The sequence below is a fragment of the Acidovorax sp. sif1233 genome (assembly GCF_019218755.1).
Classification (GTDB): Bacteria; Pseudomonadota; Gammaproteobacteria; order Burkholderiales; family Burkholderiaceae_C; genus Acidovorax.
Genome location: NZ_JAHUWZ010000003.1, coordinates 229,991 through 341,613, shown reverse-complemented (window position 1 = coordinate 341,613; position 111,623 = coordinate 229,991). Strand labels below are relative to the sequence as shown.

At 65.5% G+C, this 111,623-nt stretch carries 109 protein-coding genes and 1 tRNA gene (2 of these 110 running past the window's edge); 59 read left to right on the top strand and 51 right to left on the bottom strand.

Going from position 1 to position 111,623, the window contains the following annotated elements:
• The 11 genes from plsX to KW843_RS13220 form a co-directional block, all read left to right on the top strand.
• A protein-coding gene (gene plsX, locus KW843_RS13270; protein ID WP_218295604.1) for a phosphate acyltransferase PlsX crosses the window boundary here: on the top strand, positions 1–881 show its 3' portion. It extends 175 nt beyond the left edge of the window; the window shows 881 of its 1,056 coding nt (coding positions 176–1,056); its start codon lies beyond the left edge, outside the window; its stop codon occupies positions 879–881.
• Positions 881–1,858 carry a beta-ketoacyl-ACP synthase III gene (locus KW843_RS13265; protein WP_218295603.1) on the top strand — a complete coding sequence of 326 codons (978 nt, stop codon included), beginning with the start codon at positions 881–883 and terminating at the stop codon, positions 1,856–1,858. The genes plsX and KW843_RS13265 overlap by 1 nt, the downstream gene beginning before the upstream one ends.
• 60 nt (positions 1,859–1,918) lie before the next feature.
• The gene (gene fabD / locus KW843_RS13260) at positions 1,919–2,869 is read left to right on the top strand and encodes an ACP S-malonyltransferase (protein WP_218295602.1); all 951 of its coding nucleotides are present in this window, start codon (positions 1,919–1,921) and stop codon (positions 2,867–2,869) included.
• Positions 2,866–3,612: a 3-oxoacyl-ACP reductase FabG gene (gene fabG, locus KW843_RS13255; RefSeq protein WP_218295601.1), complete on the top strand. Its 747-nt coding sequence runs from the start codon at positions 2,866–2,868 to the stop codon at positions 3,610–3,612. The genes fabD and fabG overlap by 4 nt, the downstream gene beginning before the upstream one ends.
• A gap of 103 nt (positions 3,613–3,715) precedes the next feature.
• A complete protein-coding gene (gene acpP, locus KW843_RS13250) occupies positions 3,716–3,955 on the top strand; it encodes an acyl carrier protein (protein WP_003058049.1) in 240 nt (79 codons plus the stop codon).
• A 48-nt stretch (positions 3,956–4,003) separates the two neighbouring features.
• Entirely contained in the window at positions 4,004–5,248 is a 1,245-nt protein-coding gene (fabF, locus tag KW843_RS13245; protein ID WP_218295600.1) for a beta-ketoacyl-ACP synthase II, read from the top strand.
• 135 nt (positions 5,249–5,383) lie between these two features.
• Entirely contained in the window at positions 5,384–5,896 is a 513-nt protein-coding gene (locus KW843_RS13240) for a hypothetical protein (RefSeq protein WP_218295599.1), read from the top strand.
• A gap of 6 nt (positions 5,897–5,902) precedes the next feature.
• A complete protein-coding gene (rpoE, locus tag KW843_RS13235) occupies positions 5,903–6,529 on the top strand; it encodes an RNA polymerase sigma factor RpoE (RefSeq protein WP_218295598.1) in 627 nt (208 codons plus the stop codon).
• Between the two features lie 9 nt (positions 6,530–6,538).
• The gene (locus KW843_RS13230; RefSeq protein WP_218295597.1) at positions 6,539–7,207 is read left to right on the top strand and encodes a sigma-E factor negative regulatory protein; all 669 of its coding nucleotides are present in this window, start codon (positions 6,539–6,541) and stop codon (positions 7,205–7,207) included.
• A gap of 33 nt (positions 7,208–7,240) precedes the next feature.
• Positions 7,241–8,320 carry a MucB/RseB C-terminal domain-containing protein gene (locus KW843_RS13225; protein WP_255594727.1) on the top strand — a complete coding sequence of 360 codons (1,080 nt, stop codon included), beginning with the start codon at positions 7,241–7,243 and terminating at the stop codon, positions 8,318–8,320.
• Positions 8,321–8,534: 214 nt separating this feature from the next.
• A complete protein-coding gene (locus tag KW843_RS13220; protein WP_255594726.1) occupies positions 8,535–9,953 on the top strand; it encodes a Do family serine endopeptidase in 1,419 nt (472 codons plus the stop codon).
• A 120-nt stretch (positions 9,954–10,073) separates the two neighbouring features.
• Here KW843_RS13220 and KW843_RS13215 read toward each other — a convergent pair whose 3' ends face one another.
• Positions 10,074–10,472, bottom strand: a complete 399-nt coding sequence (locus tag KW843_RS13215; protein WP_218295595.1) for a hypothetical protein — start codon at positions 10,470–10,472, stop codon at positions 10,074–10,076.
• On the opposite strand from KW843_RS13215, the gene lepA reads away from it, so the two are divergent.
• From lepA to nagZ, 9 genes are all read left to right on the top strand, one after another.
• Positions 10,462–12,270, top strand: a complete 1,809-nt coding sequence (gene lepA / locus KW843_RS13210; protein ID WP_218295594.1) for a translation elongation factor 4 — start codon at positions 10,462–10,464, stop codon at positions 12,268–12,270. The genes KW843_RS13215 and lepA overlap by 11 nt on opposite strands.
• The gene (gene lepB, locus KW843_RS13205) at positions 12,270–13,244 is read left to right on the top strand and encodes a signal peptidase I (protein ID WP_218295593.1); all 975 of its coding nucleotides are present in this window, start codon (positions 12,270–12,272) and stop codon (positions 13,242–13,244) included. Before lepA ends, lepB begins: the two co-directional genes overlap by 1 nt.
• Positions 13,245–13,283: 39 nt before the next feature.
• Complete coding sequence (locus KW843_RS13200; protein ID WP_218295592.1) at positions 13,284–13,649, top strand: DUF4845 domain-containing protein; 366 nt, start codon at positions 13,284–13,286, stop codon at positions 13,647–13,649.
• On the top strand, positions 13,649–14,332 hold the full coding sequence (gene rnc / locus KW843_RS13195) for a ribonuclease III (protein ID WP_218295591.1): 684 nt from the start codon (positions 13,649–13,651) through the stop codon (positions 14,330–14,332). Before KW843_RS13200 ends, rnc begins: the two co-directional genes overlap by 1 nt.
• Positions 14,329–15,333 (top strand): GTPase Era, encoded by a 1,005-nt coding sequence (gene era / locus KW843_RS13190; protein ID WP_218295590.1) that lies wholly within the window; start codon positions 14,329–14,331, stop codon positions 15,331–15,333. Before rnc ends, era begins: the two co-directional genes overlap by 4 nt.
• A gap of 94 nt (positions 15,334–15,427) precedes the next feature.
• On the top strand, positions 15,428–16,192 hold the full coding sequence (recO, locus tag KW843_RS13185) for a DNA repair protein RecO (RefSeq protein ID WP_218295589.1): 765 nt from the start codon (positions 15,428–15,430) through the stop codon (positions 16,190–16,192).
• A complete protein-coding gene (locus tag KW843_RS13180; protein ID WP_218295588.1) occupies positions 16,189–16,977 on the top strand; it encodes a pyridoxine 5'-phosphate synthase in 789 nt (262 codons plus the stop codon). The genes recO and KW843_RS13180 overlap by 4 nt, the downstream gene beginning before the upstream one ends.
• 63 nt (positions 16,978–17,040) lie before the next feature.
• Positions 17,041–17,457: a holo-ACP synthase gene (gene acpS, locus KW843_RS13175; RefSeq protein ID WP_218295587.1), complete on the top strand. Its 417-nt coding sequence runs from the start codon at positions 17,041–17,043 to the stop codon at positions 17,455–17,457.
• A gap of 52 nt (positions 17,458–17,509) precedes the next feature.
• Positions 17,510–18,601, top strand: a complete 1,092-nt coding sequence (nagZ, locus tag KW843_RS13170) for a beta-N-acetylhexosaminidase (protein WP_218295586.1) — start codon at positions 17,510–17,512, stop codon at positions 18,599–18,601.
• Positions 18,602–18,689: 88 nt separating this feature from the next.
• On the opposite strand, the gene KW843_RS13165 is transcribed toward nagZ, so the two are convergent.
• From KW843_RS13165 to KW843_RS13110, 12 genes are all read right to left on the bottom strand, one after another.
• Positions 18,690–19,346 carry a mechanosensitive ion channel family protein gene (locus KW843_RS13165; protein WP_218295818.1) on the bottom strand — a complete coding sequence of 219 codons (657 nt, stop codon included), beginning with the start codon at positions 19,344–19,346 and terminating at the stop codon, positions 18,690–18,692.
• Between the two features lie 62 nt (positions 19,347–19,408).
• Positions 19,409–20,434 (bottom strand): diguanylate cyclase domain-containing protein, encoded by a 1,026-nt coding sequence (locus KW843_RS13160; RefSeq protein WP_369643777.1) that lies wholly within the window; start codon positions 20,432–20,434, stop codon positions 19,409–19,411.
• Between the two features lie 81 nt (positions 20,435–20,515).
• Positions 20,516–22,060: a lysine--tRNA ligase gene (lysS, locus tag KW843_RS13155; protein ID WP_218295584.1), complete on the bottom strand. Its 1,545-nt coding sequence runs from the start codon at positions 22,058–22,060 to the stop codon at positions 20,516–20,518.
• Positions 22,061–22,147: 87 nt separating this feature from the next.
• On the bottom strand, positions 22,148–22,759 hold the full coding sequence (locus tag KW843_RS13150; RefSeq protein ID WP_218295583.1) for a sugar transferase: 612 nt from the start codon (positions 22,757–22,759) through the stop codon (positions 22,148–22,150).
• 1 nt (position 22,760) lies between these two features.
• Positions 22,761–23,936, bottom strand: coding sequence for a DegT/DnrJ/EryC1/StrS aminotransferase family protein (locus tag KW843_RS13145; protein ID WP_218295582.1), 1,176 nt, complete (start codon positions 23,934–23,936; stop codon positions 22,761–22,763).
• A 28-nt stretch (positions 23,937–23,964) separates the two neighbouring features.
• The gene (locus KW843_RS13140; RefSeq protein ID WP_218295581.1) at positions 23,965–24,663 is read right to left on the bottom strand and encodes a class I SAM-dependent methyltransferase; all 699 of its coding nucleotides are present in this window, start codon (positions 24,661–24,663) and stop codon (positions 23,965–23,967) included.
• Entirely contained in the window at positions 24,660–25,691 is a 1,032-nt protein-coding gene (locus KW843_RS13135) for a glycosyltransferase family 2 protein (protein WP_218295580.1), read from the bottom strand. The genes KW843_RS13140 and KW843_RS13135 overlap by 4 nt, the downstream gene beginning before the upstream one ends.
• A gap of 5 nt (positions 25,692–25,696) precedes the next feature.
• Positions 25,697–26,752: a glycosyltransferase gene (locus KW843_RS13130; protein WP_218295579.1), complete on the bottom strand. Its 1,056-nt coding sequence runs from the start codon at positions 26,750–26,752 to the stop codon at positions 25,697–25,699.
• A 1-nt stretch (position 26,753) separates the two neighbouring features.
• Complete coding sequence (locus KW843_RS13125) at positions 26,754–27,332, bottom strand: acyltransferase (protein WP_218295578.1); 579 nt, start codon at positions 27,330–27,332, stop codon at positions 26,754–26,756.
• Positions 27,316–28,548, bottom strand: a complete 1,233-nt coding sequence (locus KW843_RS13120) for a lipopolysaccharide biosynthesis protein (RefSeq protein WP_218295577.1) — start codon at positions 28,546–28,548, stop codon at positions 27,316–27,318. Before KW843_RS13120 ends, KW843_RS13125 begins: the two co-directional genes overlap by 17 nt.
• Positions 28,545–30,455, bottom strand: coding sequence for a nucleoside-diphosphate sugar epimerase/dehydratase (locus tag KW843_RS13115; RefSeq protein ID WP_218295576.1), 1,911 nt, complete (start codon positions 30,453–30,455; stop codon positions 28,545–28,547). Before KW843_RS13115 ends, KW843_RS13120 begins: the two co-directional genes overlap by 4 nt.
• A gap of 46 nt (positions 30,456–30,501) precedes the next feature.
• Positions 30,502–31,143 (bottom strand): LON peptidase substrate-binding domain-containing protein, encoded by a 642-nt coding sequence (locus tag KW843_RS13110; protein WP_218295575.1) that lies wholly within the window; start codon positions 31,141–31,143, stop codon positions 30,502–30,504.
• 79 nt (positions 31,144–31,222) lie between these two features.
• Here KW843_RS13110 and KW843_RS13105 point away from each other — a divergent pair, with 79 nt between their 5' ends.
• Positions 31,223–31,771, top strand: coding sequence for a YggT family protein (locus KW843_RS13105; RefSeq protein WP_218295574.1), 549 nt, complete (start codon positions 31,223–31,225; stop codon positions 31,769–31,771).
• A 239-nt stretch (positions 31,772–32,010) separates the two neighbouring features.
• Here KW843_RS13105 and accD read toward each other — a convergent pair whose 3' ends face one another.
• The 7 genes from accD to asd all read right to left on the bottom strand — a co-directional run bounded on the left by accD (position 32,011) and on the right by asd (position 40,824).
• On the bottom strand, positions 32,011–32,883 hold the full coding sequence (gene accD / locus KW843_RS13100; protein ID WP_218295573.1) for an acetyl-CoA carboxylase, carboxyltransferase subunit beta: 873 nt from the start codon (positions 32,881–32,883) through the stop codon (positions 32,011–32,013).
• Positions 32,884–33,059: 176 nt separating this feature from the next.
• Positions 33,060–33,869: a tryptophan synthase subunit alpha gene (gene trpA, locus KW843_RS13095; protein ID WP_218295572.1), complete on the bottom strand. Its 810-nt coding sequence runs from the start codon at positions 33,867–33,869 to the stop codon at positions 33,060–33,062.
• Positions 33,866–35,143, bottom strand: a complete 1,278-nt coding sequence (gene trpB / locus KW843_RS13090) for a tryptophan synthase subunit beta (RefSeq protein WP_218295571.1) — start codon at positions 35,141–35,143, stop codon at positions 33,866–33,868. The genes trpA and trpB overlap by 4 nt, the downstream gene beginning before the upstream one ends.
• Positions 35,121–35,876: a phosphoribosylanthranilate isomerase gene (locus KW843_RS13085; RefSeq protein ID WP_218295570.1), complete on the bottom strand. Its 756-nt coding sequence runs from the start codon at positions 35,874–35,876 to the stop codon at positions 35,121–35,123. Before KW843_RS13085 ends, trpB begins: the two co-directional genes overlap by 23 nt.
• Entirely contained in the window at positions 35,873–36,694 is an 822-nt protein-coding gene (gene truA, locus KW843_RS13080) for a tRNA pseudouridine(38-40) synthase TruA (protein WP_218295569.1), read from the bottom strand. The genes KW843_RS13085 and truA overlap by 4 nt, the downstream gene beginning before the upstream one ends.
• Positions 36,695–36,743: 49 nt before the next feature.
• The gene (locus KW843_RS13075; RefSeq protein ID WP_218295568.1) at positions 36,744–39,404 is read right to left on the bottom strand and encodes a FimV/HubP family polar landmark protein; all 2,661 of its coding nucleotides are present in this window, start codon (positions 39,402–39,404) and stop codon (positions 36,744–36,746) included.
• A gap of 289 nt (positions 39,405–39,693) precedes the next feature.
• On the bottom strand, positions 39,694–40,824 hold the full coding sequence (gene asd, locus KW843_RS13070) for an aspartate-semialdehyde dehydrogenase (RefSeq protein ID WP_218295567.1): 1,131 nt from the start codon (positions 40,822–40,824) through the stop codon (positions 39,694–39,696).
• A 367-nt stretch (positions 40,825–41,191) separates the two neighbouring features.
• Here asd and KW843_RS13065 point away from each other — a divergent pair, with 367 nt between their 5' ends.
• Entirely contained in the window at positions 41,192–41,866 is a 675-nt protein-coding gene (locus KW843_RS13065) for a dihydrodipicolinate reductase C-terminal domain-containing protein (RefSeq protein ID WP_218295566.1), read from the top strand.
• Positions 41,867–41,941: 75 nt separating this feature from the next.
• Here the strand turns inward: KW843_RS13065 and leuB are convergent, their stop codons facing one another.
• From leuB to KW843_RS13035, 6 genes are all read right to left on the bottom strand, one after another.
• On the bottom strand, positions 41,942–43,015 hold the full coding sequence (gene leuB / locus KW843_RS13060) for a 3-isopropylmalate dehydrogenase (RefSeq protein ID WP_218295565.1): 1,074 nt from the start codon (positions 43,013–43,015) through the stop codon (positions 41,942–41,944).
• Between the two features lie 89 nt (positions 43,016–43,104).
• Positions 43,105–43,755, bottom strand: coding sequence for a 3-isopropylmalate dehydratase small subunit (gene leuD / locus KW843_RS13055; protein WP_218295564.1), 651 nt, complete (start codon positions 43,753–43,755; stop codon positions 43,105–43,107).
• A gap of 13 nt (positions 43,756–43,768) precedes the next feature.
• The gene (locus KW843_RS13050; protein WP_010463809.1) at positions 43,769–43,894 is read right to left on the bottom strand and encodes an entericidin A/B family lipoprotein; all 126 of its coding nucleotides are present in this window, start codon (positions 43,892–43,894) and stop codon (positions 43,769–43,771) included.
• 12 nt (positions 43,895–43,906) lie between these two features.
• A complete protein-coding gene (gene leuC / locus KW843_RS13045) occupies positions 43,907–45,328 on the bottom strand; it encodes a 3-isopropylmalate dehydratase large subunit (RefSeq protein ID WP_218295563.1) in 1,422 nt (473 codons plus the stop codon).
• A gap of 32 nt (positions 45,329–45,360) precedes the next feature.
• Positions 45,361–46,314 (bottom strand): LysR family transcriptional regulator, encoded by a 954-nt coding sequence (locus tag KW843_RS13040; protein ID WP_218295562.1) that lies wholly within the window; start codon positions 46,312–46,314, stop codon positions 45,361–45,363.
• Positions 46,315–46,453: 139 nt separating this feature from the next.
• The gene (locus tag KW843_RS13035; RefSeq protein ID WP_218295561.1) at positions 46,454–47,824 is read right to left on the bottom strand and encodes an MBL fold metallo-hydrolase; all 1,371 of its coding nucleotides are present in this window, start codon (positions 47,822–47,824) and stop codon (positions 46,454–46,456) included.
• 245 nt (positions 47,825–48,069) lie between these two features.
• Here KW843_RS13035 and KW843_RS13030 point away from each other — a divergent pair, with 245 nt between their 5' ends.
• Positions 48,070–49,008, top strand: coding sequence for a lytic transglycosylase domain-containing protein (locus tag KW843_RS13030; protein WP_218295560.1), 939 nt, complete (start codon positions 48,070–48,072; stop codon positions 49,006–49,008).
• 40 nt (positions 49,009–49,048) lie between these two features.
• On the opposite strand, the gene dnaJ is transcribed toward KW843_RS13030, so the two are convergent.
• The 3 genes from dnaJ to grpE form a co-directional block, all read right to left on the bottom strand.
• Positions 49,049–50,194 carry a molecular chaperone DnaJ gene (gene dnaJ, locus KW843_RS13025; protein ID WP_218295559.1) on the bottom strand — a complete coding sequence of 382 codons (1,146 nt, stop codon included), beginning with the start codon at positions 50,192–50,194 and terminating at the stop codon, positions 49,049–49,051.
• Positions 50,195–50,283: 89 nt separating this feature from the next.
• The gene (gene dnaK, locus KW843_RS13020; protein WP_218295558.1) at positions 50,284–52,239 is read right to left on the bottom strand and encodes a molecular chaperone DnaK; all 1,956 of its coding nucleotides are present in this window, start codon (positions 52,237–52,239) and stop codon (positions 50,284–50,286) included.
• A gap of 94 nt (positions 52,240–52,333) precedes the next feature.
• Entirely contained in the window at positions 52,334–52,885 is a 552-nt protein-coding gene (gene grpE / locus KW843_RS13015) for a nucleotide exchange factor GrpE (RefSeq protein WP_218295557.1), read from the bottom strand.
• A gap of 309 nt (positions 52,886–53,194) precedes the next feature.
• Between grpE and rpsF the strand changes: the two genes are divergently transcribed.
• The 5 genes from rpsF to dnaB all read left to right on the top strand — a co-directional run bounded on the left by rpsF (position 53,195) and on the right by dnaB (position 56,316).
• On the top strand, positions 53,195–53,584 hold the full coding sequence (rpsF, locus tag KW843_RS13010) for a 30S ribosomal protein S6 (RefSeq protein ID WP_094285575.1): 390 nt from the start codon (positions 53,195–53,197) through the stop codon (positions 53,582–53,584).
• Positions 53,585–53,599: 15 nt separating this feature from the next.
• Complete coding sequence (priB, locus tag KW843_RS13005; RefSeq protein WP_218295556.1) at positions 53,600–53,890, top strand: primosomal replication protein N; 291 nt, start codon at positions 53,600–53,602, stop codon at positions 53,888–53,890.
• A gap of 17 nt (positions 53,891–53,907) precedes the next feature.
• On the top strand, positions 53,908–54,189 hold the full coding sequence (gene rpsR, locus KW843_RS13000) for a 30S ribosomal protein S18 (RefSeq protein ID WP_005795932.1): 282 nt from the start codon (positions 53,908–53,910) through the stop codon (positions 54,187–54,189).
• A 12-nt stretch (positions 54,190–54,201) separates the two neighbouring features.
• Entirely contained in the window at positions 54,202–54,654 is a 453-nt protein-coding gene (rplI, locus tag KW843_RS12995) for a 50S ribosomal protein L9 (protein ID WP_218295555.1), read from the top strand.
• 249 nt (positions 54,655–54,903) lie between these two features.
• A complete protein-coding gene (gene dnaB / locus KW843_RS12990) occupies positions 54,904–56,316 on the top strand; it encodes a replicative DNA helicase (protein WP_218295554.1) in 1,413 nt (470 codons plus the stop codon).
• A 127-nt stretch (positions 56,317–56,443) separates the two neighbouring features.
• Here the strand turns inward: dnaB and KW843_RS12985 are convergent, their stop codons facing one another.
• The 4 genes from KW843_RS12985 to KW843_RS12970 form a co-directional block, all read right to left on the bottom strand.
• The gene (locus tag KW843_RS12985) at positions 56,444–56,830 is read right to left on the bottom strand and encodes a hypothetical protein (protein WP_218295553.1); all 387 of its coding nucleotides are present in this window, start codon (positions 56,828–56,830) and stop codon (positions 56,444–56,446) included.
• A 1-nt stretch (position 56,831) separates the two neighbouring features.
• Positions 56,832–58,589, bottom strand: coding sequence for a PhoH family protein (locus tag KW843_RS12980; protein WP_218295552.1), 1,758 nt, complete (start codon positions 58,587–58,589; stop codon positions 56,832–56,834).
• A gap of 190 nt (positions 58,590–58,779) precedes the next feature.
• Positions 58,780–59,265: a peroxiredoxin gene (locus tag KW843_RS12975; RefSeq protein WP_184858228.1), complete on the bottom strand. Its 486-nt coding sequence runs from the start codon at positions 59,263–59,265 to the stop codon at positions 58,780–58,782.
• Between the two features lie 236 nt (positions 59,266–59,501).
• Complete coding sequence (locus tag KW843_RS12970) at positions 59,502–59,873, bottom strand: Mth938-like domain-containing protein (protein ID WP_218295551.1); 372 nt, start codon at positions 59,871–59,873, stop codon at positions 59,502–59,504.
• A 150-nt stretch (positions 59,874–60,023) separates the two neighbouring features.
• On the opposite strand from KW843_RS12970, the gene KW843_RS12965 reads away from it, so the two are divergent.
• The 7 genes from KW843_RS12965 to moaD all read left to right on the top strand — a co-directional run bounded on the left by KW843_RS12965 (position 60,024) and on the right by moaD (position 67,439).
• The gene (locus KW843_RS12965; RefSeq protein ID WP_218295550.1) at positions 60,024–61,265 is read left to right on the top strand and encodes a pyridoxal phosphate-dependent aminotransferase; all 1,242 of its coding nucleotides are present in this window, start codon (positions 60,024–60,026) and stop codon (positions 61,263–61,265) included.
• A gap of 31 nt (positions 61,266–61,296) precedes the next feature.
• The gene (locus KW843_RS12960) at positions 61,297–62,319 is read left to right on the top strand and encodes a DUF1176 domain-containing protein (protein WP_218295549.1); all 1,023 of its coding nucleotides are present in this window, start codon (positions 61,297–61,299) and stop codon (positions 62,317–62,319) included.
• A gap of 68 nt (positions 62,320–62,387) precedes the next feature.
• Positions 62,388–63,722 carry a homoserine dehydrogenase gene (locus tag KW843_RS12955; protein WP_218295817.1) on the top strand — a complete coding sequence of 445 codons (1,335 nt, stop codon included), beginning with the start codon at positions 62,388–62,390 and terminating at the stop codon, positions 63,720–63,722.
• Entirely contained in the window at positions 63,722–65,161 is a 1,440-nt protein-coding gene (thrC, locus tag KW843_RS12950) for a threonine synthase (RefSeq protein ID WP_218295548.1), read from the top strand. The genes KW843_RS12955 and thrC overlap by 1 nt, the downstream gene beginning before the upstream one ends.
• A gap of 148 nt (positions 65,162–65,309) precedes the next feature.
• Complete coding sequence (gene mobB / locus KW843_RS12945; RefSeq protein ID WP_218295547.1) at positions 65,310–65,867, top strand: molybdopterin-guanine dinucleotide biosynthesis protein B; 558 nt, start codon at positions 65,310–65,312, stop codon at positions 65,865–65,867.
• On the top strand, positions 65,864–67,105 hold the full coding sequence (gene glp, locus KW843_RS12940; RefSeq protein ID WP_218295546.1) for a gephyrin-like molybdotransferase Glp: 1,242 nt from the start codon (positions 65,864–65,866) through the stop codon (positions 67,103–67,105). Before mobB ends, glp begins: the two co-directional genes overlap by 4 nt.
• 79 nt (positions 67,106–67,184) lie before the next feature.
• A complete protein-coding gene (moaD, locus tag KW843_RS12935; RefSeq protein ID WP_218295545.1) occupies positions 67,185–67,439 on the top strand; it encodes a molybdopterin converting factor subunit 1 in 255 nt (84 codons plus the stop codon).
• Here the strand turns inward: moaD and dapA are convergent.
• The 4 genes from dapA to KW843_RS12915 all read right to left on the bottom strand — a co-directional run bounded on the left by dapA (position 67,426) and on the right by KW843_RS12915 (position 70,217).
• The gene (gene dapA / locus KW843_RS12930) at positions 67,426–68,322 is read right to left on the bottom strand and encodes a 4-hydroxy-tetrahydrodipicolinate synthase (protein WP_218295544.1); all 897 of its coding nucleotides are present in this window, start codon (positions 68,320–68,322) and stop codon (positions 67,426–67,428) included. The two genes, moaD and dapA, sit on opposite strands and share 14 nt — an antisense overlap.
• Positions 68,323–68,601: 279 nt before the next feature.
• Positions 68,602–68,961, bottom strand: a complete 360-nt coding sequence (locus tag KW843_RS12925) for a hypothetical protein (protein ID WP_218295543.1) — start codon at positions 68,959–68,961, stop codon at positions 68,602–68,604.
• 60 nt (positions 68,962–69,021) lie between these two features.
• Entirely contained in the window at positions 69,022–69,933 is a 912-nt protein-coding gene (locus tag KW843_RS12920; protein ID WP_218295542.1) for a hypothetical protein, read from the bottom strand.
• Between the two features lie 29 nt (positions 69,934–69,962).
• Positions 69,963–70,217 (bottom strand): hypothetical protein, encoded by a 255-nt coding sequence (locus KW843_RS12915; RefSeq protein WP_218295541.1) that lies wholly within the window; start codon positions 70,215–70,217, stop codon positions 69,963–69,965.
• Positions 70,218–70,293: 76 nt separating this feature from the next.
• Between KW843_RS12915 and KW843_RS12910 the strand changes: the two genes are divergently transcribed.
• The 6 genes from KW843_RS12910 to KW843_RS12885 all read left to right on the top strand — a co-directional run bounded on the left by KW843_RS12910 (position 70,294) and on the right by KW843_RS12885 (position 79,251).
• The gene (locus KW843_RS12910; protein ID WP_218295540.1) at positions 70,294–70,524 is read left to right on the top strand and encodes a hypothetical protein; all 231 of its coding nucleotides are present in this window, start codon (positions 70,294–70,296) and stop codon (positions 70,522–70,524) included.
• A gap of 57 nt (positions 70,525–70,581) precedes the next feature.
• Positions 70,582–71,058, top strand: a complete 477-nt coding sequence (locus tag KW843_RS12905; protein ID WP_218295539.1) for a molybdenum cofactor biosynthesis protein MoaE — start codon at positions 70,582–70,584, stop codon at positions 71,056–71,058.
• Between the two features lie 183 nt (positions 71,059–71,241).
• Complete coding sequence (locus KW843_RS12900; RefSeq protein ID WP_218295538.1) at positions 71,242–74,490, top strand: IPTL-CTERM sorting domain-containing protein; 3,249 nt, start codon at positions 71,242–71,244, stop codon at positions 74,488–74,490.
• A gap of 159 nt (positions 74,491–74,649) precedes the next feature.
• Entirely contained in the window at positions 74,650–77,256 is a 2,607-nt protein-coding gene (gene clpB, locus KW843_RS12895) for an ATP-dependent chaperone ClpB (RefSeq protein WP_218295537.1), read from the top strand.
• A 75-nt stretch (positions 77,257–77,331) separates the two neighbouring features.
• Complete coding sequence (locus KW843_RS12890) at positions 77,332–77,691, top strand: hypothetical protein (RefSeq protein WP_218295536.1); 360 nt, start codon at positions 77,332–77,334, stop codon at positions 77,689–77,691.
• Between the two features lie 120 nt (positions 77,692–77,811).
• Positions 77,812–79,251 carry a coniferyl aldehyde dehydrogenase gene (locus tag KW843_RS12885; protein ID WP_218295535.1) on the top strand — a complete coding sequence of 480 codons (1,440 nt, stop codon included), beginning with the start codon at positions 77,812–77,814 and terminating at the stop codon, positions 79,249–79,251.
• On the opposite strand, the gene KW843_RS12880 is transcribed toward KW843_RS12885, so the two are convergent.
• Positions 79,223–81,103 (bottom strand): hybrid sensor histidine kinase/response regulator, encoded by a 1,881-nt coding sequence (locus KW843_RS12880; RefSeq protein WP_255591106.1) that lies wholly within the window; start codon positions 81,101–81,103, stop codon positions 79,223–79,225. The two genes, KW843_RS12885 and KW843_RS12880, sit on opposite strands and share 29 nt — an antisense overlap.
• Positions 81,090–81,725 carry a response regulator transcription factor gene (locus tag KW843_RS12875; RefSeq protein ID WP_218295534.1) on the bottom strand — a complete coding sequence of 212 codons (636 nt, stop codon included), beginning with the start codon at positions 81,723–81,725 and terminating at the stop codon, positions 81,090–81,092. The genes KW843_RS12880 and KW843_RS12875 overlap by 14 nt, the downstream gene beginning before the upstream one ends.
• Positions 81,726–81,888: 163 nt before the next feature.
• On the opposite strand from KW843_RS12875, the gene KW843_RS12870 reads away from it, so the two are divergent.
• The 3 genes from KW843_RS12870 to KW843_RS12860 all read left to right on the top strand — a co-directional run bounded on the left by KW843_RS12870 (position 81,889) and on the right by KW843_RS12860 (position 84,564).
• Positions 81,889–82,488 carry a hypothetical protein gene (locus KW843_RS12870; protein WP_218295533.1) on the top strand — a complete coding sequence of 200 codons (600 nt, stop codon included), beginning with the start codon at positions 81,889–81,891 and terminating at the stop codon, positions 82,486–82,488.
• Between the two features lie 193 nt (positions 82,489–82,681).
• Complete coding sequence (locus KW843_RS12865) at positions 82,682–83,203, top strand: GNAT family N-acetyltransferase (protein WP_055393295.1); 522 nt, start codon at positions 82,682–82,684, stop codon at positions 83,201–83,203.
• 185 nt (positions 83,204–83,388) lie between these two features.
• On the top strand, positions 83,389–84,564 hold the full coding sequence (locus tag KW843_RS12860; RefSeq protein WP_218295816.1) for a class I SAM-dependent methyltransferase: 1,176 nt from the start codon (positions 83,389–83,391) through the stop codon (positions 84,562–84,564).
• A 41-nt stretch (positions 84,565–84,605) separates the two neighbouring features.
• Here KW843_RS12860 and KW843_RS12855 read toward each other — a convergent pair whose 3' ends face one another.
• Positions 84,606–85,124, bottom strand: a complete 519-nt coding sequence (locus KW843_RS12855) for a hypothetical protein (protein WP_218295532.1) — start codon at positions 85,122–85,124, stop codon at positions 84,606–84,608.
• 243 nt (positions 85,125–85,367) lie between these two features.
• Here KW843_RS12855 and KW843_RS12850 point away from each other — a divergent pair, with 243 nt between their 5' ends.
• Entirely contained in the window at positions 85,368–86,327 is a 960-nt protein-coding gene (locus KW843_RS12850; protein WP_218295531.1) for a tRNA-dihydrouridine synthase, read from the top strand.
• A 46-nt stretch (positions 86,328–86,373) separates the two neighbouring features.
• Here KW843_RS12850 and KW843_RS12845 read toward each other — a convergent pair whose 3' ends face one another.
• The 11 genes from KW843_RS12845 to KW843_RS12795 all read right to left on the bottom strand — a co-directional run bounded on the left by KW843_RS12845 (position 86,374) and on the right by KW843_RS12795 (position 99,032).
• Positions 86,374–88,290: a phospholipase D family protein gene (locus KW843_RS12845; protein WP_218295530.1), complete on the bottom strand. Its 1,917-nt coding sequence runs from the start codon at positions 88,288–88,290 to the stop codon at positions 86,374–86,376.
• A gap of 118 nt (positions 88,291–88,408) precedes the next feature.
• Positions 88,409–89,611: an ammonium transporter gene (locus KW843_RS12840; protein WP_218295529.1), complete on the bottom strand. Its 1,203-nt coding sequence runs from the start codon at positions 89,609–89,611 to the stop codon at positions 88,409–88,411.
• A 154-nt stretch (positions 89,612–89,765) separates the two neighbouring features.
• On the bottom strand, positions 89,766–90,875 hold the full coding sequence (gene ribD, locus KW843_RS12835; protein WP_218295528.1) for a bifunctional diaminohydroxyphosphoribosylaminopyrimidine deaminase/5-amino-6-(5-phosphoribosylamino)uracil reductase RibD: 1,110 nt from the start codon (positions 90,873–90,875) through the stop codon (positions 89,766–89,768).
• Between the two features lie 24 nt (positions 90,876–90,899).
• Positions 90,900–91,349 (bottom strand): type IV pilin protein, encoded by a 450-nt coding sequence (locus tag KW843_RS12830; RefSeq protein WP_218295527.1) that lies wholly within the window; start codon positions 91,347–91,349, stop codon positions 90,900–90,902.
• Between the two features lie 10 nt (positions 91,350–91,359).
• A complete protein-coding gene (locus KW843_RS12825) occupies positions 91,360–95,118 on the bottom strand; it encodes a pilus assembly protein (protein WP_218295526.1) in 3,759 nt (1,252 codons plus the stop codon).
• A 92-nt stretch (positions 95,119–95,210) separates the two neighbouring features.
• Positions 95,211–95,969: a PilX N-terminal domain-containing pilus assembly protein gene (locus KW843_RS12820; RefSeq protein ID WP_218295525.1), complete on the bottom strand. Its 759-nt coding sequence runs from the start codon at positions 95,967–95,969 to the stop codon at positions 95,211–95,213.
• Between the two features lie 21 nt (positions 95,970–95,990).
• Positions 95,991–96,899: a PilW family protein gene (locus KW843_RS12815; protein WP_255594725.1), complete on the bottom strand. Its 909-nt coding sequence runs from the start codon at positions 96,897–96,899 to the stop codon at positions 95,991–95,993.
• A 1-nt stretch (position 96,900) separates the two neighbouring features.
• Entirely contained in the window at positions 96,901–97,572 is a 672-nt protein-coding gene (gene pilV, locus KW843_RS12810; RefSeq protein ID WP_218295524.1) for a type IV pilus modification protein PilV, read from the bottom strand.
• A 5-nt stretch (positions 97,573–97,577) separates the two neighbouring features.
• Positions 97,578–98,141, bottom strand: a complete 564-nt coding sequence (locus KW843_RS12805) for a GspH/FimT family pseudopilin (protein ID WP_218295523.1) — start codon at positions 98,139–98,141, stop codon at positions 97,578–97,580.
• Positions 98,135–98,575, bottom strand: coding sequence for a GspH/FimT family pseudopilin (locus KW843_RS12800; RefSeq protein WP_370628500.1), 441 nt, complete (start codon positions 98,573–98,575; stop codon positions 98,135–98,137). Before KW843_RS12800 ends, KW843_RS12805 begins: the two co-directional genes overlap by 7 nt.
• Before the next feature lie 169 nt (positions 98,576–98,744).
• Positions 98,745–99,032 (bottom strand): hypothetical protein, encoded by a 288-nt coding sequence (locus tag KW843_RS12795; RefSeq protein WP_218295521.1) that lies wholly within the window; start codon positions 99,030–99,032, stop codon positions 98,745–98,747.
• A 172-nt stretch (positions 99,033–99,204) separates the two neighbouring features.
• Here KW843_RS12795 and rpsO point away from each other — a divergent pair, with 172 nt between their 5' ends.
• The 14 genes from rpsO to nuoH form a co-directional block, all read left to right on the top strand.
• Entirely contained in the window at positions 99,205–99,471 is a 267-nt protein-coding gene (gene rpsO / locus KW843_RS12790) for a 30S ribosomal protein S15 (protein ID WP_005793232.1), read from the top strand.
• 207 nt (positions 99,472–99,678) lie between these two features.
• On the top strand, positions 99,679–101,925 hold the full coding sequence (pnp, locus tag KW843_RS12785; RefSeq protein ID WP_218295520.1) for a polyribonucleotide nucleotidyltransferase: 2,247 nt from the start codon (positions 99,679–99,681) through the stop codon (positions 101,923–101,925).
• Between the two features lie 100 nt (positions 101,926–102,025).
• The gene (locus KW843_RS12780) at positions 102,026–103,012 is read left to right on the top strand and encodes an NAD(P)H-quinone oxidoreductase (RefSeq protein ID WP_218295519.1); all 987 of its coding nucleotides are present in this window, start codon (positions 102,026–102,028) and stop codon (positions 103,010–103,012) included.
• 2 nt (positions 103,013–103,014) lie between these two features.
• On the top strand, positions 103,015–103,764 hold the full coding sequence (gene tpiA / locus KW843_RS12775) for a triose-phosphate isomerase (RefSeq protein ID WP_218295518.1): 750 nt from the start codon (positions 103,015–103,017) through the stop codon (positions 103,762–103,764).
• A gap of 39 nt (positions 103,765–103,803) precedes the next feature.
• Entirely contained in the window at positions 103,804–104,178 is a 375-nt protein-coding gene (gene secG, locus KW843_RS12770) for a preprotein translocase subunit SecG (protein WP_218295517.1), read from the top strand.
• Positions 104,179–104,292: 114 nt separating this feature from the next.
• Positions 104,293–104,377: transfer RNA gene (locus KW843_RS12765), tRNA-Leu, on the top strand.
• Positions 104,378–104,450: 73 nt separating this feature from the next.
• Complete coding sequence (locus KW843_RS12760; RefSeq protein WP_055393226.1) at positions 104,451–104,810, top strand: NADH-quinone oxidoreductase subunit A; 360 nt, start codon at positions 104,451–104,453, stop codon at positions 104,808–104,810.
• Positions 104,811–104,834: 24 nt separating this feature from the next.
• On the top strand, positions 104,835–105,314 hold the full coding sequence (locus tag KW843_RS12755) for an NADH-quinone oxidoreductase subunit B family protein (protein ID WP_007849129.1): 480 nt from the start codon (positions 104,835–104,837) through the stop codon (positions 105,312–105,314).
• A gap of 10 nt (positions 105,315–105,324) precedes the next feature.
• Positions 105,325–105,933: an NADH-quinone oxidoreductase subunit C gene (locus tag KW843_RS12750; protein WP_218295516.1), complete on the top strand. Its 609-nt coding sequence runs from the start codon at positions 105,325–105,327 to the stop codon at positions 105,931–105,933.
• Positions 105,934–105,960: 27 nt separating this feature from the next.
• Positions 105,961–107,214: an NADH-quinone oxidoreductase subunit D gene (locus KW843_RS12745; RefSeq protein WP_218295515.1), complete on the top strand. Its 1,254-nt coding sequence runs from the start codon at positions 105,961–105,963 to the stop codon at positions 107,212–107,214.
• The gene (gene nuoE / locus KW843_RS12740) at positions 107,211–107,744 is read left to right on the top strand and encodes an NADH-quinone oxidoreductase subunit NuoE (protein WP_218295514.1); all 534 of its coding nucleotides are present in this window, start codon (positions 107,211–107,213) and stop codon (positions 107,742–107,744) included. The genes KW843_RS12745 and nuoE overlap by 4 nt, the downstream gene beginning before the upstream one ends.
• A complete protein-coding gene (gene nuoF / locus KW843_RS12735; RefSeq protein WP_218295513.1) occupies positions 107,741–109,099 on the top strand; it encodes an NADH-quinone oxidoreductase subunit NuoF in 1,359 nt (452 codons plus the stop codon). Before nuoE ends, nuoF begins: the two co-directional genes overlap by 4 nt.
• Before the next feature lie 15 nt (positions 109,100–109,114).
• The gene (gene nuoG, locus KW843_RS12730; protein ID WP_218295512.1) at positions 109,115–111,250 is read left to right on the top strand and encodes an NADH-quinone oxidoreductase subunit NuoG; all 2,136 of its coding nucleotides are present in this window, start codon (positions 109,115–109,117) and stop codon (positions 111,248–111,250) included.
• A protein-coding gene (gene nuoH / locus KW843_RS12725; protein ID WP_218295511.1) for an NADH-quinone oxidoreductase subunit NuoH crosses the window boundary here: on the top strand, positions 111,247–111,623 show its 5' portion. It continues 700 nt past the right edge of the window; 377 of the gene's 1,077 nt are visible here — the first part of the coding sequence; the start codon lies at positions 111,247–111,249; the stop codon falls past the right edge of the window. The genes nuoG and nuoH overlap by 4 nt, the downstream gene beginning before the upstream one ends.

Below are 111,623 nucleotides of genomic sequence, written 5' to 3'. Positions count from 1 at the left end.
TGGTGGCCATGGATGACCCCGTGGAGGTGGCCCTGCGCAGGAAGAAGGACTCTTCGATGCGCGTGGCGATCCAGCAGGTCAAGGATGGCGCCGCCTCGGCGGCTGTCTCCGCAGGCAATACCGGCGCCCTGATGGCCATTGCCCGCTATCTGCTCAAGACGCTCGACGGCATCGACCGCCCGGCCATCGCCACGCAGATGCCCAATGCCGCCGGCGGCGCCACCACGGTACTGGACCTGGGCGCCAACGTGGATTGCTCTGCGGAGCACCTGCTTCAGTTCGCCGTCATGGGCTCCGCGCTGGTGTCCGCCCTCAGGGATGGCGGCGAGCCGACGGTGGGTCTCCTCAATATCGGTGAGGAAGTCATCAAGGGCAGCGAAGTGATTAAAAAAGCAGGTGAACTCCTGCGATCTGCTGCCAATTCTGGCGATCTGAATTTCTATGGAAATGTCGAAGGCAATGACATCTTCAAGGGAACGGTGGATATCGTCGTGTGTGACGGCTTTGTCGGCAACGTGGCCCTCAAGGCCAGCGAAGGCGTCGCGTCGATGATCATCGGTGCGCTCAAGACCGAGTTCTCGCGCAACATCTTCACCAAAGTTGCTGCCATCACTGCCTATCCGGTCTTAAAAGCGCTGATGAAGCGTATGGACTACCGTCGGTACAACGGTGCGGCCCTTCTGGGGCTGCGTGGACTGGTGTTCAAGAGCCATGGGTCGGCTGACACAATGGCCTTCGAGCAGGCGTTGAACCGGGCGTATGATGCAGCCCGCAACAACTTGCTCGACCGTGTCCGGACCCGGATTGCGCATGCAGCGCCTCTTCTGGTGCCTGCAGATGCACAGCCCCAGCCTGGCGTTGCGGCGACGATCACACATTGATGAGACGCTACTCCCGCATTACCGGCACCGGCAGCTACCTGCCCCCGCGCCGGCTGACCAACGCTGATCTGGTGGCCGAACTGGCCCAGCGCGGCATAGAAACCTCGGACGAATGGATCGTGGAGCGCACGGGCATCCGCGCCCGCCATTTCGCGGCGCCTGATGTCGCCAGCAGCGATCTGGGGCTGGAAGCCGCGCGCAACGCCCTGGAGGCCGCGGGGCTGCAGCCCACGGACATCGATCTGATCATCGTGGCCACGTCCACGCCGGACATGGTGTTTCCTTCGGCTGCCTGCATATTGCAGAACAAGCTGGGCGCCAATGGTTGCCCGGCGTTTGATGTGCAGGCGGTGTGCAGCGGTTTTGTCTATGCCCTGTCCGTGGCGGATGCCATGATCCAGACGGGGGCCGCCAACCGCGCGCTGGTCATTGGCGCTGAGGTTTTCAGCCGTATCCTGGACTTCAACGACCGTACCACCTGCGTGCTGTTTGGCGATGGGGCGGGTGCTGTGGTGCTGGAAGCCTCTGAGACGCCCGGCATCCTGTCCAGCGACCTGCACGCCGACGGCAGGCATGTGGGAATCCTGTGCGTGCCCGGCAACGTGGCCGGTGGCCAGGTGCTGGGGGACCCGGTCCTCAAGATGGACGGGCAGGCTGTTTTCAAGCTCGCTGTCGGGGTGCTCGAAAAGGCCGCACATGCGGTGCTCGCGAAGGCGGGCATGACGGAGGCCGACATCGACTGGCTGATCCCGCACCAGGCCAACATCCGCATCATGCAGGGCACCGCCCGCAAGCTCAAGCTGTCCATGGACAAGGTGGTGGTCACGGTGGACCAGCATGGCAATACATCGGCCGCTTCCATTCCCCTCGCGCTGGACCACGCGGTGCGCTCCGGCCAGGTCAAAAAGGGCGAGACCCTGCTGCTCGAAGGTGTGGGCGGTGGCTTTACCTGGGGCGCGGTGCTCCTGAAGTTATAGCTTTCAGCGCTTATTGAATAAGCGCTGGGACTCGATTTCAATCATATTTCTGGATTTTTCATGAAATCTTTTGCATTTGTCTTTCCGGGGCAAGGCTCGCAATCGGTGGGCATGCTCGACGGATGGGGCGATCACCCGGTGGTCGTCCAGACCCTGCAGGAGGCATCGGATGCCCTGGGCGAGAACGTCGGCCTGTTGATCAAGGACGGCCCCAAGGAGGCGCTTGCGCTGACCACCAATACGCAGCCCGTGATGCTGGTGGCGGGGGTCGCTGCATGGCGCGTGTGGCGCGCGGAGGGCGGCGCGGCTCCCGTGGCTGTGGCTGGCCATTCGCTGGGCGAATATTCGGCGCTGGTGGCGGCGGGGGTGCTGACGCTGGCCCAGGCCGCGCCACTGGTGCGCCTGCGGGCGGCCGCCATGCAGGAGGCCGTGCCCGTCGGCACCGGAGCGATGGCGGCGATTCTGGGCATGGAAGCCTCCAAGGTCATCGCGGGCTGCGCCGAGGCGCTGGCTTCGCTGGGTGCGGGCACGTCCGAGGTGGTCGAGGCGGTCAATTTCAACGACCCCATCCAGACCGTCATTGCAGGGACCAAGGCTGGTGTCGACAAGGCCTGCGAAGTTCTCAAGGCGGCGGGTGCCAAGCGTGCATTGCTGTTGCCTGTCTCCGCACCCTTTCATTCCAGCCTGATGAAGCCCGCCGCCGAGAAGCTGCGGCTGGCGCTGGCGGATGTGGCGTTTGCCGTTCCCCAGATCCCTGTGCTGAACAACGTGGATGTCGCGGTTCGCCAGGACGCGGATGCGATCCGGGATGCGCTGTACCGGCAGGCCTTTGGCCCCGTGCGCTGGGTGGAATGCGTGCAGGCCCTCAAGGCGCGCGGCGTGACCCATATTGTTGAAAGTGGCCCTGGCAAGGTGCTGGCTGGCCTGACCAAGCGCATCGACCCCGAGTTGGTGGGTGGTGCAATGTTTGATCCGGCCACGCTGGCCGAAACCCGGGAGTTGCTGGCATGACGGAAACCTCATCGGCCGCGCAGGTGGCGTTGGTGACAGGCGCATCGCGCGGCATTGGCGCGGCCATTGCGCTGGAACTGGCTGTTCGTGGCTATCAAGTGGTGGGCACGGCCACGACCGACGAGGGGGCTGAGCGCATCAGCCAGGCCCTGTCGGCCTATCCGGGCTGCCGCGGCGCCAACCTGAACGTGAACGATGCGGCCGCCGTTGATGCGCTGCTGGATGCCATCGTCAAGCAGCAGGGCGGATTGCATGTGCTGGTGAACAATGCGGGCATCACCCGCGATACGCTGGCCATGCGCATGAAGGACGACGACTGGGACGCGGTGCTCGACACCAATCTCAAGGCCGTCTTTCGCGTGAGCCGTGCGGCGATCCGTCCGATGATGAAGCAGCGTTTTGGGCGCATCATCAGCATCACCAGCGTGGTGGGTGCCTCGGGCAATCCAGGCCAGGCCAACTACGCGGCCGCCAAGGCGGGCGTGGCCGGCATGGCGCGCGCACTGGCCCGCGAACTGGGCAGCCGCGGCATCACGGTCAACTGTGTGGCGCCGGGTTTTATCGAAACCGACATGACCTCCGTGTTGCCCGAAGACCAGCAAAAAGCGCTCAATGCGCAGATTCCCCTGGGCCACATGGGCAAGCCCGCAGACATCGCCCATGCGGTGGCCTACCTGGCTTCGCGCGAGGCTGGCTATGTCACCGGGCAGGAGTTGCATGTCAATGGCGGCATGTATATGTAATTGATGGAAGATAACGCCGGTTCATCCGGACGGCGGGCTGCTGAGGGGCTTCTCCTGAAGCAGCTAGAATCGCGGATTCATTCACAACCCCCAGAGGGAAACCATGAGCGATATCGAAGCACGCGTCAAAAAAATCATTGCCGAACAACTCGGCGTGGAAGAGTCCCAAGTCACCAATGAAAAGGCCTTCGTGGCAGACCTCGGTGCCGACTCGCTTGACACGGTGGAGCTGGTGATGGCGCTGGAAGACGAATTCGGCATCGAGATTCCGGATGAAGACGCCGAGAAGATCACCACGGTGCAAAACGCCATCGACTACGCCAATACCCACCAGAAGGCCTGAGCGGCGCTCTGCGCCTGACTCAAGCGATCAGCAGAAGGTTTTTTACGCATGAGCCGTCGTCGCGTTGTCGTGACCGGCCTGGGATGCGTCAGCCCCGTGGGCAACACGGTGGCCGAATCCTGGGCCAACCTCCTTGCCGGAAAATCCGGCATTGATCTCATCACCAAGTTCGACGCGTCGAACTTCGCCTGCAAGATCGCGGGGGAGGTCAAAGGTCTTGACCTGGAGTCGTACATCAGCGCCAAGGATGCGCGCGCGATGGACAGCTTCATTCATTTCGGCATCGCGGCAGCTGCGCAGGCGGTGCAGGATGCCGGCCTGCCCACGGGTGAGGCGCTCAGCGAAGAGTTCGCCACGCGCATTGCCTGTGTGATCGGATCGGGGATTGGTGGCCTGCCACTGATCGAGAACACCCACGCGGAACTGGTCAGCCGCGGCCCCCGTCGCATCACGCCGTTCTTCGTGCCGGCGTCCATCATCAACATGGTGGCGGGCCACGTGTCCATGCGCTTTGGCTTCAAGGGCCCCAACCTGGCGGTGGTCACTGCCTGCACCACGGGCCTGCACTGCATCGGCGAGGCCGGCCGGATGATCGAGTACGGCGATGCCGACGTGGTGGTCGCCGGTGGCACGGAATCCACCGTATCGCCGCTGGGCATCGGGGGGTTCGCGGCCATGCGTGCCCTGTCCACCCGCAACGACGACCCCAAGACAGCATCCCGCCCCTGGGACAAGGACCGCGATGGTTTTGTGCTGGGCGAGGGCGCCGGCGTGATGGTGCTGGAAGAATACGAGCATGCCAAAGCCCGGGGTGCCAAGATTTACGCAGAATTGAGCGGCTTTGGCATGAGTGCCGATGCCGGGCACATGACGGCCCCCAACATGGATGGCCCGCGCCGCGCCATGCTGAACGCCTTGCGCAATGCGGGCATGAATGCCGACCAGGTCGACTACCTGAACGCCCACGGTACTTCCACGCCCCTGGGTGACATCAACGAAACAAATGCCATCAAGGCGGCCTTGGGCGACCATGCCTACAAGACCGTGGTGAGTTCTACCAAATCCATGACCGGCCACTTGCTGGGCGGCGCGGGTGGTATCGAGAGCATCTTCACGGTGTTGGCGCTGCATGAGCAAAAGGTGCCGCCGACCATCAATTTGCTGAATCAGGATCCGGAGTGCGATCTGGATTACTGCGCCAACACGGCGCGTGACATGAAGATCGACGTGGCCGTCAAGAACAACTTCGGTTTTGGCGGCACCAACGGAACCCTGGTCTTCAAACGCGTCTGATCCTCTGGCACCACATCCTGCCGCGCTGGATGACAAGGCCTTTCTGCCTTGTTGTTGCCTTGAGCCCGAGGGCGGGCCCGCCGCGAAGCTGTGCCCCTGCTTGGGCCGTGGGCTTTTGGTGACCGGTGGCGCGCCATGGACGTGATCTCCTCGCGGCGGCCGCCGGCGGTGCTGTACCCCCTGCGGCGCAGCCGTGCCCTGGGCTGTGTGCTGGCTGGCGTGCTGCTGGCAGGCGCGGGCGGGCTCGGGGCGTGGTTCTTTCGAGGCTCGGGTGCGGGCTCCCTCTGGCCTGTTCTGGCCGGCGGCGGGCTCTGGCTCGTGGCCGCCGCCAGCGCACTGCACTTCTGGGTTCACCAGCTTTCTGGTGCCATTCGCTGGGACGGACAGTCCTGGGCTCTGGAGAGTGGGCAGCCCGGCGACACATTGGCGGCACTTTCCGCTTCCCCGGAAGTCCTTCTCGACGTGCAATCGCATCTGTGGCTGCATGCGCGGCCCGCGGGGCGCGGCCGCATCTGGCTGTGGCTGGAGCGTTCCACCCAGCCTGAACGTTGGATGGATCTGCGCCGTGCGGTATATTCGCGCCCCAGACCGGGCGCTGGCAACGCTGACGAAACCGCCCCGGCAGCAGCCGTGGGGCGTGAATCCTGAGTATCCATGACTGTAATTCCGCCTTCCCCTTCCGAAGACAGCGATCTCCAACTGGTGGAGCGCACGGTGGCGGGCGATCAGCGCGCCTATGAGCTACTGGTCATCAAGTACCAGCGCCGCATCGAGCGCCTCATTGGGCGCATGGTGCGCGACACCGACCTCGTGCAGGACATCGCACAGGAGACGTTCATCCGTGCCTACCGCGCACTGCATCAGTTCCGCGGCGATGCGCAGTTCTATACCTGGCTCTACCGGATTGCCGTCAATACCGCCAAGAAGGCGCTGATGGACATGAAACGCAATCCCGTCATTTCGGAGAATGCGCTGCGAGGGAATGAGGATGAAGATGAAACTTCCCGCCTCGGACACGAACTAACCAGCGAAGAAACCCCCGAAACCGTGCTCGCGGCCCGAGAAATCGCGCAAGCCGTCAATGCGGCCATGGAGGCATTACCCGAAGATCTGCGCCAGGCGGTGACCTTGCGCGAGATCGAGGGACTGAGTTACGAAGAGATCGCAACGGCCATGGATTGCCCCATTGGCACGGTGCGGTCCCGGATTTTCCGGGCGCGTGAGGCCATTTCGGCAAAAGTGCGCCCCTTGCTTGAAAACCAGTCGGGCAAACGGTGGTGAGGTAATGAAATGAACAAGGCTGTACGTAGCGATGGATTGGCAGAGGGCGCCGTGGTGAATGAGATGCACAGGCGCGAACAGTTGTCTGCACTGGCCGATGGCCAGTTGCAGGGGGATGAGTTGGCCGATGCCCTGGCCTACGCGGAGCAAGCCGAGGGGCATGCGGCGTGGCAGCTCTATCACCTGGTGGGTGACGTATTGCGTTCGTCCGATCTGGCGCGGCCCTCCAGCCCGGATTTCATGGCACGGCTGCGCGATGAGCTCGCCAAGGAAGGGCCTGCCCTGGGCGTTCAGCCCCCGGTGCAGGTGGCAGTGGTGGCTCCCGTGATGGAGAGTGCCGCGAATGCGTCCGTCTTCCGCTGGAAGATGGTCGCTGGTTTTGCATCGCTGGCGGCGGTGGCCGCGATTGGATGGACCTCCTTGGCCAGCCTGCAAGGCACTGGTGCGGCGGGTCCGTCGGGCGGTGCCCAGCTCGCTCTTGCGCCGGAATCCGCGCCCAGCACCGCTGGCACGCCCGTGGTGGCCGTGGCGGATGCCGAAGGTGGGGCACAGGTGATGATTCGCGATCCCCGCCTGGACGAGTTGCTGGCGGCGCACAAGCAGTTTGGCAGCACTTCCGCCCTGCAGATGCCCGCGGGCTTCCTGCGCAATGCGACATTTGAGACACCCGGCCGCTGAGTCAAGGATGGCTCTTTGTGCTGAGACCGTGCGATGACCAATACAGGGGTTGCGGGCAATAGCGTGATTGCGCCATGTCGGTGGTTCAGGTCCGGGTGGGTGGCGGTGCTTCTGTGCGTGGCGGGGCTTTCCGCCGCAATGGGGGAGGCGCAACCGGAAAAGTCGCCTCGTCCGTTGGGAGACGCGGCCCCGGTGCCCGCGGCGCGCACCATCGTGCAATGGATTGAGCGCATGCACAGCGCGCCCTGCATCCGGCCCTATGCGGGAACCTTCGTGGTGCTTGCAGCCTCGGGCGCGATGGCCAGTTCGCGCATCTGGCACGCCTGTGAAGGGCAGCAGCAGATGGAGCGCGTGGAGGCGCTGAGCGGCACGCCGCGGACTATTTTCCGGCGCGATGACGAGGTGCGCACTTTCTGGCCCCAGTCCCGGGTGGTCCGCTCGGACCGCCGCGAAGCCTCGGGGCAGTTTCCGCGCGTTCCTGTGGTCAACGGCACGTCGATCTCCCAGTTCTATGTCTCGCGTTCGGTGGGGCAGGAGCGGGTGGCGGGTTTTGTCGCGGACGTGGTGTGGTTCAAGCCGGTGGACTCCCTGCGTTTCGGCTACAGGCTGTGGAGCGAGCGGGACACCGGCCTTGTCGTGAAGCTGCAGACACTGGCTGCGGATGGCCGCGTTCTGGAGCAGGCCGCGTTTTCAGAGCTGGATCTGAATGCGCCCGTGCGAGTGGAGCAGCTCTCGCGCCTGATGGATGCCACGGAGGGCTACAAGGTCGTGGCACCGGCCGTGGTCAAGACCACCGCGTCGGCAGAGGGGTGGGCCTTGCGCCAGCCGGTCGCGGGATTTGTTCCGGTGAGTTGCCATCGGCGCGCGGTGTCTGCCGCGGACGATGCCCAGGGCGTTCTGCAATGCCTGTACTCCGATGGCCTCGCGTCGGTCTCGCTGTTCGTGGAGCCGTTTGATCCCCAGCGGCACCCGGCGCAGCCCCAGGTGTCGAGCATGGGCGCCACCCAATTGCTGGCGATGCGGGTCTTGCCCGATGTGTGGCTCACCGCGGTCGGAGAGGTACCTCTGCAGACCCTTCGCCTGTTTGCCGGGCAATTGGAGCGCACCCGCTGATTGCACGGCTGCCACTCCGTGGGGTGGCGGGCCGCTGCGGGTTGCGGCCTGCCCTTCAGAGGGGCATGCAGACAGCACGTCAGCGCGGGAACCAAATGGCCGCACACTCTTCACAGTTACATACAGTTTGATGACTGCGTTCGTCACAATTCACGAAAGGTCGATGATGCCGAAGTTCGATGGAAATGCGCTGCGCTCCGTAGCATTTGCGTGCATGTTCGCCGGGGTTGCCGGTGGAGCGTTTTTGCCCCAGGCCGGCTTCGCGCAGCCCGCTGCAGCTGTGCGTGGCCTGCCAGACTTTACCGACCTGGTGGACCAGGTGGGACCGTCCGTGGTCAACATACGGACCGTGGAAAAGGCCTCCAGCCGCGCGAGCGCGAATGGCATGGACGAGGAAATGCTGGAGTTCTTCCGCCGTTTCGGAGTGCCGATTCCCAACGTGCCGAGGCAGCAGCGCCCGCAGCGGCCCCAGGACGACGAGCAGCCCCGTGGCGTGGGATCGGGCTTCATCCTGACCACGGACGGGTTTGTCATGACGAACGCGCATGTCGTGGAGGGGGCCGATGAAGTGATCGTCACGCTGACCGACAAGCGTGAGTTCAAGGCCAAGATCATCGGCGCGGACAAGCGCACGGACGTGGCCGTGGTCAAGATCGAGGCCACCGGGCTGCCCGCAGTGAAGGTGGGTGATCTGGGGCGCCTGCGTGTCGGAGAGTGGGTCATGGCGATTGGCTCGCCTTTCGGGCTGGAGAACACGGTGACCGCGGGCATCGTCAGTGCCAAGCAGCGCGATACCGGCGACTACCTGCCCTTCATCCAGACCGACGTGGCCATCAACCCTGGGAACTCGGGGGGGCCCCTGATCAACATGCGCGGCGAGGTGGTGGGGATCAACAGCCAGATCTATTCGCGCTCGGGTGGATTCATGGGTATTTCGTTTGCCATCCCGATGGATGAAGCCATCCGGGTGAGCGAACAATTGCGCGCGTCCGGGCGGGTCACGCGGGGTCGCATCGGCGTGCAGATCGGACAGGTCACCAAGGACGTGGCGGAATCGATTGGCCTGGGCAAGGCGCAGGGGGCCCTGGTGACCGGCGTGGAGGCTGGATCGCCGGCAGACAAGGCCGGGGTGGAAGCGGGGGACATCATCACCCGTTTCGATGGCAAGACCATCGAGAAGGTGGCTGATTTGCCCCGGCTGGTGGGCAACACCAAGCCCGGCACCAAGAGCACCATGACCGTATTCCGCCGGGGCGCTTCGCGGGATCTGGGCATCACCATTGCCGAGATCGAGCCTGACAAGCCCGCGGCCGCCAAAGCGGCAGAACGGGAAGAGAAGCCCAAGGCATCGGCCGCTGCGCAGCAAATCGGGCTGGCGGTGATTGAACTTTCCGATGCGCAGAAGAAGGAACTCAAGGTCAAGGGCGGGGTACTGGTGGCGACCGCCACGGAGGCTGCCGCGCGTGCCGGCCTGCGCGAAGGTGACGTGATTCTTGCGATCGCAAACACCGAGGTATCGGGGGTCAAGGAGTTCGAAGCCGTGCTGGCAAAGGCGGACAAGAGCAAGGCCATCAATGTGCTGTACCGACGCGGAGAGTGGGCGCAATATGCCTTGATCCGGCCCGGACGCTGAGGCGTCGGATGTGCGGGTGGGGGCGCCTGGGCGGCGATTCCCCACTTTTGCAATGGGCTATTTGACCGCGGCGAAAGGTTTTTTGGCGTTTTTGCTGGAACCTCTCCGAAGGCATGAATGTTAGCTTTTGCTAACTTTTTCAAAGTCTATCAACTGGATTCGATAGAATAGAGGCTCCTGTTCAACGCTAATCTGTATATTGGCCAGGCGCGGATTCACGATGCGGGATGCGCTGGTGCAATGCACAGCTGATCCACAGCTCACCCACAAGTTGTCCAGCGTTGTTGTTGTGCAGACTGTGAATAAGTTGTGAATAAAAGCCCTGTTGCACCCTGGCAACTCCCCCTGGATGCAGTCGTATGGGCTTTTTCCTGCGGGCTTTTTGCCTACAATGAAGCTCCAACTATCGCAGTTGCCAATGATTGTTGGTTCAGGGCGCGTCGCCATTCGACGCGCCCTTTTTTCTTGTGTGCTCCGTTTTAATTCAATCACTTGACGCTTTCCGTTGATGAACCACATCAGAAATTTTTCCATCATTGCGCACATCGACCATGGCAAGTCGACGCTCGCTGATCGCTTGATCCAGCGCTGTGGCGGCCTTGCGGACCGTGAGATGGAGGCCCAGGTTCTGGACTCGATGGACATCGAAAAGGAGCGTGGGATAACCATCAAGGCGCAGACGGCGGCACTGCAATACAAGGCACAGGATGGCCAGGTCTACAACCTCAATCTGATCGACACGCCGGGTCATGTGGACTTCTCGTATGAAGTGAGCCGCTCGCTGTCTGCCTGCGAGGGCGCGTTGCTGGTGGTCGATGCATCCCAGGGCGTCGAAGCCCAGACGGTCGCGAACTGCTACACGGCGCTGGACCTGGGTGTCGAGGTCGTGCCGGTGCTCAACAAGATGGATCTGCCCAATGCGGATCCGGACAACGCCAAGGCCGAGATCGAGGACGTGATCGGCATCGACGCCACGGATGCCATTCCATGTTCCGCCAAGACGGGCATGGGCATCGAGGAGATCCTGGAAGCCATCGTCGCCAAGGTGCCCGCGCCGCGCGGCAATGCGCAGGGTCCGCTGCGGGCCATGATCATCGACAGCTGGTTTGACAGCTATGTCGGCGTCGTGATGCTGGTGCGCGTGGTGGACGGGCGGCTGCTCAAGGGCGAGCGCATCAAGATGATGGCCAGTGGCGCCGTGTACAACGCCGACAACCTGGGGGTGTTCACGCCCGCCAACGAGCCGCGCAATTCGCTGGATGCGGGGCAGGTGGGCTACATCATCGCGGGCATCAAGGAGCTGCAGGCCGCCAAGGTCGGCGACACGATCACGCTGGAAAAGAAGCTGCCCAACAACGCAGGCCCCGCCGCCGAGGCCTTGCCCGGCTTCAAGGAAATCCAGCCGCAGGTTTTTGCGGGGCTGTACCCCACCGAAGCGAGCGAGTACGACTCGCTGCGCGATGCGCTGGAAAAGCTCAAGCTCAACGACGCCTCGCTGCACTACGAACCCGAAGTGAGCCAGGCGCTGGGCTTTGGTTTTCGTTGCGGATTCCTCGGGCTCCTGCACATGGAAATCGTGCAGGAGCGCCTGGAGCGAGAGTTCGACCAGGACCTCATCACCACGGCGCCCAGCGTGGTCTACCAGGTGGTCAAGGCCGATGGCGAAGTGATCATGGTCGAGAATCCCTCCAAGATGCCGGACCAGGGGCGGCTGGAGGAGATCCGCGAGCCCATCGTCACGGTGCATCTGTACATGCCGCAGGACTATGTGGGCCCGGTGATGACACTGGCCAACCAGAAGCGCGGCGTGCAGATGAACATGGCATACCACGGCCGCCAGGTGATGCTCACCTACGAAATGCCGCTGGGCGAAATCGTGCTCGACTTCTTCGACAAGCTCAAGTCGGTGTCGCGCGGCTATGCCTCCATGGACTACGAGTTCAAGGAATACCGCGCCTCCGATGTGGTGAAGGTCGACATCCTGCTCAACGGTGAAAAGGTCGACGCGCTGTCCATCATCGTGCACCGCTCGCAATCGCAGTACCGCGGCCGTGCCGTGGTCGCCAAGATGCGCGAGATCATCAGCCGCCAGATGTACGACGTGGCCATTCAGGCCGCCATCGGTGCCAACATCATTGCGCGCGAAACCATCAAGGCATTGCGCAAGAACGTGCTGGCAAAATGTTACGGCGGTGACATCACCCGCAAGCGCAAGCTCCTCGAGAAGCAGAAAGCAGGTAAGAAACGCATGAAACAGATTGGATCGGTCGAGGTGCCCCAGGAGGCCTTCCTGGCCATTTTGCAGGTGGAAGACTGATGCAGGCCATGCAGATTCTCACCTCTGTGGTGCTGGCCGCATTTGGCGGGTATATCGGCGCTTGGTACTTTGGGGCCGTGGAAGGCAACTTTGCCCTGCTGTTGTTCCTGGCCACGGTGGTCACGGGTGCCTACTGGCTGGCCGAGCGGCTGTACTTTTTGCCGCAGCGCCGCCGGGCGGCCCAGGCCGTGGAAGATGCCGCCGTGCAGCGCCGCGCCGAACTGGACCGCATGGGCATCCAGAAGGTTGATGTGGATGTCCAGGAAGCCAAGGGGAGGCTGCTCATGCAGCCCTGGTGGCTGGACTGGACCGCAGGACTGTTCCCGGTGATCGTCGCGGTGTTCCTGCTGAGGTCATTTCTGTTCGAGCCTTTCAAGATTCCGTCGGGTTCCATGATTCCCACGCTGCTGGTGGGCGACCTGATCCTGGTGAACAAGTTCACCTACGGTGTCCGCCTGCCGGTCATCCACACCAAGATCACCGAAGGCACCAAGCCTGCGCGGGGGGATGTGCTGGTGTTTCGCTACCCGCCACAGCCCAGCCTGGACTACATCAAGCGGGTGGTCGGAGTGCCGGGGGACGAGGTCGCCTACCTCAACAAGCGCCTCACGATCAACGGCCAAGCCGTGGATACCAAGGCAGCGCCGGATTTCTTCGAAGAGGATTCGATGCGCTACTTCAAGCAGTTTGAAGAGCAACTGGGCCCGCAGCCGCATCGCTTGCTGAACAACCCCGATGTTCCTGCCTTCGTGCAGGGCGCGAGCAATTTTGCCTACCGGCAAAACTGCCGCTACAGTGTCGAAGGCGTCGTCTGCAAGGTGCCGGAAGGCCACTATTTCATGATGGGGGACAACCGGGACAACTCGCTCGATTCGCGCTACTGGGGATTCGTTCCAGAAGGCAATATCGTCGGGAAGGCCTTTTTTGTCTGGATGAATTTCGGTAACCTCAAGCGCATCGGTTCATTCCACTAAGCCACGGCCGTCAAGGCAAACAAGGAGAGGGAATACATCATGGTGAAAGTCCATCGCGTGGCCAGCCGGTCGCGCCAGCGCGGATTGTCTTTTTTTGGTCTGGTCTTCATTGGTGTCCTGGCTGTGGCCGTTTTCGCCATTGGCGGCCAGTCGGTCCCCATTTTTCTTGAATATGTGGCCATTAAAAAAGCCGTTGAAAAGGCCAAAGTAGAAAGCTCCGTGGCTGGTGTTCAGGCGGCGTTTGACCGCGCAGCGGCAATTGACAACATTGCCTCCATCCAGGGCAAGGACCTGGAGGTGGGCAAGCGTGGCGACAAGGTCGTGGTGTCCTACAAGTACTCCCGCGAAATCGCGCTGGCGGGTCCGGCCTATCTTGTCTACCGCTTTGAAGGACACACAAATTAGTGCACGCCGGCCTTCAAGCGCTGCAGTCCCGCCTGCAGCATGTTTTTTCCGATCCATCCCTTCTCCAGCGCGCCACCACGCACCGCAGCTTTTCGGCCGACCATAACGAGCGGCTGGAGTTTCTGGGTGATTCCGTGTTGAATCTGGCGGTCGCAAGCCTGCTCTATCGGCAATTGTCGGCCTTGCCGGAAGGCGATTTGTCCCGTGTCCGTGCCAACCTCGTCAAGCAGGACACCCTGCACCAGCTGGCGCTGGGCCTCAAGATTTCCGAGGTGCTGCGTTTGGGGGAGGGGGAGTCCAAATCCGGCGGCCAGCAGCGGCCGTCCATCCTGGCCGATGCGCTGGAGGCGCTCATCGGCGCGGTGTACCTTGACGCGGGGTATGGCAGCGCGGAGGCGCTGGTGCACCGCCTGTTCCAGGGTGTCGAGATCAACCCGCAGATGCAGGCGGCGTCCAAGGATGCCAAAACCGCGTTGCAGGAGTGGCTCCAGGGCCGCAAAATGAAGCTGCCGCAGTACCGCGTGGTGGCGACGGTCGGGGCGGCGCACCGCCAGACCTTCGATGTCGAATGCGACATTCCCGAGTTGGGCCTGACCGAGCGTGGCATCGGCGGCTCCCGCCGGGCCGGCGAGCAGGCCGCAGCGGTGGCCATGCTGGCCACATTGAAAGCAAAGAATCTATGAATGATGCTACCAAAGATGTAGCTGGTGACGAAGGTGCAGCAAGCGCAGGGGCGCAAAATGACCTGGAGGCCATGCTCGCGGCGGCGGGCGCCCCCGCGGCCGTCCCCGGCCAGCGCTGCGGCGTGATCGCCATCGTGGGCAAGCCCAACGTGGGCAAGTCCACGCTGCTCAATGCGCTGGTGGGGCAGAAGATCAGCATCACCTCGCGCAAGGCGCAGACCACGCGCCACCGCATCACCGGCATCCGCACCCGCGAGCAGACGCAGTTCATTTTCGTGGACACGCCGGGCTTCCAGACGCGCCACGCCACCGCGCTCAACAAGTCCCTGAACAAGACCGTGATGGGGGCGATCGGCGACGTGGACCTGATCCTGTTCGTGGTGGAGGCCGGCAACTTCACGCTGGCCGATGCCAAGGTACTCTCGCTGTTCAAGCCCGGCATTCCCACGCTCCTGGTGGCGAACAAGCTCGACATGGTGCACCGCCGCGCGGAGATCGCGCCCTGGCTCAAGAGCATGCAGGAGCGCCATCCGTTCACCGAATTCGTGCCCATGTCGGCTAAGAACAAGGGCGACATCGAGCGCCTTTTCGGCATCTGCGAAAAATACCTGCCCGAGCAGGGCTGGTGGTACGGCGAGGACGAACTGACCGACCGCAGCGAGAAATTCCTGGCCTCCGAAACCGTGCGCGAAAAGCTGTTCCGCTTCACCGGGGATGAACTGCCCTACACCTCCACCGTCGTCATCGACAAGTTCGAGGAAGAGGCGAGCAAGCAGCACAAGCGACTGGTCAAGATCGCCGCCACCATCGTGGTGGAGCGGGACAACCACAAGATGATGGTCATCGGCGACAAGGGTGAGCGGCTCAAGCGCATCGGCACCGAGGCGCGGCAGGAGCTGGAAAAGCTCATGGATGCCAAGGTGTTCCTGGAGCTGTGGGTCAAGGTCCGCTCCGGCTGGGCTGACGATGAAGCCCGGGTGCGTTCCTTCGGCTACGAGTAAGTGCATGCCATCAGCGCCCGCTGCCCGCCGGGTGGCCGGCGTTGGTTGAGCCGCCGCCACACTCCATCCTCACGCCTACCCCTGCGACCCCCACGTGGCTGCCGCCAAGCGCATCTCCGATGAACCTGCCTTCGTGCTGCACAGCTACGACTGGAGCGAGTCCAGCCTGATCCTGGAGGTCTTCAGCCGCCACTACGGCCGCGTCGCCCTGGTGGCCAAGGGCGCGAAGAAGCCCAGCTCCAACTTCCGACCGGTGCTGCTGCCGCTGCAGCCCCTGCTGCTGACCTACACCCTGGCCGGCAATGGCGACGCGGACATCCACGCGCTCAAGGGCGCCGAGTGGGTGGGCGGCCACGTGATGCCCACGGGCGACGCCCTGCTGTCGGGCCTGTACCTCAACGAACTGCTGCTGCGCCTGCTGGCCCGCGCGGACCCGCACGCCGCGCTGTTCGACGCCTACGCGGGCGTGGTGCGGGTGCTGGCCAGCGAGCATGGCGACGCCCTGGAGCCCGTGCTGCGCAGTTTCGAACTGCTGCTGCTGCGCGAGATCGGCCTGTTGCCCAGCCTCGACGTCCAGACCATGACCCTGGCCCCCCTGCAGGCCGGCACGCGCTACACGCTGGTCCCCGAAGGAGGCCTGCGCGCTGCCTCGGCGGTCGAGCGGGGCGGGCTGCCGGGCAGCCAGTGGCAGGCATTGCAGCGGGCGCTGGACGATGCCGCCAGCTATACCGCCACACTGCGGGCCTGCGTTGCCGTCTCGGCCGAACTCAAGCCCCAGCTGCGTGCCCTGCTGCAATACCATTGCGGCAGCCCGACGCTGCGCACCCGCCAGCTCATGATCGACCTGCAGGCCCTATGAACCAGCCACACCGCCCCTCGCACCCGACCACCGCCCTGTCGGTCAACGTCAACAAGGTCGCCCTGGTGCGCAACACGCGCCACCTGGGCATTCCGAGCGTCACGCGCGCGGCCGAGCTGTGCCTGCGGGCGGGCGCGCAGGGCATCACCGTGCATCCCCGGCCCGACGAGCGGCACATCCGCGGCCAGGACGTGTTCGAGCTGGCCGCCTTGATGAAGGCCTGGCCTGATCGCGAATACAACATCGAAGGCAACCCGTCGCAGAACCTGATGGACTTCATCCGCCAGGTGCGCCCCCACCAGGCGACCTTCGTGCCCGACAGCGAAGACCAGTTCACCAGCGACCACGGCTGGAGCTTTCCGCAGGATGCCGGGCGCCTGGCGCCTCTGATCGCCGAGTGCAAGGCACTGGGTGTGCGCGTGAGCCTGTTCATGGACCCGGTGCCGGAGCAGATGGCCGCCGCCAGGGCGGTGGGCGCCGACCGGGTGGAGCTGTACACCGAGCCCTATGCCGCCGCCTGGGGCACCCCGCAGCAGGAGGTTGAGCTAAAACGCTACGCCGCGGCCGCCCAGGCCGCGCTGGATGCGGGCCTGGGCGTGAATGCGGGCCACGACCTCAACCGCGACAACCTCACCGCCTTCGTGCGCGGCGTGCCCGGCGTGCTGGAGGTCTCGATTGGGCATGCACTGATCGCCGACGCGCTGGAGCTGGGCTACGCCGCCACGGTGTTGGCCTACCTGGGCTGCATCCGGTCGGGTTTTGCGGCACAGGCAGATAACTCCTGATTTGATAGCTGCTTGCGCTTGATGAATAAGCGCTGGCGGCTGATTTGACTCAAAAAAAAGACCATGATCTACGGCATCGGCACCGACATCTGCGACGTGCGCCGCATCGCGGCCAGCCTGGAGCGCCACGGCGAACGCTTTGCCCAGAAGGTGCTGGCCGACGGCGAACTGGCCACCTGGCGCGAGAGGAGCAGCCGCTGGCCCGACCGGGGCCTGCGCTACCTGGCCACGCGCTTTTCCGCCAAGGAAGCCTTCAGCAAAGCCATTGGCCTGGGCATGCGCATGCCCATGACCTGGCGCCACTGCGAGGTCGCCAAGCTGCCATCCGGCCAGCCAGTCATCGTGCTGCACGGCGCGCTCAAGGAATGGTTCGAGGTCCGGGGGCTGCAGGCGCACCTGAGCGTGACCGACGAGACCGACTACGCCGCCAGTTTCTGCGTGGTCGAGAGGGCTGAAGAAAAATCGGCCTCCAGCGCTTGATTGGCAAGCGCTGATAGCTATTATTTGCATAGCAAAATCATTCTTGAAACCCATGACCGAACACGCACCCCTCATCCTCGACGTGGCTGGCAAAGAGCTGACCAGCGCTGACCGCCGCCGCCTCGCGCACCCGCTGACCGGCGGCATCATCCTGTTTGCCCGCAACTGGGAGAACCGCGCGCAGCTGCTGCAGCTCACGAGCAGCATCAAGGCCGTGCGCGACGACCTGCTGATCTGCGTGGACCACGAAGGCGGCCGCGTGCAGCGCTTTCGCACCGATGGCTTCACGCACCTGCCGCCGATGCGCGCGCTGGGCGACATGTGGATGGACGACGGCAAGGGTGCCAGGGCCGTGCCCGGCAGCGGCGCGCTGCGTGCGACCAATGCGGCCACGGCGGCGGGCTATGTGCTGGGCGCCGAGCTGCGCGCCTGCGGTGTGGACTTCAGCTTCACGCCCGTGCTCGACCTCGATTGGGGTGAAAGCGGTGTGATCGGCGACCGCGCCTTTCACCGCGACCCGCGCGTGGTGGCGCTGCTCGCCAAGAGCCTCATGCATGGTCTGCTGCAGGCCGGCATGGCCAATTGCGGCAAACACTTTCCCGGCCATGGCTTCGTCAAGGCCGATTCCCACACCGAGGTACCCGTGGACAAGCGCAGCCTCAAGGCCATCCTGGCCGACGACGCAGCCCCGTACCCCTGGCTCAGCAGCACGCTCACCAGCGTGATGCCGGCCCATGTGATCTACCCCAAGGTCGACAGCCGCCCCGCGGGCTTCTCCCAGCGCTGGCTGCAGGACATCCTGCGCCGCCAGATGCGCTTTGATGGCGCGATCTTCAGCGACGACCTCAGCATGGAAGGCGCACGCCGCCTGGACGGCCAGGTGGTCGGCTACACCGATGCGGCCGTGGCGGCGCTCCAGGCCGGCTGCGACCTCGTGCTGCTGTGCAACCAGAGCGTGGGCGATGGCCGCGCGGTGGATGAACTCATCGCCGGCCTGGACCAGGCCCGCGCCCAGGGCCGCTGGCAGCCCAGCGTGGACAGCGAGTCCCGCCGCCTGGCGCTGCTGCCCGAAACCTTGCCCCAGGCGTGGGACGAGCTGATGTACCAGCCCGCCTACCTGCAGGCGCTCGACCTGCTGCCCTGACGCAGAGCAACCGCTTGCGCGCGGCCTGGCGCAGGGCCGTGCCGCGCCCGGTTGGTTGGTTGGTTGGTTGGTTGGTTGGTTGGTTGCGCTATGGCGTGTTGAAAGGCCCGGGCGTGACCGGTGGCGGGGCCGCCGGCGCACTTTCCGCGGCATGCGCAGCGCTGGCGGGGGGCGCGGGCGGCGGTGGCACCCCCTGGAATCTGCGCACCACCCGCTGAAACACCAACGCATTCGGAATCTGCAGCCATGCCACCTGGCCCGCTGCTGCGCCATGGTCCTCCAGCGTGGTGTACAGCAGGTTGATGTCCACCACCCGGCCCTTGGCGCCCGGTTTCTCCGCGGTGTCCAGCACCTCGATGTAGTCGCCGATGCGAAAGGGCCGTACCGTGAAGATGAGCAGCGCGCAGAACAGGTTGGAGAGCACGCTCCACGCGGCAAAGAACGCCACGGCGCCCACCGTGGCGAAGCCCGTGAATGCCGTCCAGAGCACGGTGGCGGACACTCCCATGCGCTCGAGCACCAGCAGCAGGGCGCCCGCCACGATGAACCAGCGGATGAGCCCATTCATGGGCACGACCAGCTCGTCGGGCACCTGGTAGTGCGCACTGGCGCGGCGCACGATGCGGCGCAGCATGCGCTGCAGCAGCCAGGCGACAAACAGGATCAGCAGGATCTGCGTGCCGGGGATGATGACCTCCAGCCAGTCCTGCACCCAGTCGGGCAGGCGGGCCTTCAGGATTTGCATGCGCGAAACGGCGGTGCGCGCGCTGCGCTCGGTGGCGTCGAACGAGAAGGCGGAAAAGAAACTCAATTGCGCAATTGCTCCACGGTGTCCATCTGCATTTCAAAGCTGAAGAAGCGGTTGCGGCCCTGGGCCTTGGCGGCATACAGGGCCTGGTCGGCCCGCATGATCATGCTTTCGGCATTGGTGCTGTCGTCGGGCACGCAGGTGGTGATGCCACCCGACAGTGTCAGGATGCTGCCCAGTGGCGAATCCGCATGCGGTATGGCGCGGACCTTGAGCAGCTGCGCCAATGCCCTTGCAAAGGTCATCGCGCCCGAGCGCGGCGTGTTTGGCAGGATGAGGGCGAATTCCTCGCCGCCATAGCGCGAAGCCACATCCCTGGGGCGCACGCAGACCTCGCGCAGCAGGCGGCCCACCTCTTTCAGGCAGGCATCGCCCTGCACATGCCCGCTGGCATCGTTGAACAGCTTGAAGTGGTCCAGGTCGCACAGCATCAGCGTGAGCGGCGTGGCATCGCGGCGTGCGGCCAGGATCTCGTTGTGCAGGATGCGGTCGAAGCCGCGGCGGTTGACCAGGCCGGTGAGTGCGTCGACCTCGACCATTTCGTTGAGGCGCTGGTTGGCCAGGTGCAGCTCGGCCGACACCGACACGAGCCTGCGGCGCATGTCCAGCAGCCGCCGCATGGCCCGCAGCTTGGCCATCAGCACGATGGGCCTCACGGGCTTGACCAGGTAGTCATCGCCCCCCACTTCGATGCCGCGCCACACGTCGAGCTCGTTGTCCAGGCCCGACAGGAAGATGATGGGCGTCCAGTCGCCGGCCTCGCTCTCGCGCATCTGCTGCGCCACCCAGTAGCCATCCTTGCCGGGCAGCTTGATGTCCAGCAGCACCAGGTCGGGCCGGTGGGCCTTGAACAGGTGCAGTGCCGCGCTGCCCTCCGGGGCCTCGAAGATGGCGGACACGCCCGCGCGCCGCAGTTCGGCCACCAGCGCGGCCCGCACGGAGCCCTGGTCCTCGACCACCAGCACCGAAAAGCCTGCGCCCGCGGGCAGTGGCGCGTTGGCCGGATAAGGGGCGGTGCTGGAGATGAATGGCACGGTGGCTCCTGGTGTGTCCTGTGAAACGGCGCGATCAGGCGGACGTGGCGGCCGGGCGCTGCGGATGCGGCCTCAGGACTCCCGGCGCAGCGCTGGGAAAAGAATCACGTCGCGGATGCTGGGGCTGTCGGTCAGCAGCATCATGAGGCGGTCGATGCCGATGCCGCAACCCCCCGTGGGGGGCATGCCGTATTCCAGCGCCCGCACGAAGTCATGGTCGTAGAACATGGCCTCGTCGTCGCCGCTGTCCTTGGCGGCCACCTGGGCATGGAAACGCGCGGCCTGGTCTTCGGCATCGTTCAGCTCGCTGAAGCCGTTGCCGAACTCGCGGCCCGTGATGTACAGCTCGAAACGCTCGGTGACCTCGGGGCGGGCATCGTTGGCGCGTGCCAGTGGCGAGATCTCGGTCGGGTGCTCCATGATGAACGTCGGCTGCCAGAGCTTGTCTTCCACCGTTTCTTCGAAATACAGCACCTGCAGGCTGGCCAGCGTGCGTGCCGAGAGCTTGTCCTTCTCCTCGGTCATGCCCAGCTTCTTGAGCGCGCTGACCAGCCACGCGGCATCGTCCACGTGGGCGCCGGCTTCGGTGTACTGGAAGATCGCTTCGCGGATGGTCAGGCGCGCGAACGGCTGCGTCAGGTCCACGGCGCGGCCCTGGTAGGTCATTTGCAGCGAGCCCGTGGCCTTGAGCGCCACTTCGCGGATCAGCGTCTCGGTGAAGTCCATCAGGTCCAGGTAGTTCCAGTACGCCGCGTAGAACTCCATCATGGTGAACTCGGGGTTGTGGCGCACCGAGATGCCCTCGTTGCGGTAGCTGCGGTTGATCTCGAATACCCGCTCGAAACCGCCCACGATCAGGCGCTTCAGGTACAGCTCGGGCGCGATGCGCAGGTACATCTCCTGCTCCAGCGCGTTGTGGTGCGTGACGAACGGCTTGGCATTGGCGCCGCCCGGGATGGGGTGCAGCATGGGCGTTTCGACTTCAAGGAAGCCGTGGCCCACCATGAACTCGCGCAGGCCGCTCACCGCCTTGCTGCGCGCCATGAAGCGCTTGCGGGCCTGCTCGTCGGTGATCAGGTCCACATAGCGCTGGCGGTACTTCTGCTCCTGATCGGCCATGCCGTGGAACTTGTCGGGCAGGGGGCGCAGGCTCTTGGTCAAGAGGCGCAGGCCGGTCACCTTGACCGACAGCTCGCCCGTCTTGGTCTTCATGAGCGTGCCTTCGGCGCCCACGATGTCGCCCAGGTCCCAGTGCTTGAAGGCGGCATACAGCTCTTCGCCCACGGCGTCGCGGGTCACGTAAAGCTGGATGCGCCCGCCCACGTCGCCCAGCGAACCATCCTGCACCGTGGCAAAACTGGCCTTGCCCATGACGCGCTTGAGCATCATGCGGCCGGCCACCGAGACGTTCACCGGCGTGGCTTCCAGGGCCTCGTTCGTGGCAGCGCTGTGCTCCAGGTGCAACTGGGCGGCCTTGTGGCCGGGCTTGAAGTTGTTGGGGAAGGCAACACCACCGCCGTTGGCCTGGGCCTCGCGCAGAGCGCGGAGCTTTTCGCGGCGCTCGGCGATGAGCTGGTTTTCGTCCTGGGGAGCGGGGGCGTGGTTTTGGTCTGACATAGGTGCCGTCGGTGCGGGGGCGTGAAATTTTGGGGCTGGGTTCAGCCAAACCCCTGATTTTATCGGCTACGGGGTGCCGACTGGTCCTTATCCCCTGGACGGGCGGTCGCTCCACAGCGCGGATGCCGTTCCGGCGATGATCTTCAGGTCGGTCCAGAGCGTGTGCGAGCGGGCGTAGTCGGCGGCGTAGCGGAGCTTGACGGGCAGGATCTGCTCCACGTAAGTGCGCTCCGGATCGCCGCTCTGGCCCAGCAAGGTGCTTTCGTCGCGGAATTCGATGGAGGCGCGGTCTGTGATGCCCGGCCGCACGCTGAGCACCAGTTCCCGCACGGAATCCGGGTAGAGCGCGACATAGTGCGGCACCTCAGGCCGGGGGCCGACGAGGCTCATGTGGCCCAGCAGCACGTTGAAAAGCTGGGGCAATTCATCGATCTTGGTGCGCCGCAGCCAGTGGCCAGCCCGGGTAATGCGGGCATCCGCCCCCACGGTAATCGCCGGGCCCAAGGCTTCGGCGCGCGGGTGCATGGTGCGGAACTTGTAGATGCGGAACAACCTGCCTGCGCGGCCCACGCGTTGCTGGCGAAAGAATGCTGGACCGGGCGAATCCCACACCACCCACAGTGCCACGGCCAGCAGCACGGGGGCGAGCAGCAGCAAGCCGAGGGCAGCAAAGAAAAGGTCGAACAGCCGCTTGGGCATGTCAGCGCAGCACCTCGTGCAGCGCTGCAATCACGCGGTCCTGGTCGCTGTGACTCATGGCGGTGAACAAGGGGATGCTGATCATGGCCTGGTAGGCTGCATCGGCCTGGGGGAACATGGCGGGCGTCAATTGGTACCGGTCGCGCCAGTACGGGTGCCGGTGCAGCGGCACATAGTGCACGCTGGTGCCGATGCCCCTGTCCGACAGTGCCTGGATGACCTCGTCACGCCCCAGTGGCGCGTCCGCCCGCAGCCGGATGACATAGAGGTGCCACGCATGGGTGTCGCCTGGTGGCGCAGTGGCTGGCAAGGTCAGGGGCAGGGGCGCCAGCTGTTCGTGGTAGCGGATTGCCAGGTCTTGCCGTCGCTGCACGAATTGCGGCAGCCGCGCCAGTTGCTCCACGCCCATGGCGGCTGCAACGTCCGTCATGTTGTACTTGAATCCCGGAGCCACCACCTCGTAGTACCAGGCGGGCGTCTTGGACGTGAAGCGGTCGAAGGCATCCCGGTTCATGCCGTGCAGGCGCATCACGCGCATGCGCTTGGCGAGCTCCGGGTCGCGCGTCACCGCCATGCCGCCTTCTCCGGTGGTGATGGTCTTGTTGGCGTAGAAGCTGAACACCGTGACATCGGATTGCAGTTGCCCCACCAGGGTGCCGCGCCAGGTGGTGGGCAAGGCATGGGCTGCGTCTTCCACCACCTTGAGCTGGTGTTCTTTGGCGATGGACAGGATGGCGTCCATGTCGCAGGCCAGGCCCCCGTAGTGCACGGGCATGATGGCTTTTGTTCGGGGCGTGATGGCGGCGCGCACCTTGGCCGGGTCGATGTTGAGGGTCACCGGGTCCACATCCACCAGTACCGGTTCGGCGCCCAGGTAGCGCACCACCTCCACGGTGGCGGTGAAGGTCAGTGTGGGCGCGATCACCTCGTCGCCGGGGCCGATGCCCAGGGCCTCCAGCGCAAGGTGCAGACCCGCCGTGGCGGAGTTGACGGCAAGGCTCTGGAGCCCGTCGCCCCCCAGGAAGGCGGTGAATGCCTGCTCGAACTCCTTGGTCTTGGGCCCGGTCGTGACCCACCCCGAAAGCAGGGCTGCGCTGACGGCATCGATTTCCGCAGCACCGATATCGGGGCGGGCGAACGGCAGGAAGGGCAGGTCAGGGGAAGAAGGGTGGGGCATGGAGGGCGTCCAGACGGGCAGGCGGTGCTCAGCGGGGCTTCACGGCCCAGGTCAGGCGGTGGGTGCGCAGGAACCAGAGCAAGGTGGATGCGGGAGGAATCATCGGTGGGGGCAGGCGCCGCGCGAGCGGGGGCGCCAGGGTAAGGCGGCACGAGTGTATCTGCGCGGCGGGAAACAGCGTTTTCAATTCGCGCAGGGGCATGCCTCGCACATCGGCATTGGCAGGGTTGTTGACGACAAAGTCATAGACCAGCACTCCGCCGCCGGGCGCGACCCATTGCCAGATCGCCTGGGCCAGATGGCGGCGATAGCCCTCGTCGAGCAAAGAGCTGAAGAGCGTGAAGGCGAGCACGGCATCCTGGCTGGCAGGCTGCACCGGGGCCAAGACGGCATCTCCTTCCACAATGGCCGCGTCCGCTGGCAGCGAGGCGCGCGCTGCGGCGGCTCGTTCGGGAAGAAGCTCCAGGCCCGTCAGGCAGGCGGGGGTGGCACCCAGCCGCACCAGGTCGTGCAGATTGCCCGCGCTTCCGCAGCCAACTTCCAGCATCGGCCGGTGGGCCAGGCTGCTCCAGCCGTGGGCCTGCCAGATGCCTGCCATGGCACGGAGACGCTCCTGCTGCGCCTGCAGCGCCGCCGCATTGGCATACAGGCTGTAGCGGGCTTCATCGGTCGCTGGGTCGCGCCGTGCGTAGCGGGTTTTGACGGCCTGGGGTTCGTTGTCGGTCATCGCGTGATGCGTGCAAAGTCGGAGGAAGGCGCGCGCGAGCGTGCAACGTCCCACAGCCCTCGCCAGGTGCCCAGGCCGTAGCCCACATGAAACGCCGCAATCGTCGCCGGGAGGCGGGGCAGCAGCCCCCAGTTGCGGGCCGATCGGGCTGCCGCCACCGATGCCGCCAGAAGATAGGTTGCGTAGGCGAGGCCCAGCGCGGCCCCGGGCCAGGCGGACCAGGGCAACACCACGGCGCTGGCCACCGCGCTGGCCACAAATGCTGCAGGCACCAGCTGCCGCACGGAGCCTGGCTGCCCATGTTTGCGCATCACAAAAGGCCGCCAGTAGCCGTACTGCCGTTGTTGCGCGAACAGGTGCCTGAGCGAATTGCGCGGGTGGTAGGTGGAATGGATGAGCCGGCTCTGCCAGATGCGTGCCCCCCCCAGGCGCATGCGCAGGTTGTGCTCGTCGTCCTGGTTGCGCACCAGGGCTTCGTCAAACAGTCCGAACCGGTCAAACACGCTGCGGGGCCAGCATCCCAGGTAGACGGTATCCACCTCGCCTTCGTACTGGTCATCGCGCGAGCGCGCGCCGCCCACCACCCAGCGGCACTGGAAGGCGGCGGCGACGGCGGCCCCGGCGGGCCCGGTTCCCCGGGCCACCCACGGGCCGCCCACGTTGTCGGCGCGGGTGCGTTCGAGCGCCTCGATGCACTGCGCAAGGTAGTCGGGGGCAAACTGGCTGTGCACGTCCATGCGGGCAATGGTGCCGCCCCGCGCGCGGGCAATGCAGGCGTTGAGCCCGGTGGAGACAATGCGGCCGGGGTTGTCCACCAGGACGAGCCGTGGGTCCGCAGCACAGCGCTGCAGGAGGTGCTCGCGCGTGCCGTCATCGCTGTCGCCGTCTGCAATCAGCACTTCCATGCGCCAGCCCGCCGGGAGTTGCTGGCGAAGGGCGGAGTCGCAGAATGCGTCAATGTGCTGGCGCTCGTTGCGGCACGGCACGATCACGCTGATCAGGTTGTCCAATTCAAGGCCTTGGGGCATGGGGTTCAAGGTGTATGGAGCAACTGCTGGTACAGCGCGTGCATGCGGTTCATCTGTACCGCGCGGTCGCCGTCCTGGGCGATGCGGGTGGCATTGTGCAGGCCGACTTGTTCCGCCAGGGTGTCGTTGGCGATCAGGGCTTCCAGCCGGGCGGCGAGCGCTGTGGCGTTCCCCGCCTCAACCAGCCACTGCGGGTCGATCCAGTGCCGGTTGGCCTGCAGTTCGCTGGCGACCACCGCGAGGCCACACGCCATGCTCTCCAGCATGGCGACGGATGTTGCGTCACTGCTGGGCACCGAGACAGATATCTTGCCTTCGCCCAGTACCCGGGTCATGCCCGCATCATCGAGTCGGCCGTGGAACTGCACCTTGTTGTCCAGCTGCGCCTTGTGCACCTGGCTGCGCAGGGCGCTTTCCATGCTGCCTCCTCCGAGCAGGTGCAAGCGCAGGTCGGCCGAGGGCAACCGCGCCTGCAGAAGAGCGAATGCCTCGATGATGGTGTCGATGTTGTAGTTGGGTTCCCAGGCGCGCAGGCTCACCAGCTGGCTGCCTTGCTTGTGGCTCCAGGGAACGGGGTGGAAGCGCTGCAGTTCCACCCCCCAGTGGATTTCCTCGGCGGTGCAGCGGGGTCGGAATTGGGCCACTGCGCTCATCAGGCTGGCGGAGTCGCCGGTGATGAGGTCGGCCTGGCGCAGTATCCAGCCGGTCAGCCAGCGCATCCAGGCGCTCTTGCCGGGGGTCACCAACAGGTCGCTTCCCCAGGCGGTCATTACCACCGGATGTTTGCCGCAACGTGCGGCCAGATAGCCGTAGGAGGTGACGTAATGGGCATGCAGGAGGTCGGGGGCCAGTTCGGCCACGTGGCGCCTGGTTTCCCGGACACGGAACAGCCAGTCGAGCGAGCGGTGCACGGGCCGGATGGCCCGCACGGTGACGCCATCGATGGACGCGGGGCGTGCCGTGATCAGCGAAACGCGGTAGCCACGCTGGAGCATTTCCCGCGCCCACCGCTGAACATGGGGGCTGGTGGCATCACCCAGGAGGCACAGGTGTGTTGCCATGTCAGATTGTCCGCGTCCAGGATTCGTAGTGCGGACGCAGTTCTGGATGCTGCGAAAGCAGGCGCTCATCCTGTTCGCGCACGTCGCCGATCTGGCGCGCCGGGACCCCCGCCACGATAGCGAAGTCGGGCACTTCGCCGCGCACCTGCGAGTAGGCACACACCACCACCCCCTTGCCGATGCGCGTGCCGGCTTCGATCAGGCTGTGGGGGCCGATGAAGGTGTAGGCGCCGATCTCGATGGGCGCGCTGATGTAGCCAGGCTTGGAGCCCTCGTGGACTGCGTAGCCGCTGCCCAGGAGGCGAATGGCGCGGTGGGAGCTGTGCGTCACGATGCTGACGAAGTTGGTGATCTGGACCCCTTGCCCAATCTGCAGGCCCGCTGTGGCGTCGATGAAATTGAATTGGCCGATGAACACGTGGTCTGCCAGCCGCAGTGCATGCTCCCCCTCGATGCAGGTGCTGGGGGCGATGCGGGTGTGTGGCAGAGGCTGGCCGAGGTGGTTGCTTTCCCCGAAGACGATGCGATGGAGCAGCGCATGCCAGAGGCGGCGGCGCCATCGGTTAAACACGGCTCTCATGGGGCACCTCCCTCCAGTTCGCCAACACCCAGAAATAATAGGCAAAGTAGGCCAGCATGCTCGCTGACACGCCCCATCCGGCACCTTGCAGGCCGCCCAGGTACAGGCCCAGCAGCAGTCCGGCGAAGAAAAGGCATTGTCCGATCAATGCCAGGCGCAGCGCCCAGGCCTGTGCATTCCAGGCCATGGTGACCACGGCGAGGGGTGACGCCACGAAGTGCAGGGCGATGTACGGGGCGATGGCCCGTGCAAGTTCCCCTGTCTGGGCCCATCTTGCCCCAAAGGCCAGGGCGAAAATATCCGGCCCCCAGAGGAGAAGGATCGCCGCGAGCGGGCAGGCCAGGGCAGCGAGCCCCAGCATGGCCCGGCGCACCAGCGCCCGGGCGTCGCCAGGGCTCTCTGCCTTCAGAAGGCGCGGGTACAGGGTTTGCGACAGCGCACCCCCGACGAGGGTTGCCGGGGCCTTGAGATAGCGCAGTGCCAAGGCCCAGAACCCCGCTGAGGCGTCCCCTGTCCACGCCGCCACCAGCACCAGCGTGAGCGTATCCTGCAGCGCACCCATGAACGCGTGTGGCGTGTTGAGCAGGGGGAAGTCCTTGTGCTGCAGGGCCATGGACCGCAGCCTGGCAAGGGGCTGGCGCCACATGGCCGTCCAGCCCCCGGCTGGCGCCGGCCGGGCCAGCATCCAAGCCCCTCCCAGGCTGGCCAGCGTGGCCCCGAGCACCAAGCCCAGGGGGCCGGCCTTCAGCAGGCCGAGCACGAGCTGCAGGATGGCGCCCCCACCTTGCTGCAGCAGCCTTGCCGCCGACAGCAGTCCAAAACGCTGCGACCGGGTGGCCCACATGGTGAGCCATTGCATGGCGCCGCCCGCCAGCACCGCGAAGGGCAGTGCCCAGGCCATCGGCATGCGTTGCCAGAGCATGAGCACGGCAGCGGTTGCGGCGGAAGCCGCCGTCACCGCGAGCAGCACGCGCGCGCACAAAGCCATGAGTTCGGCAGCCCGTGGCTCCGTGGGTTCGAGGGGGAGTGCGAATTCGTAGCGCGCGCAGCCGACCACCGCCATGTTGGTGGCCAACGCCCACAGCAGCGCGAACTGCCCGAAGGCCTCCGGGCTGTACAGGCGCGTGAGCGCCGGGCCCAGCACGAGTGGAATGGCGTGGGCCGCAACGCTGCCCGTGAGCAGGGTCAGCGTTGCCCGCAGGAGTCCCGGCTTCATGGCAGTGCTTGTGTTTCAGGACGGTAGCCCGGCACCAGCTGGCCCAGCAGGGCCGTCATGGCGGCCCGATCGCCATCGCGCGCGGCCTGCTGCAGTGACTGCAGCAGGGCCTGCAGTTCGGCCCAGGGGCGAAACTCCTCGCGGGCCCGCAGTATGCGGGGATGGACGGTGGGCAGCGGGTTGTCTCCAATCAGCAGCTCTTCGAAGAGTTTCTCGCCGGGGCGCAATCCCGTGAAGACGATTTCGATGTCGCCCTCGGGGTGCTGGTCGTCGCGCACTGTCAGGCCCGACAGGGCCACCATGCGTTGCGCGAGGTCCAGGATCTGTAGCGGCTCGCCCATGTCCAGCAGGAATACGTCGCCCCCGTCCGCCATCGTCCCCGCCTGCAGCACGAGCTGGGCCGCTTCGGCGATGGTCATGAAATAGCGCGTGACATCGGGATGCGTCACCGTGAGGGGGCCGCCGGCCGCGATCTGCTGGCGGAACAGCGGTATCACGCTGCCGCTGGAGCCCAGCACATTGCCAAAGCGCACCATGGACAGGCGTGTCGGGCATCTCCAGCCCGGTGGGCTTTCGGCCGACAGCCCGAAAGGCATGCGCTGGGACGCCGCGATGGCTTGCAGCACCATTTCTGCCACACGCTTGGTGGCGCCCATGATGTTGGTGGGGCGAACAGCCTTGTCTGTGGAAATCAGGACGAAGTGGCGAGCGCCATGCTTCAGCGCGACCTGCACCATGTTGAGCGTGCCGAACACGTTGTTCAGGATGCCTTCGCCCGGATTGGCTTCCACCATGGGCACGTGCTTGTAGGCGGCTGCGTGGTAGATGGAGGTGGGGCTGTACTGCTGGCAGATGTCGTCCATGCGCTGCTTCTGGGTGACGCTGGCGAGCAGGGGTACCAGGGCGCACTGGTGCGCGCCCTGGTGGGCGAGCGCCTGCAGCTCGTGGTGAATGGAATACAGCGCATATTCGCTGTGATCCACGAGCAGCAGCTGGCGGGGGCCCTCGCGCACGATCTGCCGGCACAGCTCGCTGCCGATGCTGCCGCCCGCGCCGGTGACCATCACCACGGCGTTCTCGAGATCGCGCCCCAGCAAGCCAGGGTCCGGGGCCACCGGTTCGCGGCCCAGCAGGTCCTCGATCTCGAGGTCCTGGAAGTCGGTGACCGTGACCCGGCCGCTGGCGAGGTCCGACAGGCCGGGCAGGGTGCGTATCCGAACGGGCAATTGGCGCAGGCTTTCGATGATCTGCCGGCGCCGCAGGCGCGTGGTGCTGGGCAGTGCCAGCAGCACATCGGTGATCGCGAGCTGGCGCGCCACCTCGGGCAGTGCAGTGGGGGAATGCACCCGCACTCCGTTGATGCTGCGTCCGACCTTGCTCGGATCGTCATCGACAAAGCCCTTGAGCACGTACTGGCGCATGGCGCCCAGTCCCGCTGCGGTCTGGGCGCCAGCGCTGCCGGCTCCGTAGATCAGCAGGCGGTAGGGGGCATGGCTGCTGTGGCCGGCCAGCGCCAGCCACCCCAGCGCGCGGCTGGAGCCCACCAGGAGCATGAACAGCAGAGGCTGCAGAATGCCGACGCTGCGTGGCACGCCTTCCCATTGCGCTGCCAGGAGGCAGCCCAGCAGGAGTGCTCCATAGATGGCCACCGCCTTGCCGGTGGTGATGAGTGCCGTGATTCCTGTGTAGCGGAATATCGCGCGGTACAGCCCCAGTTTGGCGAAAATGGGAAACGCCAGGGCCGGGGCCAGTGCATACGCGAGCCACTGCATGCCTTCGGGCCAGTGCGGTGTCTCCAGCCTCAGCGTGAAGGCGAGCCACATGGCGACGAGGCCCAGGCAAACGTCCATCGCCACCACCACAACGCGCTTGGCTGCGCGCGACCAGCCCAGGATGCGGTTCAGCATGGGCGTTCAAAGGGGAGGCTGGGTGGGATGGCGGCGGGTTTGCGGCTCATTGTGTTGGCGCGATCCCCGTGCGCTCGAGCACGTCCCCGACCAGCTCCAGCCGCACCAGCGGGTTGTCCAGTTCCATCAGGCGCTGCTTGAGTTCCAGGGGCACGGGCAGCAGTTCGCACCAGCGATTGGCCACCCATCCGCAGTCGTCCAGCTGCGCAGCCGTCGGGATGATCGCGGTCGGGGTGTCCGGGTCACGCTGGTGCAGGGTGTGGAGCACCTGCGCGAGCGCCGTCGCGGCCTTCTTGAGATCCTCTGGCACCGCGACGGTCAGGTCCTGGTCGATATGCCCCACATCGGCGATCCACAGGCCATGGGGCAGGTGGCTGCGCTGGGTGATGCGAAAGCGCTGGCCGCCCCGGCACAGCAGGGTGATCAGGCCGGGCTGCGGCGTGTCGATCTGCTCGATGACCGCCAGGGTGCCCACGTCGTTGAATTGCTCTTCGGGCGCGCCGGCCTGGCGCACTTCGCGGCCTTGCGTGAGGGCCACCACGCCAAAAGGCGCACCGGCCTGATGGCATTTGCGCACCATGTCCAGGTAGCGCACCTCGAACACGCGCAGGGCCAGCACACCGCCCGGGAACAGCACGGAACCCAGGGGGAAAAGGGGCAAGGATGACAGGGTGAGGGGTTGTGTCATGAATGGGGGAATGCCTTGGCCCGCTATCATCCCATGGCGCAGCCTGCTTTCGCAGCGGCCCCTTGCTTTTGTCTCATCCATGCTCTACCAGATCGCCTCATTCCTGCTCGACGTTGTTGGTGGCCTGCTCACCGGGGCCTGCTTGCTGCGCCTGTATATGCAATGGCAGCGCATCCCGTTCTCCAACCCTGTCGGCGGGCTGGTTTTTGCACTGACGGACTGGCTGGTCATGCCGCTGCGCAAGGTGATTCGGCCGGTGGGGCGCTGGGATGTGTCAAGCCTCGTCGCGGCCGCGCTGTTGCAACTGCTGCAGTATTTCCTGCTCACGCTCCTGCTGGGCGCGGCGTCCGCATGGGCGTGGCTGCCGTGGCTTGCCCTGTTCGGGCTGGCGCGTGTGGCGGTGTCGGGGCTGATCGGCCTCCTGATCGTCCATGCCGTGATGTCCTGGGTGCAGGCACGGTCGCAACTCTCGGACGTGATCGCCCGGCTGTGCGAGCCGGTGTTGCGGCCATTTCGCCGCATCATCCCGCTGGTCGGAGGGATCGATCTGTCGCCCCTGGCCGTGCTGGTGCTGCTGCAGGTGGCCATGATCGTGCTGGGCCATCTGCAGGCCAGCGTGATGAGGTAACCCCCCTGAGTCGCCTTCGGCGCCTTCCCGCTCAAGGGGATGAGGGGGACGCGGGCCTCGCTGCGGAGCAGCCCTTCCTTGCCCTCTCTGGCAGGCACCGCGCGGTATCAACGGCTGCGTGCTGTCCGGTGGGTGATCAAATATGCCTCTGGCGCTTATCTGGTAAGCGCTGACAGCTATCAAAAAAGAAGCGATCCTCTCGTGAGGTACCTTTGCGGACCCGCTGTCCCGCGGATGACTTACATCACTGCGTCAGCGGGCAAACGCTGCAGCATGGCCAGGCTGCTGGCCACGGTGTTGCGCAGCTCGCGGCGGTCGCAGATGAAGTCCACGGCGCCCTTGGTCTGCAGGAATTCGGCGCGCTGGAAGCCTTCTGGCAGCGTCACGCGCACGGTGGATTCGATCACGCGCGGGCCGGCAAAGCCGATCAGGGCCTTGGGCTCGGCGATCACGATGTCGCCCACGAAGGCAAAGCCGGCGCTCACGCCGCCCATGGTCGGGTCAGTCAGCACGCTGATGTAGGGCAGGCCCTTCTTGGCCAGGCGGGTGAGGGCCGCATTGGTCTTGGCCATCTGCATCAGGGACAGCAGGCCTTCCTGCATGCGCGCACCGCCGGTGGCGGTGAAGCAGATGAAAGGCACTTTCTGCTCGATGGCGGTTTCCACGCCCCGCACGAAGCGCTCGCCCACCACGGAGCCCATGGAGCCGCCCATGAAGTCGAACTCGAAGCACGCGGCCACCACGTTGATGCTCTTGACCGCGCCGCCCATGACGATGAGGGCGTCGGTCTCGCCGGTGTTCTCCAGGGCTTCCTTCAGGCGCTCGGGGTATTTGCGGCTGTCCTTGAACTTGAGGGCGTCCACGGGCAGCACTTCCTGGCCGATTTCGTAGCGGCCTTCGGCATCCAGGAAGGCATTGAGCCGCGCGCGGGCGCCGATGCGGTGGTGGTGGCTGCAGTGGGGGCAGACGTTCTGGTTGTGCTCCAGATCGGCCTTGTAAAGCACCGTCTCGCAGCTCGGGCACTTGATCCACAGGCCTTCAGGCACCTGGCGGCGCTCGGTGGGGTCCGTTTGCTGGATCTTGGAGGGCAGAAGTTTTTCGAGCCAGGACATGGTTTTCCTCTGTATGAATGGGCCAGCAGCGGCGGCACGGCCTTGAAACTGGCGCGGCCCAAAGGCCACGGCTCCCGCGCAAGGGCCGCCCCGCCGCGCTGGGAGCGTCCCCCTTCCCGCGCAAAGCGCGAGAGAAGGGGGAAACGGCAAAGCCGCTCAGGGGGATGCTCTTTATTCTACGCGTCCAAAGCCTTGCGGATGCCGCGCAGGAAGTCGATGGTCAGGGGCACCACCTTGGCGTGCTCCTGGTCCTCGATGAGCTGGATGATGCGGCTGCCGATGACCACGGCATCCGCCACCTTGCCGATCGCCTGGGCCGTGGCCGCATCGCGGATGCCGAAGCCCACGCCCACGGGGATGGTCACATGCTGGCGGATGCGGGGCAGCATCTGCTCCACGGCCGAGGTGTCGAGCGCGCCCGAACCGGTCACGCCCTTGAGCGATACGTAGTACACATAGCCGCTGGCCACGCGCGCCACCTGGGCCATGCGTTCATCCGTGCTAGTGGGGGCCAGCAGGAAGATCAGGTCCATGCCGTGCGCGCGCAGGCTGGCCGCGAAGGCCTCGCATTCCTCGGGCGGGTAGTCCACGATGAGCACGCCATCGACACCGGCCTCGGCGCTGTCGCGCACAAAGGCGCCTGCGCCGTGGATCTGGTCATAGCGCTCCACCGGGTTCGCGTAGCCCATCAGCACCACGGGCGTGGTGCTGTTGCGCTTGCGGAACTCGCGCACGTGGTCCAGCACCTGCACCATGCCCACACCCAGGCCCAGCGCCTTTTCGCCCGCCTTCTGGATGACGGGGCCGTCGGCCATGGGGTCGGAGAAGGGCACGCCCAGTTCGATCACGTCGGCACCGGCCTCCACCATGCCGTGCATGAGGGCGGGCGTGATGTCGGCAAACGGAAAACCGGCGGTGACATAGGGAATCAGCGCCTTGCGGCCCTGGGCTTTCAGCTGTTCGAAAGTGGTGTCTATGCGGCTCATGGCTTGGCGTCTCCTGGGGCGCCCTTGACGGTCAGGCCGCGCATGGAGGGGCGGTCGTAGAAATCTTCTCCTGACAGGTCGGCCACGGTGCCGATGTCCTTGTCGCCCCGGCCCGAGAGGTTGACCAGGATGGACTGGTCCGGCCGCATCGTGGGTGCAAGCTTGAGGGCATAGGCGAAGGCGTGGCTCGATTCCAGCGCCGGGATGATGCCTTCGGTGCGGCACAGGTGGTGGAAGGCGGACAGCGCTTCCTGGTCGGTGATGCCCACGTACTCGGCGCGTCCGATCTCCTGCAGCCATGCGTGCTCGGGACCTACGCCGGGGTAGTCCAGGCCCGCGCTGATGCTGTGCGTCTCGGTGATCTGGCCGTTGGCATCCTGCAGGATGAAGGTGCGGTTGCCGTGCAGCACGCCACTGGAGCCACGCTGCAGCGATGCCGAGTGCTTGCCGCTGTCCAGGCCTTCGCCGGCGGCCTCCACGCCGATCAGGCGCGTCTTCTCGAACGGGATGTACGGATGGAAGATGCCCATGGCATTGCTGCCGCCGCCCACGCAGGCGATCACGGCATCGGGCTGCTCGGCGGCGATCTTCTGCGCGGCGAGCATGGGGGGCATCTGTTCGATGGCTTCCTTGCCGATCACGCTCTGGAAATCGCGCACCATCATCGGGTAGGGGTGCGGGCCCGCCACCGTGCCGATGATGTAGAACGTGTTGTCCACATTGGCCACCCAGTCGCGCATGGCCTCGTTGAGCGCGTCCTTCAGGGTCTTGCTGCCCGACTCGACAGGCACGACGGTGGCGCCCAGCAGTTTCATGCGAAAGACGTTCGGGCTCTGGCGCTTCACGTCCTCGCTGCCCATGTAGACCACGCATTCCAGGCCGTAGCGCGCGCAGATCGTGGCCGTGGCCACGCCGTGCTGGCCGGCGCCCGTCTCGGCAATGATGCGGGGCTTGCCCATGCGCTTGGCGAGCATGGCCTGGCCGATCACGTTGTTGATCTTGTGGGCGCCGGTGTGGTTGAGGTCTTCGCGCTTGAGGTAGATCTGCGCGCCGCCCGTTTCGCGGCTGGTGCGCGCGGCGTGGTACACGGGCGATGGGCGGCCCACGAAGTGCTTGAGCTCGTAGTGGAATTCTGCGAGGAATTCCGGGTCGTTCTGGTAGCGGGCATACGCCTCGCGCAGTTCCTGGATGGCGTGGGTCAGTGTCTCGCTGACGAAACTGCCGCCGTAGGAGCCGAAATGGCCTGAAGCATCAGGTTGCTGATAGGAATTCATGAGGGTTCTTTGCAAGTTGGGCATCTGCCGCGCGCACGACGGCGATGAACCGATGGATTTTTCCGGCGTCCTTGATGCCCTTCAGGGGCTTGCCATCGGGGCTGTTCGGATCTACGGCCTCGACGCCGGAGCTGACATCAACCGCCAGCGTCTTGCAACGCGGGCGGACTTGCAAAATGCCATCGGTCACGTTTGCAGGCGTGAGTCCACCAGACAAAACGAGGTGAGAGCTGACGCTTGGTGGAAGGAGTGACCAATTGAATGCCTTGCCGCCGCCGCCGTACCCCTCGACATGGGCGTCGAGCAGGATGGCCTGGGCGTGGGAGTAATCGTGCGCGTATTTTACGAGGTCGAACCGTGCCGCACCGTCGCCAAGGGGAATGCGCGCGGCCCGCAGGTAAGGCCGTGCCCCCTGGCCGGTGGCGGCCAGGCAATCCTCGGGCGTCTCGTCACCATGAAATTGTATGGTGGCACCCGCTATCAAAGCGCTGGCAGCTATCACTTTGGGAGCGGTTTCATTCACGAAGAGCAAAACCGGCGTGACAAAAGGGGGCAGGCGCCTGGCCAGCTGTGCCGCGCGTTCGGGTGTCACGGCACGTGGGCTGGGCGCGTAGAGCACGAATCCGACGGCATCCGCGCCAGCCGCCACGGCCGCGTCGACGTCTTCTTCGCGGGTCAGGCCACAGATCTTGATGCGGGTGCGGGCCGGGGAGGGGACTTCTTTGGCTTTCATGGCAGCCAATCATACGCAGCCGTGCGCTGGGGCAGGCCCCACGAGGCGTCGTAGACAGGGCCTTGAAAATACAGTCCATCCGGAGAGAACGTGGGTGCCGCGGCGTCGCGCGATCTTGCCGCAAGTACCTGCGATACCCACTGCGGAGGGTATTTGCCTTGGCCCACGGCCACCAGGCAGCCCATGATGTTGCGGATCATGTGGTGCAGGAACGCGTTGGCCTCGAACTCGAAGCGCCAGTAGCAGGAACTCCAACCCAGTTCCGGGTGCGGGGCGTGGAGGCCCCGGCGCGAGATATCGATGCGCTGCAGGGTCTTGACGGGCGACTTGGCCTGGCACGCGGATGCACGAAACGAGGTGAAGTCATGTTCGCCCAGCAGGTGGTCTGCGGCCTGGCGCATCGCATCGTGATGGAGCGGATGGAATACCCATCCCACGCGCCCCGAGTCCACGCTGGGCCGCACGGGCGATTGCAGCAGCACATACGCATAGCGCCGCGCGACGGCGCTGGCCCGGGCGTGAAAACTGTCCGGCACGTGCTGCGCCCATTGCACGGCAATGTCGGCAGGGAGGAAGGTATTGGTGCCGCGCACCCACGAAGCGCAGGGGCGGTTCAGTGGCGTGTCGAAGTGCGCCACCTGCATCAGTCCATGGACGCCGGCATCCGTTCTGCCGGCGCACAGCGTGCTGACGGGGTGCGTGGCAAAGCGGCCCAGGGCCGCTTCGAGCTTGTCTTGAATGGTGTCGCCGGACAGCTGGCTTTGCCAGCCGCTGTAGGCCTGGCCGTTGTAGCTGACACCCAGCGCCACCCGGGTCATGGGATGGCGGCCTGGGGGCGGGCGGGGGCGGCCTGCGGGGCGGGTCGCATCAACCCAGTTCGGCCAGCATGCGCTGGGCGCGGGTCTTGAGGGCGCCGCTGGACTCGGCAACCACTTCTTCGATCAGCGTGCGTGCACCATCCGTATCACCGATGGCATTGAACTCTTCGGCCAGCGCGAGCTTGGTGGCCAGTGGGTCGTCCTGCGCCGCCGCCGAGCCGTCGTCGCTCAATTCAGGGGCCGGCAGAGGGGCCTTGGCTGCGGGGGCCGCCATGGGCTTGGAGGGGGCGTTCAGGTCCAGCGACAGGTCGCCGAGGTCAAACTCCATCGGGCCGGAGTCCTGGGCATCCGCGGTGAGCGGCATGGGGCCCGAGGGTGCCATGCTCAGGTCGTCCGCCGAAGGAAAGTCCAGATTGGCCACGGGCGGAGGTGCCATCGTGCCCGAGGCTGGTGCCACTTCTGGCGCATTCCAGGCGGGAGCGGTCGCCGACGGCAACTCCGGCAGGTCCAGTTCAGGGCGCAGTGTCTGCGGCTCATCGGCCGGGTCCGCTGCGCGGCGGGCGCCGCCCGATGCCGCGGCCGCGGCTGCCGCTGCGGCAAATCCGCCGGGAGGTGCCGGGGCCACCGCTGGCGCATCGGTCAGCGCGTCGTCGGGCAGGTCCAGATCCAGGTCGAGGTCCAGGTCGGGGGGCAACGCAGCCGTCGCCGCCGCGCCGCCCACGCCCGTGAACGTGCTCGGGAATCCGCCTGGGGGCAGCGATGGCGACTCGTCCTCGGCCATGCCTGGGCGGCCGCCAGGCTGGTAAAGGCGGTTTTCGGGATCCAGATCGCGGCCAAGCTCGGCAATGCGGTTCCAGTCCGGGCCTTCGCCCTGGGTCAGCTTGAACACGTCCCCTGCCACCGCCTCCAGGGCCTTGCGGTCCTGGCGCTTGGCGTAAATCTCACCGAGCTTCACATGCACCGACACGCGGGCAGGGTTGTGGCGGATCGCCTCCTTGAGGATTTCCTCGGCCTGCAGGTCACGGCCATAGGCCAGGTACACGTCGGCTTCGGCCACAGGGTCCACGTCGCCGCCGGCATCGAGCTGGCTGGGCGAGTAGGCCATGGACGAGCCCGTGGTCATCTCGCTGTTGGCGGTATCGACGCGCTGCCCGCCGCTGGCGCCGAAGAACGAATCCGGCTGGATGCGGCTTTCCAGGAAGGAGCTGTCGACGCCCGCATTCTGGCGGCGGCGCTGAACCACGCGGTAGGCGCCATAGCCCAGCAGCAAGGCCAGGAGCCCGCCACCGGCGAGCGGCAGCAGCGGGTCGTCCATGAGGCCGGACAGGAAACCCGGCTCTTCAACTGGTGCGGGAGCCGGTGCGGGAACGCGGACTGGCTTCGCTGGCGCCGATGCGGCCGGAGCGGGTGCGGAGGCAGGCTCGGACGCGGCTTCCGCCGGCACGGCTGCATCTGCCGGCGCGCTGGCTGCGGGAGCGGGGGCTGGTGCCGGGGTTTCCGGCACGGCAGGGGCCGTGGGCGTGGCAGGAACGGCGGGTGCCTGCACTGCCACCGCGGCGGGAGCGCTGGCGGCGCCGGCGGGCGCCGGTGCGGCGCTGCCCGCAGCGGCCGACGCGGCGCCCAGCTTGTTGAGGTCCGTGATGTTCTTGGACAGCTCTGCCATGCGCGTGGCGGCCTCTCCGGCTTGCTTGTCCTTGGCGAGCTGGTCCTCGGCCGCCTTCTGGCCCTTGACGGAACCTTTGGACAGCGTGAGCTTGTCGGGCGCGGCCGTGGCAGGTTTCTTGTCCTCCACACGGGCCTGCACCGCGCCGGAGGCCGAGCGTTCTGCGGCGGCGACCGCGGCGGTGGGGGCGGCACCCGCCAGCTTGCGGCGGAATTCGTTGAAGTCCCGGGCCTGCGCGGCAAGGATCTGACGCGCCTCGGGTGCCGACGTGGACTGCGCCGCAGCCTGGTCGGGCATCTGCAGGACCGCGCCAGCCTTCAGGCGGTTGACATTGCCCTGGATGAAAGCATCGGGGTTCGCGCGCATCATGGCGACCAGCATCTGGTCGAGGGACACGTCGGCGGGGCGGTGGGCGTTCGCAATGCGGCCCGCCGTGTCGCCTGCCTGCACCCTGACTCCATCGGCGGGGGCGGGGCGGGCGGCCACGGCTGGCGGACGCGGCGTCGGCGGTGCGGCAGGGGCCGCCGCTGCGGGGGATTCGCTGGCCCGCGGGGCGACCGGCGCGCGCACGGCAGGAGCCTGCTGGGTGGCCGGCGCAGGCAACTGCGGAGAGGCCGCCACCGCTGGCGCGGGACGGCGCAGCGCGGGCGGGTCGAAAAGCATGGTGTAGCTGCGCACGATGCGGCCCGAGCCCCAGTTGGCGTCCAGCACCAGGTCGAGGAAGGGTTCGTTCACGGGCCGGCTGCTCGTCAGGCGCAGCACGGCCGTGCCATCCGGGCGGCGCTGCAGCTGGATCTGCAGATTGTTGATGGTGGGCGTGTATTCCATGCCCTGGGCGCGGAACACGTCCGGGGAGGCCGTGGTGGCCCGCAAGCTGTCCGCTTCGGCGGGAGTGATCTGGGGCAGGTCGATTTCGGCGCGCAGGGGCTCGCCCAGGGCAGACTGCACGGTGATGCGGCCCAGCGCCAGGGCCGAGGCGTCGCCCGCGTACAAGCCGGCCGACACTACGGCTGCCGCCGCCAGGGCAGAGAATTTCCAACGATGCATGTTTGCCAACAACTGAGTAGGTTTTTGTGCGGCTCGGTCGAGCGGTGCTTTTTTTCTCATGGTCTGGTCCCGCCCCGGCGCGTGAAAATATGTAAAAAGCACCATAGCATCAATGTTTTGCACTGACAAGCTGAGGTGGCGCCGAAGCTTTGAGAGGGGTCCTGGCGCCCCAACTTGGGGCGCCAAGATGTTGCCAATTGCCAACGTGGCGTAACTGAGTGTGTCAAGGCCCCTGGCGCAAAAAAGCGCGCGCAGCCGGGGCTGCGCGCGCTTTTCGGGGGGCCGGAGCTCAGGCGTCGAGCAGGATGCGCAGCATGCGGCGCAGCGGTTCAGCCGCGCCCCACAGCAGCTGGTCGCCAATGGTGAACGCGCCGACATATTCAGGCCCCATGGCCAGCTTGCGGATGCGGCCCACGGGGATGTCCATGGTGCCGGTCACCGCCACGGGCGTCAGGTCCTTGACGGTGGCTTCCCGGGTGTTGGGCACGACCTTCACCCACTCGTTGTCGGCGGCGATCATGGCCTCCAGGTCCGCCAGGGGCACGTCCTTCTTCAGCTTGAAGGTTAGCGCCTGGCTGTGGCAGCGCATGGCGCCCACGCGCACGCAGAAGCCGTCCACCGGCACGGCGGGGGCGCTGAAGCCCTCGCCCTGGCCCAGGATCTTGTTGGTTTCCGCCATGCCCTTCCATTCTTCCTTGGACATGCCGTTGCCCAGGTCCTTGTCGATCCAGGGGATCAGGCTGCCGCCCAGCGGCACGCCGAAGTTGGCGGTTTCAGCGCCCGTCAGGGCGCGTTGCTTGGCGATCACCTTGCGGTCGATTTCCAGGATGGCGCTCTTGGGGTCATCGAGCAGGGCCTTCACTTCGGCGTTGAGCGTGCCGTACTGCGTGAGCAGCTCGCGCATGTGCTGCGCGCCGCCGCCGGAGGCCGCCTGGTAGGTTTGCGTGCTCATCCATTCCACGAGACCCGCCTTGTACAGGGCGCCTACGCCCATCAGCATGCAGCTCACGGTGCAGTTGCCGCCAATCCAGTCCTTGCCGCCCTGGGCCAGGGCGTTCTTGATCACGGGCATGTTGACCGGGTCCAGCACGATGACGGCGTTCTTCTCCATGCGCAGGGAGGAGGCGGCGTCGATCCAGTGGCCGTTCCAGCCGGCGGCGCGCAGCTTGGGATAGACCTCGTTGGTGTAGTCGCCGCCCTGGGCGGTGATGATGATTTCGCAGCGCTTGAGGGCCTCGATGTCGAACGCGTCCTGCAGGGTGGTCTCGTTCCGTGCCTGCGCGGGAGCCTTGCCGCCTGCGTTCGAGGTGGAGAAGAACATCGGCTCGATCAGGTCGAAATCCTTCTCCTGCGCCATGCGGTCCATCAGGACCGAGCCGACCATTCCGCGCCAGCCAACCAACCCTACCAACTTGCTCATTTCAACGCCCTTTCTAAATAAGAAACAGTGCCAGACCGGACTGCTCGCCTGGCTCGTCTGGCCAGGGAGGGCGCACGACGAACCAGGCTGAGTCAGCCCTTAATGGTCGTGGTTTTGGTGATGGTTGCGCGCGCAGCCACACCGGCCGGGGCGGCGGGTGCGATGTTCAGAGCGAACGGGCGGGCGGCAAACATAGGCGAACATTGTACCGGATACGGCCTGGATCCGGGTGCGCCGGCGGCCCTGCGGCGCGCGCCCTCCGTGGGCGGCGCGAAAAGAGCCCGCCCAGCCGGGCTGGCCGCGCGCCACGCCGGTGCGGCGGTCTACAGTGCTGCCTTTGCCTCCTTTGTTCAATTCGAAAGTAGAAATGCAAGTCATCGTTGTAGGGTCAGGCAAGCTGGCCAAGGAGCTTCTGGGGGCGCTGCCTGCCCGTGGCGAAGCGCAGGTTTTGCCATGGGCCGGTGAGGGGCAGCGTGCAGAAAAATCTGTCGTGCTGCATGCCGGTTCCGGCAGGGAGCTGGAGGCTGCCTGCGCCTTTTGCGAATCCACGCATTCCCCGTTGGTGGAACTGGCCACCGGGTCCGGGCTGGAAGGGCGTGTGGTGGGTTTTCCGGTCGTCCTGTGTCCGAACACCAACATCCTCATGCTCAAGTTCATGGCCATGCTGGAGCGCAGCGGGCCTCTGTTTCGCGGCTACCGCACCGGGCTGACCGAATCCCACCAGGCCCAGAAGTCCTCGGTGCCGGGCACGGCCGTCAGCATGGCGCAGGCGCTGGGCCTGGCGCCGGGGGACATCCGGTCCGTGCGCGATGCCGGGGTGCAACGGGACGTGCTGCACATTCCCCAGGAGCATCTCGCCCGCCACGCTTACCACCGGGTGCTGATCGAGGATGGCGCGTGCAGCGTGACGCTGGAAACCCGTGTCTATGGCGATGCACCGTATGCGGAGGGTGTCGCGCACATCGTGGCGGTCGTGCGCGAGCGGCCGCTGGAAAACCGGTGCTATTCCATCATGGAGTTCATCGACAACGCGTGGGTGTAGGCGGCACGCGGGCGCCACAAGAATAAAAAAGCGCCGGAGGACCGGCGCTTTTTCGTGACCGCCGGGCGGTGCGGTTCAGGCGGCCAGCGCCTTGACCACTGCATCGCCCATCTGCGCCGTGCCCACCTTGGTAGTGCCTTCGCTGTAGATGTCGGGGGTGCGCAGGCCCTGGGCCAGCACCTTCTGCACCGCGGCTTCGATGCGCTGGGCGGCGGCTTCCTGGTTCAGGCTGAAGCGCAGCATCATCGCGGCCGACAGGATGGTGGCCAGCGGGTTGGCCACGCCCTTGCCGGCGATGTCCGGCGCACTGCCGTGGCTGGGCTCGTACAGGCCCTGGTTGGTGCTGTTCAGGCTGGCCGAGGGCAGCATGCCGATGGAGCCGGTGAGCATGGAGGCTTCGTCCGACAGGATGTCGCCGAACATGTTGCCCGTGACCACCACGTCGAACGCCTTGGGCGCCTTCACGAGCTGCATGGCCGCGTTGTCCACGTACATGTGCTGCAGCTCGACGTCGGGGTATTCCTTGTGCACGTCGGTGACTACGTCCTTCCAGAACTGGAAGGTTTCGAGCACGTTGGCCTTGTCCACGCTGGTGACCTTCTTGTTGCGCTTGCGCGCAGCCTGGAAGGCGACGTGGGCGATGCGCTCGATCTCGGGGCGGCTGTAGCGCATGGTGTCGAAGGCTTCCTCGGCACCGGGGAAGTGGCCGTCGGTGGCCACGCGGCGGCCGCGGGGCTGGCCGAAGTAGATGTCGCCCGTCAGCTCGCGGATGATGAGGATGTCCAGGCCCGCGATCAGCTCGGGCTTGAGGCTGGATGCACCCACCAGCTGCTCGTAGCAGATGGCGGGGCGGAAGTTGGCGAACAGGCCCAGGTTCTTGCGCAGGCCCAGGATGGCTTGTTCGGGGCGCAGGGGGCGGTCGAGCTTGTCGTATTTCCAGTCGCCCACGGCGCCGAACAGGATGGCGTCGGCTTCCTTGGCGAGCTTGAGCGTGGACTCGGGCAGTGGATGGCCGTGCGCGTCGTACGCCACGCCGCCCACCAGGGCGGACTCCATCTCGAACGGGAGTTCCAGGGCCTCCAGAACCTTGACGGCTTCAGAGACGATTTCGGTGCCAATGCCGTCACCCGGCAGAACTGCGATTTTCATTGAATTTGCTTTGTTTTTGATGGCTATCAGCGCTTGTGGGTAAAGCGCTAGATGCCAATTTGACTGATATTTTGGATGCCCACGCCGACTCACGACACCATGGTGTGCGCCAGCCAGGGCTTGGTCGCCAGGCGCTCTACTTCAAAGGCCTTGATCTTGTCGGACTGGCGCAGGGTCAGGCCGATGTCGTCAAAGCCGTTGAGCAGGCAGTATTTGCGGAAGGCCTGCACCTCGAACGGGATTTCTTCGCCCTGGGGACGCACGATGACCTGGCGCTCCAGGTCGATGGTGAGCTGGTAGCCGGGGAAGGCCAGCACTTCGTCGAACAGCTGGGCCACCGTGGCCTCGGGCAGCACGATGGGCAGCAGGCCGTTCTTGAAGCAGTTGTTGAAGAAGATGTCGGCGAAGCTGGGCGCGATCACGGCGCGGAAGCCGTACTGGTCCAGCGCCCAGGGCGCGTGCTCGCGGCTGGAGCCGCAGCCGAAGTTCTTGCGCGCCAGCAGCACGGAGGCGCCCGCGTAGCGCGGCTGGTTCAGCACGAAGTCGGGGTTGGGCTTGCGGCTGGCGGGGTCCTGGCCGGGCTCGCCGTGGTCCAGGTAGCGCCACTCGTCGAACAGGTTCACGCCAAAGCCGGTCTTCTTGATCGACTTGAGGAACTGCTTGGGGATGATCGCGTCGGTATCGACGTTCTCGCGGTCCATCGGGGCCACGAGGCCTTTGAGCAAGGTGAATTTCTGCATGGCGTTCTCTGGATTACTTGGCGGCGCGCTCGAGGGCGCCGCCGGCACGCTGTACGTCCTGGCCCACGCCCTTGACGGTGTTGCAGCCAGCCAGCACGAAGGTGATGGCGAGCACGATGAGGGTTGCGGTCTTTTTCATGACAGGGCTCCTTCAGGCAAATTGACGAATGTCCACAAAGTGGCCGTGCACGGCGGCGGCGGCGGCCATGGCGGGGCTCACCAGGTGCGTGCGGCCGCCAGCGCCCTGGCGCCCTTCGAAGTTGCGGTTGCTGGTGCTGGCGCAGCGCTCGCCGGGCTCCAGGCGGTCGGCATTCATGGCCAGGCACATGGAGCAGCCGGGTTCGCGCCACTCAAAGCCCGCGGCCACAAAGATCTTGTCCAGGCCTTCGCGCTCGGCCTGTTCCTTGACCAGGCCCGAGCCGGGCACGACCATGGCCAGCTTCACGTTGCTGGCGACCTTGCGGCCCAGGTTCTTCACCACGGCGGCGGCTTCGCGCATGTCTTCGATGCGGCTGTTGGTGCACGAACCGATGAACACCTTGTCGATGGTGATGTCGTTGATCGGCTTGCCCGGCTGCAGGCCCATGTAGGTCAGCGCGCGCTCGATGGCGCCGCGCTTGTTGGCGTCCTTTTCCTTGTCGGGGTCGGGCACGCGGGCGTCCACGCCCAGCACCATCTCGGGCGAGGTGCCCCAGGTGACCTGCGGCACGATGTCGGCGGCGTCGAGCTTGACGACGGTGTCGAACTTCGCGTCGGCATCCGAATGCAAGGTCTTCCAGTACGCCACGGCCTGGTCCCATTCCACGCCCGTGGGCGAGAGGGGGCGGCCCTTGACGTAGTCAATGGTCTTGTCGTCCACCGCCACCAGGCCCGCGCGCGCGCCGCCTTCGATGGCCATGTTGCACACGGTCATGCGGCCTTCCATGCTCATGGCGCGGAAGACGGAGCCCGCAAACTCGATGGTGTAGCCCGTGCCGCCGGCCGTGCCGATCTTGCCGATGATGGCCAGCACCACGTCCTTGGGGGTCACGCCTTTGGCCAGCGTGCCGTCCACCTGCACCAGCATGTTCTTGGCCTTCTTGGCCAGCAGCGTCTGCGTGGCCATCACGTGCTCGACCTCGCTGGTGCCGATGCCGTGGGCCAGTGCGCCAAATGCGCCGTGGGTGCTGGTGTGGCTGTCGCCGCACACCACGGTCATGCCGGGCAGGGTGGCGCCGTTCTCCGGGCCGATCACGTGCACGATGCCCTGGCGCTTGTGCATGAACGGGAAGAACGCAGCGGGCGAGATCTGCGCCATGTTGTCGTTCAGCGTGGTGATCTGTTCCTTGCTGATCGGATCGGTGATGCCGTCATAGCCTGCCTCCCAGCCCGTCGTCGGCGTGTTGTGGTCGGCCGTGGCCACGATGGAGCTCATGCGCCAGACCTTGCGGCCCGCCTCGCGCAGGCCTTCGAAGGCCTGCGGACTGGTGACTTCGTGCACCAGGTGGCGGTCGATGTAGAGGATGGAAGTGCCGTCCTCTTCGGTGTGGACGACGTGTTCGTCCCAGATCTTGTCGTACAGGGTGCGTCCCATGGGGTGGCTCTCTTCCTTCAGGTGGGGTGATTTTAGTGTTGGGGCCCGGGCGACACGGCCGCGGCGCGGGGAGCAAGGTGCTCCACCAGCAGACGGGCGGTGACGGGCAGGGCGTCGAAATCGCGGGCCACCACGCGCAGCTCGCGGTGGGCCCAGGCGTCCGTCAGTGCAATGGCCTGCAGCCGGCCCACGCCGCGCATGAGCTCAAAGGCGCGGTCGGGCAGCAAGCCCACGCCCAGGCCGCTGTCGATCATCCGGCACATGGCGTCCAGCCCGGTGACCTGGATGCGCTGGCGCAGCGGGCGCCCGGCCGCCGCAGCCGCCGAGCGCATGGCCAGGCTGATGCTGCTGTTGGCATGCAGGCCAACGATGTCCCAGTCCAGGATGTCTTCAAAATTGATAGCGTCACGTCCCGCCAGTTCATGCGCCTGCGGCACAACCAGCACCAGGTTGTCGGCGCGGTACGGGCGGCTTTGCAGTTCCATGGCGCCGTTGCCGCTGGCCATGCTGACATTGCAGATGCCCAGGTCCGCCGCGCCCTCCTGCACGGCATGCAGCACGTCGCTGCTCAGGTGTTCCTGCAGGTCGATCTTGATCTGGCTGTGCTCCCGGGCGAACGCGCCCAGGTCTTCCGGCAGGAACTGGAAGATGGCCGAGATGTTGGCGTGCATGCGCACATGGCCACGCACGCCGTCGGCGTATTCGCTGAGTTCACCCTGCATGCGTTCGAGCCCGAACAGCACGGTGCGCGCGTGGTGCAGCAGGCTTTCGCCCGCGGGCGTCAGCGTGACGCCGCGGCTGTGGCGGTAGAGCAGGGCGGTGTCCACGGCTGTTTCCAGGTCGGACAGGCGCTTGCTCACGGCCGATGCGGCAATGAACTCCCGCTCGGCCGCCCGGCCGATGCTGCCCAGCTCGCACACCGCCACAAACAGCTGCAGCGAGGTCAGGTCGATACGGCGCGCAAAACTGCGCTCGGAGCTTTTCATCGTGTCATTGTCTTCTCGAAAAGAGAAGGTTCTGTATTTTCTTTCTATTATGAATTGGTTGCCATCGTTGTGCGCGATGGCTGGGCTGCCGCTCCGCTGTGACCCCAGCGGGCGGTGCGTGCTCAAGAAGCCGCCGGGCTCAGGCGGCGCAGGTGCTGCCGTGCTCCGGCACCAGGGCGTGCCAGCGCAGTTCGTGTTCGATGCGCTGGCGCAGCATGTCGGCGGCGCCCATTTCTCCGTGCACCACGTACACCTGGTCCGGCGCATGGCCCATGCTGCGCAGCCAGGCGATGAGCTGGTGGCCGTCCGCATGCGCCGAGGCGGACGACAGATGCACCACCTCCGCGCGCACGGCCACGTCCTGGCCGTGGATGCGGATGTTCTTCTCGCCCGCCGCCAGGCGCGCGCCCCGGGTGCCGGGGGCCTGGTGGCCGGTCAGGATGACCATGTTGCGGTGGTCACCCGCGTGCAGCGCCAGGTGGTGCAGCACGCGGCCCCCCGTGGCCATGCCACTGGCCGACAGGATGACCATGGGGCCATGCAGCCTGGCCAGCCCCTTGGATTGTTCGGGCGTCTGGACCATGGTGGCGCCATGCTCCAGCGCCTGCACCTCGCGGCCGCTCAGCCGGTGTTCCTGCATGTGATGCTGGAACAGCCCCGTGGTGCTGACCGCCATGGGGCTGTCCAAAAACACCTTGAGCGAGGCGGGCACCACCCCGCGCGCCTTGAGCTGGCCGATGGCATGCAGGACCACCTGCGCGCGGCCCACGGCGAACACCGGCACCACGGCAATGCCGCCACGGGCCGCCAGGCGCTGCAGGGCGGCACCCAGCTCGCCCTGCAAGTCTTCTGCGGGGTGCTCGCGGTCGCCATAGGTGGACTCGATGAGGACCGTGTCCGCCGGGGGCGGAGCATCGGGCGGGTTCATGAGCAGGTCGTCGGGCCGCCCCAGGTCGCCCGAGAACAGGATGCGGCGGCCCCCCACTTCCAGCAGCACGCTGGCCGCCCCCAGGATGTGGCCTGCGGGGGAAAAGGTCACGCGCCAGCCCGGCAGGGGCTCGAACACCTGGTGGAAGGCATGGACCTGGAACTGCTTGAGGCAGTGCAGTGCGTCGAGCCGGGTGTACAGGGGCAGGGCGGGGGTGTGGCTGCTGAGCTGGTGCCGGTTGAGGTACGCGGCGTCTTCCTCCTGCAGGTGTCCGCTGTCGGGCAGCAGGATGGTGCACAGGTCGCGTGTGGCCGGTGTGCAGTGGATGGCGCGGGCATAGCCGTCGCGGGCCAGCAGGGGCAGGTAGCCGCTGTGGTCCAGGTGCGCATGGGTCAGCACCACCGCATCGATCTGCCGGGGCGTGACGGGCAAGGGCTGCCAGTTGCGCAGGCGCAGCTGCTTGTACCCCTGGAACAGGCCGCAATCGACCAGCAGGCACCTGCCGTTGTGGCGGACCAGGTATTTGGACCCAGTGACCGTGCCGGAGCCGCCCAGGAAGGTGAGGTTGACGTCGTTGTTCATGCCGGATGCTCCTGCGCGATGGTCCTGGGGCCGTGGGGCCGCCCTGGAGGGCGGCAGCGTGGATTTCCATGCTACTTCGCGGGTGGGTGGGTGGGGGCGGCCTGCCGGCGGCTTCTTGCCTCAGATCAAGAAATGGCGACTGGCAATGTTTTCCTGTTGCCATGGGGACTTCGGTGCTACGGTGGGGCATCGCTTCCACTCGGGTGAGCGGTTTTGGGCGGATGTCTCCGCAGGCGGGTTCTGGCATGCAACCCTGGTTTTCCTCTCCAGCGCACGGTCCCGTGCTGGCGGCGGTCCTGATCGCCGCGGGCACGGGTGTGCACGCGCAGGTGCCGGACGAGCCGCCCGAGTGGGCCGACGAGCCCCCCGTGCTGTCGCGCTGGCTGGAAGAGGGCTACGACGCGGAGGTGCGGCGCCAGCCGCACCGCGCCGCCTCGCGGTATTGCGACGCGGCGCGCTATGGCAGCGTGGAGGCGCAGTACCGCCTGGGCCACCTGTTGCTGCGTGGACGTGACGTGGTGCCCGATCCCGCGGCGGCGGCCACCCTGCTCGCCATGGCCGCCCAGCGTGGGCATGAGAAGGCCCGCAGCCTGGCGCAGGGCATGGTGCCCGGCGACCACCTCCCCGACTGCCTCACCACGGGTGAGGCCCCTCGGCTGGAGGTCAGGGACTCCGCCCAGGAGGTGGTGCCGCAGGAGGTGGTGGACCGCTACGTGAGCAACCTGCCGGACGACAAGCGCCGCCACGCGGAACTGGTGCAGCGGCTCGCGCCCCGCTTCGACGTGGACCCACGGCTGGCGCTGGCCATCGTGCGGTCGGAGTCCAACTTCCAGGCCCGTGCGCTGTCGCCCCGCAATGCGCAGGGGCTGATGCAGCTGATTCCGGAGACGGCGGAGCGTTTTGGCGTCCGGGACGCCTGGAGCCCCGAGCAGAACGTGCGGGGCGGGCTGGCCTATCTGCGCTGGCTGCTGGACCGTTTTGCCGGCGATGTCGCCCTGACATCGGCCGCCTACAACGCCGGCGAAAAGGCCGTGGAGCGCCACGGCGGTGTTCCTCCCTATGCGGAGACCCGCGAGTACGTGCGCCGCATCCTGGGTTTTTACCGCTCTGCGCAGCACGAGCGGCCTGTGGCCGGCACGGCATCGCTGGCATCGGCGCGCGCAAAAAAACCGCCTGGGCCGTAGATAGGCCGCAGGCGGTTTTTGGCAGGCGCTGGCGCCCGGATCAGCTGAAGAAGTTCTTCAGCCGGTCCGTCCAGCTCTCGCCGCTGGGCGAGTGGCGGGCGCCACCCTTCTTGAGGGAGTCTTCCAGCTCGCGCAACAGCTTGCGCTGGTGCTCGGTGAGCTTGACCGGCGTTTCCACCGCGATGTGGCAGTACAGGTCGCCGGGGTAGCTGGCGCGCACGCCCTTGATGCCCTTGCCGCGCAGGCGGAACTGCTTGCCGGCCTGGGTGCCTTCGGGGATGTCGATGGCCGCCTTGCCCGCGAGCGTGGGCACCTCGATCTCGCCGCCCAGCGCCGCCGTGATGAAGCTCACGGGCACCTGGCAGTGCAGGTCGTCGCCGTCGCGCTCGAAGATGTCGTGCTTCTTCAGGCGGATCTCGATGTACAGGTCGCCCGGCGGGCCGCCGTTGGTGCCCGGTTCTCCGTTGCCCGTGCTGCGGATGCGCATGCCGTCGTCGATGCCGGCGGGGATCTTCACTTCCAGCGTCTTTTGCTTCTTGAGCTTGCCCTGGCCGTGGCAGGTGGTGCAGGGTTCGGGAATGATCTTGCCCGTGCCGCGGCAGTGCGGGCAGGTCTGCTGCACACTGAAGAAGCCCTGGCGCATCTGCACCGTGCCCGCGCCCTGGCAGGTGCCGCAGGTCTTGGCGCTGGTGCCGGGCTTGGCGCCGCTGCCGTGGCAGGTGTCGCAGCTTTCCCACGAGGGGATGCGGATCTGCGCATCCTTGCCGCGCGCGGCTTCTTCCAGGGTGATCTCCATGGCGTAGCTGAGGTCGCTGCCCCGGTACACCTGGCGTCCGCCAGCACCGCGCCCACGCCCGCCCTGCTGGCCGAACATGTCGCCGAAGATGTCGCCGAAGGCCTCGGCGAACCCGCCGAAGCCTTCCGCGCCCGGGCCCCCGGGGCCGCGCATGTTGGGGTCCACCCCGGCATGGCCGTACTGGTCATACGCGGCCCGCTTTTGCGGGTCGGAGAGCATTTCGTAGGCCTCCTTGGCCTCCTTGAATTTCTCTTCGGCAGGCTTGGCCGCATCCCCCTGGTTGCGGTCAGGGTGGTGCTTCATCGCCAGCTTGCGATAGGCCTTCTTGATTTCTTCGTCCGAGGCGTTCTTGGGAACGCCCAGGATTTCGTAAAAGTCTCGTTTGGACATGGTCTTTCTGAGCCCGGTTGGAACAGGAACGCCGCGCAAGCCCCCCTGTCAGGAAACTCGCGCGGCGGCTCGGGTCAAACGGGGCGTGTTCAGCCCTTCTTGACTTCCTTCACCTCGGCATCGACCACGTTGTCGTCGTCGGGCTTGCTGCTGGAGGAGGACGATGCCTGCTGACCACCCGATGCGTCGCCCGCACCGGCGCCGGCTGCCGCCTGCGCTGCCTGTGCGTCGGCATACATCTTCTCGCCCAGCTTCTGGCTGGCGGCCATCAGGGCCGTGGTCTTTTCGTCAATCGCGGCCTTGTCCTCGCCCTTGAGGACTTCTTCCAGCGCCTTCACGGCGGCGGTGATCGCGTCCTTCTCGCCTGCGTCGAGCTTGTCGCCGTGTTCGGCCAGGCTCTTGTTCACGCTGTGCACGGCGGCCTCGCCCTGGTTGCGGGCCTGCACCAGCTCCAGCTTCTTCTTGTCGTCGGCGGCGTTGAGCTCGGCGTCCTTCACCATCTGCTGGATTTCTTCTTCCGACAGGCCGGAGTTGGCCTTGATGGTGATCTTGTTTTCCTTGCCCGTGCCCTTGTCCTTGGCGCCCACGTGCAGGATGCCGTTGGCGTCGATGTCGAACGACACCTCGATCTGCGGCACGCCGCGCGATGCGGGTGGAATGCCTTCCAGATTGAACTCGCCCAGCAGCTTGTTGCCTGTGGCCATCTCACGCTCGCCCTGGTAGACCTTGATGGTCACGGCGGGCTGGTTGTCGTCAGCCGTCGAGAAGGTCTGCGCGAACTTCGTCGGGATGGTCGTGTTCTTCGTGATCATCTTGGTCATCACGCCGCCGAGCGTCTCGATGCCCAGCGACAGCGGCGTCACGTCCAGCAGCAGCACGTCCTTGCGGTCGCCCGAGAGCACCTGGCCCTGGATGGCAGCGCCCACGGCCACGGCTTCGTCGGGGTTCACGTCCTTGCGGGGTTCCTTGCCGAAGAATTCCTTGACCTTCTCCTGCACCTTGGGCATGCGCGTCATGCCGCCCACCAGGATCACGTCATGGATGTCGGAGACCGACACGCCAGCGTCCTTGATCGCCATGCGGCAGGGGGCGATGGTGCGCTCGATCAGCTCTTCCACCAGCGCTTCGAGCTTGGAGCGCGTGAGCTTGATGTTCAGGTGCTTCGGGCCCGAGGCATCGGCGGTCACGTAGGGCAGGTTGATGTCGGTCGAGGCCGAGTTCGACAGCTCGATCTTGGCCTTCTCGGCCGCTTCCTTCAGACGCTGCAGGGCCAGAACGTCGTTCTTGAGGTTGACGCCCGACTCCTTCTTGAACTCGTCAATGATGTAGTCGATGATGCGCTGGTCGAAGTCTTCGCCGCCCAGGAAGGTGTCGCCGTTGGTCGACAGAACTTCGAACTGCTTTTCGCCGTCCACGTCGGCGATTTCGATGATGGACACGTCGAACGTGCCGCCACCCAGGTCATACACGGCGATCTTGCGGTCGCCCTTTTCCTGCTTGTCCAGGCCGAAGGCCAGTGCCGCGGCGGTGGGCTCGTTGATGATGCGCTTGACGTCCAGGCCGGCGATGCGGCCGGCGTCCTTGGTGGCCTGGCGCTGTGCGTCGTTGAAGTACGCGGGCACGGTGATGACGGCTTCCGTCACGGGCTCGCCCAGGTAGTCCTCGGCCGTCTTCTTCATCTTGCGCAGGATGTCGGCGGACACCTGCTGGGCCGACAGCTTGTTGCCGCGCACTTCGATCCAGGCGTCGCCGTTGTCGGCCGCCACGATCTTGTAGGGCATCAGGTCGATGTCCTTTTGCACTTCCTTCTCGGTGAACTTGCGGCCGATCAGGCGCTTGACGGCGTACAGCGTGTTCTTGGGGTTGGTCACGGCCTGGCGCTTGGCCGAGGCGCCGACGAGGATCTCGCCGTCTTCCTGGTAGGCCACGATGGAGGGCGTGGTCCGCGCGCCTTCGCTGTTCTCGATCACGCGCGTCGTGTTGCCTTCCATGATGGACACGCAGCTGTTGGTGGTACCGAGGTCAATGCCGATGATTCTTCCCATGATTTTTCTCCGAATGCTGGAATGGTTTGGATGGCTAGTAACTTGTGGATAACTCGTGGGGGTTCAAGTCATCCGTGCTGATTTATTTGAGGATTTACTTCGGGGCCGCAACGGTGACAAGCGCCGGGCGCAGCACGCGCTCGGCGATCACATAGCCCTTTTGCAGCACGGCCACGACGGTATTGGCTTCCTGCTCGGCAGGCACCACGCTGATGGCCTGGTGCTGGTGGGGGTCGAACTTGGCGCCGGCGGCGGGGTTGATGGCCAGCACCTTGTTGCGCTCCAGGGCCGAGGTCAGCTGGCGCAGGGTGGCGTCGGCGCCCTCGCGCAGCTGCTGGGGCGTGGCTTCCTTGATGGCCAGCGCGGCATCCAGGCTGTCGGCCACGGGCAGCAGGCTTTCGGCAAAGCTCTCGATGCCGAATTTCCGCGCCTTGGAGACCTCGTCTTCGGCGCGGCGGCGGGCGTTCTCGGCCTCGGCCTTGGCACGCAGGAACTGGTCGGCCAGGTCAGCGCTCTTGGCCTTGAGTTCGGCCAGCTCGCCCTGCAGCCGCGCCAGCTCGTCGGAGGCGTGGGCTGCCATGGCGGCTTCAACTTCTTCGGGGGCGGGGGCGCTCTGTGGGGGGATGGGTTGGCTGGTGTCTGACATGTCGTGGTCTAAAAGTGGATAAACAAACAGTAGTACGCGCGGGAGGTGGGGACATGCCCGCGCATTTCAAGGTCTGGCGAAGGGGCATGTGGCTGTGGGCCCATGCCCGGCGTGTTTTGCTGTAAAGCATGTCGTCCCGCCCGGCGGATTTGCAAGGGCCAGGGCGCGACAAGGCCGCATTTTCGGGAGGGATGCCGCTCTTGGAAAGCTCCTGAGTGTACAAGCGGCCAGGAGCGGGCTATAATTGCCGGCTTTGCCTTGCCACACTGCTCACGACGCAGCAGGTGGTCTTACCCAAAAGGAGTATGCATGCGTCATTACGAAATCATTTTGTTGATCCATCCGGATCAAAGCGAACAGGTTCCAGCCATGCTGGAGCGCTACAAGGGCATGATCACCGCTGGCGGTGGCAAGGTGCACCGCGTGGAAGACTGGGGCCGCCGTCAACTGGCGTACCTGATCAACAAGCTGGCCAAGGCCCACTACCTGTGCGTGAACATCGAAGCCGACCAGGCCGTGATGGCTGAACTGGAGCACGCCTTCAAGTTCAACGACGCCGTGCTGCGCCACCTGACGGTTCAGAAGAAGAAGGCCGATACCGGTCCGTCTTCCATGATGAAGACCGTCGAGCGCGAAGAAGCCCGCAAGGCCAGCCAAGCTGAATACGCTGCGGCCGGCGGCGAGCGCGGCGAGCGCTGATCCTTCCTCGTTGGAGTGGAGAACCGCGTTGTCTTGACCGCCTGTATCGCAGAGGCTGAACCCTTGCGCTACACGCCCGCCGGATTGCCTGCCATCGCCCTGCGGCTCGAACACGAGTCCCAGCAAACCGAAGCAGGCCATCCCCGCGAGGTCAAGGCCACCATGAAAGCCGTCGCCTTTGGTGCGATGGCCGAGCGCCTGGCAAGGCAGAACATCGGAAGTCTCTGGACTTTCAGTGGATTCCTCGCCACACCGCGCAATGGCAAGAACGCAGTGCTCCACATCCAGGATATTCAACAAAATTAATTTGCAAGGGGTCCGCAATGGCCACGTTCAAGAAGTTCAACAAAGACAAGCGCCCAAAGCGCAACACCCAGTCCCTGCTGTTCAAGCGCAAGCGCTTTTGCCGCTTCACGGTGACGGGTGTTGAAGAAATCGACTACAAGGATGTCGACACGCTGCGCGATTTCATCGCCGAAAACGGCAAGATCATCCCCGCGCGCCTGACTGGCACGCGCGCCATCTTCCAGCGTCAGCTGAACACCGCCATCAAGCGCGCCCGCTTCCTGGCCCTGGTGCCTTACAGCGACCAGCACAAGATCTAAGGAGCACAACCCATGCAAATCATCCTGCTCGACAAGGTTGTGAACCTCGGCAACCTCGGCGAAATCGTCAAGGTCAAGGACGGCTACGCCCGCAACTTCCTGATCCCCGCTGGCCGCGCCCGCCGTGCCACCGAAGCTGCCAAGGCAGAATTCGAAGCCAAGCGCGCTGAACTCGAAAAGGCAGCTGCCGCCAAGCTGGCAGAAGCCCAGGCCCAAGGCGAGAAGCTGGCTGGCACCACCGTCAAGCTGACGCAAAAGGCTGGCGTGGACGGCCGTCTGTTTGGTTCCGTGACCAACCACGACATCGCCGAAGAGCTGAACAAGCAAGGCTACAAGGTCGCGAAGTCGCAGATCCGCCTGCCCAACGGCCCTATCAAGGTCGTGAGCGAAAGCACCGTGAACGTTGCTCTGCACACCGATGTGGTGGTGGAAGTGACCGTGTCGGTCTACGGCGAGACCGCCTGATCGGCCATTTCCGGCCCTGGAGCTGGAATGTCGCAAGGCCGCCTTCGGGCGGCCTTTGTTTTTTTGGCCCCACTGCGCCATACAGGCTTGCCCACCGGCTGCCCACCCGTTATCCACAGACTTGTGCCATGACGGCGCGCCGTGCGCACGCTAGCATGCAAGGCTTGCCGTGCGCTGCGGTTTGCCGCCGGACCACGCGCCCAGCCGGCCGTCGACGCATCCCTTTCCGCTTTCAAGAAACTGTTGCCCATGTCCGCCGTCTTTCCTGCCCTTGATGATGGCTTCACGCCCGTGCCCGACCGTGAAGTGGCGCAGCTGCGCGTGCCGCCGCACTCCATCGAGGCCGAATCCAGCGTGCTCGGCGGCCTGCTGCTGGACAACAACGCCTGGGACCGCGTGGGCGACCTGCTGGTGGAGAGCCACTTCTACCGGCACGAGCACCAGATGGTGTATTCGGCCATCGGTGCGCTGATCAATGCCAGCAAGCCGGCCGACGTCATCACCGTCTTCGAGCACCTGCAGAACCAGGGCAAGGCGCAGGAAATGGGCGGGCTGGCCTACCTGAACAACCTGGCCCAGTACGTACCCAGCGCCAGCAACATCCGCCGCTATGCGGAAATCGTGCGCGAGCGCGCCATCCTGCGCAAGCTGGTCACGGCCAGCGATGAAATCTCCACCAATGCGTTCAACCCGCAGGGCAAGACGGTCGAGCGCATCCTGGACGAGGCCGAGGCCAAGATCTTTGCGATCGGGGAGGAGGGTTCCCGCACCAAGCAGGGCTTCCAGTCGCTCGACACCCTGGTGATCGACCTGCTCGACCGGGTGCAGGAGATGGCGGACAACCCGGTGGACGTGACTGGCGTTCCCACCGGCTTTGCCGACCTGGACCGCATGACCTCGGGCCTGCAGGCGGGCGACATGGTGGTGCTGGCGGCGCGCCCGTCCATGGGCAAGACATCGTTCGCGGTGAACATCGCCGAGCACGTGGCGCTCAACGAAGGCTTGCCGGTCGCCATCTTCTCGATGGAAATGGGCGCCGCCCAGCTGGCGGTGCGTATCGTGGGTTCCATCGGCCGCGTGAACCAGGGCAACCTGCGCACGGGCAAGCTGACCGACGACGAGTGGCCCCGCCTGACCGAGGCGATCGAAAAGCTGCGCACCGTGTCGCTGCACATCGACGAGACGCCGGGCCTGACACCTGGCGAGCTGCGCGCGAACGCCCGGCGCCTCGCGCGCCAATGCGGCAAGCTCGGACTGATCGTGGTGGATTACCTGCAGCTCATGAGCGGCTCGGGGGCCGGCAGCTCCGACAACCGTGCCACTGAGCTGGGCGAAATCTCCCGGGGCCTCAAGATGCTGGCCAAGGAACTGCAGTGCCCGGTGATCGCGCTGTCGCAGCTCAACCGCTCGGTGGAGCAGCGCACCGACAAACGCCCCATGATGTCCGACCTGCGCGAATCCGGCGCCATCGAGCAGGATGCTGACATCATCATGTTCATCTACCGCGACGACTACTACAACAAGGACTCGAAGGAGCCCAACGTCGCGGAGGTCATCATCGGCAAGCAGCGGAACGGCCCCACCGGCACCGTGAAACTGTTCTTCCAGAAGAACCAGACGCGTTTCGAGAACCTGGCGATGGGCTCGGGAGACGATTTCTAATGAAAATAGCTGCCAGCGCTTGTTGTATAAGCGCTGGCAGCTATTGAATTAATAGCGTTCTCGCAGTGCCCGGGTGAGGGGACTGTGCAACGCCTGCGTGGCTGCTGACGTTGTGTGGTGGTTGCCCTTACTGTCGCAGCGCCCACACCAGCAAGCCAGCGCAGCCGGCCGCCAGAACACCCATGGCCACCGTGAGCCGCCGGTGGCGCTGGCGCAGCACTTCCACCGCCTGCACCACCTGGGCGTTCTGTTGGGCCAGGGACTGGATCAGCACCGCTGATTCCTGCTGCTCCTGCTCCAGCCGCGCGACGCGGTCCCGCAGATGCTGCAACTGCAGCGCGACCGGAATGGCGGGCTCGCCGCCGGCACCCTCGAGTGCACCTGCCGCAGCATCGGCATTCCCTTTTTGCGTGGTGCCCAGCAGCTTCCTGGCCGCCTGCAGGATCTGGGGCGTCGCCTCGATGACGTCGCCCCAGGGCACCAGTTTCAGTGCCGCGACCCAGCCCGCCGCCAACTCAGAGCACCTCGCTGGCGAAGTCCGCCAGGCGCGAGCGCTCGCCGCGCGCCAGCGTGATGTGCCCGCTGTGTGGCCAGCCCTTGAAGCGGTCCACGGCGTAGGTCAGGCCTGACGAGCCTTCGGTGAGGTAGGGCGTGTCGATCTGCGCCAGATTGCCCATGCAGATGATCTTGGTGCCGGGGCCGGCCCGGGTGATCAGCGTCTTCATCTGCTTGGGCGTCAGGTTCTGTGCCTCGTCGATGATCACGTACTTGTTCAGGAAGGTGCGCCCGCGCATGAAGTTCATGCTCTTGATCTTGATGCGGCTGCGGATGAGTTCGTTGGTGGCCGCGCGGCCCCATTCGCCCGCATTGCCGCCGTCGCCCTTGGCCAGGAACTCCAGGTTGTCATCCAGCGCGCCCATCCAGGGGCCCATCTTTTCTTCCTCGGTGCCGGGCAGGAAGCCGATGTCCTCGCCCACGCTCACCGTGGCGCGGGTCATGATGATCTCGGTGTAGCGGCGGTCGTCCAGCACCTGGGTCAGGCCCGCGGCCAGGGCCAGCAGGGTCTTGCCGGTGCCCGCCGTGCCCGTCAGGGTCACGAAGTCGATCTCGGGGTCCATGAGCAGGTTCATGGCGTAGTTCTGCTCGCGGTTGCGCGTGGTCACGCCCCACACCGCGTGCTTGGCCGAGCCGTAGTCCTTGAGCGTCTGCAGCACCGCCGTCTTCTCGCGGATCTCGCTCACGCGGGCGAACAGGCTGGGCTCGCCGGGCGCTTCGAAGTACACGAACTGGTTGATCATCAGCTGCGGCACGATGGGCCCGCCGATGCGGTAGTAGGTGTGCGCGCCGCTTTGCCAGCTTTCGACGTTCTTGCCGCTCTTGGCCCAGAAGTCCGGGGGCAGGGCCAGCACACCGGCGTAGAGCAGGTCGCCGTCCTCCAGCGTCTTGTCGTTCTGGTAGTCCTCCGCCGTCAGGCCCAGCGCGCGCGCCTTCACGCGCATGTTGATGTCCTTGGACACCAGCACCACTTCACGCGGGGCGTGCAGCTTGCGCAGGGCCTCGACCACGCCCAGGATCTGGTTGTCGGCCTTGCCCGGTGGCAGGCTGGTGGGCAGGCTGTAGTCCAGGGGCGCGGTCTGGAAATACAGGCAGCCGCCTGCTGCGCGCTGCCCCGTGGAGTCAAGCTTCAGGCCGCGCGCGATGTCGGCGCCTTGTGCGGCTGCCAGCGCATCCAGCGTGCGGCTGGCCTGGCGGCCATTGCGGGCCACTTCGGTCATGCCCTTCTTGTGGCCGTCGAGTTCTTCCAGCACGATCATCGGCAGGAAGATGTCGTGTTCCTCGAAGCGGAACAGGCTGGTCGGGTCGTGCAGCAGCACGTTGGTGTCCAGCACGAAGAGCTTGGTGGGACCTTGCGGCGCGGACTTTCTGCCGCGCGTGCTGGCGGGTGCGGCAGCAGCGCCGGCCGCCACGGAGTTGCCGCCGGTGGTGCGTGCCTTGCGCGTGCTGGTCGGGCGGGTGGCGGGCACGGCTGCGGGCTCCGGCGCGCGGGAGCGGGTCTCCACCTGGACAAGGGGCGCCGTGCTCGGTGCGGCCGTGGCCGAAGCCACGCTGTCCGCCTTGCGCCCCGAGCGGGCAGCGGGTGTGGCCGCACGTGCTGGTGGCGCCACAACGGGTTCATTGGCGGAGGCTTGCGACACCCGGGGGCGGGCTGCGACTTCAAAGGCTTCTGGCGCGAGGAGTGCGGCGCGCCGGCTGGGGGCGGGGGGCAGGGGCATGGTGGCGGGGCCTCGGTCGGTAATGGGAAAGACGGTCAGAAAGCAAAAAGCCGCCTGGAGACCAAGGCGGCTTTGGGGTGGCAGGGGGCAGGCGTTGCGGTAACCAGGGGCATAAATCCATTATGCCTACTCGCGATGTCTTGCCTGGGCAAAACCAGCGGGTTGTCGCTTTGAAGCCCCAAGGTGCGGATCAGGCGGCTTTTTTCAGGGCCTTGATGGATTTGACGGCCTTCAGGACTTCGTCCACGTGGCCCGGCACTTTCAGGCCGCGCCACTCTTGCACCAGCAGGCCATCGGGGCCGATCAGGAAGGTGCTGCGCTCGATGCCCTTGACCTTCTTGCCGTACATGATCTTGTTCTTGACCACGCCGAACATGTGGCACATCTTCTCTTCGGTGTCGGCGATCAGTTCGAAGGGCAGTTCCAGCTTTTCCTTGAAATCGTCGTGCGACTTCATGTTGTCGCGCGAAACGCCGAACACCGCGGCGCCTGCCTTCACGAAGTCCTTGTACTTGTCGCGGAACTGCATGGCCTCCGTCGTGCAGCCAGGCGTGTTGTCCTTGGGATAGAAGTAGAGAACCAGAATCTGGCCAAGGTGGGAGGTATTGGAAACCTTGATACCACCGGTTGCGTTGGCTTCAAATTCAGGGAGGGGTTTGTTGACAACGATCGCCATATCACTTCAATCTCTCAGGATGTAGTCGTTGGTAAGCCGGGGGAGCGGGTGTGTTATTGCTCTTGGAAGTGCCCCCGACCGCAACCGGTGATTTTACCCCGAAATCGATTGCCAGCCAAATGTAAGACAGTGTGTCCGCGTCGGCGTCTGCGGGTATGGAGGGAGGGGCTGCCGTGGCGCTGCGGGGCTGGGGAGCCGGGTCTTCGCCGGCGGGCGGCCTGCCCTCTGGCGGCGTTTCAGTCTTCCAGGATCAGCGCGGCCACCACGTTGCGGCCTTCGCTGGCCAGGATGTTGTAGGTGCGGCAGGCCGCGGGCGTGTCCATGGTCTCCAGGCCCAGCCTCCGCGCAATGAGGGGGGCGAGCCAGGCCGGCGGCGGAAAGCGGTTGCGCGTGCCGCTGCCGAAGATGATGAGTTCCGTCTCCAGTTGCGCCAGCTGCGCGAAGTGTTCCGGCGTCAGGTCTTCGAAGCGGGCACACGGCCACGCCTGGCGCAATCCGCCAGACCCCACGATGACGCTGTGGGTGATCTTTTCCGCGTCGATGCCGATCCAGCCGGGGCCGTAGCCGCTGATGGTCTGTGCGTTCGAGCGGTCGGGCTGGAATTTCATGGGCGTTGGTGCGGGTTGCAGGCGCTGGCGCAGCGGGTGCGCAAGGGCGTACGGCCCGGCAGCGGTGGTGATCTGTGGTCAAATTATAGGTTTCGCCAAGGTGCCAGCCGCTCTGGCCGCCACCTGACCCCACTGCACCACCGTCAGCGCATGAAAACCGTCCAAAAATCCGCCAAGCTCGCCAACGTCTGCTACGACATCCGGGGGCCCATCATGGACGCGGCCAAGCAGATGGAGGAAGACGGCCACAAGATCATCAAGCTCAATATCGGCAACCTGGCCGTGTTCGGCTTCGATGCGCCCGAGGAAATCCAGCTGGACATGATCCGCAACCTGCCCAATTCGGCGGGTTACTCCGACAGCAAGGGCATCTTCGCGGCGCGCAAGGCGGTGATGCACGAGACGCAAAAGCAGGGCATCAAGGGCGTGATGCTCGATGACATCTACCTGGGCAACGGCGCCAGCGAACTCATCGTGATGGCCACCAATGCGCTGCTGGACAACGGCGACGAACTGCTGCTGCCGTCACCCGACTACCCGCTGTGGACGGCGGCCGCCAGCCTGTCGGGCGGTACGCCCGTGCACTACCTGTGCGACGAGGCCAATGGCTGGATGCCGGACCTCGATGACATCCGCGCGAGGATCACGCCCCGCACCAAGGGCATCGTGGTCATCAACCCGAACAATCCCACGGGCGCGCTGTATTCGGACGATCTGCTCAAGGGCATCGTGGCCATCGCGCGCGAGCATGGCCTGGTGATCTTTGCCGACGAGGTGTACGACAAGGTGCTGTACGACGGCGCCAGGCACACGGCCATTGGCTCGCTGAGCGAGGACGTGCTCACGCTCACCTTCAATTCGCTGTCCAAGAGCTACCGCTCCTGCGGCTACCGCGCCGGCTGGATGGTGGTGTCGGGCGACAAGAAGCCCGCCAGGGACTACATCGAGGGCCTGAACATGCTCTCGAACATGCGCCTGTGTGCCAACGTGCCGGGCCAGTGGGCGGTGCAGACGGCGTTGGGTGGCTACCAGAGCATCAACGAGCTGGTGAACGAAGGCGGGCGCCTGCGCAAGCAGCGTGATCTGGCGTATGAGCTCATCACCGCCATCCCCGGCGTCACCTGCGTGAAGCCGCGTGCGGCGCTGTACATGTTTCCTCGCCTGGACCCTGCGGTCTATCCCATCGCGGACGACCAGCAGTTCTTCCTGGAGCTTCTGCAGGAGACCAAGGTCATGCTGGTGCAGGGCAAGGGCTTCAACTGGGCAGCGCCGGACCATTTCCGCATCGTGTTCCTGCCCCACGAAGACGACCTGCGCGACGCCATCGGCCGCGTGGCGCGCTTCCTGGAGCAATACCGCAAGCGCGCGCAGGCGGCTGCGGTGGCCGCATGAGGCGGCGCGCCGCCGCGTGAAGGCCTGCTCCATGCGCATCCGCTCAGCTGCCTGCCGCACCGGGGTGTTCCTGGCGTATGCGCTGGCGCTCGCCGCCGCATTCCTGCCGCCTGCGCAGGCGGATGGCAAGGGCGCCGTCAGCTTCCAGCACAAGGACTGGGCCCTGCAATGCGACAACACCCTCGCCTGCCGGGCCGTGGGCTACCAGTCCGAGTCCGGCGACTCCGGGCCCGTCTCCATCCTCCTGGTGCGCGAAGCCGGGCCCGGCACGCCGGTGCGGGCCGATCTGCAGGTGTCCACGGAAAAAGCCAGCCCCGCCGTGCTGCACCTCAAGGTGGGCAGGCTGTCGCTGGCCGGGCTGAAAGGCGACGCCCCGCAGGTGCCCGCGGACCAGGTGCCCCGCCTGCTGCAGGAACTGCTCAAGAATGAAGAGGCCACCGTGAGCGCTGGCAAGGACCAGTGGGCGCTTTCGCTCGCCGGGGCCAGTGCCGTGCTGCTCAAGATGGACGAGGCCCAGGGCCGCGTGGGCACCCCGGGCGCGCTGGTGCGCCGTGGCACGCGGCCCGAGTCTTCCGTGCTGCCACCCGTGCCGGCCCCGGTGGTCAAGGCCGTGAGCCCGCTGCCCACGCGCCCGGGGGATGCCGCCCTGGCCAAGCCCCTGCTCGCGGCGCTGGACCGTGCCAGCGTGGAAGACCAGTGCAATGGCGACCCGTTCAACCCGGCCAATGCGCAGGTGCACCGCCTGACGGAGCGCAAGGTGCTGCTGTCCGTGCCCTGCGGCATGGGAGCCTACAACTTCAGCAGCCTGCTCTGGATCGCCAGCGACCGGCCTCCCCACAAGCCAGTGTTCCTGGCCGATGTGGACGGGGACTTCGACCCCGCCACGGGCAGCGTGCATTCGGCGATGAAAGGGCGCGGCATCGGCGACTGCTGGTGGGTGCGCCAGTGGCAGTTCGATGGCCAGGGCTTTGTGCTGGCCAGCGAATCCGGAGACAGCATGTGCCGTGGCTTTGCCGGTGGCGCATGGCAATTGCCCACCTATGTCACGCGGTGATCCTGGTGCTGCACCCCATCGCTTCCTGGTTCCTTTAAAAAATCCTTAGTTACTCCACCACCATGGCTATGAAACCCATCCAAGTAGGCCTTCTGGGCATCGGCACCGTCGGCAGCGGCGTATTCAACGTGTTGCAACGCAACCAGGACGAGATCAGCCGCCGCGCTGGCCGTGGCATCGAGATCACCATGGTGGCCGATCTGGACGTGGAGCGTGCCAGATCGGTCGTGGGCGCCGGCATCCAGGTCGTCAACGATGCCCGCGCCGTCATCGCCAACCCCGAGATCGACATCGTCATCGAACTCATCGGCGGCTACGGCATCGCCCGCGCACTGGTGCTGGAGGCCATCGCCGCCGGCAAGCACGTGGTCACCGCCAACAAGGCACTGCTGGCCGTGCACGGCACCGAGATCTTCGCGGCCGCATCGGCCAAGGGCGTGATGGTGGCCTTCGAGGCCGCCGTGGCGGGGGGCATCCCCATCATCAAGGCGCTGCGCGAAGGCCTCACCGCCAACCGCATCCAGTGGATCGCCGGCATCATCAACGGCACCACCAACTTCATCCTGTCCGAGATGCGCAGCAAGGGCCTGGACTTCGACGTGGTGCTCAAGGAAGCCCAGCGCCTGGGCTACGCCGAGGCCGACCCCACCTTCGACATCGAAGGCGTGGATGCCGCGCACAAGGTCACGCTGATGAGCGCCATCGCCTTCGGCATCCCGGTGCAGTTCGACAAGGCTTATGTCGAAGGCATCACCAAGCTCGGTGCCGCCGACATCAGGTACGCCGAGCAACTGGGCTACCGCATCAAGCTCCTGGGCATCACCAAGCGCGCGGACAAGGGCATCGAACTGCGCGTGCACCCGAGCCTGGTGCCTTCCAAGCGCCTGATCGCCAACGTCGAGGGCGCCATGAACGCCGTGGTGGTGCAGGGCGACGCCGTGGGCACCACGCTGTACTACGGCAAGGGTGCGGGCAGCGAGCCCACCGCCAGCGCCGTGATCGCCGACCTGGTGGACATCGCCCGCCTGCACACGGCCGACCCCGAGCACCGCGTGCCGCACCTGGCCTTCCAGCCGCACACGCTGACCGACGCCATGGGCGCGTCGCCGGTGCTGCCCATGAGCGAAGTGGTCACCAGCTACTACCTGCGCCTGCGCGTGGCCGACCAGGCCGGCGTGCTCGCCAAGGTCACGGGCCTGCTGGCCGAGGCGGGCGTGAGCATCGACGCGGTGCTGCAGCGCGAGGCCGATGAAGTGGGCGGCGAAGGCTCCACCCAGACCGACCTCATCATCCTCACGCACGACACCCGCGAAGGCACCATGGACGCCGTCATCGCCCAGATGCAGGCCCTGCCCACGGTGCTGGCGCCCATCACGCGCATCCGCAAAGAGGAACTGAACTGATGCTGTACATCTCCACCCGCGGCCATGCCGACCGCAAGCATTTCTGCGACATCCTGCTCGAAGGCCTGGCCCCCGATGGCGGCCTGTACCTGCCCGAGCACTACCCGCAGGTCAACGACGCCATGCTCACGCGCCTGCGCAAGGCCTACCACGAGCAGGGCTACGCCGAGCTGGCCTTCCAGATCCTGTCGCTGTACATCGACGACATCCCTGCCGCCGATCTGAAAGCCATCTGCGCCAAGACGTACACCGCCGAAGTCTTCGGCACGGGCGAGATCGTGCCCCTGCGCCACCTCGAGGACGGCCTGTGGCTCGAAGCCCTGTCCAACGGCCCCACGCTGGCCTTCAAGGACATGGCCATGCAGCTCCTGGGCAATCTGTTCGAGTACGAACTGAACCGCCGTGGCGAAGAGCTCAACATCCTGGGTGCCACGAGTGGCGACACCGGAAGCGCGGCCGAGTACGCCATGCGCGGCAAGAAGGGCGTGCGCGTCTTCATGACCAGCCCTCACGGCCGCATGAGCGCCTTCCAGCAGGCGCAGATGTTCAGCCTGCAGGACGAGAACATCCACAACATCGCCATCGAAGGCGTGTTCGACGACTGCCAGGACATCGTCAAGGCCGTCTCGAACGACCTGGCCTTCAAGCGCAAGTACAAGATCGGCACCGTCAATTCCATCAACTGGGCGCGCCTGCTGGCGCAGGTGGTGTACTACTTCGCGGGTTACATCCAGGCCACGGAGAACAACAGCCAGAAGGTCAGCTTCACGGTGCCTTCGGGCAACTTCGGCAACGTCTGCGCCGGCCATGTGGCGCGCATGATGGGCCTGCCGATCGACAAGCTGGTGGTGGCCACCAACGAGAACGACGTGCTCGACGAGTTCTTCCGCACTGGTGCGTATCGCGTGCGCGCCGCGGCCGATACACACGAAACATCGAGCCCCTCGATGGACATCAGCAAGGCCAGCAACTTCGAGCGGTTCATCTTCGACCTGCTCGGCCGCAACGGCCAGCGCACGAACGCGTTGTTTGCCAAAGCACTGCCCGCATATGGCCGGTTCGATTTGAGCGCCGACCCGCTGTTTGCCGAGGCCGCCACCAAGTACGGCTTTGAAAGCGGCAAGAGCACCCATGCCGACCGCCTGGCCACCATCAAGGACAACTATGAGCGCCATGGCGTCACCATCGACACCCACACGGCCGATGGCGTGAAGGTGGCGCGCGAACACCACCAGGACGCCACGGTGCCCATGATCGTGCTGGAGACCGCGCTGCCCATCAAGTTCGCCGAGACCATCGTCGAAGCCCTGGGCCATGCGCCCGAGCGGCCCGCCAAGTTCGCGGGCATCGAAGACCTGCCCAAGCGGGTGCACGTCATGCCTGCCAACGTGCAGTTGGTGAAGCAATACATCGAGCGCCACTGCGCGCCAGCCCTGTAGGCAGGTGGCCAGACAATCCAGGGACGTTGTGCTGCTGCGCAGGCGGTGGACGGCTCTGGATGGCTTGATTTGATATAAAAAATGCCCCTGGCGCTTGTCTGATAAGCGTTATCAGCTATAAATACAATAGCTAACCAAGGAGCAGTGGATGAAGGTTGTCGGTTTCGCCGGTTTTTCCGGCAGTGGCAAGACCACGCTGGTCGAGCAGTTGATTCCCGAGCTGCGGCTGCGGGGGCTGCGCGTGTCGGTGGTCAAGCATGCCCACCACAGTTTTGACCTCGACCATCCGGGCAAGGACACCTACCGCCACCGCGAGGCAGGCGCCTTCGAGGTGGTGGCGGCCTCCGACAAGCGGCTCATGCTCGTGCGCGAGTTCGAGCGGCCCGCCACGCTCAGCGTGCACCACCTGATCGCGGAGCTGTACCCGGGCGTGGACTGGGTGCTGGTGGAGGGCTTCAAGGACAGCGACCTGCTCAAGGTGGAGGTGTGGCGTGCACCCGAGCCCGGGCAGGTGGCCAAGCCCGTGCGCTACCCCGAGGACGACTTCGTGGTCGCCATCGCCACCGATGCACCGCGGGGCCTGCCCGTGTCCACGCAGCTGCCCTTGCTGGACCTCAACGCGCCGGGACAGGTGGTGGACTGGCTGATCGAGAACCAGCTCCGCTTCGACTACGACTGCGAACTCTATGGAGCGGGTCTCGCATGAACCGCCCGAACAACCCCTTGAAGCCCCTCGACGCAGCGTTGGAGGACCTGCTGCCGCAGGCCGCGCCCCTGCAGGGCACCGAGACGGTCACCACCTTCGATGCGGACGGCCGTGTGCTGGTGCAGGACTGCGTCTCGGCCCTGCAGGTGCCCCCGCAGGACAACAGCTCCATGGACGGCTACGCGGTGCGCTGCGCCGATGTGGCGGCCGTGGGGGTGGTGCTGCCCGTGTCGCAGCGCATTGCGGCGGGCAGCGCGGGCGATCCGCTGGTGCCGGGCAGCGCCGCCCGCATCTTCACGGGCGCGCCCGTGCCTGCCGGGGCCGATGCGATCCTGATGCAGGAAGACTGCGAAGCCCTGGCCATGGAGGACGGCCTGGGCCAGGTGCGCATCAACGCCGTGCCCCGGCGGGGCCAATGGATCCGCAGTGCGGGCGAGGACATCACCCGGGGTGCCGTGGTGCTGCCGGCCGGCACACGCCTCACCCCGGCCGAACTGGGGCTGGCCGCCAGCATCGGGCTGCACCAGCTGCAGGTGGCCCGCCGCCCCCGCGTGGCGCTGTTCTCCACGGGCGATGAACTCGTCATGCCCGGCCAGGTACCGCCCGAGCAGATGCGGCCGGGAGCCATCTACAACAGCAACCGCTTCTTCCTGCGCGCCATGCTGCTGCGCCTGGGCTGCGAGGTGACCGACTTTGGCATCGTGCCGGATCGGCGCGACGCCACCATCGACGCCCTGCGCGAGGCGAGTGCCGCACACGACCTGATCCTGACCAGCGGCGGCGTGAGCGTGGGCGAGGAAGACCACATCAAGCCCGCCGTGGAGACGCTGGGCACGCTGGACCTGTGGCAGATCGCCATGAAGCCCGGCAAACCCTTCGCCTATGGCCGCATTGGTGCGGCCCATTTCATGGGCTTGCCGGGCAATCCCGTGTCGAGCTTCCTGACCTTTGCGCTCCTCGTGCGGCCGTTTGTGCTGCGCCTGCAGGGTGTGCACGACGTCGCTCCTCAATCCCTGGCTGCTCGCGCTGATTTCACCTGGCCCAAGGCCGACAAACGCCGCGAATTTCTGCGCGTGCGGCACAACGCGGCGGGGGGGCTGGAGCTGTTCAACAACCAGAGCTCGGGCGTGCTCACCTCCGCCGCCTGGGGCGACGGCGTGGTGGACAACCCGGCGGGCCAGACCATTGCATCTGGCGATACGGTGCGATTTATCTCCTTTGCGGAGTTGTTGTCATGAGAAACCAGCCCCACGCTCCCCACTGTGTGTGGTCGCTGCCCCCCGAGGGGGCCGCTTTTCATCTTGGGGCGGCCCGGCGATGAAAAAGATCACCGTGCGCTACTTCGCCTCGATCCGCGAGGCCATCGGGCAGGGCAGCGAGGCACTGGAGACCTCCGCCACCACGCTGGGTGCCTTGCGCGACGAACTCATCGCACGCGGCGGCGCCCACGCCAGCAGCCTGGCGCGCGGCAGGGCGGTGCGCATGGCGCTCAACCAGACCTTGAGCGACGAATCCGCCACCCTGGCCGAGGGGGCCGAGGTGGCATTTTTCCCTCCGGTTACGGGCGGCTGACGCCAGGCAGCGCCCGCAGGCGCTGCTCCAATGCCTCAGAGGCCGCCGTCATGGGTGCCCGCAGGCCATTGCAGATCTCCCCTGCGTGCGCCAGCATGGCCTTGAGCGGGGCAGGGTTGGGCTCTGCAAAACACGCTTCCACCCAGGGTTGCAGGGCCTGCCACAAGTCGCGGGCCGCGGGCAGATCGCCCAGGCGCAGCAGGGCCATCAACTCCACGAAACGCGGTGTCTGCCAGTGCGCGCAGGCAGAGATGGCACCCGCGCCGCCGAGGGCCAGCGTATGGAAGATCTGCGCGTCTTCGCCCGTCAGCACCTGCAGCCGGCCATCGGCGATCAGGGCCTGCGTCTTGGCGGGGTTGCCGCCGCAGTCCTTGATGGCCTGGATGCGCGGATGCCCCGCCAGCGCCAGCAGCGTCTCGGTGGTGAGCGTGGCGCCCGTGCGGTAAGGAATGTCATAAATCAGCACGGGCGCCGCGCTGGCGTCGGCCAGGGTTCGGAACCAGTGCAGCAGGCCTTCTTGCGAGGGACGGATGTAGTGGGGGGCGGACACCAGCAGGCCTGCAACCGGGTAGTGCGCAAGGGCCTGCACCTGCTCCAGCACCCGGCCCTGGTGGTAGCCCGACACGCCCATCACCACGGGCAAGCCCTGTGCGGCGCTGAGCACTGTTTCCAGCACCTGCAGCTGCTCGGCCTTGTCGAGGGCCGCAGCCTCACCGGTCGAGCCGCAGGCAACGAAGCCCGAAACACCGTCGGCACACAGCCGGGCGGTGAGGGCGGCAAGGGCCGGATGGTCCACGGCGCCGTCCTTGAACGGCGTGACCAGGGCGATCCAGAGCCCGCTGAACGGCGGCTGGTGGGAGGTGGCGGTATCGGTGGCAGACATGCGAAGCATCCTTTCAGGGTTCGACCAGGGGAAGAACCGTCCGGAGGGAGTGCGTGCGGAATGCCGGGGAGTGAAAAGAGAAAAGAAAAAAGGGAATTTCTCTACCAGGTGGTTCCGTCGCTCATCCGGACGGAACCACAGCTCCGGTCAGATGAGCTCTGGTTTTTTGGCTTTGCCCACGCACCGCAACGCCACCGCAGGTGCGGCGGTCATGGCAAAGGGGGTGTGTGTGGACATGCGCCGCAGTATAGCGAAGCGCCTGCCGTGTCCCAGGAGTGGTCAGCCTGCCTGCGGTGGCTGGGCCGCATCGTGTGCAGGTTCAGGCTGGGGCGGCACCAGCCCGGGGCATGGCCACGCCAGCAGTTCGGCCAGGCGCGTGACGATCCACGTGGCCTCGGGCACCGACACGCCGGATTCAAGGGTGCACAGCCCCGCATGGATGCGCCGCAGGATCTCGGCCTCGGAAGGCGCCTGCACGTGGTACAGCGTCTGTGCGTGCTCCACCAGGTGGCCCGCCAGGTCTTCGCACAGCTCGTAGCGGGCGCGCACGCCGTCTGCCTTTTCCGTCAGGCGTCCTCGGGTGTCGGTGTACACCGCCATGAAGGAGGGCGGCACGTGGATCTGGTTGTCGTCGTACATGGCTGGGTAGATGGTGGGAGCGATCAGGCGGCAGAAAAAATGCCCGCCAGAGCGGTTCAGTCAGGGGCTTTGCATATCCGCGGCTTGGTGGTGCGCGGGGGCTTGCGAGCAGGTTTGCAGGTGGTTGTGCGCCATGGCCGCTGTCTCGGCAAACCAGCCCAGCAGGTGTTGCAGCCAGATTCGCAGTTCAGCCTGAAAGCGGGGCGTGAGCGCGACCAGGCCCCGGGGGGCATCCTGGGTGAGGTGGCCCTGCGCCGTTGCCTCGTTGACCAGGTTGCGCACATGCGAGTGCGAAAAGCCCAGGCGCTGCGCAAGCTCGCTGGCGCGCAGGGCAAACGGCGTGGGCCCTTCATCGCCGGGGCGGTGCACCCGGCAGTGTTCGCGCAGCAGCAGCATGGCAATGCGCCCGCCGCCTTCGCGCTGGTCAAACCAGTCCCAGCCGCCGAAGCGGCCCCGGGTTTCGGCCAGGCGATCCAGGATGTGGTCGGCCCCGGCCAGAAAGGCGGCAAAGTAGTCCGCGTCGCTGTCCAGCCGCTGCGCATGGCCCGCGGGCAGGGCGCCCAGGGCCTCGGCGCAGTGCAGGTGGTGCCGCACCCAGGTGCGCAGGCCGTCCAGCAGCCGGGGGGTGGGCGCGAGGTAGCGGAGCCGGCGGTCGGCGGGATCGGTGTCCGCCGCCACCATGCCCGCCAGCCGCAGCACGGCGAAGAACGTGGCCAGCGTGCGGGCGCCCCCCGGCATGCGTTGCTGCAGGAGCGTCAGCGTGGGGCGTGGCGCGCCCCGCAGCTGCCATTGGTAGTGCTGCACCACCAGCCGGCCCGCCGCGTGCGACTGCAGCGCCCGGCCGAAGATCTTGTTGATGAGCCGTTCGTTCCAGTGCAGGCGCAGGATGCCGTCGCAGTAGGCCTCCACGGCCTGGGTGTAGGTGTCCGGAGCCTGGGAGTCGAGCGCTTCGAAGGATTCTTGCAGGTCCATGGCGCGTGTTGCGGTGCAGGGTTGCTGTTTCAGTCCGGCGTGAACAGGCGCTCGAACTTGGCCTGGTCTGCGGCCAGCTCGAAGGTCACCACCTGGCCCATTTTCATGTCCGACAGGCGGCAGGCCCCAAACAGGGTGGTTTTGCCTGCCAGCTCCATCACCTCCAGGTCGATGATGGCGTAGGGGTGGGGCACGAAGACCTGGTGCTTGAACACATCGCGGACCGTGTTGCGCGGGGACGGGTAGAGCTTGTAGAGATCGGTCTCGATCGTTTGTGTGGCCATGGGCTTAAGGTGCGAGGGTGGCTGCAGTACGGGTACAGTGCGGGCGAATCGTACAGACAAACCTTTTTACCAATCTATGGCACGCAACAAAAGTGAATGGCCCTCCAAGGTGCTGGCGCTGGTCCGCGGCGGCAACCTGCCCGCCGCCATCGCGCAGATCAAGGTGGCACCCACCGTCGGCGACGTCACCCGGCTGCAGACCCTGCTGGCCCAGCTGCCCCCTTCGCCCGCGCTGGCGCAGCTGAACAAGGTGGTGGAAGAAGAGCGTGCCTTGCTGGCCGCGCCACGGCTGCACCGTTCGCCGTAAGCGGCCACGCCGCGCCATTCCGCCTTGCCGCCATTCGCCCTGTAGAGAGCTTCTGCCATGACCTTGCCCCGCGTTTCCATCCAGACCGAGGACTTTGACCTGTCCACCGAAATCGCCGCCCTGCGCCGCGAGAACAAGGGCGTGGGCGCGGTGTGCAGCTTTGTGGGCACGGTGCGCGACCGCAACGAAGGCGACCAGGTGTCCTCCATGGAGCTGGAACACTACCCCGGCATGACCGAAAAATCCATCGAGGCCATGGTGGACGAGGCGTTCCGGCGTTTCGACATCTTTGGCGCCCGCGTGATCCACCGCGTGGGGCTGCTGCAACCGCTGGACCAGATCGTGCTGGTGGCCGTGACCAGCTCCCACCGGGGCCAGAGCTTTCAGGCCTGCGAGTTCCTCATGGACTACCTCAAGACCCAGGCCCCGTTCTGGAAGAAGGAAGAAACCGCCCAGGGCGCGCGCTGGGTGGACGCGCGGGTGAGCGACGACGCTGCGCTGGCGCGCTGGGGCATCGTGGCCACCAACGCCTGAACGCACCCGCCGGCCGGCCGGAATGCCCCTGCTGCCGGCGCTGCAGCCGCGCGCCAGGCCGGCGGTTTCGCAGATCGATGCAATCTTTGGACTTGTGCGGCGCTGGTCCCCTTTTGAGAATCGCCTGCTGTCCCGCTGGCACCTTTCTTCTGCCCGGCGAGGGCTGACAGGGAGGAATGTGTCATGGAACTTCAAGCGCGGGCATTTTCACGCGCGTGCCGATGGTGCCTGGCGGCCGTGGGGCTCATGCTGGCGCTTTCGGGTCCGGCCCGGGCCGACGTGGCCTTTGTCGCCGCCAGCAGCCTTTCCCTGGGGGGGCTGCTCGGCGAGACGGCGCGCGGCGACTTCAATGAAGACGGCCAGCCGGACCTTGCCGTGGTGGACCGGCAAGACAACACCGTCAGGATCCTGCTCAATACCGGCGGCGCTGCGGGCTTTTCGGCCGCGGGTTCGTTCGGCGTGGGCGCGGCCCCTTACGGCCTGGTGGCGGCCGACTTCAATGGGGATGGGCATCTGGACATCGCGGTGGCCAGCTTCAACGAAGGCACCGTCACGGTCCGCCTGGGCGACGGCCATGGCGGGCTGTCTGCAGCAACCGCCTTCGGCGCCGGCCCCAATCCTTATGGCCTGGCGGTGGCGGACTTCGATGGCGACGGGCGGCTGGACGTGGCCGTTGCGGTCTTCTCGGGCGCGGCCAAGGGGGTTTCGGTGCTGTGGGGCGACGGGACAGGCCGGCTGGATGGGCGTCCCCGCACGGAGATCGGCATGGGTGTGTCGACGACACGCATCGTCTCGGGCGACTGGAATGAAGACGGGCATGCCGACATCGTGGTGGGCTCGGGCGATGGCGTCTTCTGGCTGCGGGGAGACGGCGCGGGCGGCTTCGCGGCGGCCCAGCGCCTGACGGGCGATGAGTACGTGCCTTTCGTGGCCGTCGGCGATGCCAACGGAGACGGCCACCTGGACATCCTGGCGCTGGTGCAGAACACCTCGGCCAGCCCGATCCTCCTGACCGGGGACGGCACGGGAAACTTTTCACGCCGCGGCGTGGGCTCCCCCGGATGGTTCTCGAGCGCTGCCATCGTGGATGCCACGGGCGATGGACGGGCGGACCTGGTGCTCGCGCGCTCCAGCGGCACCGTTGTGGTGTGGCCCGGCCTCGCCGGTGGCGGGTTCGGCTTCAACGCAGGGGGCCAGGAGTACTCGGTGGGTGATGACGAAAGCACCCTGGCGGTGGCCGATTTCAACGGCGACGGCCACCCGGACATTGCCGTGGCCAACGGGTGGGGCGGGCGAATGGTCCGGTTGCTGGGAGACGGCGCGGGCCACTTTGCCGCCGCACGCAGCTACGGCATCCCCGAGCGGGACGCGCGCGCGGTGGCGGTGGCCGACTTCAACGAGGACGGGCGGATCGACCTGGCCGTCGCCTACGCGGATGAATCCAGCGTCTGGATCCTGCGGGGCAATGGCCAGGGCGGCTTCGTGTTGTCCACGCGGCTCGATACCGGGGCGCAGGTGCGCGCGCTGGCCGCTGGCGACCTCGACGGGGATGGCCACGCGGACCTGGCGGTGGTCAGCGAAACCGACCGGAGCGTCATGGTCTATCTGGGCCGGGGGGCGGGCGACTTCTCCCTGGCGGGCCAGGGTTTCTTTACCGGGCTGTCGCCCAGGTCGATCGTCACCGGGACATTTCGCGGGCCGGGCTACCCTGCCCATGCCGCCGTGTGGGCGCTGGAGACGACCAGCTCGCTCGAAGCCATCCGATGGGTGGGCGTCACGCCCCAAGGCGCCGTCGACATGCTGGACATGACGGTGTGGCAGGGCGTGCGGGGCTTCGCGCCGGTCGATGTCAACCAGGATGGGCGCACCGACCTGGTGGCCGCGACCTCGGCGGGCACCGTGGGCACTTCGCTGTCCGCCGCTTCGCAGCCGCTGGAGCCGGTCTACCTGCCAGTCTCGGCCGGCCCGCTGGGCGCGGTCGCGGGGTGGGGCGTCGCGGGGCGGGCGGGGGTGTTCACGGCCGCCGGCACGCAGATCGCGTCCCTGGCCGCGGCGCCCGGGCAGGCGCTGGGCGTGGTGGGACAGTACGGCGCAGGGCTCGCGGCCAAGACGCTCGCGGCCGCGGATTTCGATGGCGACGGGCTGCCCGACGTGGTGGGCGCCGACGCGTCGGGTGGGATCGCCATCCTGCGCGGGCAGGCCGGGGTGGGCGCGCTGGGCCTGCCTGTCGCGCGGTTCACCGGAGGCACGGCCGAGCAGATGGCGGTGGCCGATTTCAATGGCGACGGCAGGCCGGACGTCGCCATTGCCAACGGTATCGCGGGCATCACGGTGCTGATGAATGCCTCCCCGTCGGCCGATGCCGCATTGGCGTCCCTGGCGCTGTCGCAGGGTGTCCTCAGCCCCGCGTTCCAGCCGCAGGTGGCGGCGTATGCGGCTGGCGTGCCGCATGCGGTGACCGCGCTTTCCCTGACGCCCGTCGCCGCCGATGCCGGGGCCTCCATCACCGTGAACGGCACGCCCGTGGCCAGCGGCTCCGCGACGCCGCCCCTGGCCCTGGTGCCGGGTACCAATGTGATCCAGGTGGAGGTGCTCGCGCAGAACGGCGTGGCCCGCCGGACGTACACCATCACCGTGGTCCGCGACCAGACGGTCCGGCACGCGGTCACGGCCCTGGCGGGCTCGGGTGGCAGCATCGGCCCGACCGGCACGGTCGACGTGGCGCAGGGACAGACGCAGGCCTTCACCGTCACGCCCGGCGCGGGTTACCGCATCGCGTCCGTGGCGGGCTGTGGCGGCAGCCTGGCCGGTAGCACCTACACCACGGCAGCGGTGACGGCCGCCTGCACCGTGCAGGCGCGTTTTGAAACCCTGCCCACACCCACGAACACCGGGTCGGGGCCCGTCAACGTGGGCGTGGTGGATGGCAGCACAGGCTGCCAGCTGGACCTGGCGGGCACCGGCCCGGTGGCGGCGCCGGCGCCGTACCCCGGCGCCACCTTGCCGCACGGGGCGTTCCGCCTGCGGCTCATCCATTGCCAGCCGGGTGAGACGGTGCGTGTGGCGGTGACCTTTCCAGACCTCACGGGCTTCACCGTGAAGAAGTACGGGCCCACACCCGACAGCCCTTCCTCCAGCCGATACTACGACCCCGTGAACCTGCAGATCAGCGGCAACACCGTGACCTACGATGTGACGGACGGTGGCTGGGGGGACGACAGCTTTGGCGCGCAGGATGGCACCATCAACGACCCTGTCGTCCCCGTGCTGCTGGCGCCTGGCCCGGTGGCGATCCCCACGCTGTCGGCCGGGGGCCTGGGTGGGCTGGCTGCCCTTCTGGGGTTGCTGGCCTTGCGGGGCGGCCGGCGCACGGCCCTGCGGGCCCACTGGGCCGGTACCTGGTCCGGAGTTTCGAGAGAAATCAGCCGCTAGCGCTTGATGGTAAAGCGCTGGCAGCTATAAAAATGGTAGCTAATGGGGAAGCCATCGGCTGGATGATTCGCTGACGCAGGTCAATCGGTGGGCGGGGGCAGTGTCTTGAAATCAGGCATACCCCGCCTCAAGTGCTCTGCAATTCGGAGGACATCCACCATGCGTCTCGACAAATTCACCACCAAGTTCCAGGAAGCCCTGAGCGATGCCCAGAGCATCGCCCTGGGCAATGACCACGCCTACATCGAGCCCGTGCACATGCTCGTGGCCATGCTCAAGCAGGACGACGGCCCTAAGGCGCTGCTGCAGCGCGCGGGCGCCAATGTGCCCGGCCTGCTGGCTGCGGCCGAGGCCGCCGTCAAGCGCCTGCCCCAGGTGCAGGGCAACGAGCAGGTGCAAGGCGGCCCGGAGCTCGGCCGCGTGCTGCAGGCCACCGAGAAGGAGGCCATCAAGCGCGGCGACCAGTTCATCGCCAGCGAGCTGTTCCTGCTGGCCGTGATCGACAGCAAGGGCGAGGCCGCCAAGATCGCCAAGGACAACGGCCTGACGCGCAAGAGCCTGGAAGCCGCCATCGACGCCGTGCGCGGCGGCCAGAAGATGGACAGTGCCGAGGCCGAGGGCCAGCGCGGCGCCCTGGCCAAGTACTGCATCGACCTGACCGAGCGCGCGCGCATCGGCAAGCTCGACCCCGTGATCGGCCGCGACGACGAGATCCGCCGCGCCATCCAGGTGCTGCAGCGCCGCACCAAGAACAACCCGGTGCTCATCGGCGAGCCCGGCGTGGGCAAGACGGCCATCGTCGAAGGCCTGGCCCAGCGCATCGTGGCCGGCGAGGTGCCCGAGTCGCTCAAGAACAAGCGCGTGCTGTCGCTGGACATGGCGGCGCTGCTCGCGGGCGCCAAGTTCCGCGGCGAGTTCGAGGAGCGCCTGAAGACCGTGCTGAACGAACTGGCCAAGGACGAGGGGCAAACAATAGTCTTCATCGACGAGCTGCACACCATGGTGGGCGCGGGCAAGGCCGAGGGCGCGATGGACGCGGGCAACATGCTCAAGCCCGCGCTGGCCCGCGGCGAGCTGCACTGCGTGGGCGCGACCACGCTCGACGAGTACCGCAAGTACATCGAGAAGGACGCCGCGCTGGAGCGACGCTTCCAGAAGATCCTCGTGGGCGAACCCACCGTGGAGGCGACCATCGCCATCCTGCGCGGCCTGCAGGAGAAGTACGAGGTGCACCACGGCGTGGACATCACCGATCCGGCCATCGTGGCCGCGGCCGAGCTGTCCAACCGCTACATCACCGACCGCTTCCTGCCCGACAAGGCGATTGACCTCATCGACGAGGCCGCGTCCAAGATCAAGATCGAGATGGACTCCAAGCCCGAGGTGATGGACAAGCTCGACCGCCGCCTGATCCAGCTGCAGATCGAGCGCGAGGCCGTGCGCCGCGAAAAGGACGAATCCTCGCAAAAGCGCTTTGCGCTCATCGAGGAAGAGATCGCCAAGCTGCAAAAGGAAATCGCCGACTACGACGAGATCTGGCAGTCCGAAAAAGCCCAGGCGCAGGGCAGCGCGCAGGTGCGCGAAGCCATCGACAAGCTCAAGTTCCAGATCGAGGAATTCACCCGCAAGGGCGACTTCAACAAGGTGGCCGAGCTGCAGTACGGCAAGCTGCCCGACCTGGAAAAGCAGCTGAAGGAAGCGCAGGCGCAGGAGGATGGCAAGGACGGCGCTCCCGCCACCCGCCGCCTGCTGCGCACACAGGTGGGTGCCGAAGAAATTGCCGAGGTGGTGAGCCGCGCCACGGGCATTCCGGTGGCCAAGATGATGCAGGGCGAAAAGGACAAGCTCCTGCTGATGGAGGCCAAGCTGCATGAACGCGTGGTGGGCCAGGAGGAGGCGATCGCCGCCGTGGCCAACGCCATCCGCCGTTCGCGCTCGGGCCTGAGTGACCCCAACCGCCCCACGGGCTCGTTCCTGTTCCTCGGCCCCACGGGCGTGGGCAAGACCGAGCTGTGCAAGGCGCTGGCGGGCTTCCTGTTCGACAGCGAGGACCACCTGGTGCGCATCGACATGAGCGAGTTCATGGAAAAGCACTCGGTGGCCCGCCTGATCGGCGCGCCGCCCGGCTACGTGGGCTACGAGGAGGGTGGCTACCTCACGGAGGCCGTGCGCCGCAAGCCCTACAGCGTGCTGCTGCTCGACGAGGTGGAGAAGGCCCACCCGGATGTGTTCAACGTGCTGCTGCAGGTGCTGGACGACGGCCGCCTGACCGACGGCCAGGGCCGTACCGTGGACTTCAAGAACACGGTGATCGTGATGACGAGCAACATCGGCTCGCACCTGATCCAGGCCATGGTCGGACAGGACTCCGAGGACATCAAGGAAGCGGTGTGGGGCGAGCTCAAGAACCACTTCCGGCCCGAGTTCCTCAACCGCATCGACGAGACCGTGGTGTTCCACGCGCTGGACGCGCAGCACATCGCCTCGATCGCCAGGATCCAGCTGCAGCTGCTGCAATCCCGGCTGGCCAAGATGGATTTGGAATTGCAGGTGTCGGATGCGGCCTTGGCAGAATTGGCCAAGGTGGGGTTCGACCCGGTGTTCGGCGCGCGGCCGCTCAAGCGGGCGATCCAGCAGCGCATCGAGAACCCGCTGTCCAAGTTGTTGCTGGAAGGGCGTTTCCCGCCCAAGAGCGTGATTCCGGTCACCGTGAACCCCGTGCTGGAGCCGGGTGTGTTCCAGTTCGGCGTGGCCCCGCAGGAGTGATGTGGGCCGGGAAAGGGATTGCGGCGCTGGCCAGGGCTGCAATCCCGACCCCAAGTTGTGAAGGAGAGGTGTCGTTTGAATGAATTTGTTGCGGGCGTTGTGCGCCTGTTGCTGCGGGTGGTGGTCATCGCCATGGGCTTGGTGCTGTTCGCCAGCCTGCTGGTCGCCGTGATGGTGCTCGCGCTGGTGTGGGCGCTGCGCGCAGGCTGGGCGCGCCTCACCGGCCAGCCGGTGACCCCCTGGGTGATGCGCATGGACCCCCGCACGGGTTTCAGCACCGTGTTCCGCTCCACCGAGCGCTGGTCGTCCGGCCGCCGTGGCCCGGCGCCCGCGCCCGACGATGCCGGCGGCGAGGCCGCGGCCGCGTCGCGCCGTGGCGGCATCCTGCCCGGCGCCGCCGAGGTGACCGACGTCGAAGCGCGGGACGTGCGCTGACCCGGCGCCGCACCCTGCCTTCTTGCACTGCGCGGCGCCCCCGCCTGCGCGGCCCGTCCGCGCCCTGCCTCCCCGGTTTTTTCGTGGCGCGCCTGTCGGGGCGTCTTCTATGATCCGACCATGACACCTGCCGATATCCACGCCCACTTCGATCTTCAACGCCAGGCCAGCCGCGAGCATGTCGATGTGCCGCTGCTGGTGCGCCGCGAGCGGCTGCTGCGCCTGTCCAAGATGCTCGACGAGCACGGCCCGGTGCTGGCGGCTGCGGTGCAGGCCGATTTCGGCATGCGGTCCCCGCGCCTGACCGAGGTGGCCGATTTCTTCGTGCTGCGCACCCTGCTGTCGCACACGCTGCGCCATCTGGCGAAATGGATGAAGCCCCGGAAAGTGCGCACGCCGCTGTACCTGCAGCCCGCCCGTGCCTGGATCCAGCGCCAGCCCCTGGGGGTGGTCGGTGTGATCGCGCCGTGGAACTACCCCGTCCAGCTGGCCCTGGCGCCCGCCATCACCGCGCTGGCGGCGGGCAACCGCGTGATGCTCAAGCCCAGCGAGCTCACGCCGCACACCTCGGCGCAGCTGGCGCTGCTGGTGGCGCAGTTCTTTTCGCCCGACGAGTTCTGCGTGGTGCAGGGCGATGCGAACCTGTCGGCGCTGTTCGCGTCGCTGCCGTTCGACCACTTGGTGTTCACCGGCTCCACCGCCGTGGGCCGCAAGGTGGCCCAGGCGGCGGCGCAGCACCTCACGCCCACCACGCTGGAGCTGGGCGGCAAATCGCCGTGCATCATCGACGGCCATTGCGACATGCAGGACGCGGCGCTCAAGATCGCGCACGGCAAGCTGCTCAACGCCGGCCAGACCTGCATTGCCCCCGACTATGTGCTGCTCCCCCGGGGCCGCGAGGGGGAGTTCGCGCAGGCCTACCGGGCCGCCGTGGGCCGACTGTTTCCCACCATCGAGGGCAATGCGGACTACGCCTCCATCATCACGGCGCGCCACCATGCCCGCCTGCGCACCATGCTGCAGCAGGCGCAGACCCAGGGCGCCGAGGTGCAGACCATCGAGCCGGCCGAGGGCAAGCCTGTCGTCCACACCGTGGGCACGCTGGGCGATGGCGCCAGCCGCCAGATGCTGCCCACGCTGGTGTTCGGGGCCACGTCCCAGATGCAGCTCATGCAGGAGGAGATCTTCGGCCCCATCCTGCCCGTGATTTCCTATGAACGGCTCGACGACGCCATTGCCCACATCAATGCCGGGCCGCGCCCGCTGGCGCTGTACTGGTTCGGCCAGAGCGAAGCGGTGCGCGACGACGTGCTGCGCCGCACCGTGAGCGGCGGCGTGACGGTGAACGACACGCTGATGCACATTGCCCACGACAACCTGCCGTTTGGCGGCGTGGGCGACAGCGGCTGGGGCGCCTACCATGGCGAGCAGGGCTTTCTGCGCTTTTGCCACCAGAAATCCGTGCTGGTGCAGTCGCGCTGGGCGATGGGTTCGCTGTTCTATCCGCCGTACGGCGCGAAGTTCGACCAGGTCATGGGGCTGCTGCGGCGCTGGCTGTAGCCTCCGTGCCGCCGTCCGGCGGCAAGGGCTCCATCGTGCTGGCGGTTTGAGGGTGCGTGATGAGCTGGACCATGGCGCTGCGCAGCTGGCCCGTGGACACGGGCTTGTGCAGCAGCAGCGCTGACGTGGACTGCGCATCGCGCAGGCGCTGGGGCGATGTGTCCCCCGTCATGATGATCGCGGGCACCGGCGTTCCCAGGTAGGCGCGCAGGGCCTGCAGCACCTGTTTGCCGGTTTCTTCGTGGCGCAGGCGGAAGTCCGTGATGATGATGTCCGGCGTGATGTCTTCCAGGCGCTCCAGCGCATCGGCGCTCGATTCCGCGGTGATGCACTGGCAACCCCAGCTTTGCAGCAGCGACTGCATCCCGATGCGCACGGCTTCGTCGTCGTCGATGGCCAGCACCTTCAGGCCCGCAAGGCTTCGGGCATCCGGAGCGGGGGCGGTGTCGTCTTCCAGCGCGCCCTGCCAGCGGTCCAGCCACAGCCGAAACACCGAGCCCCGTCCGGGCTGGGAGAGCACTTCCACGGAGGTGTTCATCTCCCGCGCCAGCCGCTGCACGATGGCCAGGCCCAGCCCCAGGCCCTTGCGCCGGTCGCGCTCGGGGTTCCCGAGCTGGTGGAACTCCTTGAAGATGTGTTCCCACTGGTGCTGCGGGATGCCGGCCCCCGTGTCCCACACCTCCAGTGCCAGGCGCTTGCCGCGTGTGCGGCAGGCGATCAGCACGCCGCCCCGGGCGGTGTAGCGCAGGGCGTTGGAGATGAAGTTGTGCATGACCAGCCCGACCAGCGAGCGGTCGGCATGGGCCGCGGCCGAGGTCTCCCGCGTGCGGTACACGAGGCCCGCCGTATCCGCCTGCACGCCGAATTCCTGCTCCAGCGCCGTGAGCAGCGGCTGCACGGCAAAGGCTTCGGGCCGCACCTTGACGACACCGGCTTCCAGCCGCGAGTAGTCGAGCAGGGTGGTCAGCATCTCGGCGGCGGCGCCCGAGGCCGCATGCGCGTGCCCCAGCACGGTGAGCTGGTGGTCGTTGAGCGGGCTGCGCTGCAGCGACTCCAGGAACAGGCCCATGGCATGCAGGGGCTGGCGCAGGTCGTGGCTGGCGGCGGCCAGGAAGCGGGACTTGTCGCGGTCGGCCTGCTCGGCGGCCCCCTGCGCGGCCAGGGCGCGCTGCGACTCGGCGCGCAGCTCGTTGACGAGCCGGTCGTTCTCCAGCTTGAGCGCGATGCTGCGCCGGGTGGCCCGGTCGGCGGTGCGCGCCTGCATGCCGGTGAGCGCGTAGTAGACGCCCGTGAGGAACAGCGCGGGCCACATCACGGGCCCGCCGGCCAGGGCGACGGCCATCATCACGCCGCCGATCGCGCAGGTGAGGTAGGTGACATAGGCGCGGTACAGGGGGGCGCCCAGCCCCAGCGCGCCGGACGACACCGTGCTGATGATGCCGATGGCGTAGATCACGCTGTCGGACGTGCCCCAGTAGAGCACCACATACCCCAGGCTGCCCCAGCTCAGGCCCATGGCGGCCATGCAGGCGATCAGCTTGCGCGCCGCCTGCGGCGCCGGGTCGGTGAAGGGCGCGATGCTGCGCAGGGTGAGGTACACCCCGGCCACCACCAGCGTGTGCGACACCAGCCAGACCGTGATGGCCTGCGTGTCGGCCACCCGCGCCATGACCCACAGCGTGCCCAGGGCGGTGGCCAGCGACGCCAGCAGCGTCATCGGGAAGTTTTGCCGCAGCAGGGCCACCTGTTCGCGCAGCACCTCGTCGCGCTCCCACACCGGCCACCCCCAGCGGGTGGGGGGCAGCACGGCATCGGCGGCAGGCGCCCCCCGCAGGGCCTCAGAGTGTGTCATGGAGCTGGGGGGTGGACAGGCCCAGGCGCTGCGCGGCGAGCAAGGCCGCGCTGCGGCTGTTGACGCCCAGCTGCGCGAAGATGGCGGCCACGTGCACGCGCACCGTGTTCTCGCTCAGGCCCAGGTCGCGCGCGATGACCTTGTTGGGCTTGCCGGTGCACAGCAGCGACAGCACGTCGAGCTGGCGCGCGGTCAGCGAGGGCGTGTCGGGGCCGCGCGTGGTGGCGCTGTTGCCGCTGTTGATCGGAAAACACGGCTGGCCCGACAGGGCGCAGGTGATGGCTTCCAGGATGTCTTCGGCGCTGGCGGATTTGGGCAGGAATCCATCGGCGCCGCGCGCGCGCGCCTCGTGGATCGCATCGGGCGCCACGCTGGCCGAGACCAGGACGATGCGGGCCCTGGGGCAGGCCTGGCGCAGCAGGCGCAGGCCGTCCAGGCCGCTCATGCCGGGCAACTGGATATCGAGCAGCACCAGATCCGTGTCCGCCAGCTGCTGCGCGCAGGCATCGGCGATGGAGCCCGCCTCCGCAATCGTGCCGACGCTCGGATGGTCCTGCACGATCAGGCGCAGGCCTGTGCGGAACAGGTTGTGGTCATCCACAAGCAAAAGGCGGGCAGTCATACGGCAAGTATTGCGCACAACACGCTGTTGCGGACTAGTCCATTTGTGCGATGGACGCCCGGTTATGCACTTTCTAGACTTTCCGTCAAGCATTGAAAAGCACCTGGAGTGCGCACCAATGCGCAAACCTCGTCTTCATCCTTCGTTTCTCAAAGGTGCTCCCATGACAGCCAATGCCTTCCTCGATGGTTCAGCCTCCCCCGATGCGTCCCACCACCGCGATGAGCGACGACCGGCCGCCGCAGGGGGAGGGCATGGCACGGCCTCCTCGGGCCTGGGGGGCAATACGGTGGCGCGGATCGTGGAGGAAAACTGCCCTGGCATGCTGGCATCGGCCGGGGTGGTGATCGAGCACCTGGACGCCCAGGCCGGGACCTGGCAGTTTTCGACGGACGACGGGTGCACATGGCGCGCCATCCGCACCGACCTCGTCAACCGCCCCGGCAACCTGGGCCTGGCGCTGGACCGGGATGCGCGGCTGCGCGTGCTGCCCTTTGGCGGCCACCGCGTGAGCGGGGCGCGCGTGGCATTTCACACCGTGCAGCGCAGCCATGCGCAGGGCAATGGCAGCTACCGGGCCTATGCCAGCGACGAACGCGAGGACGGGTCGCGCACGGTCACGCTGGTGCTGGGCCTTGCGGCCATCAACGGCACGCCCCCGGCGGTGCATGTGCCGCGCCCTCGCAACAAGCGTGCGCTGGTCCAGCGTGCCGCCGCCGCCGCGGCCGGTGCCTCGCTCTCGGGCTCCATGGCGCTGGCCTGACGCGCGCAGGGCTGCCAGCGTGCTGCGATGCAGCATCAGCGGTGTGCCAGCCCTGGCTGGACGCGGTGGACGCAGGGGGTGGACAGGGCGTGAATGGGGGGCCGGGCAGGGGGCCGTACAAGGGTAAAAACCGTTTGCGGCGACAATGCCGGTCCTTTCGTTTTTTCATTCCCCGTTTTCGTTCGGTTTTTCCATGTCCAGTATCCAGGTTCGTCCCGCCACGCTTCGCGATGCCAAAGCCATTGCCCAGATCCATACCGTCTCAGCCCAAGAGGTCTACAAAGGGCTGGTGCCAGACGAGCAGTTGAAATCCATGTCGGTCGAAAAGCGCCAGGCCTACTGGCGCGAGGCCATCGAATATTGCGAGCCCCAGGTCCAGGTGGCCGTGGACGGCGAGAAGATCGTCGGCTTCGTGGGCTACGACCGCTCGCGCGATGAAAAATCCCGCCCCACCACCGGTGAAATCTGGGCCATCTACGCCGCCCCCACCCACTGGAACCAGGGCGTGGGCCTGGCCTTGTGGGATGCCGCCCGCGACGGCCTGCAGGAAGAAGGCTGCACCAACGTCACGGCGTGGGTGCCCCTGCGCAACGAGCGCGCCATCCGGTTCCACGAACTGGCAGGCTTCAAGCGCGAACTCTCCACCGCCAAGACGGCCGTGGTGGGGGGCGTCAAGATCGAAGAAGTGCGCCTGAAGCGCCCCATCAACGCGTAGGATGAACAACCACCCCCTGAGCGACTTCGTCGCTTCCTCCTTCTCTCGCGCTTTGCGCGGGAAGGGGGACGCCGCCAGCGCGGCGGGGCGGCCCTTGCGCGGCGGCCTTGGCAGGGGCCGCGCCAGTTTCACGGGCTGCTGTTAACGCCCGAAGCAATAGCAATCTGATGCCCACACTTCTTCCTATGATCGAATGGAGCCGCCAGGGCCAGATTCAACAAGTCCAGTGGCGCTCCGAGAGCGGTGCCCCGGCCCCGCGCCGGGTCGTCACCGCCGACGATACCTTGGCCGCAGACACGGCCTACCGCATGGCCTGTGAAGGCACCGGCCTGTTGTGGCAGGGCGACTTTCAGAACGCCCGCATGCTGCTGCAGGCGCTGATGCGCCGGGCCGATTCCAGGTCCGGCAAGGGGGGCAAGTCGGCCAGACCCCGCAAGTCCGCCGCCAGGGCGGCCGACAAAGCCGCTGCCGCCACCCCGGCCGAGGCCTTTCACCTGCACCGCCAGGCGCAGGCGCAGCGCGCGCGGGTGCTGGCGTCGGTGCTCATCCCGCTCGAAGGCGACTACGGCATCGACCTGCGCCGTGCGCCCGACTGGCGCCAGGCGTGCACCGAGGCCTGGGGCCCGGCCACGGGCGAGCGTTCGGTGGCCACGCTGCGCGAGCTGCTGGGCCTGGTGGGCGCGCACGAGTGGCGCAAGAAAGGCGTGGAAGTGCCCGCCCTGGGTGCGCCGCCGCTCAACCGCATCCACCCGCACTACGGCGTGTTCTCGCCCGTGCGCGGCGAATATGTGGGCCTGGTGGCCGACACGGCGCTGCCCACCAAGACACTGGCCTTTGACATTGGCGTGGGCACCGGGGTGCTGTCTGCGGTGCTGGCGCGCCGTGGCGTGCAGCGCGTGGTGGCCACCGACCAGGACCCGCGCGCCCTGGCCTGCGCGCGCGAGAACCTGCAGCGCCTGGGTGTGCTTGCCCAGGTGGAACTGCTGCAGGTCGACCTGTTCCCCCCGGGGCGCGCGCCGCTGGTGGTGTGCAACCCGCCCTGGGTGCCGGCCCGCGCCAGCTCGCCCATCGAACACGCGGTGTACGACGAAGGCAGCCGCATGCTCAAGGGCTTCCTGGCGGGCCTGCCGGAGCACCTGGAGCCAGGCGGCGAAGGCTGGCTGATCCTGTCGGACCTGGCCGAGCACCTGGGCTTGCGCCCGCGTGAGCAGCTGCTGCAGTGGATTGCCGATGCGGGGCTGGTGGTGCGGGGCCGGCACGATGTGAAGCCGGGCCATGCCAAGGCGGCAGATGCGGGCGATGCGCTGCATGCGGCCCGCGCGGCCGAGGTCACGTCGCTGTGGCGCCTGGCCGCCGCCTGACGGACGGCCCGGCCCGTCTCCACTCCATTGCCCCGGGGCCTCTAGGACTGCGCGTGCCGGGGCAGCAGCTGCTCGAACCTTTCGCGCAGGCTCGCGGCCCGTTCGGCGCCGGCGGCAAGCGCCACTTCCTCGAACATGGCCTCGCCCACGTCCAGCATGCTCGTGCGGTCCTTGGCGGCGCGCAGCGCCTGGCGGAACTGCTCTGCCAGCGTGGGGTCGCGGCGCGCGAACAGCCGCTCACAGGTGTCGAAAAGGTACATGCGCGCACCGGCGAGCGAGCGCAGGGATTCGCCAGGCTCCGGGCGCTGGACCGATGGCCCGCCCGGTGGCGCGGTGCTGGGCGAGGGCGCGGCGGAGGGCAGCCCGGCCGCGGGGCCGGCCAGATAGCCCTGGCGCATGAGGTTGTCGACGATCTGCGCGCCGATGCCGTTGTACATGGCCTGCAGGTCCGACAGCGATTTGCCGTCGACCAGCAGCAGCAGAGAGCGCTCGCGCAGGCTCAGGGTGCGGACGCCGGGCAAGAGTTCCAGGCGGGCTTTTTCGGTTTTTTGTAGCAGCATGGGAGCCTCCATTCACGGGTGGATGGCGGCGATTGCATCAGTCCGCCGTGACGCGGTGATGACCTCGCTGCCGCACAATGGCGGGCTGCTCCCCGGCCGTGCAGGGCCCTGGGGGATGGATGCTATATATTTAATAGCTGCTGGCGCTTGTGCATCAAGCATTGTGGCCCTTTTTGATTCATATCCTGGCTGTGTGCCGGCCGCGCCCCGTGCGGGGCGCAGGGCGCGGCGGCCTTTCTCGCGATGACCTTGCTGCTTGCCCCCATGGAGGGGCTTCTGGATTTTGTGCTGCGTGATGTGTTGACCCGCGTGGGCGGGGTGGACCGCTGTGTCTCCGAGTTCATCCGCATCACCGGCACCCTGCTGCCCGACAAGGTGTTCCTGCGCTATGTGCCCGAGCTGCGCAACGGCAGCCGCACGCTCGCGGGTGTGCCGGTGCGTGCGCAATTGCTAGGCTCCGATCCTGTCAGCATGGCCGAGAACGCGGCCCGCCTGGCGGACCTGGGGCCCGAGGGGATCGACCTGAACTTTGGATGCCCTGCCAAGGTCGTCAACCGCCATGGTGGCGGTGCCGCGCTGCTGCAGGAGCCCGAACGCATCGCCGCCGTCGTGGCCGCCGTGCGCCGCGCGGTGCCTTCGCACCTGCCGGTGTCCGCCAAGATGCGGCTGGGCTTCAACGACACCGGGCTGATGCGCGAATGCGCCCAGGCGATGCAGTCGGGCGGCGCCGCCGAGCTGGTGGTGCATGCGCGCACCAAGGTCGATGGCTACCGGCCCCCGGCGTACTGGGAGCACATTCCCGCCATCCGCGCGGCGGTGCAGATACCGGTGGTGGCCAATGGCGAGATCTGGACGGTGGCCGATGCGCTGCGCTGCCGCGAGGTGTCGGGCTGCGCCACGCTCATGCTCGGGCGCGGCATGGTGGCAGACCCGGGGCTGGCCCGCGCCATCCGCGCGGCCGATGCGGGCCGGCCTGGTTCGGACACGGTGGCTTGGAGCGACCTGCTGGCGCACGTCGCGGCCTTCTGGCAACTGGTGTGCGAGGACCTGGAGCCCCGCCAGCGCGCGGGGCGCCTCAAGCAGTGGCTCAATCTGCTGCGCAGGCGCTTTCCGGAAGCCGAGGCCGCCTACCAGCACGTGCGCACGATGACGGACCAGCGGGCGATCACCGCCTGGGTGGAGGCGCTGCGGGCCGGGGATTAGCCGCGCATCGCGGCGCGGTGCCGCAAAGAGGCGCCTGGACAGGTGCCTAGAGCAGGTGGTCGGGCGCCAGCGGGCCCAGGAGCTGCAGCATCAACCGCAGCGGGGCGCTGGCGTCGGGTTCGGACGTCGCGTCCGCCAGGCCGCTGCCCTCGGGCGCGCGCCATACAAGGCGGTCGTCGTTCAGCTGCACATGCCAGGCGACCTCGCGCAATGCGGCCTCGATCTGCGCGGTGGCGCGGCGCGACAGGTCGCCGCTGCGGATCAGCAGCGCGATTTCCGTGTTCTGGCGCTGCGACCGGATGTCCAGGTTCATCGAGCCCACGGCCAGCAGGCGGCCATCCAGGATCAGAAGCTTGGAATGCAGCATGGCCCGCGAGCTGCCCACGGCACCAGAAGCGCCAGCCTTGCCGCCCCCGCCGGTGCTGCCCGTGGAGCCCAGGGCGCCCCGCAGCACGCCCGTGAGTTCGCTGCGCATCTCATACAGCTCGACGCCCATGGCCAGCAGGTCGGGGCGGTGGCGCGCATAGCCTGCGTGGGCAATGGGCGCATCGTTGGAGGCGAGCGAGTTGGTGAGCACCCGCACCCGAACGCCGCGCGCGCGCGCCGCCGCGAAGGCCTGTTTCATGTCCGGGCCGGGCACGAAGTAGGGCGAGATGATGAGCAGATCCTGCCGTGCCTGGCCCATCAGCTGCAGCAGGCCGTCCACCACGGTGTCGGTCTGGGCATCAAGGGCTTCGGCGCCGGGCACCCCGGGCGCGGCGGAGGCGGTGGAGGGTGGGTTGGGGCCGGGGAGGGGGCCGCTGGCGGTGTCCGTGGCACGTGCAGGCACTGGCGCCGATGCCACGGCGCCAGCCGTCGCCGCACGCGGCCCGCGCGAGGTGATCGCCATGGGGGATGCCCTGGCGGGGGCTTTTTCCGGCAGCGCACCCGTGGACGTGCCGTCTGGGGGGATCTTGGCGGGCTTGTCCACCAGCACCGCCGCGGGGGCCCAGGTGAACTGCGCTTGCGCTAGGTCCATGGGCTCGTAGTCCCAGATGCGGGCGCGTTGCGCGGTGGTGGTCTGGCTGCCGTCTTGCACCGGCTGGCTGTCGGGCGCCAGGGTGCCGCCCTGGCCGGCGATCCGGTCCCGCCGCGCCGCGTCGGAAGTGCGCGTGCGCTCGCGCAGGGTGTCAAGCTCCTGCTGCGTGACGAGCGACTGCACGGGATAGGCGCGCTCGTTGTTCCAGTAGCTGTCGAAACTGCGGGAGAGGTCCTGCACCACGGGCCCGGCCGCCAGCACGTCCAGATCCACGAAGTTGCCGGAATCGGCGTTGCCGAAGTACGCGTCGCCCAGGTTGCGGCCACCCGTCACGCCCATGGCGTTGTCGGCGATGAAGAGCTTGTTGTGCATGCGCTGCTGCACGCGGGAGAAGTCCCCCAGCGCGCCCAGCATGCGCCCCAGGGGCGAGCCGCGCGCACCCGTGAGCGGGTTGAACATGCGCATCTCGATGTTGGGCACGAAGGCCAGCCGCATGACCTGCGCATCGCGCCCCGTGCTGTGGAAGTCGTCCAGCAGCACACGCACACGCACGCCGCGCTGGGCCGCCGCGATCACGCCCAGCAGCAGGCGCTCGGTACTGGCGTCAGCGTGGATGGCGTAGTACTGCAGGTCCAGCGTCTTCTGTGCGGCGTCGACCAGGGCGAGGCGGCTGCTGTAGGCCGCCTGGGGCCCGCTGAGCAGCAGGAACCCGGAAGGATGGCGGCCGCCCGCCGACGCGCGGCGCGTTTCCACCAATTGGCCCAGGGCCGTGTCCGCAGGCGACGCCAATGCGCTCGACACCGGCCGGTCCACATCCTTGGGCAGGCCGGCGCAGCCGGTGATGGCGCTTGCAATGCACATGGCCAGGACGGCCAGCCAGCCGTAGCGGGCGGTGGTGCCCAGGAACGGCGCTGGAGCGGCGGGAGCGGGGGGCAGTGCAGACATGGCGCGATTGTGACCGTGCGGCGCCGCTCGCGCTTGTCAGACGCGGCGCCAACGCAGCCACGGTGGCGACCGGGTGGATGCGGGCGCATCGCGGTGCGGTGCCCTGGCGCCGCGGCGGCTACCAGCTCACTTCGCGATCGGGTGTGGCGCTGATCTTGTGGATCGACAAGTCCGCACCGTCGAACTCCTCTTCCTGCGAGAGCCGCAGGCCGACCGTGCTTTTGAGAATGCCATACACCACGAAGCCGCCCGCCAGTGCCCAGGCCACGCCCAGGGCGGTGCCGACAAGCTGGGCGGAAAAGCTCACCCCGCCGAGCCCGCCCAGCGCCTTGCTGCCAAAAATGCCAGCCGCCAGCCCGCCCCAGGTGCCGCACAGGCCGTGCAGCGGCCAGACACCTAGCACGTCGTCGATCTTCCACCGGTTCTGCGTGAGCGTGAACATCAGCACAAAAATGGCGCCAGCCACCGCACCCACCACGAGCGCACCCAGCGGGTGCATCAGGTCGGAGCCCGCGCATACCGCCACCAGCCCCGCCAGCGGGCCGTTGTGGACGAAGCCGGGGTCATTCTTGCCCAGCACCAGGGCGGCCAGCGTGCCGCCGACCATGGCCATCAGGGAGTTCACTGCCACCAGGCCGGAAAGCTTGTCCACGGTCTGCGCGCTCATCACATTGAAGCCGAACCAGCCCACGACGAGCACCCATGCGCCCAGCGCCAGAAACGGAATGTTGGAAGGCGGGTGCGCGGAGATGGCGCCATCCTTGCGATACCGGTTGGCGCGGGAGCCCAGCAGGATCACGGCAGGCAGGGCGATCCAGCCGCCCATCGCGTGCACCACGATGGAGCCTGCGAAATCATGAAACTCCTCGCCGGCGAACCCTTTGATCCAGGCCTGCACGCCTAAATGCTGGTTCCAGGCAATGCCCTCGAAGAATGGATACACAAAGCCGACGATGACCGCCGTGGCCATGAGCTGCGGCCAGAACTTGGCGCGTTCCGCGATCCCCCCCGACACGATGGCCGGAATGGCCGCTGCAAAGGTGAGCAGGAAGAAGAACTTCACCAGTGCATAGCCGCTTTGCTGCACCAGCGACTCGGCCCCCACGAAAAAGTGCGTGCCGTAGGCCACGCTGTACCCCACGGCAAAGTACACGACCGTGGACACAGAAAAATCCACCAGGATCTTCACCAGCGCATTCACCTGGTTCTTCTTGCGGACCGTGCCCAGCTCCAGGAAGGCAAAACCGGCGTGCATGGCCAGCACCATGATGGCCCCCAGAAGAATGAACAGGGCATCCGTGCCCTGTTTGAGTGCTTCCATAACGTCCTCTTGCAGTAAATTGATCCGTTCTGGTGCGGTTTGAGTGGGTGCACCAGATTTGCACCAAATTGAAGCAAGAAGCGCGCCAGAGGTTGGTGCGTGGCTTTTGCACTGCCTTGGGGCGGTGCGGCCGAAGGCGATCGCGAGGGCCGGATTAAAAACTATCCCGACCCTGGACCCGTGCCAGGACGCGAAGGTCCGGTCCGATCATCTCTGCGGATGTGAACTGCAGCGCAAGCCCGTCCGCCAGCGCATGGAGCGGGTCCAGGTTCGCCATGCCCAGCCCGGGGCCCAGCAGGCGAGGGGCCAAGTACACAAGCAGTTCATCGACGAGGCCTTCTCGGACGAGGGATCCATTGAGCTTGTGGCCTGCTTCCACATGCAGCTCATTGATTCCCCGCTGGCCAAGGTCTTTCAGCATCGCTGCCAGATCCACTTTGCCGATTGCATTGGGCAGATGGATCACCGTGGCACCGCGAGCTTCCAAGGCAGCCTTCTTTTCCTTGCTTGTGTTGGCTGTGTAGACAAGGCAATCACGTCCGCCCATCAGCAGGTTGGCATGCGGGGGCAGCTGCAATTGACTATCCACCAAGACCACATGGGGCTGGCGGGGTGTAGGTACTTCCCGGACGTCCAGGCGGGGGTTGTCGTCCAGCACGGTGCCAATGCCGGTCAAAATGGCACAGGCCCTTGCCCGCCAGGCATGCCCATCCGCGCGCGCCGTGCGCGAGGTGATCCACTGGCTGGCGCCGTTGTGAAGCGCCGTGGTGCCGTCCAGGGACGCTGCCGTCTTGAGCCGCACCCATGGCGTGCCCCGAACCATGCGGCTGAAAAAACCGATGTTGAGTTCGCGTGATTCTTCTGCCCCTGGGCCCACGACAACCTCGATACCCGCCGCCCGCAATCGCTCGAATCCGTGGCCTGCGACCAGAGGGTTGGGGTCGGTGATGGATGCCACCACTTTTGCAATCCCGGCTTCGATCAATGCATCGCAGCATGGACCGGTGCGGCCATGGTGAGAGCATGGCTCCAGGGTGACATAGGCGGTGGCACCGCGCACGTCGCGGCCAGCTGCTGCGGCATCGCGCAGCGCCATGATTTCTGCATGGGGGCCACCAGCACGCTGAGTGAATCCTCGGCCCAGCACCTCACCGTCGGGAGCGGTGATGACGCAACCAACGCGAGGATTGGGGCTGGAAAGAAAAAGCGCCTGGGCGGCTAGCCCAAGCGCTTGGTTCGCATAGTGGAGCGCTGTAATGGTCATTGCTCCAGGATGGTAGCGCAGTGCTTACTTGTTCCAGCAGTCTGCTGCGGTAATGCTTGCATCGCGATTGATTGCATCGCGCGTGCCCGTATTGGTCAAAGTGAAATCTCCGCAGCGATCTGTAGCTTGGGGACCAGGGGCCTTGCGGGTGGCCACCAAGGTGAAGACAGCGTTGGTATTGCCTGCCTGAAAACCAATGGTGTAGCGCTTTGTCGGATCGGCTGTACCACCTGCAAGACGCCATTGCAGATTGTTCGGCAGGACCGTGGGATAGACACCTGTTGCAGTCGAGGCTCGTTCTAGCCATTGCTGTGCCTGCAGCAGCCCGGCGCGGGCCTCTGCTCTATGCCCGCGCCGAACGTACTCGGTATAGCTGGGATAAGCAATGGCCGAGAGGATTCCAACGATGGCGACCACGATCATAAGTTCGATGAGGGTGAAGCCATGCTGCGCTTTTCGCAGAGGTCGGTTCATGATGAATTTCTCACTTCAGTTGGCGCCAACTTGGGCGCAGTGATTGCTCGGGCATACACTGCATGTTGAAACCATTGCCCTTGGCATCGATATCCCGATTCTGGCACTTGTCTCCGGTTTCTTTTTTGATCAGCGTGTGCGAGCCTTTGGTCACCGATGCGCGCGACACGGATTTGTCATCGCCACATGTAGTGCATACTGGACTACCTCCTCCAGGAGGGGTGTAAAACGTGCCGTTCTTGTCAGAGTCGAGAATCTGCACCGTGGGTCGTTTGCCGTCCATGATGTTGACAAGAGTGAGGTACTGACGTTCTTCGTCCACCGTATTGGATTCGCAGCTTTCCACGTTAGGGTCTATATCCGATCCCTTTGCTGGTACTTGAGAGTACACAGCCAATACATTGCTGCCGTCATAGAACTCCATGGGTTTCAGCAACCGCTCGCCGACGGCTGGCAAATCCATGTACCAGCCATTGAAATTGACCCAGGTGTCCTTTTTCAATTCATCCGTGATGTCCACAGTGGCGTAGTTGGCATCCACAGCGGTAATTTTCTGGGCAGCCAGCTTAGCGTTGACTACTCCTACGCCCAAAGGCACCGGAGCAGGAATGCAGTCGCTCCCACTGGGGCAGGTACCGGCGCCCGGGTGCACCTGAAGACGTTTGCCCTTCGTTGTGTCGACAACGCGATAACGAGTGTTGTCCAGCACCGAGTACAAGGATTGCACATTTGAATCGTTCTCGTCTGCCTTGGTGACATTGCGGCCTGTACCAAAGGCGATCATCATGCCTCCTACTGATAAGGTCTTGGCGCTAGAGCCCGTTCCGATGGTCATGGTGCGATCATTGGCACGCACCGTGGGGGCGGCGGTGATTGGCTGTCTGATAGAGCCAGCAATGTCCACACGGGCGCGAGTACTGCCCAGTGTCGCAGGGCCGGTGGTCGTAAAGAGCGGCTGTCCACCCAAAGCAACGCCCCAACTGGCGTCGTCGATGTCCGTCAGGTCGAATTTCCAAAGGTTGCCCCGGTTGTCGCCAGCGTACACAACATCGGGGCGGCTGTCGCCGTTCAGATCAACCAAGCGCGGCGTCGCCAAACCGTTGTCAGTGGCTTCGCCAGTGCCCACGGTATCGGAAGCCGCGGCGGCAATGCGTTTCAGTTCCTTGTTGCCATCCAGGTACTGAATCAACAAAACGGGCCGCTGATTAGTGCTGTTATAACCGTTGCCCATGACCACGGCCCAGCGGTCATTGTTCATGCGCGTGACCTGGGTGGTGCGCATAGGGTTGTTCTCATCCAGCACAGGGCGGGCCGTGATATTGCCGATGTCCTTATCCTCATCCACGGCTTTATCGCACGCGGTCTTTTGAGCGCCAGTCATCGCCGCACAGTTGGGGGCGGTTTCGGTGCCTCTGGTGCGGTCAAGCACCACCAGCTTTTGGGCATTTCCTTCCGAGAAGCCTGGGAGGCCGGCCGGCGTATCTGCGGTGGCAGGATTAGTTACATCCAACACGAAGTAGCCTTTGCCTCCGGCACCCATCGTGCCTACCAGAAGAGTCCGCCAATCGGGCACATAGATGGCGGGATCGGCCGGGTCTGGTTGCCCTTGATCTACGTCGCCAGTCATGGGTGAACCATCCACAAAAAATCTGTGCTTATTGTTGTAAGTGGGATCGCTCAGCAGAGGAAGGTTGGCAAGCACGCCACGTGGGGCGTAGGCAATTTTCTCTGTGCCGTCTGTGGCTGAAAAGCCGTGCAGCAGGCCATCGTTGCCACCCACATAGAGCATGGGTGTCCGGGATTTGTTGGCGCGCGTGAAGGCGCTATAGCCCTTGAGTGGGTAATTGCTCACCGGGGGGCCGGAGTACCATACCACGGAATTAATAATGTCGCCTTGGCGGCTCTTGCGCTCGCGGAAGGGTTTTGCTGCGGTGTAGCCACTGGTCTCGGAACCTTCCAGAATGCGATCCCCGCGAATGAAGTTGAGCCGATTCTGACCGTTGGTGGCGACGATCACGGTGGGATCACCCGGGTCTTTGCCCAGCAGGTTCTTCTGTGCGGTACTGAGGTTGCTTTGATCGCTGGCCCATTTGAAGGGCACCCCGCCCTTGTCTTTGGTGCTGATCCACTGATCGCTCCAGCTCAGAATGACGCGACTGCTGACCGTAAAAGTGGCGTCGTCCAGCTTATCAGCTGTATTTTTCCCATCCCAACTTATAGCAGGCACAGTGGTACCATCTTTTTTCACTGTTTCTGCGATCACGAAACCCTTCCATGCATTCTTCGGTTCGTAATTGCCGGTGAATTTACCGACGTCGGTACGTGAAACATTGGAACCACTAGTGGCGGTAGAAGTGAGGTCGGGATCAACCTGTGTATTGATTTGCTGGAAAATATCGCGAAAAGCCTTTGCAAGATCTTCCCCTTTGTCCACGGCATAGAAACGTCCTCGACCATTGAGAGCCGAATGCCATAGATCCAATGACCGAACAGACTCGCCACCGCTGCTTATATTGGGCCACTTTATGTTGCCTGTAATGAAGTCAGGCAGAGTCCCGTTGGAGCCTTTGTCGTAACTGAAAGGTACCATCAGATCTGTTGTGAAGGTGGCCTTGTTGCCTGCGGCGCATCCTTGGCCCGGCGCCTTGATGACAGTACACGCCGTATCAGGTGCAGCAGGGTCCACGCTTCCAGAAATTTTGTTTCCTGGCCATGTATAGGCCATTTTGCTTAGGCCTATGGTATAAGTCACCATGTGTGGCCAATTGGCCGGGTTATAGCGTGGGTTCCAGAAGCGATCAAGAACTGCGTCTTTTCCTGCAGTGTCCTTGCCAAAATCTTCCGTTGCAGGGGCCTTGTTGTACTCTGCCGTAGGCTGTGGGGAGCCCTTCAAACCAGTAACGCCGTTGACATCTGTGGCCGTTTGCAGCTTAGTGGACCAGCTTTTGAAGGCCCAATCAGCCAAATTATCGCTGTAAGTATCTGCGTAAAGATCGTTTTTGGGGCGGCTGGCGGCGACTGTACTGCCGTAGACCGTTCCATTGGGCAATGTGATGTTCTTGGTATTGTCATCTTGCGTGCCGCCGGATACGGTGCCATTCCAACGGCCGTCAGTCATAAATATATGGTAGTTGCGTCGGCACCCTAGGTAAGGTGTGGCGGTAGTACCCGGTACAGAGGCCCAAGGTCCATTCTTGTCCAAGTTGGCGCGCATGTATTCGTCCGCCTGCTTGAACATCTTGTGCGAAGGTGTTGAGTTGTTCGGGGACAGGTTAGTGACAAAAGTGAGAAAGTTGGTCCGGTGGGTACCAGCCAGTATCTGCATGGAATTGGTGGCGAGTGTGGGGGTGCTACCGGTCGTACCGGGAAGCGAGCCTGGTGTGCCATTATTGGCATTCATTGCTTGCCATGCCATACGAATTTTTTTATCCGGTAGCAAGGAACTATCGTATTTGGGATGTGTTGGGTCAAAGATAGATTTAAGCGCGTACTTGAGTACATTCATGCGGCGGCTAGTTCCCGGCCAGGTTCCATCCGCGTTTGGAGTTGTACCATTGGTCGCGCCAGATTCACTTTCTCTGTCCACGCGGTAATTCATACTGCCTGAGTCGTCGATGGAGATGATGACATTAGGCGTCACATAAGGCTGCACGGTCCCGGGAGGTGCCTGTACTAAGTCGATGGCCCAGGCTCCTGGGGACGCCAAGGCAGCGCCTATTGCCAGCGTGAGTAGATTTTTACGAAAGCGAGGTGGCGTATTGCGGTGCATGGGGTGCTCCTCTTTGTCTGGAATTTCAGGCTAAATCGTCTTTAGCTTGTATGTGAATTGAACTAGAAGCCGATTTTTGGATAGTGCAGGTGTTAATTGAGAGTTCTTTGCTGCGCATAGGTTTGCTGCAGTGCTACCAAGGTCCCTGACTTGCGGCCATAGGCTAAAGCGGTAATGCGATAAACCACGAGGGACTTCGGATTAATGGCTAGCAAGTTGGAGCGAGATGCATCCATGATGACTTTGGAGTTTTTGAGATCTAGGTAAGGCAGGACTTCGATCCAGTACCAGCCACCTGAGTTGGCTGGCGTGGTGGCGTCCCATTGCAAAATCGGATTGATTGGGGTGGAGATGCTGCCGGTTCCTGCTCCCGTGAACTGGCCGTACCGCGCTCCCGCTGCTGCGGTGGCCATCTGGGCCAGTGTGACGCCTTTGGCGGGATCGCTGTTGTTCCAGAAGTCTTGTTTGCCTAAGCGCTTTACGCACAGGCCCTTGCTGCATAAGGCGGTCTTTTCCTCTAAATCGGCGAGCAAGGGGCCCACGTCCTTGGTTTCAAGAGGGATTTTTTCATTAATTCCTGTGCGACAAACGTCAAGGGTGCCCAGGCATTCGGTTCCATCCGCTTTCTGGTTGCGGATGTCCAACTCTGCATCCTGCAGCAGGGCTTGCGCGGCTTCGTAGGCGCGCTGGTAATCGGCATCGTTGCCGACCACTAGTTCATTGAACAGCGAGGTGCGTGACGCCCACAGTGCCAACAACATGGAAAGCATGACAAAAACGATGACAACAAACAGTGCGATACCGCGTTGTGAATGGCTGCGTGGGGAGAGGGGGGGGCGCACGGAGTACATGGCGATTTTCTTGAATGGGATTCAGAGTGCAATGCCCACCAACCCTTGGCTGCGGAGTTGAAACACATTGCGATAGACAACGTGCATGCGCCGAGCGCGGGCACCGGCGAGGGTAGCCATGTCCACCGCGGTGTTGCCATCGCAGTCGGTGTAGGACGTAGCTGTTGAACTCAGGCCATTCATGTCGATGACTTCAGTGCCAAAAAGCACCAAACACACCTCTACCGCCTGCACCCGGCCCCAATCTGTACTGCCCACGTCGGTTGCCGCGACGTATCGAATGGTGGGGGCGCCAGGAAGGGTGTTGTCTTGCAGGAGGTAGCGCACCTGAAAGTTGGCTACATTCTGTGCGATAGGCTGCGCTGCGGCGCCGTTGCCCTGGCATCGCAATTCGGTGCCGTTGAGTTGGAAAATGCTTTCCACCCGCTGATCGTCACTTCCGTTGGTTGGGCCGCCAACGCAGTTTCGTGCTATGGCTTGGTCTGTGGTTGCATAGTGGACAGGCTCCTTGTAGCGGCGGTAGCCCACTGTGAGGGCCGTGGCTGTGGCGCTCAGGGTGTTGGTGGTAGGGTCGAAGCTGTTGCCTGCGCCTGAAGCGGGGGCGACAGTTTCAAATGCAACGGGAACCGCATTGGCGAGGGCTGTGGGTGCGCTGTCGGGATTGAGGTTTAGGTATAGCGAGCCGGCTTGGCGCAACTGCAGGCCAATGACTCGCATGACGTAGGCAGACTGCTGCTGAATGCTACTGGCATCACTGACTGAGCCGGAGACACCACGGGACACCATTAACGCGCCCATTGCAACCGCAACGACAAACAAGCCAATCGCGATGCCCACCATTAACTCGATCAACGTGACTCCACGCTGGCTTTTGCCCTGAAGTGGCATATTTACGGTGCGCACGTTGGGGTGTGTGTTATTAGTCTGCATTTCAGGTTCCGGGGCAGTAGTACTGTTTGACACCGCCGCCAATGTCGGTGGATGCGCATCGTGCTGAAACGGGGATGTACTGCAGATGGCAGGTGTATCCGGGGGTGCAGGATGCAGCCGCCCCACCTCCTGCGCTGAGTGTGCCGTCTGAGGCACGAACTTGCGTGGCGTCGATGTTGTCCCTGTGGATTTTTTTGTCTGCAGCGGTATCGATATCAATCTCGTTTTCACGCCAACGAATCATGATGCCCAGTTGCCGGCGATTGGTGGCATCCGTGTCGCCTGGAGCCAGAAAAATCGTGGCGTCCCCCACCGGCAGCGCGCGTTGCACTGCACGCCGCCAATCAGCGACGTCGTAAATGGTCAGTTCAGTGCTGGTGCATGCCGCACTTGCGCAATTCTTGGTGGGTGCAGTGACGGGGGTAGATGGCGTTGTCCACGCGCTGGCATAGCTGCTGAGGCTCATCAGAGCGTTGGGGTGCGCTTTCAAGCGTTCGCTGAGATCTTCAGTCAACCGAATGGCCTGGGCTCGACGCACGGTGGTCTGGGTATCGCTCAGGGTTCGCATCTGTACGCCTAGGATGCCCAGAATTCCCAGTGCGGCAATGACGATAGCGACAAGGGACTCAATCAGTGTGATACCGCGTTGGCGTTTGTGCAGTGTGATGGTCATGGTGATCAGCCGGTACATGGGACGGCTTCTTGAGGAATGACGCGAATACGGCCACCGGAACTCATACAGAGGCCGCGTACGCCTGGATGGGAAATACTCTTACCCAGCGGCACAAAGGTGAAGCTCAAATAAGGACCACTGACGAGACCCCAGCGATTGAGCACGATCCCTGCGCCGCCGCTTATGAAATTGACATGAACCCTGGCGGAAGATTCCGTGCGCTGCAACACGGGTTCGGCAGCATCGCAGATACGGTTGCCGCTGGTGTCATGGCATACCACCCAGCCACAATCCCAAGTGTCGGTATCAACAGCGCTGGAGCAGCCGTTGGTGTTGTTGGGAATTTTCTGAATAACTACTTGACCGCCACGTTTGATGGCCTCCGAGCGTGCGTAGTACAGCGTAGATTGGAGCAGTTCCACGGACTCGCGGACGCGCCACCCTTCAATCAGGGGAATGAAGCTGGGTGCCGCCAAGGCCGCTAGTACACTCATGATGGCAACCACGACCATCAACTCGACGGCGGAGAAGCCCGCAGAGGCTATTGCTGGAGGTGAGGGGCTCAGCATGCATTTGCTCCTTTCTCTGTTTTGATTCGGCCTCCGGCGCTGACGCATACACGCTGCGCGCTGACGTCGTCGTCAGCCTTCCCGTCAGGCTTAATCAGGAAGTCCGCTGCCACCGTAAGCGTGCCCCATCTGTCGACGGCAATGACGTTGGCAGGAAAGGTAATGCTTAGCCGTGGAGGAGAACTGGTGGATTGCAATACCTCGTTAGCCTCGTTGTTCCCGTTGCTATTTGCGTCAAAATACACAGCCCAGCCGTTGTTGCTGTTCTGCACAATGCTTATGCCCCCGCCACGCTTGATGGCTTCGGAGCGGGCGTAATAGAGTGTGGATTGCAATTCTTCGGTGGCCTGACGCACGCGCCAGCGTTCGATCAGGGGGGTGAAGCTGGGGGTTGCCAGTGCGGCCAATATTGCAACGATGGTGATTACGACCATCAACTCAATGGCGGTGAAACCGCTCTGTGCTTGAGGGCTTAAAGGGACGAGCGGCCTTCCTCGAAGTTGTAATGGTGGCGATGCATGCATGGGACAATCTTATTAGCCTGCTGGTGCGGCAGGCTGATGCTGCTCGACCAATGGTGCTCGCATTGGGATGAGCGGTTTGCTACTTGCGCGTATACCCCCGGCAAGCCCCCGCGTTGTGCATGCCTTTGCATTCCCGGTACATCCGGCGATCACGCTGGGCGGGTGTCTCTTCGGAGCTGCTGCGCTGATAGGTGACTTTGCTAACGCTTTTCTTCGTGGAAGAGGTGTTGGCGGTGGTGGCGGTGTCACTGGCAGAGCGCTTGGCCAGTGCGTAGCCAGGGCTTGTGATCAGGATCAAAGCGACGCCTGTGGCCAGCAAGGCATGGCGGACTGTGGTGTGTGAAAGGAAAGCGTCAAGTTGCGTCATGAGGGGGCTTTCAGGTGTGGGGCGGGAACCTGGGCAGGCAAGAATTCCACATGGGGGTTATAATCGACAAGTTTTGCATGGTGCAAGACGCACGCCTGCGGCCGTTCCAGCTGCTGGCGCAAGTAAGAACCAAGGCTCGGCAAGTCTGTCGAGACTCCATCAAGGAAAAATTATGATCGCATCCTCCATCAAGGCCGAAGTCGTCAAGGCCAATGCCCGTGCTGCCAACGACACTGGCAGTCCAGAAGTGCAAGTGGCCCTGCTGACGGCCCGCATCAACGAACTGACCCCTCACTTCAAGACGCACGCCAAGGACCACCACGGTCGCCGCGGCCTGCTGCGCATGGTGAGCCGCCGCCGCAAGCTGCTGGACTACCTGAAGGCCAAGGACGCTGACCGTTACACCGCGCTGATCGCCAAGCTGGGTCTGCGCAAGTAATCTTCATTGCATGCGAAAACGCCTGGGTTAGTCCGCTAGCTCAGGCGTTTTTTACTTCGGAGCCGCAAAACAGAGCGAAGCTGTGTCATTCCAATGGGGTTGCCGCCGCAGTGCAGCAGTCAGGCCCACTGGAATGGCATCGTGTTCTGAATTGCTCTCCGCCGCAGTCTGGTAGAGCGCTACCAGCTATTAAAAAAGGAGCTGAACATGAGCATTTTCAACAAAGTCACCAAGACCTTCCAATGGGGCGACAAAACCGTCGTCATGGAAACCGGCGAAATCGCACGCCAAGCCTCTGGCGCCGTGCTGGTGAACATTGATGACACCGTGGTGCTGGCTACCGTGGTGGCATCCAAGGGCGCCAAGCCCGGCCAGGACTTCTTCCCCCTGACGGTGGATTACATCGAGAAGACCTACGCCGCCGGCAAGATCCCCGGCAGCTTCTTCAAGCGCGAAGCGAAGCCCAGCGAGCACGAAACGCTGACCAGCCGCCTGATCGACCGCCCGATCCGCCCGCTGTTCCCCGAGGGTTTCTTCAACGAAGTGCATGTGGTGATCCACACGGTGTCGCTGAATCCCGAAGTGGATGCTGACATCGCTGCCCTCATCGCCACCAGTGCGGCGCTGGCCATCTCCGGTATCCCGTTCAACGGCCCCATCGGCGCCGCACGCGTGGGCTACATCAATGGCGAGTACGTGCTCAACCCCGGCCAGACGGCGCGCAAGAGCTCGCAGATGGATCTGGTCGTGGCCGGCACCGAAGCCGCCGTGCTGATGGTCGAATCCGAAGCCCAGCAACTGTCCGAAGAAATCATGCTCGGCGCCGTGGTGTTTGGCCATGAGCAAGGCAATGTGGCCATCAACGCCATTCATGAACTGGTGCGCGATGCTGGCAAGCCCGTGTGGCAGTGGGAAGCGCCCGCCAAGGACGAAGCCCTGATCGCCAAGGTGGTTGCGCTGGCCGACGACAAGCTGCGCGCCGCCTACCAGATCCGCAACAAGCAGGCCCGCACCCAGGCCTGCCGCGAGTCCTACGCCGCCGTGATGGCCGCGCTGAAGGCCGATGGCGTCGAGTTCGATGCCGTGAAGGTCGAGGGCATGCTGTTCGACATCGAGGCGGGCATCGTGCGCAGCCAGATCCTGGCCGGCGAGCCCCGCATCGACGGCCGCGACACGCGCACTGTGCGCCCCATCGAAATCCGCAGCAGCGTGCTGCCGCGCGCCCATGGCTCGTCGCTGTTCACGCGTGGCGAAACCCAGGCGCTGGTCGTGACCACGCTGGGTACCGAGCGCGATGCGCAGCGCATCGACGCCCTGGCTGGCGAGTACGAAGACCGCTTCATGATGCACTACAACATGCCTCCCTTCGCCACGGGCGAAGTGGGCCGCATGGGTTCGACCAAGCGCCGCGAAATCGGCCACGGCCGCCTTGCCAAGCGTGCCCTGGTGGCTGTGCTGCCCACCAAGGAAGAATTTCCCTACACCATGCGCGTGGTGTCGGAAATCACCGAATCCAATGGCTCTTCGTCCATGGCTTCGGTCTGCGGCGGCTGCCTGTCCATGATGGACGCCGGCGTGCCCATGAAGGCCCACGTGGCGGGTATCGCCATGGGCCTGATCAAGGATGCCAACCGCTTCGCCGTGCTGACCGACATCCTGGGTGATGAGGATCACCTGGGCGACATGGACTTCAAGGTGGCGGGTACCACCGGCGGCATCACCGCGCTGCAGATGGACATCAAGATCCAGGGCATCACCAAGGAGATCATGCAGGTCGCCCTGGCGCAGGCCAAGGAAGCACGCATGCACATCCTGGGCAAGATGCAGGAAGCCATGGGCGAAGCCAAGACCGAGGTGTCCACCTTCGCGCCCAAGCTCTACACCATGAAGATCAACCCCGAGAAGATCCGCGACGTGATCGGCAAGGGCGGCGCCGTGATCCGTGCGTTGACCGAGGAAACGGGCTGCCAGATCAACATCGAGGAAGACGGCACCATCACCATCGCGGCCACCGACGCTGCCAAGGCGGACGAAGCCAAGAAGCGCATCGAGCAGATCACGGCCGAGGTCGAGATCGGCAAGATCTACGAAGGTCCCGTGACCAAGATCCTGGACTTCGGCGCGCTGATCAACCTGCTGCCCGGCAAGGATGGCCTGCTGCACATCAGCCAGATCGCCCATGAGCGTGTCGAGAAGGTGTCCGACTACCTGACCGAAGGCCAGATCGTGAAGGTCAAGGTCATGGAGACCGATGAGAAGGGCCGCATCAAACTGTCGATGAAGGTGCTGGCCGACCGCCCGGCGGGTGGCAGCGATCGTCCTGCTCCCGCGGAGCGCGGTGACCGTGAGCCTCGCCGTGACCAGGGGCGCGACGGCGGCCGCCAGCCGGCGGAGCAGCAACAACAACAGCAATCCCTGCCTTCGGACAACGGTTCCGGGCAGATCGTGGGCTGAGTTGGTGATTTGCTATTGATTTTGTAGCTGCTGGCGCCTGTGAAAAGGGCGTTGGCAATCAAAATCACTCAAACCAACCAACTGTCCAAGGAATCGCAACATGCGTGCTGTCGAGATCACATCCTTTGGTGGGCCGGAGGTGTTGCAGCTGGGGGAACGCCCCATGCCGGAGCCGGGCGCCGGCGAGTTGCTGATCCGTGTTGCCGCCAGCGGCATCAACCGTCCTGACGTGCTGCAGCGACTGGGGCACTATGCTCCGCCGCCCGGCACCTCGGACCTGCCGGGCCTGGAGGTCGCGGGCGTGGTGGAGTCGGGTGATCCTGCTGCCATGGCGCAGGCGGGCATTGGCGTGGGCGACCGCGTCTGTGCCTTGGTGGCGGGCGGGGGGTATGCGCAGTGGTGCGTGGCACCTGTCGCGCAGTGCCTGCCCGTGCCCGAGGGCTTGAGCGACGTCGAGGCGGCATCGTTGCCGGAAACGTTCTTTACCGTGTGGAGCAACGTCTTCGACCGGGGGCGTCTGCAGGCGGGCGAAAGCCTGCTGGTCCAGGGGGGCACCAGCGGCATTGGCGTGACTGCCATACAGCTGGCGCGGGCGTTCGGAGCGACCGTCATTGCCACGGCGGGCAGCGACGACAAGTGCGCGGCCTGTCTGCAGTTGGGGGCCCACCATGCCATCAACTACAAGACGCAGGACTTCGTGGCGGAAGCAAAGCGCATCACGCAGGCCAAGGGCGTGGACGTGGTGCTGGACATGGTCGCTGGCGACTATGTGGCGCGCGAGGTGGAGTGCGTGGCCGAAGACGGGCGCATCGTCATCATCGCGGTGCAGGGTGGTGTCAAGAGTGACTTCAATGCGGGCCTGGTGCTGCGGCGCCGGCTCACCATCACGGGTTCCACCCTGCGCCCGCGTCCCGTGGCATTCAAGGGCGCCATCGCCCGCGCGTTGCGCGAGCATGTGTGGCCTTTGCTGGCGCAGGGGAGGGTGCGTCCCGTCATCCACAGCACGTTTGCTGCGGCGGATGCCGCCAATGCCCATGCCCTGATGGAGTCGAACCAGCACATCGGCAAGATTGTTTTGACGTGGTGACCATGAACAGCAAGAAAAAACTCATTGCAGGCAACTGGAAGATGAACGGCAGCCTGGCTGCCAACGATGCCCTGTTGAAAGGCATCATTGCCGGCCTTGAGGGCGCGGCCTGCGACGTCGCTGTCGCCGTGCCTGCTCCGTATCTGGCGCAGGCGCAGTCCGTCGCGTTCGGATCCGTGGTGGCGATTGCCGCCCAGGATGTGTCGCAGCACGATGCAGGGGCGTACACCGGCGAGGTCTCGGCTGCCATGCTGAAGGAATTTGGCGTGCGCTATGCGCTGGTGGGGCACTCGGAGCGCCGCCAGTACCATGGGGAAACCGATGTCGCCGTTGCCGAAAAGGCGCAACGGGCACTGGCCGCGGGCATCACGCCCATTGTCTGTGTCGGCGAGACCCTGCAGGAGCGCGAGGCCGGCCAGACCGAGGCCGTGGTCAAGCGCCAGCTGGCGGCGGTGATCCATCTCAATGGCCATTGCATCAGCGAAGTGGTGGTGGCATACGAACCGGTCTGGGCGATCGGCACGGGCCGCACGGCCACGCCCGAACAGGCGCAGGCCGTGCACGCGGTGCTGCGTGCGCAGCTGTCTGCGGCCAGCGAGCACGCCGACCGCATCCGCCTGCTGTACGGCGGCAGCATGAATGCCGTCAATGCGGCGCAATTGCTTGCGCAGCCTGACATCGATGGCGGCCTCGTCGGGGGGGCATCGCTGAAGGCGTCCGATTTCCTGCAAATTATTGCGGCTGCCCGTTGAGGCGGCCCTTCCAGCTATTCAATCAGGAGTGAACAGAGAATGAACGTGATCGTGAATGTGGTTTTGGCGGTGCAGATGCTGACGGCCCTGGGGATGATTGGCCTGATCCTTGTCCAGCATGGCAAGGGTGCGGACATGGGGGCGGCATTTGGCAGCGGCAGTTCCGGAAGCCTGTTCGGCGCCAGCGGCAGTGCCAATTTCCTGTCGCGCACCACGGCAGTCCTGGCTGCGGTGTTTTTTGTCGCAACGCTGGCGTTGGCCTACTTTGGCAATGCGCGTCCCGCCAGTTCGGGCAGCGTGCTGGAAAGCCCGGCTGCTGCAGTGCCCGCGGGTGCTCCTGCGGCCTCGGCTTCGGATGCTGTTGTGGCTCCTGCGGTGCCCGCTTCAGGCGCCGCGCAGATCCCCACCAAATAATCTGCACTAAATTGGGCTTCGTAAGCCGAAGCAGGGTTTTTCCGGAGTAGAATTCTGGATTGTCTGGAAAGCCAAAACCGCAAGGTTCCTCATGCCATCCAGATGCAAAAAACAGCCGTCGTGGTGAAATTGGTAGACACGCTATCTTGAGGGGGTAGTGGCGAAAGCTGTGCGAGTTCGAGTCTCGCCGACGGCACCAAAACAAAGGCCTGCCTGCATGACCCGGCTCGGGTCCTGACGGGCAAGGCCACAGCGGTGAGCACATCCTCAAGATGAACCTCGATCAGTACCTCCCCGTCCTTTTGTTCATCTTGGTCGGCATCGCCGTCGGCGTTGTCCCCCTTGTCCTCGGCTACATACTGGGCCCCAACCGCCCGGATGCCGCGAAGAACTCCCCCTACGAATGTGGCTTTGAAGCCTTCGAGGATGCGCGCATGAAGTTTGACGTGCGCTACTACCTCGTGGCCATTCTCTTCATTCTTTTCGATCTCGAAATCGCATTTCTCTTCCCGTGGGCGGTGACGCTGCATGAGGTGGGTATCGCCGGCTTCGTGGCCGTCGTGATTTTCCTGGCCATCCTGGTCGTGGGCTTTGCCTACGAGTGGAAAAAGGGTGCCCTGGATTGGGAATGAGCGGGCCTCAACAAGGATGATGCAATGATTGAAGGCGTGATGAAGGAAGGCTTCATCACCACGAGCTATGACTCCGTGGTGAATTGGGCCAAGACGGGCTCTCTGTGGCCCATGACTTTTGGCCTGGCGTGCTGTGCGGTGGAGATGATGCATGCCGCCGCCGCGCGCTATGACATCGGCCGCTTCGGTGCGGAGGTGTTTCGTGCCAGCCCCCGCCAGTCCGATCTGATGATCGTGGCCGGCACGCTGTGCAACAAGATGGCGCCCGCTTTGCGCAAGGTGTACGACCAGATGTCGGAGCCCCGCTGGGTGCTGTCGATGGGTTCGTGCGCCAACGGCGGCGGCTACTACCACTACAGCTATTCCGTGGTGCGCGGCTGCGACCGCATCGTGCCCGTGGACGTGTACGTGCCCGGCTGCCCGCCCACGGCCGAAGCGCTGATCTACGGGATCATCCAGCTGCAGCAGAAGATCCGCCGCACCAACACCATTGCTCGCGTCTGAAGGGTTGATGATGACTGCTGTTGCCATTCGGCCCGAAAACCTCAAAGACAACATTGCCGCGGCGTTGGGCGCGAAAGTGCGCCAGATCACGGTGGCCCTGGATGAGGTCACGGTGGTCGTTGCCGCCGCCGACTACCTCGATGCCATGCGCGTCCTGCGTGATGCGGAGGGTTGCCGTTTCGAACAGCTGATCGATCTGTGCGGCGTGGACTATTCCGCCTATGCAGACGCAGTGAACGAGGGAGCCCGCTATTGTGTGGTCTCGCACCTGCTGTCCGTGAGCCTGAACCAGCGCCTGCGCGTGAAGGTGTTCTGCGCGGATGACGATTTCCCTGTGGTGGCTTCGGTCTCCGATCTCTGGAACTCGGCCAACTGGTACGAGCGCGAGGCGTTCGACCTTTTTGGCATCGTGTTCGACGGCCACAACGACCTGCGCCGCATCCTGACCGACTACGGCTTCATCGGCCACCCCTTCCGCAAGGACTTCCCGCTGTCCGGCCACGTCGAGATGCGCTACGACGCAGAGCAGCGCCGGGTGGTCTACGAGCCGGTGTCGATCGAGCCGCGCGAGATCACGCCGCGCATCATCCGCGAAGACAAGTACGGAGGCCTGCACTAAGGCGCTCCGCGCCCCACGTGACCCACCATGGCTGAAATCAAGAACTACTCCCTGAACTTCGGACCGCAGCACCCTGCAGCGCACGGCGTGTTGCGCCTGGTGCTCGAGCTCGACGGCGAAGTCGTGCAGCGTGCCGATCCGCACATCGGCCTGCTGCACCGCGCGACCGAAAAGCTGGCCGAGCACAAGACCTACATCCAGTCGCTGCCCTACATGGACCGCCTGGACTACGTGTCCATGATGTGCAACGAGCACGCCTACTGCCTGGCCATCGAAAAGCTGCTGGGCCTGGAAGTGCCTGTCCGCGCCCAGTACATCCGCGTGATGTTCTCCGAGATCACGCGCCTGCTGAACCACCTGATGTGGCTGGGTTCGCACGGCAACGACTGCGGCAGCTCCACCATCCTGATCTACACCTTCCGCGAGCGCGAAGACCTGTTCGACATGTACGAAGCCGTCTCCGGCGCGCGCATGCACGCGGCGTACTTCCGTCCGGGCGGCGTGTACCGCGACCTGCCGGACTCCATGCCGCAGTACAAGGTCAGCAAGATCAAGAACGCCAAGGCCCTGGAGGCCATGAACAAGAACCGCCAGGGTTCGATGCTCGACTTCATCGATGACTTCACCCAGCGCTTCCCGGCCTGTGTGGACGAATACGAGACCCTGCTCACCGACAACCGCATCTGGAAGCAGCGCACCGTGGGCATCGGCGTGGTGCCGCCCGAACGCGCGCTGAACCTGGGCATGACCGGCCCCATGCTGCGTGGTTCCGGCATCGCCTGGGACCTGCGCAAGACCCAGCCCTACGACGTTTACGACCGCATGGACTTCGACGTGCCCGTGGGCAAGACGGGTGACTGCTACGACCGCTACCTCGTGCGCGTGCAGGAAATGCGCGAGTCCAACCGCATCATCAAGCAGTGCGTGGACTGGCTGCGCGCCAACCCCGGCCCGGTCATCACCGACAACCACAAGGTGGCTGCGCCCGACCGTGAATCCATGAAGTCCAACATGGAAGAGCTGATCCACCATTTCAAGCTCTTCACCGAAGGTTTCCATGTGCCCGAGGGCGAGGCCTATGCCGCCGTCGAGCATCCCAAGGGCGAGTTCGGCATCTACCTGGTGAGCGACGGGGCCAACAAGCCCTACCGCCTGAAGATCCGTGCGCCTGGCTTCGCGCACCTGGCCACGCTCGATGAAATGGCCCGCGGCCACATGATCGCCGACGCGGTGGCCATCATCGGCACCATGGATATCGTGTTCGGAGAGATTGACCGATGAGTACGACCGAATCGAAGAACCAGACCGCTGGCGCCACCGCCATCACCGAGGCGACGCTCGCCCGTTTTGCGCGCGAAGTCGCCAAGTACCCACCCGAGCAGAAGCAGTCGGCCGTGATGGCCTGCCTGTCCATCGTGCAGCAGGAGCAGGGCTGGGTCAGTGTCGAGAGCGAGGCCGTGATCGCCGAGTACCTCGGCATGGCCCAGATCGCGGTGCACGAAGTCACCACGTTCTACAACATGTACAACCAGCAGCCGACGGGCAAGTACAAGCTCAACGTCTGCACCAACCTGCCTTGCCAGCTGCGCGACGGCCAGAAGGCGCTGCACCACCTCGAGAAGAAGCTCGGCGTGGCCATGGGCGAGACCACTTCCGACGGCCTGTTCACGCTGCAGCAGTGCGAATGCCTGGGTGCCTGTGCCGATGCGCCCGTGATGCTGGTCAACGACCGCACCATGTGCAGTTTCATGGACAACGACAAGCTTGACCAGCTTGTGGATGGCCTGCGCGCTGCGGAAGGACAAGCATGACCACCGCCGCACAGATCCTCTCGCAGTTCCAGGCCACCGGCGTCCAGACCTGCTTCCACGACCGCCACATCAACCCGCAGATCTATGCGGACCTGGACGGCACGAACTGGAGCCTCAAGGACTACGAAGCGCGTGGCGGCTACGCCGCGCTGCGCAAGATCCTGGCGCAGGGCGAAGGCGAAGGCCTCACCCAGGACCAGGTGATCGCCACCGTCAAGGAATCGGGCCTGCGCGGCCGTGGCGGCGCGGGCTTCCCCACCGGCCTCAAGTGGAGCTTCATGCCCCGCTCGTTCCCGGGTCAGAAGTACCTGGTGTGCAACTCCGACGAAGGCGAGCCGGGCACCTGCAAGGACCGCGACATCCTGCAGTTCAACCCGCACATCGTCATCGAGGGCATGATCATCGCGGCTTACGCGATGGGCATCTCCGTGGGCTACAACTACATCCACGGCGAAATCTTCCAGACCTACGACCGTTTTGAAGAAGCGCTGGAAGAGGCACGCGCCGCAGGCTACCTGGGCGACAAGATCCTGGGCAGTAACTTCAGCTTCCAGTTGCATGCCGCGCACGGCTTCGGCGCCTATATCTGCGGCGAAGAGACCGCGCTGCTCGAATCGCTGGAAGGCAAGAAGGGCCAGCCGCGCTTCAAGCCGCCGTTCCCGGCCAGCTTCGGCCTGTACGGCAAGCCCACCACCATCAATAACACCGAGACTTTCGCGGCCGTGCCGTGGATCATCCGCAACGGCGGTGCTGCCTATCTTGAATGCGGCAAGCCCAACAACGGCGGCACCAAGATCTTCTCGGTCTCCGGCGACGTGGAAAAGCCCGGCAACTACGAAGTGCCCCTGGGCACGCCCTTCGCCAAGCTGCTCGAACTCGCTGGTGGCGTGCGCAAGGGCCGCCAGCTCAAGGCCGTGATTCCCGGCGGCTCGTCCGCACCGGTGCTGCCGGCTTCCATCATCATGGAATGCACGATGGACTACGACTCCATCGCCAAGGCCGGCTCCATGCTGGGCTCGGGCGCGGTCATCGTGATGGACGACTCCCGCAGCATGGTCGAGAGCCTGCTGCGCCTGTCCTATTTTTACTCGCACGAGTCCTGCGGCCAGTGCACGCCGTGCCGCGAAGGCACGGGCTGGATGTGGCGCGTGATCGACCGGATCCAGCATGGCCAGGGGCGCGATGGCGACCTGAACCTGCTCAATTCGGTGGCGGACAACATCCAGGGCCGCACCATCTGCGCACTGGGTGACGCAGCGGCCATGCCGGTGCGCGCCATGATCAAGCACTTCCGTCCGGAATTCGAAGCGCTGATCCGCCAAGAGAAGACCCCGCAGGCTTCCGCCTCCGCCTGATCGCGAGAAACGCATATGGTTGAAATCGAACTCGACGGGCAGAAGGTAGAAGTCGCCGAAGGCTGCATGGTGATGCATGCAGCCGAAAAGGCCGGCACCTACATTCCCCATTTCTGCTATCACAAGAAGCTCTCCATCGCCGCCAATTGCCGCATGTGCCTGGTGGACGTGGAGAAGGCCCCCAAGCCCATGCCTGCCTGCGCCACGCCGGTCACGCAGGGCATGATCGTGCGCACCAAGAGCGACAAGGCCATCAAGGCCCAGCAGTCGGTCATGGAATTCCTGCTGATCAACCACCCGCTGGATTGCCCCATCTGCGACCAGGGCGGCGAGTGCCAGCTGCAGGATCTGGCCGTGGGCTACGGCGGTTCCTCCTCGCGCTACGAGGAAGAAAAGCGCGTGGTCTTCCACAAGGATGTGGGCCCGCTGATCTCCATGGAGGAGATGAGCCGCTGCATCCACTGCACCCGCTGCGTGCGCTTCGGCCAGGAAGTCGCCGGCGTGATGGAACTCGGCATGATCCACCGCGGCGAGCACTCCGAGATCACCACCGTGGCGGGCGATACCGTGGATTCCGAGCTGTCGGGCAACATGATCGACATCTGCCCCGTGGGCGCGCTCACGAGCAAGCCGTTCCGCTACAGCGCCCGCACCTGGGAACTGTCGCGCCGCCGCTCCGTCAGCCCGCACGACTCCACCGGTGCCAACCTCATCGTGCAGGTCAAGAACCACAAGGTGATGCGTGTCGTTCCGTTCGAGAACGAAGCCGTCAACGAATGCTGGATCGCCGACCGTGACCGCTTCTCGTACGAATCGCTCAACAGCGACGAGCGGCTGACCCAGCCCATGCTCAAGCAGGGCGGAGTCTGGAAGACCGTCGACTGGCAGACCGCGCTCGAATACGTGGCCAACGGCTTGAAGAACATCAAGAACGACCATGGCGCTGGCGCCATCGGTGCCCTGGTCAGCCCGCACAGCACGCTCGAAGAGCTGTACCTGGCCTCCGCCCTGGTGCGCGGCCTGGGCAGCGACAACATTGACTACCGCCTGCGCAACGCCGAATTCGCGGCGCCCGAAGGCATCCGCTGGCTCGGCACGTCCATCGCCTCGCTGTCCACGCTGCAGCGCGTGCTGGTGGTGGGCTCCAACCTGCGCAAGGACCATCCGCTGTTCGCGCAGCGCATCCGCCAGGCTGCGCGCCATGGCTGCCAGGTCAGCGTGGTCGACTCGGCCCTGGTCGATTGGGCCATGCCCGTGAAGCACTCCCTGCTGCAAGGCGCCGGTCAGTGGCTGCAGGCGCTGGGCACCATCGCCGCTGCCGTGGCACAGGAAAAGGGCACGGCCGCACCCGCAGGTTCCGGTGATCCCACCGAAGCCTCCCTGGTCATCGCCCGCTCATTGCTGGGCGGCGAACGCAAGGCCGTACTGCTGGGCAATGCCGCAGCGCACCATGCCCAGGCAACCCAGCTGCTGGCGCTTGCCAACTGGATTGGTGAACAAACCGGAGCAACCGTCGGCTACCTGACGGAAGCCGCCAACACCGTGGGTGCGCAATTCGCCGGCGCCCATCCCGTGAACGGAGGCCTGAATGCAGGCCAGATGCTGGCGGGTGGACTGAAGGCGGCCTTGCTGCTCAATACCGAGCCTGTCCATGACTCTGCAGCCGGCCTGCAGGCCGCCACGGCCCTGGGAGGGGCGGAGATGGTGGTGACCTTGAGCCCGTTCAAGGCCAATATGGAATTCAGTGATGTGCTGCTGCCGGTGGCGCCGTTCACGGAAACCTCGGGCAGCTTCATCAATGCGGAAGGCCGCCTGCAGGGTTTCCATGCCGTGGTGCGTCCTCTGGGCGATACCCGTCCGGCCTGGAAGGTGCTGCGGGTGCTGGCCAATCTGCTGGGCGTGCCGGGTTTTGATTTCGAGACGTCGCAGGATGTGCTGGCCCGCGCCACGAATGCGCCTGCTGGCACCTTCGCGCAGGTCCCGGCCGCTCAATTGTCGAATGCCGTGAGCGCTGCTGTCCCTGTCGCCACCGCAGTGGTGGGCGAGCCCGTGGTGGCCTCGATCTATCAACTGGACGGCCTGGTGCGCCGTTCCACGTCGCTGCAGCTGACCGCCGACGCGCGCTTGGCACGCGAAGGAGTGGCAGCATGATCGACGCGATCTACAACGCGGGCCTGAACCTGCTTTCCTTTGGCTGGTGGACCGGAGTGGTCTGGCCGGTGCTCTGGATCCTGCTCAAGATCGTCTGCATTCTGGCGCCCCTGATGGGGGCGGTGGCCTATCTCACGCTGTGGGAGCGCAAGCTCCTGGGCTTCATGCAGGTGCGCCATGGCCCCAACCGGGTCGGCCCGCTCGGGTTGCTGCAACCCATCGCGGACGCCTTGAAGCTGCTGACCAAGGAAATCATTCAGCCTACTGCCGCCAGCAAAGGGCTCTTCGTGCTGGGGCCGGTCATGGCGATCATGCCCGCGCTGGCTGCCTGGGTGGCGATTCCGTTCGGCCCGGACGTGGCATTGGCCAATGT

What these genes read in the sequence shown, in the direction of transcription:
- KW843_RS13265 (WP_218295603.1), top strand. Translation starts at nt 881, where the DNA reads ATGAGACGCTACTCCCGCATTACCGGCACCGGCAGCTACCTGCCCCCG.
- fabD (WP_218295602.1), top strand. Translation starts at nt 1,919, where the DNA reads ATGAAATCTTTTGCATTTGTCTTTCCGGGGCAAGGCTCGCAATCGGTG.
- fabG (WP_218295601.1), top strand. Translation starts at nt 2,866, where the DNA reads ATGACGGAAACCTCATCGGCCGCGCAGGTGGCGTTGGTGACAGGCGCA.
- acpP (WP_003058049.1), top strand. Translation starts at nt 3,716, where the DNA reads ATGAGCGATATCGAAGCACGCGTCAAAAAAATCATTGCCGAACAACTC.
- fabF (WP_218295600.1), top strand. Translation starts at nt 4,004, where the DNA reads ATGAGCCGTCGTCGCGTTGTCGTGACCGGCCTGGGATGCGTCAGCCCC.
- KW843_RS13240 (WP_218295599.1), top strand. Translation starts at nt 5,384, where the DNA reads ATGGACGTGATCTCCTCGCGGCGGCCGCCGGCGGTGCTGTACCCCCTG.
- rpoE (WP_218295598.1), top strand. Translation starts at nt 5,903, where the DNA reads ATGACTGTAATTCCGCCTTCCCCTTCCGAAGACAGCGATCTCCAACTG.
- KW843_RS13230 (WP_218295597.1), top strand. Translation starts at nt 6,539, where the DNA reads ATGAACAAGGCTGTACGTAGCGATGGATTGGCAGAGGGCGCCGTGGTG.
- KW843_RS13225 (WP_255594727.1), top strand. Translation starts at nt 7,241, where the DNA reads ATGACCAATACAGGGGTTGCGGGCAATAGCGTGATTGCGCCATGTCGG.
- KW843_RS13220 (WP_255594726.1), top strand. Translation starts at nt 8,535, where the DNA reads ATGTTCGCCGGGGTTGCCGGTGGAGCGTTTTTGCCCCAGGCCGGCTTC.
- lepA (WP_218295594.1), top strand. Translation starts at nt 10,462, where the DNA reads ATGAACCACATCAGAAATTTTTCCATCATTGCGCACATCGACCATGGC.
- KW843_RS13215 (WP_218295595.1), bottom strand. Translation starts at nt 10,472, where the DNA reads ATGTGGTTCATCAACGGAAAGCGTCAAGTGATTGAATTAAAACGGAGC.
- lepB (WP_218295593.1), top strand. Translation starts at nt 12,270, where the DNA reads ATGCAGGCCATGCAGATTCTCACCTCTGTGGTGCTGGCCGCATTTGGC.
- KW843_RS13200 (WP_218295592.1), top strand. Translation starts at nt 13,284, where the DNA reads ATGGTGAAAGTCCATCGCGTGGCCAGCCGGTCGCGCCAGCGCGGATTG.
- era (WP_218295590.1), top strand. Translation starts at nt 14,329, where the DNA reads ATGAATGATGCTACCAAAGATGTAGCTGGTGACGAAGGTGCAGCAAGC.
- KW843_RS13180 (WP_218295588.1), top strand. Translation starts at nt 16,189, where the DNA reads ATGAACCAGCCACACCGCCCCTCGCACCCGACCACCGCCCTGTCGGTC.
- acpS (WP_218295587.1), top strand. Translation starts at nt 17,041, where the DNA reads ATGATCTACGGCATCGGCACCGACATCTGCGACGTGCGCCGCATCGCG.
- nagZ (WP_218295586.1), top strand. Translation starts at nt 17,510, where the DNA reads ATGACCGAACACGCACCCCTCATCCTCGACGTGGCTGGCAAAGAGCTG.
- KW843_RS13165 (WP_218295818.1), bottom strand. Translation starts at nt 19,346, where the DNA reads ATGCAAATCCTGAAGGCCCGCCTGCCCGACTGGGTGCAGGACTGGCTG.
- lysS (WP_218295584.1), bottom strand. Translation starts at nt 22,060, where the DNA reads ATGTCAGACCAAAACCACGCCCCCGCTCCCCAGGACGAAAACCAGCTC.
- KW843_RS13150 (WP_218295583.1), bottom strand. Translation starts at nt 22,759, where the DNA reads ATGCCCAAGCGGCTGTTCGACCTTTTCTTTGCTGCCCTCGGCTTGCTG.
- KW843_RS13145 (WP_218295582.1), bottom strand. Translation starts at nt 23,936, where the DNA reads ATGCCCCACCCTTCTTCCCCTGACCTGCCCTTCCTGCCGTTCGCCCGC.
- KW843_RS13140 (WP_218295581.1), bottom strand. Translation starts at nt 24,663, where the DNA reads ATGACCGACAACGAACCCCAGGCCGTCAAAACCCGCTACGCACGGCGC.
- KW843_RS13135 (WP_218295580.1), bottom strand. Translation starts at nt 25,691, where the DNA reads ATGCCCCAAGGCCTTGAATTGGACAACCTGATCAGCGTGATCGTGCCG.
- KW843_RS13130 (WP_218295579.1), bottom strand. Translation starts at nt 26,752, where the DNA reads ATGGCAACACACCTGTGCCTCCTGGGTGATGCCACCAGCCCCCATGTT.
- KW843_RS13125 (WP_218295578.1), bottom strand. Translation starts at nt 27,332, where the DNA reads ATGAGAGCCGTGTTTAACCGATGGCGCCGCCGCCTCTGGCATGCGCTG.
- KW843_RS13120 (WP_218295577.1), bottom strand. Translation starts at nt 28,548, where the DNA reads ATGAAGCCGGGACTCCTGCGGGCAACGCTGACCCTGCTCACGGGCAGC.
- KW843_RS13115 (WP_218295576.1), bottom strand. Translation starts at nt 30,455, where the DNA reads ATGCTGAACCGCATCCTGGGCTGGTCGCGCGCAGCCAAGCGCGTTGTG.
- KW843_RS13110 (WP_218295575.1), bottom strand. Translation starts at nt 31,143, where the DNA reads ATGACACAACCCCTCACCCTGTCATCCTTGCCCCTTTTCCCCCTGGGT.
- KW843_RS13105 (WP_218295574.1), top strand. Translation starts at nt 31,223, where the DNA reads ATGCTCTACCAGATCGCCTCATTCCTGCTCGACGTTGTTGGTGGCCTG.
- accD (WP_218295573.1), bottom strand. Translation starts at nt 32,883, where the DNA reads ATGTCCTGGCTCGAAAAACTTCTGCCCTCCAAGATCCAGCAAACGGAC.
- trpA (WP_218295572.1), bottom strand. Translation starts at nt 33,869, where the DNA reads ATGAGCCGCATAGACACCACTTTCGAACAGCTGAAAGCCCAGGGCCGC.
- trpB (WP_218295571.1), bottom strand. Translation starts at nt 35,143, where the DNA reads ATGAATTCCTATCAGCAACCTGATGCTTCAGGCCATTTCGGCTCCTAC.
- KW843_RS13085 (WP_218295570.1), bottom strand. Translation starts at nt 35,876, where the DNA reads ATGAAAGCCAAAGAAGTCCCCTCCCCGGCCCGCACCCGCATCAAGATC.
- truA (WP_218295569.1), bottom strand. Translation starts at nt 36,694, where the DNA reads ATGACCCGGGTGGCGCTGGGTGTCAGCTACAACGGCCAGGCCTACAGC.
- KW843_RS13075 (WP_218295568.1), bottom strand. Translation starts at nt 39,404, where the DNA reads ATGCATCGTTGGAAATTCTCTGCCCTGGCGGCGGCAGCCGTAGTGTCG.
- asd (WP_218295567.1), bottom strand. Translation starts at nt 40,824, where the DNA reads ATGAGCAAGTTGGTAGGGTTGGTTGGCTGGCGCGGAATGGTCGGCTCG.
- KW843_RS13065 (WP_218295566.1), top strand. Translation starts at nt 41,192, where the DNA reads ATGCAAGTCATCGTTGTAGGGTCAGGCAAGCTGGCCAAGGAGCTTCTG.
- leuB (WP_218295565.1), bottom strand. Translation starts at nt 43,015, where the DNA reads ATGAAAATCGCAGTTCTGCCGGGTGACGGCATTGGCACCGAAATCGTC.
- leuD (WP_218295564.1), bottom strand. Translation starts at nt 43,755, where the DNA reads ATGCAGAAATTCACCTTGCTCAAAGGCCTCGTGGCCCCGATGGACCGC.
- KW843_RS13050 (WP_010463809.1), bottom strand. Translation starts at nt 43,894, where the DNA reads ATGAAAAAGACCGCAACCCTCATCGTGCTCGCCATCACCTTCGTGCTG.
- leuC (WP_218295563.1), bottom strand. Translation starts at nt 45,328, where the DNA reads ATGGGACGCACCCTGTACGACAAGATCTGGGACGAACACGTCGTCCAC.
- KW843_RS13040 (WP_218295562.1), bottom strand. Translation starts at nt 46,314, where the DNA reads ATGAAAAGCTCCGAGCGCAGTTTTGCGCGCCGTATCGACCTGACCTCG.
- KW843_RS13035 (WP_218295561.1), bottom strand. Translation starts at nt 47,824, where the DNA reads ATGAACAACGACGTCAACCTCACCTTCCTGGGCGGCTCCGGCACGGTC.
- KW843_RS13030 (WP_218295560.1), top strand. Translation starts at nt 48,070, where the DNA reads ATGCAACCCTGGTTTTCCTCTCCAGCGCACGGTCCCGTGCTGGCGGCG.
- dnaJ (WP_218295559.1), bottom strand. Translation starts at nt 50,194, where the DNA reads ATGTCCAAACGAGACTTTTACGAAATCCTGGGCGTTCCCAAGAACGCC.
- dnaK (WP_218295558.1), bottom strand. Translation starts at nt 52,239, where the DNA reads ATGGGAAGAATCATCGGCATTGACCTCGGTACCACCAACAGCTGCGTG.
- grpE (WP_218295557.1), bottom strand. Translation starts at nt 52,885, where the DNA reads ATGTCAGACACCAGCCAACCCATCCCCCCACAGAGCGCCCCCGCCCCC.
- rpsF (WP_094285575.1), top strand. Translation starts at nt 53,195, where the DNA reads ATGCGTCATTACGAAATCATTTTGTTGATCCATCCGGATCAAAGCGAA.
- rpsR (WP_005795932.1), top strand. Translation starts at nt 53,908, where the DNA reads ATGGCCACGTTCAAGAAGTTCAACAAAGACAAGCGCCCAAAGCGCAAC.
- rplI (WP_218295555.1), top strand. Translation starts at nt 54,202, where the DNA reads ATGCAAATCATCCTGCTCGACAAGGTTGTGAACCTCGGCAACCTCGGC.
- dnaB (WP_218295554.1), top strand. Translation starts at nt 54,904, where the DNA reads ATGTCCGCCGTCTTTCCTGCCCTTGATGATGGCTTCACGCCCGTGCCC.
- KW843_RS12980 (WP_218295552.1), bottom strand. Translation starts at nt 58,589, where the DNA reads ATGCCCCTGCCCCCCGCCCCCAGCCGGCGCGCCGCACTCCTCGCGCCA.
- KW843_RS12975 (WP_184858228.1), bottom strand. Translation starts at nt 59,265, where the DNA reads ATGGCGATCGTTGTCAACAAACCCCTCCCTGAATTTGAAGCCAACGCA.
- KW843_RS12970 (WP_218295551.1), bottom strand. Translation starts at nt 59,873, where the DNA reads ATGAAATTCCAGCCCGACCGCTCGAACGCACAGACCATCAGCGGCTAC.
- KW843_RS12965 (WP_218295550.1), top strand. Translation starts at nt 60,024, where the DNA reads ATGAAAACCGTCCAAAAATCCGCCAAGCTCGCCAACGTCTGCTACGAC.
- KW843_RS12960 (WP_218295549.1), top strand. Translation starts at nt 61,297, where the DNA reads ATGCGCATCCGCTCAGCTGCCTGCCGCACCGGGGTGTTCCTGGCGTAT.
- KW843_RS12955 (WP_218295817.1), top strand. Translation starts at nt 62,388, where the DNA reads ATGAAACCCATCCAAGTAGGCCTTCTGGGCATCGGCACCGTCGGCAGC.
- thrC (WP_218295548.1), top strand. Translation starts at nt 63,722, where the DNA reads ATGCTGTACATCTCCACCCGCGGCCATGCCGACCGCAAGCATTTCTGC.
- mobB (WP_218295547.1), top strand. Translation starts at nt 65,310, where the DNA reads ATGAAGGTTGTCGGTTTCGCCGGTTTTTCCGGCAGTGGCAAGACCACG.
- glp (WP_218295546.1), top strand. Translation starts at nt 65,864, where the DNA reads ATGAACCGCCCGAACAACCCCTTGAAGCCCCTCGACGCAGCGTTGGAG.
- moaD (WP_218295545.1), top strand. Translation starts at nt 67,185, where the DNA reads ATGAAAAAGATCACCGTGCGCTACTTCGCCTCGATCCGCGAGGCCATC.
- dapA (WP_218295544.1), bottom strand. Translation starts at nt 68,322, where the DNA reads ATGTCTGCCACCGATACCGCCACCTCCCACCAGCCGCCGTTCAGCGGG.
- KW843_RS12925 (WP_218295543.1), bottom strand. Translation starts at nt 68,961, where the DNA reads ATGTACGACGACAACCAGATCCACGTGCCGCCCTCCTTCATGGCGGTG.
- KW843_RS12920 (WP_218295542.1), bottom strand. Translation starts at nt 69,933, where the DNA reads ATGGACCTGCAAGAATCCTTCGAAGCGCTCGACTCCCAGGCTCCGGAC.
- KW843_RS12915 (WP_218295541.1), bottom strand. Translation starts at nt 70,217, where the DNA reads ATGGCCACACAAACGATCGAGACCGATCTCTACAAGCTCTACCCGTCC.
- KW843_RS12910 (WP_218295540.1), top strand. Translation starts at nt 70,294, where the DNA reads ATGGCACGCAACAAAAGTGAATGGCCCTCCAAGGTGCTGGCGCTGGTC.
- KW843_RS12905 (WP_218295539.1), top strand. Translation starts at nt 70,582, where the DNA reads ATGACCTTGCCCCGCGTTTCCATCCAGACCGAGGACTTTGACCTGTCC.
- KW843_RS12900 (WP_218295538.1), top strand. Translation starts at nt 71,242, where the DNA reads ATGGAACTTCAAGCGCGGGCATTTTCACGCGCGTGCCGATGGTGCCTG.
- clpB (WP_218295537.1), top strand. Translation starts at nt 74,650, where the DNA reads ATGCGTCTCGACAAATTCACCACCAAGTTCCAGGAAGCCCTGAGCGAT.
- KW843_RS12885 (WP_218295535.1), top strand. Translation starts at nt 77,812, where the DNA reads ATGACACCTGCCGATATCCACGCCCACTTCGATCTTCAACGCCAGGCC.
- KW843_RS12880 (WP_255591106.1), bottom strand. Translation starts at nt 81,103, where the DNA reads ATGACACACTCTGAGGCCCTGCGGGGGGCGCCTGCCGCCGATGCCGTG.
- KW843_RS12875 (WP_218295534.1), bottom strand. Translation starts at nt 81,725, where the DNA reads ATGACTGCCCGCCTTTTGCTTGTGGATGACCACAACCTGTTCCGCACA.
- KW843_RS12870 (WP_218295533.1), top strand. Translation starts at nt 81,889, where the DNA reads ATGACAGCCAATGCCTTCCTCGATGGTTCAGCCTCCCCCGATGCGTCC.
- KW843_RS12865 (WP_055393295.1), top strand. Translation starts at nt 82,682, where the DNA reads ATGTCCAGTATCCAGGTTCGTCCCGCCACGCTTCGCGATGCCAAAGCC.
- KW843_RS12860 (WP_218295816.1), top strand. Translation starts at nt 83,389, where the DNA reads ATGATCGAATGGAGCCGCCAGGGCCAGATTCAACAAGTCCAGTGGCGC.
- KW843_RS12855 (WP_218295532.1), bottom strand. Translation starts at nt 85,124, where the DNA reads ATGCTGCTACAAAAAACCGAAAAAGCCCGCCTGGAACTCTTGCCCGGC.
- KW843_RS12850 (WP_218295531.1), top strand. Translation starts at nt 85,368, where the DNA reads ATGACCTTGCTGCTTGCCCCCATGGAGGGGCTTCTGGATTTTGTGCTG.
- KW843_RS12845 (WP_218295530.1), bottom strand. Translation starts at nt 88,290, where the DNA reads ATGTCTGCACTGCCCCCCGCTCCCGCCGCTCCAGCGCCGTTCCTGGGC.
- KW843_RS12840 (WP_218295529.1), bottom strand. Translation starts at nt 89,611, where the DNA reads ATGGAAGCACTCAAACAGGGCACGGATGCCCTGTTCATTCTTCTGGGG.
- ribD (WP_218295528.1), bottom strand. Translation starts at nt 90,875, where the DNA reads ATGACCATTACAGCGCTCCACTATGCGAACCAAGCGCTTGGGCTAGCC.
- KW843_RS12830 (WP_218295527.1), bottom strand. Translation starts at nt 91,349, where the DNA reads ATGAACCGACCTCTGCGAAAAGCGCAGCATGGCTTCACCCTCATCGAA.
- KW843_RS12825 (WP_218295526.1), bottom strand. Translation starts at nt 95,118, where the DNA reads ATGCACCGCAATACGCCACCTCGCTTTCGTAAAAATCTACTCACGCTG.
- KW843_RS12820 (WP_218295525.1), bottom strand. Translation starts at nt 95,969, where the DNA reads ATGTACTCCGTGCGCCCCCCCCTCTCCCCACGCAGCCATTCACAACGC.
- KW843_RS12815 (WP_255594725.1), bottom strand. Translation starts at nt 96,899, where the DNA reads ATGCAGACTAATAACACACACCCCAACGTGCGCACCGTAAATATGCCA.
- pilV (WP_218295524.1), bottom strand. Translation starts at nt 97,572, where the DNA reads ATGACCATCACACTGCACAAACGCCAACGCGGTATCACACTGATTGAG.
- KW843_RS12805 (WP_218295523.1), bottom strand. Translation starts at nt 98,141, where the DNA reads ATGCTGAGCCCCTCACCTCCAGCAATAGCCTCTGCGGGCTTCTCCGCC.
- KW843_RS12800 (WP_370628500.1), bottom strand. Translation starts at nt 98,575, where the DNA reads ATGGTCGTAATCACCATCGTTGCAATATTGGCCGCACTGGCAACCCCC.
- KW843_RS12795 (WP_218295521.1), bottom strand. Translation starts at nt 99,032, where the DNA reads ATGACGCAACTTGACGCTTTCCTTTCACACACCACAGTCCGCCATGCC.
- rpsO (WP_005793232.1), top strand. Translation starts at nt 99,205, where the DNA reads ATGATCGCATCCTCCATCAAGGCCGAAGTCGTCAAGGCCAATGCCCGT.
- pnp (WP_218295520.1), top strand. Translation starts at nt 99,679, where the DNA reads ATGAGCATTTTCAACAAAGTCACCAAGACCTTCCAATGGGGCGACAAA.
- KW843_RS12780 (WP_218295519.1), top strand. Translation starts at nt 102,026, where the DNA reads ATGCGTGCTGTCGAGATCACATCCTTTGGTGGGCCGGAGGTGTTGCAG.
- tpiA (WP_218295518.1), top strand. Translation starts at nt 103,015, where the DNA reads ATGAACAGCAAGAAAAAACTCATTGCAGGCAACTGGAAGATGAACGGC.
- secG (WP_218295517.1), top strand. Translation starts at nt 103,804, where the DNA reads ATGAACGTGATCGTGAATGTGGTTTTGGCGGTGCAGATGCTGACGGCC.
- KW843_RS12760 (WP_055393226.1), top strand. Translation starts at nt 104,451, where the DNA reads ATGAACCTCGATCAGTACCTCCCCGTCCTTTTGTTCATCTTGGTCGGC.
- KW843_RS12755 (WP_007849129.1), top strand. Translation starts at nt 104,835, where the DNA reads ATGATTGAAGGCGTGATGAAGGAAGGCTTCATCACCACGAGCTATGAC.
- KW843_RS12750 (WP_218295516.1), top strand. Translation starts at nt 105,325, where the DNA reads ATGACTGCTGTTGCCATTCGGCCCGAAAACCTCAAAGACAACATTGCC.
- KW843_RS12745 (WP_218295515.1), top strand. Translation starts at nt 105,961, where the DNA reads ATGGCTGAAATCAAGAACTACTCCCTGAACTTCGGACCGCAGCACCCT.
- nuoE (WP_218295514.1), top strand. Translation starts at nt 107,211, where the DNA reads ATGAGTACGACCGAATCGAAGAACCAGACCGCTGGCGCCACCGCCATC.
- nuoF (WP_218295513.1), top strand. Translation starts at nt 107,741, where the DNA reads ATGACCACCGCCGCACAGATCCTCTCGCAGTTCCAGGCCACCGGCGTC.
- nuoG (WP_218295512.1), top strand. Translation starts at nt 109,115, where the DNA reads ATGGTTGAAATCGAACTCGACGGGCAGAAGGTAGAAGTCGCCGAAGGC.